This window comes from Bacillus sp. MHSD_36, assembly GCF_030757775.1.
Taxonomy (GTDB): Bacteria; Bacillota; Bacilli; order Bacillales; family Bacillaceae_G; genus Bacillus_A.
In genome coordinates this window covers 57,672-173,014 of the sequence record NZ_JAVBIS010000006.1, presented here as the reverse complement: position 1 = coordinate 173,014, position 115,343 = coordinate 57,672, and the positions used below count along the sequence as shown (strand labels likewise).

General features: G+C 35.2%; 103 protein-coding genes and 1 pseudogene (2 of these 104 cut by a window edge). 34 read left to right on the top strand and 70 right to left on the bottom strand.

What is annotated here, in order from left to right; translation table 11 throughout:
• The 5 genes from Q9B79_RS22300 to Q9B79_RS22280 form a co-directional block, all read right to left on the bottom strand.
• On the bottom strand, positions 1 to 145 hold the beginning of the coding sequence (locus Q9B79_RS22300) for a YHYH domain-containing protein (RefSeq protein ID WP_306187715.1). It extends 959 nt beyond the left edge of the window; only the first 145 of its 1,104 coding nucleotides appear in the window; it begins with the start codon at positions 143 to 145; its stop codon lies beyond the left edge, outside the window.
• A 138-nt stretch (positions 146 to 283) separates the two neighbouring features.
• Positions 284 to 916 carry a class A sortase gene (locus Q9B79_RS22295; RefSeq protein ID WP_306187712.1) on the bottom strand — a complete coding sequence of 211 codons (633 nt, stop codon included), beginning with the start codon at positions 914 to 916 and terminating at the stop codon, positions 284 to 286.
• A gap of 116 nt (positions 917 to 1,032) precedes the next feature.
• Positions 1,033 to 1,506 carry a hypothetical protein gene (locus tag Q9B79_RS22290; RefSeq protein ID WP_001977888.1) on the bottom strand — a complete coding sequence of 158 codons (474 nt, stop codon included), beginning with the start codon at positions 1,504 to 1,506 and terminating at the stop codon, positions 1,033 to 1,035.
• Positions 1,499 to 1,717, bottom strand: coding sequence for a helix-turn-helix transcriptional regulator (locus Q9B79_RS22285; protein WP_000154007.1), 219 nt, complete (start codon positions 1,715 to 1,717; stop codon positions 1,499 to 1,501). Before Q9B79_RS22285 ends, Q9B79_RS22290 begins: the two co-directional genes overlap by 8 nt.
• Before the next feature lie 112 nt (positions 1,718 to 1,829).
• A complete protein-coding gene (locus tag Q9B79_RS22280) occupies positions 1,830 to 3,092 on the bottom strand; it encodes a 3D domain-containing protein (protein ID WP_306187708.1) in 1,263 nt (420 codons plus the stop codon).
• 220 nt (positions 3,093 to 3,312) lie between these two features.
• On the opposite strand from Q9B79_RS22280, the gene Q9B79_RS22275 reads away from it, so the two are divergent.
• Positions 3,313 to 4,257: a methyl-accepting chemotaxis protein gene (locus Q9B79_RS22275; RefSeq protein WP_306187706.1), complete on the top strand. Its 945-nt coding sequence runs from the start codon at positions 3,313 to 3,315 to the stop codon at positions 4,255 to 4,257.
• 132 nt (positions 4,258 to 4,389) lie between these two features.
• Positions 4,390 to 5,202: an undecaprenyl-diphosphate phosphatase gene (locus Q9B79_RS22270; RefSeq protein WP_306187704.1), complete on the top strand. Its 813-nt coding sequence runs from the start codon at positions 4,390 to 4,392 to the stop codon at positions 5,200 to 5,202.
• Positions 5,203 to 5,311: 109 nt separating this feature from the next.
• On the opposite strand, the gene Q9B79_RS22265 is transcribed toward Q9B79_RS22270, so the two are convergent.
• On the bottom strand, positions 5,312 to 5,515 hold the full coding sequence (locus Q9B79_RS22265) for a hypothetical protein (protein ID WP_001268332.1): 204 nt from the start codon (positions 5,513 to 5,515) through the stop codon (positions 5,312 to 5,314).
• Positions 5,516 to 5,687: 172 nt separating this feature from the next.
• On the opposite strand from Q9B79_RS22265, the gene Q9B79_RS22260 reads away from it, so the two are divergent.
• Positions 5,688 to 6,839: a VanZ family protein gene (locus tag Q9B79_RS22260; protein WP_306187702.1), complete on the top strand. Its 1,152-nt coding sequence runs from the start codon at positions 5,688 to 5,690 to the stop codon at positions 6,837 to 6,839.
• Between the two features lie 7 nt (positions 6,840 to 6,846).
• Here Q9B79_RS22260 and Q9B79_RS22255 read toward each other — a convergent pair whose 3' ends face one another.
• From Q9B79_RS22255 to bdhA, 6 genes are all read right to left on the bottom strand, one after another.
• Complete coding sequence (locus Q9B79_RS22255) at positions 6,847 to 8,160, bottom strand: D-arabinono-1,4-lactone oxidase (RefSeq protein ID WP_306187700.1); 1,314 nt, start codon at positions 8,158 to 8,160, stop codon at positions 6,847 to 6,849.
• Complete coding sequence (locus Q9B79_RS22250) at positions 8,148 to 9,320, bottom strand: amino acid deaminase/aldolase (protein WP_306187698.1); 1,173 nt, start codon at positions 9,318 to 9,320, stop codon at positions 8,148 to 8,150. Before Q9B79_RS22250 ends, Q9B79_RS22255 begins: the two co-directional genes overlap by 13 nt.
• A 109-nt stretch (positions 9,321 to 9,429) precedes the next feature.
• On the bottom strand, positions 9,430 to 10,431 hold the full coding sequence (gene sph / locus Q9B79_RS22245) for a sphingomyelinase C (RefSeq protein WP_306187696.1): 1,002 nt from the start codon (positions 10,429 to 10,431) through the stop codon (positions 9,430 to 9,432).
• 76 nt (positions 10,432 to 10,507) lie between these two features.
• Positions 10,508 to 11,359, bottom strand: coding sequence for a phospholipase CerA (gene cerA, locus Q9B79_RS22240; RefSeq protein ID WP_306187694.1), 852 nt, complete (start codon positions 11,357 to 11,359; stop codon positions 10,508 to 10,510).
• Positions 11,360 to 11,623: 264 nt separating this feature from the next.
• Complete coding sequence (locus tag Q9B79_RS22235) at positions 11,624 to 11,968, bottom strand: potassium channel family protein (RefSeq protein WP_000948236.1); 345 nt, start codon at positions 11,966 to 11,968, stop codon at positions 11,624 to 11,626.
• 118 nt (positions 11,969 to 12,086) lie between these two features.
• Positions 12,087 to 13,139 carry a (R,R)-butanediol dehydrogenase gene (gene bdhA, locus Q9B79_RS22230; RefSeq protein ID WP_000645822.1) on the bottom strand — a complete coding sequence of 351 codons (1,053 nt, stop codon included), beginning with the start codon at positions 13,137 to 13,139 and terminating at the stop codon, positions 12,087 to 12,089.
• Positions 13,140 to 13,365: 226 nt separating this feature from the next.
• Between bdhA and Q9B79_RS22225 the strand changes: the two genes are divergently transcribed.
• Positions 13,366 to 14,520, top strand: coding sequence for an MFS transporter (locus Q9B79_RS22225; protein ID WP_306187691.1), 1,155 nt, complete (start codon positions 13,366 to 13,368; stop codon positions 14,518 to 14,520).
• A gap of 30 nt (positions 14,521 to 14,550) precedes the next feature.
• On the opposite strand, the gene Q9B79_RS22220 is transcribed toward Q9B79_RS22225, so the two are convergent.
• The 11 genes from Q9B79_RS22220 to Q9B79_RS22170 form a co-directional block, all read right to left on the bottom strand.
• Positions 14,551 to 15,327 (bottom strand): N-acetylmuramoyl-L-alanine amidase, encoded by a 777-nt coding sequence (locus tag Q9B79_RS22220; protein ID WP_372339587.1) that lies wholly within the window; start codon positions 15,325 to 15,327, stop codon positions 14,551 to 14,553.
• A gap of 623 nt (positions 15,328 to 15,950) precedes the next feature.
• Positions 15,951 to 18,350: a M6 family metalloprotease immune inhibitor InhA2 gene (gene inhA2, locus Q9B79_RS22215; RefSeq protein WP_306187688.1), complete on the bottom strand. Its 2,400-nt coding sequence runs from the start codon at positions 18,348 to 18,350 to the stop codon at positions 15,951 to 15,953.
• Between the two features lie 318 nt (positions 18,351 to 18,668).
• Positions 18,669 to 19,316, bottom strand: a complete 648-nt coding sequence (gene fsa / locus Q9B79_RS22210) for a fructose-6-phosphate aldolase (RefSeq protein WP_098876858.1) — start codon at positions 19,314 to 19,316, stop codon at positions 18,669 to 18,671.
• A 34-nt stretch (positions 19,317 to 19,350) separates the two neighbouring features.
• A complete protein-coding gene (gene rbsB, locus Q9B79_RS22205; protein ID WP_306187684.1) occupies positions 19,351 to 20,277 on the bottom strand; it encodes a ribose ABC transporter substrate-binding protein RbsB in 927 nt (308 codons plus the stop codon).
• Positions 20,278 to 20,291: 14 nt separating this feature from the next.
• The gene (locus Q9B79_RS22200; RefSeq protein ID WP_001074633.1) at positions 20,292 to 21,227 is read right to left on the bottom strand and encodes an ABC transporter permease subunit; all 936 of its coding nucleotides are present in this window, start codon (positions 21,225 to 21,227) and stop codon (positions 20,292 to 20,294) included.
• Between the two features lie 2 nt (positions 21,228 to 21,229).
• Positions 21,230 to 22,714: a ribose ABC transporter ATP-binding protein RbsA gene (gene rbsA / locus Q9B79_RS22195; protein ID WP_306187682.1), complete on the bottom strand. Its 1,485-nt coding sequence runs from the start codon at positions 22,712 to 22,714 to the stop codon at positions 21,230 to 21,232.
• 18 nt (positions 22,715 to 22,732) lie between these two features.
• Positions 22,733 to 23,128 carry a D-ribose pyranase gene (rbsD, locus tag Q9B79_RS22190; RefSeq protein WP_073517268.1) on the bottom strand — a complete coding sequence of 132 codons (396 nt, stop codon included), beginning with the start codon at positions 23,126 to 23,128 and terminating at the stop codon, positions 22,733 to 22,735.
• Positions 23,125 to 24,021 (bottom strand): ribokinase, encoded by an 897-nt coding sequence (rbsK, locus tag Q9B79_RS22185; RefSeq protein ID WP_306187679.1) that lies wholly within the window; start codon positions 24,019 to 24,021, stop codon positions 23,125 to 23,127. Before rbsK ends, rbsD begins: the two co-directional genes overlap by 4 nt.
• A gap of 13 nt (positions 24,022 to 24,034) precedes the next feature.
• Complete coding sequence (rbsR, locus tag Q9B79_RS22180) at positions 24,035 to 25,006, bottom strand: ribose operon transcriptional repressor RbsR (protein ID WP_306187677.1); 972 nt, start codon at positions 25,004 to 25,006, stop codon at positions 24,035 to 24,037.
• Positions 25,007 to 25,144: 138 nt separating this feature from the next.
• Entirely contained in the window at positions 25,145 to 26,758 is a 1,614-nt protein-coding gene (locus Q9B79_RS22175; RefSeq protein WP_306187675.1) for an MDR family MFS transporter, read from the bottom strand.
• A gap of 19 nt (positions 26,759 to 26,777) precedes the next feature.
• On the bottom strand, positions 26,778 to 27,236 hold the full coding sequence (locus Q9B79_RS22170) for a MarR family winged helix-turn-helix transcriptional regulator (protein ID WP_166705263.1): 459 nt from the start codon (positions 27,234 to 27,236) through the stop codon (positions 26,778 to 26,780).
• 272 nt (positions 27,237 to 27,508) lie between these two features.
• Here Q9B79_RS22170 and glpT point away from each other — a divergent pair, with 272 nt between their 5' ends.
• The 6 genes from glpT (at position 27,509) to opp4A (ending at position 34,778) form a co-directional block, all read left to right on the top strand.
• Complete coding sequence (glpT, locus tag Q9B79_RS22165) at positions 27,509 to 28,858, top strand: glycerol-3-phosphate transporter (protein ID WP_306187672.1); 1,350 nt, start codon at positions 27,509 to 27,511, stop codon at positions 28,856 to 28,858.
• A gap of 284 nt (positions 28,859 to 29,142) precedes the next feature.
• A complete protein-coding gene (locus Q9B79_RS22160; protein WP_098761544.1) occupies positions 29,143 to 30,162 on the top strand; it encodes an ABC transporter ATP-binding protein in 1,020 nt (339 codons plus the stop codon).
• Positions 30,149 to 31,075 (top strand): ABC transporter ATP-binding protein, encoded by a 927-nt coding sequence (locus tag Q9B79_RS22155; protein ID WP_001196379.1) that lies wholly within the window; start codon positions 30,149 to 30,151, stop codon positions 31,073 to 31,075. The genes Q9B79_RS22160 and Q9B79_RS22155 overlap by 14 nt, the downstream gene beginning before the upstream one ends.
• Before the next feature lie 14 nt (positions 31,076 to 31,089).
• A complete protein-coding gene (opp4B, locus tag Q9B79_RS22150) occupies positions 31,090 to 32,058 on the top strand; it encodes an oligopeptide ABC transporter permease (protein WP_000265441.1) in 969 nt (322 codons plus the stop codon).
• A gap of 18 nt (positions 32,059 to 32,076) precedes the next feature.
• Complete coding sequence (locus tag Q9B79_RS22145; protein WP_306187668.1) at positions 32,077 to 32,982, top strand: ABC transporter permease; 906 nt, start codon at positions 32,077 to 32,079, stop codon at positions 32,980 to 32,982.
• Between the two features lie 14 nt (positions 32,983 to 32,996).
• Positions 32,997 to 34,778 carry an oligopeptide ABC transporter substrate-binding protein gene (gene opp4A, locus Q9B79_RS22140; RefSeq protein WP_306187666.1) on the top strand — a complete coding sequence of 594 codons (1,782 nt, stop codon included), beginning with the start codon at positions 32,997 to 32,999 and terminating at the stop codon, positions 34,776 to 34,778.
• A gap of 103 nt (positions 34,779 to 34,881) precedes the next feature.
• Here the strand turns inward: opp4A and Q9B79_RS22135 are convergent, their stop codons facing one another.
• The 4 genes from Q9B79_RS22135 to Q9B79_RS22120 form a co-directional block, all read right to left on the bottom strand.
• A complete protein-coding gene (locus Q9B79_RS22135; RefSeq protein ID WP_000738295.1) occupies positions 34,882 to 35,007 on the bottom strand; it encodes a DUF4027 family protein in 126 nt (41 codons plus the stop codon).
• A gap of 211 nt (positions 35,008 to 35,218) precedes the next feature.
• Positions 35,219 to 35,641 carry a universal stress protein gene (locus Q9B79_RS22130; protein ID WP_000277995.1) on the bottom strand — a complete coding sequence of 141 codons (423 nt, stop codon included), beginning with the start codon at positions 35,639 to 35,641 and terminating at the stop codon, positions 35,219 to 35,221.
• 65 nt (positions 35,642 to 35,706) lie between these two features.
• On the bottom strand, positions 35,707 to 37,158 hold the full coding sequence (locus tag Q9B79_RS22125) for a SulP family inorganic anion transporter (RefSeq protein ID WP_306187663.1): 1,452 nt from the start codon (positions 37,156 to 37,158) through the stop codon (positions 35,707 to 35,709).
• 155 nt (positions 37,159 to 37,313) lie between these two features.
• Complete coding sequence (locus Q9B79_RS22120; RefSeq protein WP_306187661.1) at positions 37,314 to 38,561, bottom strand: cell wall-binding repeat-containing protein; 1,248 nt, start codon at positions 38,559 to 38,561, stop codon at positions 37,314 to 37,316.
• A 174-nt stretch (positions 38,562 to 38,735) separates the two neighbouring features.
• Between Q9B79_RS22120 and Q9B79_RS22115 the strand changes: the two genes are divergently transcribed.
• Together Q9B79_RS22115 and Q9B79_RS22110 are read left to right on the top strand one after the other, a co-directional pair.
• Positions 38,736 to 39,413: a response regulator transcription factor gene (locus tag Q9B79_RS22115; RefSeq protein WP_306187659.1), complete on the top strand. Its 678-nt coding sequence runs from the start codon at positions 38,736 to 38,738 to the stop codon at positions 39,411 to 39,413.
• An 11-nt stretch (positions 39,414 to 39,424) separates the two neighbouring features.
• Positions 39,425 to 40,816 carry a sensor histidine kinase gene (locus tag Q9B79_RS22110; RefSeq protein WP_306187656.1) on the top strand — a complete coding sequence of 464 codons (1,392 nt, stop codon included), beginning with the start codon at positions 39,425 to 39,427 and terminating at the stop codon, positions 40,814 to 40,816.
• A gap of 13 nt (positions 40,817 to 40,829) precedes the next feature.
• Here Q9B79_RS22110 and Q9B79_RS22105 read toward each other — a convergent pair whose 3' ends face one another.
• Positions 40,830 to 41,351: a dihydrofolate reductase family protein gene (locus Q9B79_RS22105; protein ID WP_098668515.1), complete on the bottom strand. Its 522-nt coding sequence runs from the start codon at positions 41,349 to 41,351 to the stop codon at positions 40,830 to 40,832.
• Positions 41,352 to 41,448: 97 nt separating this feature from the next.
• Here Q9B79_RS22105 and Q9B79_RS22100 point away from each other — a divergent pair, with 97 nt between their 5' ends.
• The gene (locus Q9B79_RS22100) at positions 41,449 to 42,399 is read left to right on the top strand and encodes a helix-turn-helix transcriptional regulator (RefSeq protein WP_483861663.1); all 951 of its coding nucleotides are present in this window, start codon (positions 41,449 to 41,451) and stop codon (positions 42,397 to 42,399) included.
• Between the two features lie 50 nt (positions 42,400 to 42,449).
• Here Q9B79_RS22100 and Q9B79_RS22095 read toward each other — a convergent pair whose 3' ends face one another.
• The 12 genes and pseudogenes from Q9B79_RS22095 to Q9B79_RS22040 all read right to left on the bottom strand — a co-directional run bounded on the left by Q9B79_RS22095 (position 42,450) and on the right by Q9B79_RS22040 (position 53,434).
• Positions 42,450 to 43,877: a DUF4367 domain-containing protein gene (locus tag Q9B79_RS22095; protein WP_306187653.1), complete on the bottom strand. Its 1,428-nt coding sequence runs from the start codon at positions 43,875 to 43,877 to the stop codon at positions 42,450 to 42,452.
• The gene (locus Q9B79_RS22090) at positions 43,843 to 44,400 is read right to left on the bottom strand and encodes an RNA polymerase sigma factor (RefSeq protein ID WP_306187651.1); all 558 of its coding nucleotides are present in this window, start codon (positions 44,398 to 44,400) and stop codon (positions 43,843 to 43,845) included. Before Q9B79_RS22090 ends, Q9B79_RS22095 begins: the two co-directional genes overlap by 35 nt.
• Before the next feature lie 179 nt (positions 44,401 to 44,579).
• Positions 44,580 to 45,065 carry an HIT family protein gene (locus Q9B79_RS22085; RefSeq protein ID WP_306187649.1) on the bottom strand — a complete coding sequence of 162 codons (486 nt, stop codon included), beginning with the start codon at positions 45,063 to 45,065 and terminating at the stop codon, positions 44,580 to 44,582.
• 11 nt (positions 45,066 to 45,076) lie between these two features.
• Positions 45,077 to 45,454 (bottom strand): OsmC family protein, encoded by a 378-nt coding sequence (locus tag Q9B79_RS22080; RefSeq protein WP_000778841.1) that lies wholly within the window; start codon positions 45,452 to 45,454, stop codon positions 45,077 to 45,079.
• Positions 45,429 to 46,850, bottom strand: a complete 1,422-nt coding sequence (locus Q9B79_RS22075; protein ID WP_306187646.1) for an amino acid permease — start codon at positions 46,848 to 46,850, stop codon at positions 45,429 to 45,431. Before Q9B79_RS22075 ends, Q9B79_RS22080 begins: the two co-directional genes overlap by 26 nt.
• A gap of 204 nt (positions 46,851 to 47,054) precedes the next feature.
• Positions 47,055 to 47,699, bottom strand: coding sequence for an amino acid ABC transporter permease (locus Q9B79_RS22070; protein WP_074615412.1), 645 nt, complete (start codon positions 47,697 to 47,699; stop codon positions 47,055 to 47,057).
• Complete coding sequence (locus Q9B79_RS22065; protein WP_001112661.1) at positions 47,700 to 48,356, bottom strand: amino acid ABC transporter permease; 657 nt, start codon at positions 48,354 to 48,356, stop codon at positions 47,700 to 47,702.
• Positions 48,357 to 48,426: 70 nt separating this feature from the next.
• The gene (glnH, locus tag Q9B79_RS22060) at positions 48,427 to 49,257 is read right to left on the bottom strand and encodes a glutamine ABC transporter substrate-binding protein GlnH (RefSeq protein WP_306187642.1); all 831 of its coding nucleotides are present in this window, start codon (positions 49,255 to 49,257) and stop codon (positions 48,427 to 48,429) included.
• Between the two features lie 12 nt (positions 49,258 to 49,269).
• Positions 49,270 to 50,172 carry an amino acid ABC transporter ATP-binding protein gene (locus Q9B79_RS22055; RefSeq protein WP_372339580.1) on the bottom strand — a complete coding sequence of 301 codons (903 nt, stop codon included), beginning with the start codon at positions 50,170 to 50,172 and terminating at the stop codon, positions 49,270 to 49,272.
• Positions 50,135 to 51,595 carry an alanine/glycine:cation symporter family protein gene (locus Q9B79_RS22050; protein ID WP_000387160.1) on the bottom strand — a complete coding sequence of 487 codons (1,461 nt, stop codon included), beginning with the start codon at positions 51,593 to 51,595 and terminating at the stop codon, positions 50,135 to 50,137. Before Q9B79_RS22050 ends, Q9B79_RS22055 begins: the two co-directional genes overlap by 38 nt.
• 157 nt (positions 51,596 to 51,752) lie before the next feature.
• Positions 51,753 to 52,724: a phosphotransferase enzyme family protein gene (locus tag Q9B79_RS22045; RefSeq protein ID WP_306187639.1), complete on the bottom strand. Its 972-nt coding sequence runs from the start codon at positions 52,722 to 52,724 to the stop codon at positions 51,753 to 51,755.
• 23 nt (positions 52,725 to 52,747) lie between these two features.
• A pseudogene (locus tag Q9B79_RS22040) lies at positions 52,748 to 53,434 on the bottom strand (lysostaphin resistance A-like protein).
• A gap of 151 nt (positions 53,435 to 53,585) precedes the next feature.
• Here Q9B79_RS22040 and gerKA point away from each other — a divergent pair.
• Genes gerKA through gerKC form a run of 3 tightly spaced genes read left to right on the top strand, consistent with a single transcriptional unit; the run spans position 53,586 to position 57,280 of the window.
• Positions 53,586 to 55,088 carry a spore germination protein GerKA gene (gene gerKA / locus Q9B79_RS22035; protein ID WP_306187638.1) on the top strand — a complete coding sequence of 501 codons (1,503 nt, stop codon included), beginning with the start codon at positions 53,586 to 53,588 and terminating at the stop codon, positions 55,086 to 55,088.
• Positions 55,069 to 56,175, top strand: a complete 1,107-nt coding sequence (locus Q9B79_RS22030; RefSeq protein WP_306187636.1) for a GerAB/ArcD/ProY family transporter — start codon at positions 55,069 to 55,071, stop codon at positions 56,173 to 56,175. The genes gerKA and Q9B79_RS22030 overlap by 20 nt, the downstream gene beginning before the upstream one ends.
• Positions 56,156 to 57,280 carry a spore germination protein GerKC gene (gene gerKC / locus Q9B79_RS22025; RefSeq protein WP_306187634.1) on the top strand — a complete coding sequence of 375 codons (1,125 nt, stop codon included), beginning with the start codon at positions 56,156 to 56,158 and terminating at the stop codon, positions 57,278 to 57,280. The genes Q9B79_RS22030 and gerKC overlap by 20 nt, the downstream gene beginning before the upstream one ends.
• Positions 57,281 to 57,312: 32 nt before the next feature.
• Here gerKC and treC read toward each other — a convergent pair whose 3' ends face one another.
• From treC to treR, 3 genes are all read right to left on the bottom strand, one after another.
• Positions 57,313 to 58,974 (bottom strand): alpha,alpha-phosphotrehalase, encoded by a 1,662-nt coding sequence (gene treC, locus Q9B79_RS22020; RefSeq protein WP_306187632.1) that lies wholly within the window; start codon positions 58,972 to 58,974, stop codon positions 57,313 to 57,315.
• A gap of 13 nt (positions 58,975 to 58,987) precedes the next feature.
• A complete protein-coding gene (treP, locus tag Q9B79_RS22015; protein WP_098345929.1) occupies positions 58,988 to 60,415 on the bottom strand; it encodes a PTS system trehalose-specific EIIBC component in 1,428 nt (475 codons plus the stop codon).
• A 140-nt stretch (positions 60,416 to 60,555) separates the two neighbouring features.
• Entirely contained in the window at positions 60,556 to 61,266 is a 711-nt protein-coding gene (gene treR, locus Q9B79_RS22010; RefSeq protein ID WP_306187629.1) for a trehalose operon repressor, read from the bottom strand.
• A 449-nt stretch (positions 61,267 to 61,715) separates the two neighbouring features.
• Between treR and Q9B79_RS22005 the strand changes: the two genes are divergently transcribed.
• Entirely contained in the window at positions 61,716 to 63,107 is a 1,392-nt protein-coding gene (locus tag Q9B79_RS22005) for an amino acid permease (RefSeq protein WP_306187627.1), read from the top strand.
• 32 nt (positions 63,108 to 63,139) lie between these two features.
• Here Q9B79_RS22005 and Q9B79_RS22000 read toward each other — a convergent pair whose 3' ends face one another.
• Positions 63,140 to 64,846: a putative bifunctional diguanylate cyclase/phosphodiesterase gene (locus tag Q9B79_RS22000; RefSeq protein WP_306187625.1), complete on the bottom strand. Its 1,707-nt coding sequence runs from the start codon at positions 64,844 to 64,846 to the stop codon at positions 63,140 to 63,142.
• Positions 64,847 to 65,341: 495 nt separating this feature from the next.
• On the bottom strand, positions 65,342 to 65,677 hold the full coding sequence (locus tag Q9B79_RS21995) for a cobalt transporter (protein WP_306187623.1): 336 nt from the start codon (positions 65,675 to 65,677) through the stop codon (positions 65,342 to 65,344).
• 487 nt (positions 65,678 to 66,164) lie between these two features.
• Between Q9B79_RS21995 and Q9B79_RS21990 the strand changes: the two genes are divergently transcribed.
• The 3 genes from Q9B79_RS21990 (at position 66,165) to Q9B79_RS21980 (ending at position 70,602) form a co-directional block, all read left to right on the top strand.
• Positions 66,165 to 67,694, top strand: a complete 1,530-nt coding sequence (locus Q9B79_RS21990; RefSeq protein WP_306187621.1) for a cardiolipin synthase — start codon at positions 66,165 to 66,167, stop codon at positions 67,692 to 67,694.
• Positions 67,695 to 67,821: 127 nt separating this feature from the next.
• Complete coding sequence (locus Q9B79_RS21985) at positions 67,822 to 68,715, top strand: ATP-binding protein (protein WP_306187619.1); 894 nt, start codon at positions 67,822 to 67,824, stop codon at positions 68,713 to 68,715.
• A gap of 3 nt (positions 68,716 to 68,718) precedes the next feature.
• Positions 68,719 to 70,602, top strand: coding sequence for a vWA domain-containing protein (locus Q9B79_RS21980; protein WP_306187616.1), 1,884 nt, complete (start codon positions 68,719 to 68,721; stop codon positions 70,600 to 70,602).
• A 38-nt stretch (positions 70,603 to 70,640) separates the two neighbouring features.
• Here the strand turns inward: Q9B79_RS21980 and Q9B79_RS21975 are convergent, their stop codons facing one another.
• From Q9B79_RS21975 to Q9B79_RS21965, 3 genes are read right to left on the bottom strand one after another with little or no spacing between them, the layout of a single operon-like run.
• Positions 70,641 to 71,063, bottom strand: a complete 423-nt coding sequence (locus Q9B79_RS21975; RefSeq protein WP_306187614.1) for an NUDIX hydrolase — start codon at positions 71,061 to 71,063, stop codon at positions 70,641 to 70,643.
• Positions 71,064 to 71,117: 54 nt separating this feature from the next.
• Entirely contained in the window at positions 71,118 to 72,083 is a 966-nt protein-coding gene (locus tag Q9B79_RS21970; protein WP_306187613.1) for an L-threonine 3-dehydrogenase, read from the bottom strand.
• A 44-nt stretch (positions 72,084 to 72,127) separates the two neighbouring features.
• Positions 72,128 to 73,318 carry a glycine C-acetyltransferase gene (locus tag Q9B79_RS21965; protein ID WP_306187611.1) on the bottom strand — a complete coding sequence of 397 codons (1,191 nt, stop codon included), beginning with the start codon at positions 73,316 to 73,318 and terminating at the stop codon, positions 72,128 to 72,130.
• Between the two features lie 213 nt (positions 73,319 to 73,531).
• Between Q9B79_RS21965 and Q9B79_RS21960 the strand changes: the two genes are divergently transcribed.
• Positions 73,532 to 74,263, top strand: a complete 732-nt coding sequence (locus tag Q9B79_RS21960) for a class I SAM-dependent methyltransferase (RefSeq protein ID WP_306187608.1) — start codon at positions 73,532 to 73,534, stop codon at positions 74,261 to 74,263.
• Between the two features lie 27 nt (positions 74,264 to 74,290).
• On the opposite strand, the gene Q9B79_RS21955 is transcribed toward Q9B79_RS21960, so the two are convergent.
• The 3 genes from Q9B79_RS21955 to Q9B79_RS21945 are packed head-to-tail and all read right to left on the bottom strand — an operon-like array spanning position 74,291 to position 77,184.
• Complete coding sequence (locus tag Q9B79_RS21955) at positions 74,291 to 75,112, bottom strand: ABC transporter ATP-binding protein (RefSeq protein ID WP_306187606.1); 822 nt, start codon at positions 75,110 to 75,112, stop codon at positions 74,291 to 74,293.
• A gap of 12 nt (positions 75,113 to 75,124) precedes the next feature.
• Positions 75,125 to 76,183 carry a FecCD family ABC transporter permease gene (locus Q9B79_RS21950; RefSeq protein WP_000760048.1) on the bottom strand — a complete coding sequence of 353 codons (1,059 nt, stop codon included), beginning with the start codon at positions 76,181 to 76,183 and terminating at the stop codon, positions 75,125 to 75,127.
• Positions 76,180 to 77,184 carry a FecCD family ABC transporter permease gene (locus Q9B79_RS21945; RefSeq protein WP_306187603.1) on the bottom strand — a complete coding sequence of 335 codons (1,005 nt, stop codon included), beginning with the start codon at positions 77,182 to 77,184 and terminating at the stop codon, positions 76,180 to 76,182. Before Q9B79_RS21945 ends, Q9B79_RS21950 begins: the two co-directional genes overlap by 4 nt.
• A 172-nt stretch (positions 77,185 to 77,356) precedes the next feature.
• On the opposite strand from Q9B79_RS21945, the gene Q9B79_RS21940 reads away from it, so the two are divergent.
• Together Q9B79_RS21940 and Q9B79_RS21935 are read left to right on the top strand one after the other, a co-directional pair.
• Complete coding sequence (locus Q9B79_RS21940) at positions 77,357 to 78,322, top strand: ABC transporter substrate-binding protein (protein ID WP_306187601.1); 966 nt, start codon at positions 77,357 to 77,359, stop codon at positions 78,320 to 78,322.
• A gap of 380 nt (positions 78,323 to 78,702) precedes the next feature.
• Positions 78,703 to 80,052: a peptide MFS transporter gene (locus Q9B79_RS21935; RefSeq protein WP_306187599.1), complete on the top strand. Its 1,350-nt coding sequence runs from the start codon at positions 78,703 to 78,705 to the stop codon at positions 80,050 to 80,052.
• A 40-nt stretch (positions 80,053 to 80,092) separates the two neighbouring features.
• Here the strand turns inward: Q9B79_RS21935 and Q9B79_RS21930 are convergent, their stop codons facing one another.
• Positions 80,093 to 80,272: an acid-soluble spore protein H gene (locus Q9B79_RS21930; protein WP_000382683.1), complete on the bottom strand. Its 180-nt coding sequence runs from the start codon at positions 80,270 to 80,272 to the stop codon at positions 80,093 to 80,095.
• 191 nt (positions 80,273 to 80,463) lie between these two features.
• A complete protein-coding gene (locus tag Q9B79_RS21925) occupies positions 80,464 to 80,751 on the bottom strand; it encodes an ArsR/SmtB family transcription factor (protein ID WP_000081429.1) in 288 nt (95 codons plus the stop codon).
• A gap of 823 nt (positions 80,752 to 81,574) precedes the next feature.
• On the opposite strand from Q9B79_RS21925, the gene Q9B79_RS21920 reads away from it, so the two are divergent.
• Positions 81,575 to 83,194 (top strand): L-lactate permease, encoded by a 1,620-nt coding sequence (locus tag Q9B79_RS21920; protein ID WP_000109131.1) that lies wholly within the window; start codon positions 81,575 to 81,577, stop codon positions 83,192 to 83,194.
• 40 nt (positions 83,195 to 83,234) lie between these two features.
• Here the strand turns inward: Q9B79_RS21920 and aspA are convergent, their stop codons facing one another.
• From aspA to gloA2, 3 genes are all read right to left on the bottom strand, one after another.
• A complete protein-coding gene (aspA, locus tag Q9B79_RS21915) occupies positions 83,235 to 84,668 on the bottom strand; it encodes an aspartate ammonia-lyase (RefSeq protein ID WP_306187595.1) in 1,434 nt (477 codons plus the stop codon).
• Positions 84,669 to 84,840: 172 nt separating this feature from the next.
• Entirely contained in the window at positions 84,841 to 86,139 is a 1,299-nt protein-coding gene (locus Q9B79_RS21910; RefSeq protein WP_306187593.1) for a hemolysin family protein, read from the bottom strand.
• 107 nt (positions 86,140 to 86,246) lie between these two features.
• The gene (gene gloA2 / locus Q9B79_RS21905) at positions 86,247 to 86,633 is read right to left on the bottom strand and encodes an SMU1112c/YaeR family gloxylase I-like metalloprotein (RefSeq protein ID WP_306187589.1); all 387 of its coding nucleotides are present in this window, start codon (positions 86,631 to 86,633) and stop codon (positions 86,247 to 86,249) included.
• A gap of 91 nt (positions 86,634 to 86,724) precedes the next feature.
• On the opposite strand from gloA2, the gene Q9B79_RS21900 reads away from it, so the two are divergent.
• From Q9B79_RS21900 to Q9B79_RS21890, 3 genes are all read left to right on the top strand, one after another.
• Positions 86,725 to 87,903 (top strand): NupC/NupG family nucleoside CNT transporter, encoded by a 1,179-nt coding sequence (locus Q9B79_RS21900; protein ID WP_306187587.1) that lies wholly within the window; start codon positions 86,725 to 86,727, stop codon positions 87,901 to 87,903.
• A gap of 187 nt (positions 87,904 to 88,090) precedes the next feature.
• Positions 88,091 to 89,107 (top strand): LCP family protein, encoded by a 1,017-nt coding sequence (locus tag Q9B79_RS21895; RefSeq protein ID WP_306187585.1) that lies wholly within the window; start codon positions 88,091 to 88,093, stop codon positions 89,105 to 89,107.
• Between the two features lie 234 nt (positions 89,108 to 89,341).
• Positions 89,342 to 90,604, top strand: a complete 1,263-nt coding sequence (locus Q9B79_RS21890) for a VanW family protein (RefSeq protein WP_306187583.1) — start codon at positions 89,342 to 89,344, stop codon at positions 90,602 to 90,604.
• 49 nt (positions 90,605 to 90,653) lie between these two features.
• Here the strand turns inward: Q9B79_RS21890 and Q9B79_RS21885 are convergent, their stop codons facing one another.
• Complete coding sequence (locus Q9B79_RS21885) at positions 90,654 to 90,926, bottom strand: hypothetical protein (RefSeq protein ID WP_046198932.1); 273 nt, start codon at positions 90,924 to 90,926, stop codon at positions 90,654 to 90,656.
• Positions 90,927 to 90,941: 15 nt separating this feature from the next.
• Entirely contained in the window at positions 90,942 to 91,460 is a 519-nt protein-coding gene (locus Q9B79_RS21880) for an RNase A-like domain-containing lipoprotein (RefSeq protein WP_306187579.1), read from the bottom strand.
• Between the two features lie 398 nt (positions 91,461 to 91,858).
• Between Q9B79_RS21880 and Q9B79_RS21875 the strand changes: the two genes are divergently transcribed.
• The gene (locus Q9B79_RS21875; RefSeq protein WP_306187577.1) at positions 91,859 to 92,407 is read left to right on the top strand and encodes a TVP38/TMEM64 family protein; all 549 of its coding nucleotides are present in this window, start codon (positions 91,859 to 91,861) and stop codon (positions 92,405 to 92,407) included.
• Positions 92,408 to 92,469: 62 nt separating this feature from the next.
• Here the strand turns inward: Q9B79_RS21875 and Q9B79_RS21870 are convergent, their stop codons facing one another.
• The 3 genes from Q9B79_RS21870 to Q9B79_RS21860 form a co-directional block, all read right to left on the bottom strand.
• Complete coding sequence (locus Q9B79_RS21870; protein ID WP_306187575.1) at positions 92,470 to 94,170, bottom strand: M4 family metallopeptidase; 1,701 nt, start codon at positions 94,168 to 94,170, stop codon at positions 92,470 to 92,472.
• Positions 94,171 to 94,338: 168 nt separating this feature from the next.
• Positions 94,339 to 94,470 carry a quorum-signaling peptide NprX gene (gene nprX / locus Q9B79_RS21865; protein ID WP_306187573.1) on the bottom strand — a complete coding sequence of 44 codons (132 nt, stop codon included), beginning with the start codon at positions 94,468 to 94,470 and terminating at the stop codon, positions 94,339 to 94,341.
• Between the two features lie 2 nt (positions 94,471 to 94,472).
• Complete coding sequence (locus Q9B79_RS21860) at positions 94,473 to 95,741, bottom strand: tetratricopeptide repeat protein (protein WP_306187571.1); 1,269 nt, start codon at positions 95,739 to 95,741, stop codon at positions 94,473 to 94,475.
• Between the two features lie 200 nt (positions 95,742 to 95,941).
• On the opposite strand from Q9B79_RS21860, the gene Q9B79_RS21855 reads away from it, so the two are divergent.
• Positions 95,942 to 97,405 (top strand): nicotinate phosphoribosyltransferase, encoded by a 1,464-nt coding sequence (locus Q9B79_RS21855; RefSeq protein WP_306187570.1) that lies wholly within the window; start codon positions 95,942 to 95,944, stop codon positions 97,403 to 97,405.
• A 202-nt stretch (positions 97,406 to 97,607) separates the two neighbouring features.
• Here the strand turns inward: Q9B79_RS21855 and Q9B79_RS21850 are convergent, their stop codons facing one another.
• The 7 genes from Q9B79_RS21850 to fdhF form a co-directional block, all read right to left on the bottom strand.
• Entirely contained in the window at positions 97,608 to 99,974 is a 2,367-nt protein-coding gene (locus Q9B79_RS21850; protein WP_306187568.1) for a heavy metal translocating P-type ATPase, read from the bottom strand.
• 24 nt (positions 99,975 to 99,998) lie between these two features.
• Positions 99,999 to 100,376 carry an ArsR/SmtB family transcription factor gene (locus Q9B79_RS21845; protein ID WP_000290207.1) on the bottom strand — a complete coding sequence of 126 codons (378 nt, stop codon included), beginning with the start codon at positions 100,374 to 100,376 and terminating at the stop codon, positions 99,999 to 100,001.
• Between the two features lie 257 nt (positions 100,377 to 100,633).
• Positions 100,634 to 102,049 carry an amino acid permease gene (locus Q9B79_RS21840; protein ID WP_042515738.1) on the bottom strand — a complete coding sequence of 472 codons (1,416 nt, stop codon included), beginning with the start codon at positions 102,047 to 102,049 and terminating at the stop codon, positions 100,634 to 100,636.
• 103 nt (positions 102,050 to 102,152) lie between these two features.
• Positions 102,153 to 103,286 (bottom strand): alanine dehydrogenase, encoded by a 1,134-nt coding sequence (gene ald / locus Q9B79_RS21835; protein ID WP_001219742.1) that lies wholly within the window; start codon positions 103,284 to 103,286, stop codon positions 102,153 to 102,155.
• Positions 103,287 to 103,655: 369 nt separating this feature from the next.
• Positions 103,656 to 105,527 carry a glycerophosphoryl diester phosphodiesterase membrane domain-containing protein gene (locus tag Q9B79_RS21830; RefSeq protein WP_306187563.1) on the bottom strand — a complete coding sequence of 624 codons (1,872 nt, stop codon included), beginning with the start codon at positions 105,525 to 105,527 and terminating at the stop codon, positions 103,656 to 103,658.
• A gap of 155 nt (positions 105,528 to 105,682) precedes the next feature.
• Entirely contained in the window at positions 105,683 to 106,165 is a 483-nt protein-coding gene (locus Q9B79_RS21825; protein WP_306187561.1) for a helical membrane plugin domain-containing protein, read from the bottom strand.
• A gap of 12 nt (positions 106,166 to 106,177) precedes the next feature.
• A complete protein-coding gene (fdhF, locus tag Q9B79_RS21820; RefSeq protein WP_306187559.1) occupies positions 106,178 to 109,114 on the bottom strand; it encodes a formate dehydrogenase subunit alpha in 2,937 nt (978 codons plus the stop codon).
• Positions 109,115 to 109,416: 302 nt separating this feature from the next.
• Between fdhF and fdhD the strand changes: the two genes are divergently transcribed.
• Entirely contained in the window at positions 109,417 to 110,223 is an 807-nt protein-coding gene (gene fdhD / locus Q9B79_RS21815; RefSeq protein WP_071758886.1) for a formate dehydrogenase accessory sulfurtransferase FdhD, read from the top strand.
• Positions 110,224 to 110,606: 383 nt separating this feature from the next.
• Positions 110,607 to 111,113, top strand: a complete 507-nt coding sequence (locus Q9B79_RS21810; protein WP_306187557.1) for a GNAT family N-acetyltransferase — start codon at positions 110,607 to 110,609, stop codon at positions 111,111 to 111,113.
• Between the two features lie 357 nt (positions 111,114 to 111,470).
• On the opposite strand, the gene Q9B79_RS21805 is transcribed toward Q9B79_RS21810, so the two are convergent.
• Positions 111,471 to 111,593: a hypothetical protein gene (locus tag Q9B79_RS21805; protein WP_001068392.1), complete on the bottom strand. Its 123-nt coding sequence runs from the start codon at positions 111,591 to 111,593 to the stop codon at positions 111,471 to 111,473.
• A gap of 329 nt (positions 111,594 to 111,922) precedes the next feature.
• On the opposite strand from Q9B79_RS21805, the gene Q9B79_RS21800 reads away from it, so the two are divergent.
• The 3 genes from Q9B79_RS21800 to Q9B79_RS21790 all read left to right on the top strand — a co-directional run bounded on the left by Q9B79_RS21800 (position 111,923) and on the right by Q9B79_RS21790 (position 114,921).
• The gene (locus Q9B79_RS21800; protein ID WP_306187554.1) at positions 111,923 to 112,594 is read left to right on the top strand and encodes a response regulator transcription factor; all 672 of its coding nucleotides are present in this window, start codon (positions 111,923 to 111,925) and stop codon (positions 112,592 to 112,594) included.
• A 64-nt stretch (positions 112,595 to 112,658) separates the two neighbouring features.
• Positions 112,659 to 114,116 (top strand): sensor histidine kinase, encoded by a 1,458-nt coding sequence (locus Q9B79_RS21795; protein WP_306187552.1) that lies wholly within the window; start codon positions 112,659 to 112,661, stop codon positions 114,114 to 114,116.
• A 292-nt stretch (positions 114,117 to 114,408) separates the two neighbouring features.
• On the top strand, positions 114,409 to 114,921 hold the full coding sequence (locus Q9B79_RS21790) for a GNAT family N-acetyltransferase (RefSeq protein WP_000351216.1): 513 nt from the start codon (positions 114,409 to 114,411) through the stop codon (positions 114,919 to 114,921).
• A 32-nt stretch (positions 114,922 to 114,953) separates the two neighbouring features.
• On the opposite strand, the gene pdxR is transcribed toward Q9B79_RS21790, so the two are convergent.
• Positions 114,954 to 115,343, bottom strand: the end of a protein-coding gene (gene pdxR / locus Q9B79_RS21785) for a MocR-like pyridoxine biosynthesis transcription factor PdxR (RefSeq protein WP_306187550.1). The gene runs 1,011 nt beyond the window's last position; 390 of the gene's 1,401 nt are visible here — the last part of the coding sequence; the start codon falls outside the window, past its right edge; the stop codon is at positions 114,954 to 114,956.

The following is a 115,343-nucleotide window of genomic DNA, read 5'->3' as shown; positions in this document are numbered from 1 at the left end:
ACTGCAATCCCCATTTTTCACAATTTGTACGACACGTATGCCCACCATTAGCATCTGTACGCCCTGGATGCGCATAAGCTGAAATTGGAGCTACCAATAATGCTACACTTGTTGTTAAAAGAAGTTTCTTCACCTGTTGTTTCACTCTTGTTCCTCCCAAAATCTTGAATTCTAAATTTATTATACATAAATAGAAAAATACTTAAATACCAACTAAAATATTCTATTATTTCTCAACATTAGTAAAAAAGAAGGTCAACTCTTAGAGAGTTGACCTTCTTTTTTATTTCTTCGCCTTCGTTCCTACTAAATCACCAGCAACAACGTAACGCTTAGAATTATCCTTCACAGATACACATGTAATAAGCGTTATTTCATCTTTCCCATGATCTTCAACAACTTCCCACTTATCAGGAGTTACTTCAGATACACCAGTAACCGCATATTCATATTCGTTTTCATTATCATACAAATAAATTTTGTCACCTTTTTTTAAAGAGGATACATCACTAAATAAAACACCTTTTTTAGACATATTATGTCCTGCTAATGCATAGTTCCCTTTTCCCATTACTTGATTTTCTTTTACTGTCGCTGCACCAGATAATAGATTTTTCTCAGTAGAAGATTTTAAAACAGGAAGTTCTAATGAAACACTTGGGATCGAAATACGCCCAATTACTTGTTTCTTATCTAATGATGCATTCGCCACTTCTGCCAAGTCTGGCTGATTAATTTTCGAAGCATCTACAAATTCCGTCTCATGTTTTTCATAATCCATCTTTTGAACAGCCTGCACATTTTCAGTCTGTTTCTTTTCAGCCTGATATCCATCATAAAATGGCTTTCCGATTAACACACCACCTACAACAAATAGAAGGATTGCTACTATACTATAAATTCTTTGCTTATTCATATACAATTCCTTTCCCATACAAAATCTTACTCTATATAAAATGATAAGATAATATTGCTATATGTACAAGTATAAGCTAAAAAGAAACCTTCTTGCCGATGCAAGAAGGTTTCTTTTTAAGCGATTTTATTTCGATATAAGGATACGTGGAAAATCGTCATTTGAATAAAGAAAATACTAAATGCAATATATACCGGATATGCAGGAATATATAGATTAGCAATTGGAGAAAGAGTTAAAAAACCAACCGCACAAGGCAACACGTACCATAATGACATAAATGTAGTACGACAAGCTTTTTCTGTAATTGCCTTTTCTCGTTCATCTTCTTGAGGAAATAATAGTGGAAACATCCAATACGAGAGCTTTTTATATTTTTTCTTTTGAATTTTATAAAGAATAGTCGATACAATACTAAATATTAATAGTAATGTTAGCGGCATTAAACTCAATGAAATTTCAAATGGTACTCTCTCCGTTTGAATAAAGTTAGCAACTTCGATAGTAAAATAATACAACTCAATAAACGCCCAACCTGCTAATACCATTAAAAGTACATTTAACATATAAGAAAATACAAGTCTATTCATCCTCTTCCCCCTCCTTATTTAAAACAAACACATCTTCCATCTTTAACTGAAATACATCGCAAATCATAAGCGCTAATAATAATGAAGGAACATAATCCCCTTTTTCAATTGCAGCAATCGTTTGTCTCGTCACTCCAACCTTTTCTGCTAATACACTTTGCGAAAAATTAAACCGCGCTCTTAATTCCTTCACTCTATTTAAAATGGTCAAATTTACCACCTCTCATTTATATTGTATGCTAACCTTAACAAAATGTAAACTCAACTTAACATTATTTTCACAAAAAAATCCAACTTTACGTATTGTAAAGTTGGATTACATATTAATTTAAAATTTTAACTTTAACTGTTCTTCTACCCCACTCATTAGCTTGAGCTGAATTTGGCATTAATAGATCAATGATATGCCCTTTTATTGCACTACCAGTATCTCCAGCAATTGCAGTTCCATATCCTTCTACATATACAGTAGAACCTAATGGGATAACAGATGGATCTACAGCAATTAATTTCATGTTTGGATTTGCAGTTAAATTATGTCCTAACTTAGATTTTACAGTTTCACCCGGTTTATAGCCATTTTCAGATGGATCAGCTGTATAAGCCGTTGCTGTTACGTAAAATTCTTTTCCACCTTGAGCTGGTTTCGTATCAGACTTAGACTCTGTTTCTGTATTTTTCGCTACAGCTACAGGTTCAGCTGGTTTACTAGCTTTTTCCTGCTTTTGCTTTTCAGCAATTTCCGCTTGCGCTTTCGCTAAAGCTTCTTGCTCAGCCTTTGCAGCCGCTTCTGCTTTCGCACGCTCTTCTGCTGCAATTCTTGCTGCTTCTTGCTCACGAGCAATTGTTTCTTGCACTGCCTTCATATTTGACTCAATTTTAGCTTTCTCTTCTGCTGCTAAATTAAGTTGGCTTGCAACCTGATTATATTTAGCTTGAACTGTTTGTAAGTTATCTTGACGTTTTTTCAAGTTATCTTGCAACTCAGCTTGTGCTTTTGCTAATTTTTGTTTGTCTACTACTAAAGATGCTTCTTTTTCATCAATTGTTTTCTTATCCTCTTCAATTTGACGAAGATCTTGTTCTTGTAGACGTAAAATTTCTTTATCAGCTTCTAAAATAGTAGAAACTGCATTCATACGTTGTAAGAAATCTGCAAAGTTCTTTGACTCTACTACAACTTCTACTACTAAACTTGTATTTGAACTGTTTTGAACAGAAACCATACGTTTTCTCATAATATCTTTACGAGCAAGGACTTTATCCTCTAAAACGACAATTTCGTTCTTTTTTTGCTCAATCTGCTTATGTGTTTCATCGATTTTACGTTGAATAGCAGTTTGATCCTCTTTATTTTTTGCAATTGTATTATTTAAATTATGTAGTTCGTTTTCGATACCTTGAATTTCTTTACTAACAGCTTGCTTCTCTTGCTCTTTCTTTTGCATTTCTGCATCGTTTTGCTGCAATTGCTGTTGCATGTTGTTAAGTTTCTCGTCGTTTGACTCTGCTTTAACAGCGACTGTACTAGAAAGACCGATAATGCCTGCTAATACTAGACTACTGATTCGCTTAAAATAGTTCATAATCCGACTCCCTTCTTATACAGTTATACATGATTTATTTTACAGTTTGTTTACAATACCATTAAATACAGTTTATTTTTCATGACGAAAAAAAGGGAATTATGCATAAAATGTAATAGATTCTTAAATATTTAACAATTCCTATATTTAAAAATTATAAAAGATGCTAAAATCCAAATATAGAGAAAATATAACTTCTAAAGGCGGTTGAAATAAATATATGTTTACTCAAAAGAAATCACTCCAACATAAAATTGATCAATTAGAAAATCGTATACAAGAACTAGAAGCAGAATTAAAACAAAAGGATATCGAACAACAAGAGACTATTTCTTCTATCCACGATCGTGTACAAAGAGTTGTTCAAGAACATAAACTTGTAAATAACCAGCACCATACACTTCAAAATCTAGTTCAACAATTAAACTCATGTTTTGAAAATGTTTCAACACGTACAACACATTCCAATGAATTGAATAACGAAATGTTACAAAAAGAACAAAGCTTAATTCAATCTATTGAAGAAATTATTGACTGTTCTAATGAAGGAAAAGAATCTGTTCATCGCTTACTTATTGTAATTAACAAATTAGGTGAACAATCTCAGCGCACTTCAAATAGTATGAATCATTTAAGCGAACGCTCAAAAGAAATCGAGCAAATTGTAGAAGTTATTCAAAACATTGCAGCACAAACAAATTTACTTGCTTTAAATGCAAGTATTGAAGCTGCGCGTGCTGGAGAACATGGTAAAGGATTCGCTGTTGTTGCCAATGAAGTAAGAAAACTAGCTGAAAGTACAGCCGAAAGTACAAAAAACATCGGAAACTTAACGAAAAAAATTCAAGAAGAAATTGAAAAAGCATACGATAATACAAAAGATAATTTGCATTTAGTCGATGAAGGTGTAGAAATGAGTGCCGATACAAACGCTAGAATCGAAAATATTTTAATTATGATTCAAACGTTACAAAACGGTGCTACAAATGTTATTAAAGCTATTGAAAACCAAAAGACTTGTAATGATGATATATTACGAGAATTCGCTAATACACAACAAATGTTCCAAAAGTTAAATACTACTATTATGAATCACATTCATGATGCTGAGAAAGTCGATGTTCAATTAACGAAAAGTCTTGAAGAAACAGTAGTTTCTCATTAATAGTAAAAATCCCTTATACTGTTATAAGGGATTTTTATTATATTTCGAATATTTATTTCTTCTCAATATTGAGCCATATCTTTGTTATAATGGACAAGTTGTTTCTTTCGACTATTAAACAAGGAGGTTATTATGGAACAATTTTACTACATTTTAAAATATTTAATTCTTGGTCTGTTCCAAGGACTAACAGAACCGATTCCGATTTCTTCAAGCGGTCACCTCGTTTTGGCACAGCATTTGCTAGGACTAAAAATAGAGGGGTTTAGCTTTGAACTACTTGTTAATACAGCCTCATTATTAGCTGTATTACTTATTTATAGAAATGATTTAATTCGTCTAACAAATAATGGTCTATCTTATATATTTACAAGAGCAGAAGATGCAAAATCAGATTTCTTCTTTATTATTTACCTTGTCATTGCGACCATTCCAGCAGGTGTTATCGGTGTTTTATTTAAAGATTACATCGATCAGTACTTAAAAGGTGTGAAAATGGTTGGGATTTCCCTTCTTATTACCGCTGTCGGCCTTTGGATTATTAGAAACTTGCGCGGACGTAAAAATGATGGCGATCTTTCTATGAAAGATGCAATCATCGTCGGATTAGCACAAGCTTGCGCACTAATTCCTGGAATAAGCCGCTCAGGTGCAACAATTGTAGCAGCGATGTTACTTGGTATGAAACAAGAAACAGCACTTCGATTCTCGTTCCTACTATATATCCCTGTTAGCTTAGGTGGCTTATTACTAAGTATTACAGACATTGCAAAAGATCCAAATTTAGACACATTATTCGTACCATATGTCGTTGCTTTTATCGCAACCTTTATCATGACATATATTTCGTTAAAATGGTTTATGAACATTATGGCAAAAGGAAATTTAAAATATTTCTCTTTCTATTGCATTATCGTAGGTGTACTAACTCTTATTTTCTTATAAGGTGAAACTTACAAATCAAATGCTACCTATATGCACGACCCTCTCGCTTGCCATTCCTAAAAGACATGTAAAGCCCCTCTTACTTTTTTGTACAGTAAGAGGGGCTCTTTTATGCGTATACTTTCTTTTCTTGACAATACAAACGAATAACATGTTTATTTTGTTGAAATACATCATGCGTTAGGCGGATAATAATAAAATTTCGTTTTGTTTGATCATCATGAACAAAAATCTGTTCTCCCTCCTGAAAACGCCATGCACTTTCAAAAGTTGTAATATGATCCCCACTTACAGAAAAAAGCTCATATCGCATATCTTGTACCCTCTCTCAACTTATAATAATCATAATATCCTTATATTAAATTTAGTATAACTTAATTCCGTTTAAATTTGTAATTTTTTCTATTTCGAAATATTTTAATTTTGTTTTCAGGTTCTTTTAACGTTATAATGATAAACGAATTTTCATTGAAAGGAGTTTCATTTTGACTGCATATTTATTTCCAATAAAAACAGCATTTATTTTATTTCCTATTTTAGCAATGTTTCTATTAATCCCTTTTTTAATATTTAATTATCGCAAGTACGGTTATTTAAATAAATGGCGTTCATTTATTTTATACTCATTATTACTTTATGTATTAAATGCCTATTTTCTTGTTATTTTACCTTTACCCCAAACATATGACACGTGTAGCCTACAACCAGCTAATACACAACATATGCAGCTCTCACCATTTTATTTCATACAAGAAATTGGTAATCATACCTCAGCGATTTTAACGAAACCAGCTACGTACTTCTATTTATTAAAGGAATCTGCATTTTTACAAGTTGCATTTAACGTTCTATTAACCGTTCCATTCGGTATTTACTTACGTTATTATTTCCGACGTAGTTTCTTACAAACAATTTGTATTTCTTTTTGTCTTTCACTCTTTTTCGAGCTAACACAAGTAACTGGACTATACGGTATATATAATTGTGCATACCGCTTATTTGATATAGACGATCTATTTTTAAATACATTAGGAGGCGTAATTGGCTTTATCATTGCACCAATATTTACGTACTTCCTTCCGAAAACAAGCGAATTAGATATTCATATTGATTTAGAAACGAAACCAGTCGGATTCGTTCGTCGCTTTATCGCGATGCAAATTGATTGGATTTTCTTATCCATCGTTGTACCTGTCATTAAAAACAAAGGAAATTATTTCTTTGTTTCTAATATTCAATCTTACACAAACATATACGAACTCATTTTCATGACGTGTTCGATCTTTATTTACTTTATTATCATTCCATACTTTACGAATGGAAAGACAATTGGTAAAGCATTACTTCGTATTTACGTGAAAGGAAAATCAGATCGTATTACGTTGAAGGAGCTATTCATCCGCTACGGTATATTCTATTTCATTTTAGGCGGAATCAATTATATTCTTTCGAGTAGCTCTATTTTAAATCTTAAAGAGCCTTTAGTATTAGTAGTTATATTATTATTCCAACTCGTAATTAACGGCCTATTTATTATTCATGTTTTATTACATGTATTTAGTCGTGATAAGTTACTATTTTACGAGCGCATTAGTCAAACAAGAAACGCGATCATACTAAAAAAAGCTGACAAGTAATACTTTGTCAGCTTTTTTTCATAATCGCAAATAATTTTTCTGTGTAAGGATTTGAAAACACTTCTGCTTCATCTAGTAACTTCCTCACCTTTAGAAATGAACGCATTTCTGGATATATATTTTGTAATTTTTCGTATGTTAACGTATGCATTTTCCCCCAATGCGGGCGCCCTTCATACTTTAAAAAAATTTGCTCCACCTCACCAAAATAAGCAGCATACTTCATACCTTTATACATATGAACAGCAATGTACGCTGAATCCCTTCCATATGCTGGACTGAGCCATATATCATCACTTTTCACATACCGGCATTCAATTGGGAAGTGTACTTTATACTTTTTCTTTTCAATAAGGTTTGATATTTCTTCTACAACGACCTGCATATACTTTGAAGGAACACTATACTCCATTTCATAAAATGGAACCGCGCGAGATGTAGCAAATACTTCATAACTCGGGCCAATTATTTTTGTATTCGGTACAGCTTTAGCTGATAATCGACTTACTCCTTTACTTATAGAAGGAAACCATTTACATCCTTTAGATAACAAAGAAAACATCTTATTTTCAAGCAACTCTATCTTTAGTTTATGCCATTTCAAGTCACTTTTTTTACCAGTTGTTTCATTTGTAAATTTCACTTGTACTTCATCTGAATAAGGAAAAACGAAAAATTCAAAATGGCGATTCTTCTTATATTCTTCTAGCTTGTTCATTACAGTAGATAATGACTGTTTTTCACTTTTATAAACGAGTGAATAGGCTGGGATAACCTTCAATTTTATTTTCACAATGATACCTAACATTCCAAGCGACAACTGAAAGCCTCTCCAATATTCCATATTCTCAGTTTCCGAACAAACTATACTCTCACCTGTAGATAAAACTGCGGTAATTTCTATAACTTGTGTTGATAAACTCCCAAAGGTAATACCCGTTCCATGAGTCCCTGTACTAATCGCTCCTGCAATCGATTGTGAATCAATATCCCCTAAATTTTCTTGCGCATAACCTTTTTCTGCAAGTAACTTCCCTAAATCATGTAACTTTGTCCCTGCCCACACTTCGGCAACCATCTTCTCTTCATCGATATTCATAATACCTTTCAATTCATCTAAAGAAATTAAAATTTCTTCCGTTTGTACAAGAGGTGTAAACGAGTGTCCTGAACCAACAACACGAATTTTCTTCCCTTCTTTTCGTGCAAGCTCTACAACTTCTACTACATCTTGTATACTTTCTGGATACATCGTATAATGCGGCGTTCCTTCTACATTCCCAGTCCAATTTCTCCATTTCTGTCCCTTTATAGAAAGCATTGTCCATCCCCCCGATATGTTACATACTCCCCAACAATCTCTCCTTCTTTCACACGATATAAAAAAGGAAATCGCTCACATAACTCTCCAGCTTTACTATGACGAAACAAAATAGAATCTCCTATCTCTACTCGTTCCTCACCGTTATAGAAAATCGGTGTTTGCACTTCACCAGCGCCTTCTAAAGCTAATAGTTTGGCATCATTTGGCCTCCAAATCTCAGGTTCTTTATCTTTCCCGATTGCGCCTGAGGCAATATATCCCCCACCTAGACAAGTGTAAATAAACGGGGCTGGTTTACGCACAACTGGTAAAGCAAATCCGACAGCTGGATGAAATTGCACCTCTTTATAATAATCAAATAGCTTCGGGGCATAAAAAGCAGAGCCTATTGTAATCTCCGAAACCGAACTATCTTTCTCAGTTGTTTTTATACTTCCTGTGCCTCCCCCGTTTACAAACCTTAGTTCAATACCTAGTTTTTGTATTTCTTTTACGATATGTCCTCTTCTTTCTTTAACTTCTAACACCGATTTCTTCTTTAAATACGAAATCACTTTACTTTTCACTCGTTGATTCGGTATGTGATCTCCTACCCCAGCAATTTGTGCTTCATATCCCATGACACCGTCTAGTATTAAAAATGATGATTCCTTCACTCTTTTTACTATTTTCAAAGCACCCTGCACATCTTTTACTGGTGATCTTTTGACCCCAAAATGAAATTTTACAAAACGACTACTCATATCAATATCCAAACAAACACGAAAACACCCTTTGGACTTCTCCGCAATTTTTTCTAAATAAACAATATGCTCTTCACAATCCACCATACAAGTTATAATAACCCCTTGCTTTGTTAGCAGACTTATTTCATGTAACGCGCTATCATCATAAGCAGGATATCCGAGCAATAAATCATTGAATCCTTGTTCAATTAAAAACAAAACTTCCCTAGGTGAAAAACACATAATACCTTGAAAACGATCATTTGCCGATAAAATCTTTTGCATAACCGGAACAGAACGTAATGATTTACTCGCTATACGAATCTTCTTATTTCCACTTAATTCTATAATCGATTGAATATTTCTATCTAAAGCCACTTCATCCAAAAATGCACACGGTAATGGAACTTCTTTAAAAATTCCTCGATCCACATTTTTCTCTCCTCTTTCCAATATGTCTTATACATATTGGAAAGAAAGTTGAAATTTCCTCTACAAAATAAAAAAGTTTCTTCCTATTTAAGAAGAAACTTTTTTAGGACTACTTCATAGAAATAGTTGCCTCTACTGGATAATGATCAGAATAATCATCATACGTATATTTTTTGAGCCATGATGTAACAGTCCACTGTGGAGATTTCGGTTGTAATACTTTATTCTCTATAAATGACGGATTCGCATGGTCTTTACTTGCAATAATATAATCTAAATACTCGGCAGGGCTATCAGGGAAATTATATTTCGCAATACTGTTTGTCGTCGCATCCCAAGTTGCTGTATGTCCCGTATAAGATGGAATAGAAGCGTGTAATGTTTTAAACATGGATGCGTACTCTGAGTCACTATTGTTCTCTGCATTTATTTTATTCACGTTCATATCACCACCAAATAGAACGTACTCGTCATTCGGTATATTTTTATTTTTTATAAAATCTTGAATTTCTTTTAACTGATTTGTACGTACAGATGCAGGTGAAGTTTTTCCGCACATACTATCTTCAGCCTGCAAGTGTGTCCCAATCACATGAACGAAACGATCATTTTTCTTAATTTTCGTGTATACAAACCCTTTATTTGATAAATTATCCGGTCCGCATCCTTTTGAAAATACATATTGAACCTTTTCAACGATCGGCCATTTACTCACGATTGCAACGCCCCCATCTTCAGGAGTTGAAGATGAATAGCTACCTAACGTTTTATCCCATTCATTTCCGTTACTACGACCTAATACCGCAGTTTGATTTGGATATTCTTTCTTCAAATTTCCTAACAAACGATCTGATGCGCTATTATCAAATACTTCATTTAATATAACAACGTCTTGATTCTTTATATAATCTGCCGCTCCAATTAAATCAGCACGCTCACTTTGTCCCCAGTTCGGATATAAGTTTGTTGATAGCATGTACACGTTATGTGTCATCACTTTTAATGTATCGTTTTTATTTGTAGATACTTCCGCTTGAGCCGAGGATCCACTATATAAAGCCGCTAGACCGATTCCAACGCTAAGTATACTTTTTAGCAATTTACTTTTCACGATTCATACCTCCATGTGTTGTATAGTGATAAAAAGGCCAAATACTCTATTGTGAGATTTGACCTTTTTTAAATACTTAACGATCTCCGTACGTATCAAACCAAAGCTGAATGTATCCAGCAGTAACACGTTGTGCATCCATTAATCGCTTACCTGTCATTGGTGTAACTTCAGCGCGCCATTTATCTGCATATTCTTGTGATACAGCTGCTTTTACGAACCAATCTTTCGTATTATCATTTACAATTCCAGAGTAATCTTGTTTCGCCACTACTGCCGCTCCATGAATCCACTCTTCTGGATTTGTACCTTTCCAGTTCCAATATCCATTTCCGTCCGTTACTTTATAATTATCTTTTATCGTATCTACAAAGTTTTCATATTTAGAGTGGAACCCTTGTGGATACGAAAGGTTTGTAAAGTTTGCCGCATGCATCGGTTGGTTTACATCCCCTAAATAATGAAGAGATAATCCTAAATAGAAGAATGCTTGTTTCATATCTTTATTTTTGTATGATTCACCAGCTAATTTAAAATATTTAGCTCCAGTTTCCTTTGCCTGCTTTGCATATGGAATATACGTTTTTCCATTATCAGGGTCATAGAAGTGTGAAGCAAATGTGCTATTATCATAATAAGGATTTTCATAGTCAGCAGCATAAATACCGTTCTCTAACTCCGTACGCCATTCATTTAATTGTGCAACTCGATCTTGTTTTACAAGTGTTGTATTACGTGACATAATATCAATCGCACGGTTTACAATCCATAAATGAGAGTTTACACCTTCTTTATGTTTATCTTCAGCAGACCAACGGTGAACTATTTTTATTTTACTTCCCCCATCATTTTCATGAGCAAATGCAACACTTTGTAACGGAGCTACTAATGTAATAGCTGCTGCTAAAGCAAGTACTTTCTTTTTCATCTGAAATCCTCCATTTTATAATTGAATTATTGTAAACTTTTTTGTTAGGATCCTATGATGTCGTCCGGTTAACCTATGACTAGAATATCCCACCTTTCATGAAATTTCTATCACTAAATTAAAATATGCAAATGTTCATATCATTATAACTTTATACATAGTGAATATAATGATTGAATGCACTTATATTGTAATAAAGTATTGTTAAGCTACTGCAAATACTTGTCTAAACTAATGTAAAAAAGAGTAAAGCATCCACATGCTTTACTCTTTTTTTCTATTCGATAATATACTTGGTAGTTGCACATTAACTGCCAACTTATGAATAAATCCAAATACTAGTCCAATCCCAATAAATATGTATAAGATTGTAAATATCTTTCCGAAATCAGTTTGCGGACTAAAATTCCCATCACCGACAGTCGTCAACGTGACCACACTAAAATATAAAGCGTCAAGAGGACGTAATCCTTCAACTGTACTATAAAAAATCGTACCAGATGTTAATGTTAAAAATGTTAATACGAATAATACTTGAAATTCTTTATCTTTCCACGCTCGTAAACAAGCTTTTAGCATCCGTTTCAATGTCAACATAAATGAAAGCATCCGACTTCCCCTTCCAAACAAAATACCTGTAGTTACAGGAAAGTCTATCACCTTTCTGTATAGAAAAAAAGTAGCCCTCTTCTATTTCTAGAAAAGGGCTACTTTTTACTATTCTCTATTATTTAGGTGAAACAAGAATTTTCACTTGTGTTTTATCTTTTACAAGTGCTTCAAATCCTTCTTCAACAACTTGATCTACTGTGATTTTTTTCGTAATTAATTTCTCTGCTTGAATTTGGCCAGAGCTAATTAATTTAATAACAGCTGGGAAAATATGACGGTATCCTAAAATACCAACCACTTCTTTTTCTTTTAGTACAAGATTGTTTGGCGTAATTGTTGCGTCTTTTTCCCATACACTAACAATTACAGTTTGTCCTTCGAAACTTGTACTTTCAATTGCTTGACGAAGTACTACTTCAACACCTGTTACTTCAAAGCTCACATTTACACCTAAACCATTTGTTAAGTTACGAATTTCTGCTAATACATCTTGAGTAGCTGGATTTAATACGTAATCCGCACCTGCTAATTTTGCTAACTCTTGACGCTCTTTAGAAAGTTCAACTGCAATAACAGGAGTTGCTCCTGCTGCTTTAGCTGCTTGGATAACAAGAAGTCCAATTGGACCACACCCAAATACTGCTACAGCTTCGCCTTCTTTTAATTTACTTTGACGTACTGCATGAACTGCTACTGCTGCTGGCTCTACAAGTGCACCTTGTTCATACGTCATTTCATCTGGAATATGGTGAACCATATCTTCTGGTACTACTGTATATTCAGAGAAACCGCCACCTTCTCCGCCAAGACCGTGGAAAACAAGTTGTTCACAAACATTGTAATGTCCATGTTTACAAGCTTCACATTTACCACAAGAATAAATTGGTTCTACAACGACGCGGTCTCCCACTTTATGAGATGTAACGCCTTCACCGATTTCAACTACCTCACCACTAAACTCATGACCTAAAATAACCGGTGCTTTTACGTGTGTTAATGGATGCTCTTCTGTTGGAATAAAAATAGGTCCTGCTAAATATTCATGCAGGTCTGTCCCGCAGATACCACACCATTTAACTTTAATCTTAACTGCTCCTGGTTTTACAGTTGGTTCTGGTACTTCTTCTACTCTTACATCACGTTGATTATGCCAAAGTAATGCTTTCATTTTATACATCCCTCTCTATGTATATACTTAACCTGGTGAAGTTTACAAATCTATTATAATACTTCCATCCATATATTTCAAAAAAACAATATCATTTTCACTAAATTTTAACAAATAACGTTCGATATTTTGTCACTTTGTACTTTTTTCCACATCTGTTACTGCTAATTTCATTGCGGTTGAAATTAGCAGTATGCCATAATAGCATAGGAGAGGTGAATATCGCTTGAAATATTTTATTTACTTTATTGTTATCGTAGCGTTTCTAGATACATTTTCACAATTACCTATTATGAGTACGTTCGCTCAAAGTCTTGGAGGATCCCCTCTTATTATTGGGCTAGTTGTCGGCATGTACTCATTCGCTAATATGATTGGTAATATTATTGCTGGCGCTGCTGTCGATAAATTTGGTGCAAAAAAAATACTTTATATAAGCATGGGACTTACGAGTTTCATAGTCTTGTTATACACCGTTGTTCAAAGTGGTGAACAACTATTAGTTGTGCGCTTTATGCACGGCTTTAGTGATGGTTTTTTAATTCCTGCTGCCTTTACGTTTTTATCAAAACAAACAAATGCAGCAAGACAAGGTAAGGCAATGGCTCTATCTGGTGCTGCTGTTGGAACAGCGGCAATTGTAGGACCTGCTTTCAGCGGGATTATGAAAACAACTGCTGGTATAGAGTGGGTGTTCATTACCATTTCTATTTTAATGGTTCTTGGTACAATCGTATCTCTATTCTTCTTACCAAATAACGTATCGAGAAAAGATACTTCAAGAACACAAATGATGAACAAAGAAGATATGATTGAACTATTGAAATCAGAACCGTTATTACAAGCATATATTGGAGCTTTCACACTCATGTTTTCACAAGGAATTGTCACTTATATGTTACCAGTGAAAGTTGAGGCATTAGCACTTAAAGCATCTACAACAGGCATGATGTTAAGTGTATTCGGCATTACCGCTATCCTCTTCTTCTTATTACCAACAAATCGTATTTACGATCGATTTAATCGTTCAAAACTAATGCTAATTGGTATTGCAGTAATGGCATTAGCATTATCTTTACTTGGATTATTCGCAACAAAAGGTATGCTCTTTATCGTTATGATGATTTATGGCATTGGATTCGCTATCCTTTTCCCATCAATAAATGCATTACTTGTTGAAAATACGACAGATGATAAGCGAGGAAAAGCATTTGGATTGTTTTATGCTTTCTTCTCATTAGGAGTTGTTGCTGGATCCTTTACAGTTGGTGCAATCGGGGCATCCCCTAGCGTCAGCTTCGTTATCGGAACTGCATTCTTACTAACATTTGCCGGAATGATTTACGTAAGAAGGAAAGTAAAAAAGACAATGATGGGATAATCCCTTCATTGTCTTTCTATGTATCGCCTTTTAATTTATAATTTCAACATATGCTGGATTCGCAGTTATATAATTTCCAGATTTTAATTTATACATTTTCGAACCATTCACAACTAATGTTTCTACAACAGTAAACACATCTCCCTGTTTCACAGTCCCTGCTTTTGCATTCCAATCAGGTTGGTTATAATAGTATAATTCAGGTGCCTTTACACGAAGTAAGAATGTTTTCTTTTGTAAATTAAATGATTTTACTAATCCATTTACATGTCCTCTTGCAAGCTGCTCTCTGAAATCCGCACTTGCAAGCTTTGCAGCATCCTCAGCTCGATCAATAAATCCATTTTCAGTCAATATTGCAGGCATATTTGTCTCTCTTAAAACATGAAAATTACTTGTTTTCATTCCTCGATCAACAAAATCAGTTGTTTTCATAATTTCTTGATGAATCAATTGTTGATACGTTGTAGTAGGAGCACCTGCATTCGGATAACTATAATCCTCATAGCCTGTTCCTCCACCACTATTGATATGCACAGATAAGAAGAAGTTTGCTCCCCACTGATTAGCATCATTCGTTCTTTGTGCTAATGTAGGATACGCATCACTTGTACGGCTCATTCTAATCTCATGACCTGTATACTCAGAATTTAAAATATTACGAATTCGCAAAGCAATATCTAATGTTAAATCCTTCTCTTTCAAACCATTTCCAATAGCACCTGTATCTGTTCCCCCATGCCCTGGATCTAGATAAATTTTAACTGTTTCTGCACTCGCATTTGTACTTGGCACAATAAAAAACATACAAGTTAAACATAATAAAAAGATACTACTTTTCATAACAAACGATACATTTTTCCATGCTTTCAATTACTTTACTCTCCCTTTACTTACAAATTAAAAATTTACTACGTGCTACTTTTCTTTTTCCGAAAGAATATTACATTAAACTACTAAACTATTATCTTATTAATTCCTTATGAATTTTACTTAAAACAAAAACTAAAAGCAATATATAATTTTATTTTTTTTAAATAATTAAATTTCGACACCTTAAATTAGTAAAACCTTGAAAAATATGTATTTACTTTTTTTCAATTAGAACTTTTACCATATTAAAATAATTAATTCCCATCCGATATACTGAAAGTTCATCGAGTCAATTCTCATAAAAAACAAAGAAACCCTTTCGACAATTTCCTCGGAAATACTTCTTTTCCCCACATAATTTGATACACTACACATAGATAAATTAATACCTTAATGTACAAAGAAAAAGCACATCCTTCGAATGAAGAATGTGCTTTTATTTTATCTCGCTATTTGCGGACAGTAAGAATCCCGCCTCGAAATTCGACGAATACGAGGAAGTGTGTGCTAATAATCAGTGGGGATGAACACCTCCGACTGATTAAAGTTCCATTTTATTAACGTTTAATCCAAACAGCGCCTGCTGATTTATCCTCTGCTTGTCCAACAACTTGGAATTTAAGTCCAAGGTTCGGAACTTTTCTTCCTGCGTCTGCAATTTGTTTGTTACTATAGACTTTTGAATCGTCAAAAGTTGTAACACCTTGTAATCCAGAATAGTTAAACTGTCCACGTGTTAATGAATTTACACTCCATGCTGGTGTTTGATCAAATGAAAATGCAGCGTCAGCAATTTGCATGCCTGTATTACCGTATGCTGGTTTCCCGTTTAAATTACCAACAAGTGCTTCTGGATGAGAGTCTACAACACCAAGGAATCCTTCACCTGGATGCACCCCAACCCAGTTATCTTTAAAGCTATCATCTGCATACCAAACGACAAGACCTGTATTATACACTGGACCTTTTCCTGCTTTTAATCCATTATCTGATCCCGCATAGTTTCTCCACTCTAAGTAGTAATAATGAGCTTTCTTCTCTGTTCCATCAGAAACAACAAAACCATTTACATTCATTTTAGACTGTCCTTCTGCATCATCAGAAAATACAACTTGTCCATCAACAGTTACATTTACATTATCCATCGCGAAACCTTTATAGGTTACAGCTGGATCTGTAATATAATCGAATTGTAGTTTCACCTTTTTTCCTTTAAATTGACTTAAATCATATGATTTATCAATCCATTTCCCATCTGTTGTATCTTTATCTCCTTGGATTACTTTTTCTCCAAGTCTATCAATTAATGTTTTCGTTCCATCTTTTGTTACTGCATGTACTTCGACAAAATCGCACTCTGCTTCTAACTCATAATTTGCTTTATAATCGAATTTTGCATTTGTTCCTGTTGTTAAATCAAAGAATGGTGTTTCTAATGTTGTATGCATATCATCGCCTCTTGTACTATAATATGCATGCTTTCCAAACTCCGGTTTAATCGTTTCAACACTCTTACCTGGTAAGTTAACACGTACAACGCCTGGACGATTTGATTTCGTAACACTTTGATCGATATATGTAGGAACTCCTACACCACGCTTAATTTTATCGTAATCTACTTCTAAAATTTTTGCCCAGTTGCCACCCATATTCTTTTGTAAGAAGTCTTTATTTTGTGGTGAGAAACTAGTTGGCTCTGTTCCTGCAATTTTCCCTGTCCAACTACCTCCACTCATTAATGACCAAGCTTCGACAGGTGAACCAGTTCCAGTATATTTCGTGTCATATTCATCTGGTAAGCCAAGGTCATGTCCAAATTCATGCGCAAATACACCTACTGCTCCATCTTCTGGTTCAATTGTGTAATCATGCGCTGCTACTTTTCCACCAAAGTAATCCACCTTTGATTTTGTACCTTCAATTGCTACTGGGTCTATCGCTAGTTTTGAGCGATGTGACCAAATTGCATCATCACCTAATTTACCGCCACCAGCTTCTTGACCAACACCAGCATGGATTACCATTAAATGATCAATTACACCGTCAGGTTCATTTTGATTCCCATCACCATTTGTGTCATATCTATCAAATTGATCAAACTGAGATAAATCTAATCCTTTCTCAGCAGCTGCATGTAAAGCTTCTTTCACTAAATCACGTGCACCTTTTGGTCCTTTATTATCGTGCCCACTACTACCATCAGCACCATAGTCAGCCGCTTTTCCTGGAACAGTTAGCCACTCCGTTACATATCCATCCGTCGTATAACTTCCCCCAGATTGCTCTTCATAATATTGTTTAAACGTTTTTACTTTCGAACCATCAAATAACGTGTACGGTTCATTACCAAATAACATTTTTTGATAATGCTCTCTACTAAAGTCATTCGAATACATATACCCCGGCGTTTGATCAATATTATTATGTTTATAATCACTAAATTCAACGAGTAATACTAATACTTTATCTGTTCGAACAGATCCCTTATACGGCGCTTGCTTTGCTTTAGAAGTTGGAACTTGTCCATTCAATTGCTTTTTATTTGGTTCAGGTTTTTGCTCAGGACTCACATTTTTTTCAGGTTTCTTTACTTTCTCCTTTTCTTCCATTTTCTTTTCTTTTACTTTTTTTACATAATCAGATGCCTCTTTAGCAGTATCCGCTGGTAGAATTTCTTTATTTGCCTGATCGCCTTGTTTCTTTTCAATATACTTTTCTACAGCTTTTTTCGTTTCTTCTTTAGATGATGCTGGATTAATTGCTCCTCTTTCTTTCAACGCTTCCGCTAAACGATCTTCTTGAATTAAATTGTAATCAATTGGTGTTGTAGATACATTTTCTTTCTCTTTTGCTGTTGTTTCTGCGTACGCTAGCGGAGTACTCATTACAGATGTGCATCCGATAATTGCCGCAATTGCTAATGATGATAACACTTTAAATGGCGCTTTTCTTCTCATTCTATTTCTCTCCTTTTATACATAAAACTTAAAATTCAGATAAATAAGTGCATTTAAATCGAAATCCCTACTCTCTGCCCTCCCTATATAAAAAGGCATAATTCTATAAACGTTAAGCTTTCTGTTATAGAATCATGCCCTCCAGTTTTCTGGTCAGAACCTCTACCTTTTTATGTCGAAATATGAAAAATAAAAAGTGATTTGATATATATTAAATAGCTTATATAAAAAATTTAAAAGACAATATGCAAAATTGCATGAAAATTCTTTTAAATAAAAAAGAATCCTAGTCAATTAAACTAGGATTCTTGATTTCTATTATTTCTCTTGTGTTTTTTCCCAATCAGCTAGGAATTTCTCAATTCCTTGATCTGTTAATGGATGCTTCACTAATGAAGCAATTACGTTTGCTGGGATTGTTGCAATATGTGCACCGTTTAATGCTGCGTCAGTTACGTGGACGCTGTGACGTACAGACGCTGCAATAATTTCTGTTTCAATGCCGTGAATGGCAAAGATTTCTGCGATTTGGCGAATTAAGTCCATGCCGTTATGACCGATATCATCTAAACGACCTAAGAATGGCGAAACGTATGTTGCACCAGCACGAGCTGCAAGTAACGCTTGAACTGCTGAGAATACTAATGTAACGTTTGTACGAATTCCTAAGTCAGAGAATGCTTTTACTGCTTTTAAACCTTCTGTTGTCATCGGAACTTTTACAACAACGTTTGGAGCAATTTTCGCTAATTCTTTTCCTTCTTCGATCATTTTATCAGCTTCTAAGCTAATTACTTCTGCACTTACAGGACCTTCTACAACTTTGCAAATTTCACGAATACGCTCGTGGAAATCTACTCCTTCTTTTGCTACAAGTGATGGATTTGTCGTTACTCCAGCTAATACGCCTAATGCATTTGCCTCTTTAATTTCGTTAATGTTTGCTGTATCAATAAAGAATTTCATTTGTTATTCTTCCTTCCTAATTTTCATTTTATATTTATTTATTTTTCTTAATAAGCTCTAATTCAATCGGAATAGATTTCTCCACTTTTTTACCTTGCGTGATCTCTTTTGCTGTTTGCATCGCCTTCTCCCCGATTAATTCCGGTTTTTGAGCAACTGTTGCAGCCATACGCCCATCTTTAACCGCTTTTACAGCATCTTCTGTTGCATCAAATCCAACAACGACTACATCCATTTTTCCAGCAGATTTCAATGCTTCAAGTGCCCCTAATGCCATTTCGTCGTTATGCGCAAACACAGCTTTAATATCACCATTTGCTTGCAAAATGTTTTCCATAACAGACAACCCTTTTGCTCTATCAAAATCAGCCGCTTGTTTTGCAACTACTTTTAAAGATTTATCCGCTACGTTATGGAATCCTTTCCCGCGCTCACGAGCAGCAGAAGATCCAGGGATTCCTTCTAATTCAGCAACATTTGCTCCCTCGCCAACTAATTCACGAATGTAATCACTAGCCATTTGACCACCTTCAATGTTATTAGAGGCAATGTGAGAAACAACTTTACCTGAATTTGCAACACGGTCTACTGTAATAACAGGAACATTCGCTGCATTTGCCGCACTTACTGCTGAAGCAACAGCATCTGAATCAGTTGGATTAATAACAACTACATCGACACCTTTTTGAATTAAATCTTCAACATCATTTGTTTGCTTTGCTGCATCATTTTGAGCATCAACAGCAATCAATTCAATGCCGCTTTCTTTCGCTTTTTTTTCTGCCCCTTTTTTCAAAGTCACAAAAAATGGATTGTTTAAAGTTGAAACAGAGAATCCAACTTTAATAGTTTTATTTCGACCTTTATCGCTAGAATCCTTTGCCCATTCTGGTGGTTCCATTGAACAACCAGCAGTAATGACCATAATACATGCAACGAGTATAAGTAACCATTTCTTCATGAACTATCCCTCCATTATGCTTCTTTTCGACGATCAATTAATACAGCTAGTAAGATTACAAGTCCTTTTACAACTTGTTGGAAGAAAGAAGATACACCTAATAAATTTAAACCGTTATTTAGTACACCGATAATAAGTACACCGATGAATGTACCAACGATCCAACCTCTTCCCCCAGAAAGACTTGTTCCACCTAATACAACTGCTGCAATTGCATCTAATTCGTAAGAAGTACCTGCAGTTGGCTGTGCAGAATCTAGTCGTGATGTTAAGACAATACCTGCAAGCGCTGCCAAAATTCCGGAAAGACCGTAAATCATTACTTTAATTCTCGTAACATTAATACCTGATAGTGCTGCTGCTTCTTCATTTCCACCAATTGCAAATGTACGGCGGCCAAATGTCGTTTTCTTCAAAATAAAGTACAGTACTGCGAAAGCGATCATCATTGTAACAGCTGGTACCGGAATACCGAGAAAATAACCGCGGCCAAACATTTGGAACATTAAATGATCACCAAGACCAGTGATCGGACGTCCGTCCATATAAACAAGCGTCAACCCACGAAAAATAGTCATTGTTGCTAACGTCGCAATAAATGGAGCTACTTTTCCCTTCGCTATGATGATACCGTTTACAATTCCCATTACAAGACCAGCTAATAATCCAACTGCCATCGCAAGGAACGGGTCCATGCCACTTGCCATCATTCCAGCAACAAGTGCACTTGATAATGCTAAAATAGAACCTACCGATAAGTCAATACCCCCTGTTAAAATTACAAAGGTCATTCCGAATGCAATAAGCGCATTAATCGATACTTGGCGCAGTATATTAAATAAATTTGGAATTTCAATAAATGCTGGATTTAAAGCTGTAATTACGACGATAATTAGTGCTAAACCGATTAAAGAACCGAGTTGTTGTAATACATTCCCCTTCTTAGCCATCCTTATTCTCCCCCTGTAGCTAGTGCCATAATAGACTCTTGTGATGCCGCATCTTTCTCTAAAATGCCGCCGACTTTTCCTTCATGAATGACAAGAACGCGATCACTCATTCCTAAAACTTCTGGAAGCTCAGATGATACCATAATAACGGCATCTCCTTGCTCGGTAAGCTTATTCATAATAGAGTAAATTTCTTTCTTCGCTCCAACATCTACACCCCTTGTTGGCTCATCTAAAATGAGTAACTGCGGGTGGATACCTAACCATTTTGCAATAACAACCTTTTGCTGATTCCCACCAGAAAGAGATTTCACTGCTTGCTCTCCACTAGATGCTTTCACATTAAGTAGCTTCATCATATCCGCTGTAAACTGTTGTTCTAGTTCGTTACTAACGATACTTCCCTTTGATAGACTTTCTAAATTCGGTAAAGCTAAATTTTCTCGAATTGAGAAATCTAAAACTAATCCTTCAGATTTTCTATCCTCTGTAATAAAAGCTATTCTTTGTCTAATCGCATCTATCGGACTATCAATCTTTACTTCTTGTCCATTTATGAAAATTTGGCCAGAATCTAAAGGCTCGTATCCAAATATCGCTTTCATAATATCTGTACGTCCAGCTCCCATCAAGCCAGCAACACCAAGAATTTCACCTTTTCTCACCTGAAACGATACATTTTCAAACTTCCCTTTTTTCGTTCCATTACGCATCTCAAAAATAACATCGCCAATTTGACTATTTCGTTCTGGGTAACGTTCACCAATGCTGCGCCCCACCATCATACTCACTACTTCATCAAATGATGTTTCCGGAATGGATCTCTTTCCAACATATTCCCCATCACGTAAAATCGTAATGGTATCACATATTGAAAAAATCTCTTCCATTCGATGTGAGATATAAACGAACGAAACGCCTTCTTTACGTAATTTATTAATAACAGTAAACAACGTTTCAATTTCACGATCTGTTAATGCAGCTGTAGGTTCATCCATAATAATAACGCTCGCGTTTGTCATTAACGCTTTCGCAATTTCGATAATTTGCTGTTGTCCAACCGATAACTCTCCTGCCAGCATAGCGCCTTTTACATGTAAACCTAGTTCCGCTAATTGCTGCTGCGCCATCGCGTTCATTTGACGCGTACGCAAAATACCCGTCTTCCCATACATTAACTCTTTACCGAGAAACATATTTTCAGCCACTGTTAAATTCGATAATATGTTCAATTCTTGATGTATAAATGCAATACCGTACTCTTCAGCTTCTTTCGCATTTTTAAAAGTTCGTTCTTGTCCATCAATCGTGATTGTTCCACCATCTCTTTTATATACACCTGTTAAAATTTTCATGAGCGTTGATTTACCCGCTCCATTTTCCCCCATCAATGCATGAACTTCTCCTGTTTCAATCATAAACTGTGCATTCTTCAAAACAGGATTGCCATTGAACGCCTTTGAAATATTTTTCATTTCAATACGCATTCCCATCACTTCCCTTTATTAAAAAATTACGCCTGCATGTAAAATTACATTGGCATAAGGAGTAGCCTCTCCTGTACGAATAATCGCCTTCGCTTTCTTCGTATGCTCTTTAAATTGTTCATGAGATACATATTCAAACGCTGGCTCTATTAATTTCAGCTCAATCTCTTTATTTACTTCCGCATTATTGTTAATGATTTCTTCTGCTAACGTCACTTTTTCAATTGCCATATCATCAGCTACCACTTGCAATACATCTAAAAAGCTAGGTTTTCCAATCTCAACAGCTAAATCAATTCGTTTTACTCCGTCAGGAATCGGTAACCCACAATCAGCGATTACAATCGTATCTGTATGCCCAAGTGAAGCAAGGACTGATGCAATCTCACTGTTTAATACACCGTGCTTTTTCATCCAACAATCACCTGCACTTCACGCACTTTATCTCTCGTTGGCATACCGCCTTGCGCCCCAAGCTTCGTTACAGAAAGACCACCAGCAATATTTGCAAAACGAATTGCTTTTTGAAGTGCTTCTCCTTCAGAAAGCGCAACTGCTAATGCACCATTAAATGTATCACCAGCTCCAGTCGTATCTACTACATCAACAGCAATGCTAGGAACGTGTACAATGTCCGTACCATTATGGAAACGTACACCGTTAGAACCTTCTGTCATCAATAGTTTGTTTGGATATTTAGCCAGTAGCTCTTCAATTGGTGATGTGAAATCATCTAATACGATGCGGCACTCATGTTCATTTGGTGTAATATAAGTTGCCTTTTCTAAAATATCTTCTGATAACACTTGTGCTGGCGCTGGATTTAACATAACTGGAATATTATGCTCCTCACAAATAGCCAATACATATTTTACTGTTTCAAGTGGAATCTCTAGTTGAAGAACAACCATATCTGCTTTTATAAGAAGATCTTTTGATTGATCCACAACCGGCTCATTTACAAGAGCATTCGCTCCTTGCACGACAACAATACTATTATCCTCTTCTGCTAAAACGATATGGGCAATTCCTGTCGCCGCATCTGTAACCGGTACCACATAGTCAATAAAAACGCGTTCGTTCTCTAAATTTTTTCTCACTACAGTTCCATAATTATCGTTTCCTACCGCTCCAACCATTGCTACATTTGCACCTAATCTCGCTGCAGCAACCGCTTGGTTAGCTCCTTTTCCTCCTGGAATTGTATGAAATGCTTCACCAATTACTGTTTCTCCTGCTTTCGGACGTTTTTTTGAAACGGCCACTAAGTCCATTGAAATACTACCTACTACTGCAATATTTGGCATCTGTTTCATCTCCTTACTTCGTTGTATTTCGTTCTATAATTTCAATCGGTAAACGATAGTGTTTCTCTTCTAATATGTTTCCTTCCATCTGCTCTAACAGCAGTTCTGTTGCAACTTTCCCCATCTCATAAATTGGCTGTGCAACAGTTGTAATAGATGGATACATCATCTCTGTTAAAGAAATTCCATCGAATCCGATAATTTGTAAATCATCCGGAATAGAAATCCCCTTTTGAAGTGCAGCCTTTACAATACCTATTGCAATCAAATCATTCCCGGCAACAATTCCATCTATATGTGGGTACTCTTCTAATAATTCCACAGCTACAAGCTCACTATTAACTGGATCAAATGTACTCTCTGCAATCATATAAGAAAGATTATTTTGCGTAATAACGTCTACAAAGCCTTCAAAACGTTCATTAGCTGTGCTTACGTCACGCGGTCCACGGATATGCGCAATATGTTTACAGCCTTTGTCTATTAATAACTTTGTCGCTGCCTGACTCCCCGCATAGTTATCTGCATATACAGCAGGTATACGCTCATTAAACATACGGTCAATTGCAACGACTGGTACTGACAAATTCATGTAATTAACGCTATTTTGTGGATTTGTTGCTACAATAAATCCGTCTACATTATTTTGTCTAAGTACATCAATATATTGCTTTTCTTTCTCTAAATTTTCATCAGAGTTACAAAGTACAACTGTATATCCTTGCTTATGAGCTACATCTTCTACGGCACGTGCAACTTCTGGAAAGAATGGATTCACGATATTTGGAACAACTAAGCCAATTAAACGAGATTTCTTATTATATAGTGAACGTGCTACTGTACTAGGTTTATAATCTAGCATCTCAATCGCTCGTTCTACTTTCTTTAATGTATCTTCATGAACATATCCATTTTTATTTAATACTCTGGAAACGGTCGCAACAGATACTCCCGCTAATTTCGCAACGTCTTTAATCGTACTCATTCTTTTCCCTCTCCATTTCATGTAACCGTTTACAGAAAATAATATAACGTATTTCTAGAAATACGTCAATCATTTCTCACGAAAAAGCTTTTAAGGTTATACTCAAAAAAAGCACCGCCATAAGGCGATGCTTTTTCATTACGAATAGGATACAGTTTGTTCTTTTTCCTCTGTAGCTGGCTCTTCAGCGTCTTTTTTACGATCTGACAGTTTAATCTTCTGTAAGAAAATCGTAAAGATAGCGCCTACTACGATAAATACTAATCCTGTTAAGAATACAGTATGAAGTGAGTCTACTAAAGAGTTTTTCAAAATTGGTACAATGCTGTTAGCAAACGCTTCTGGCATTTGTTTTAATGCCTCTGGACTAAATAGCATCGAATATAAACCTTGTGGATCTGTATGAATCATATCTTTAAATTTCGTTACCATTTGTCCTGCTTCTTTCGGGAACGTATCTAATACAGGTACTAAATTCTTTGTTAATGTTGTACCTGAAGTGTTATTCATAATGGATCCTAAAATTGTAATACCAAATGTTCCACCAATTTGACGGAAGAACTGACTTGATGATGTTACGACACCAAGGTCTTTTTTCGGGAAGCTTTCTTGTAACGCTAATGTTAATGTTGGCATTACAAGACCCATGCCTAAACCGATAACCATCATATAAGACGTTGCAGTTAATTTAGTTGTATGCATATCCATCGTTGTTAATAACCAGAATCCTCCAGCCATTATAAGCATTCCTGTAATAATTTGTGGCTTTACACCAACTTTTAATACAAGTTGCCCACCGATAATACTCATCACAATCATTGTAATCATCATCGGCGTCATAATTGTTCCTGATTCAGCAGCACTTACTCCTACAATTCCTTGCATAAAGAATGGTACGAACATAATCGCACCGAACATTCCAATACTCATAAAGAATCCAATCGCATTTAATAATGTAAATGTACGATTTTTAAAGAAGTGCATAGGTAAAATCGGTTCTTCTGCTCTCGTTTCAACGATAACAAAGCTAACGATACCAATTAAAGCTAATGCAAATAACCCGATAATTTGCCATGAATCCCATGGATAATCTTTTCCGCCAAATGTTAAGGCAAGTAATAAACTTACAACACCAAGAATCATCGTGAAAATTCCAGCAATATCAATTTTAATTGGTCCTGTTTGTTTATGTGATTTTAATCCCATTGCAATAAAGATTGTTGCTAAAATACCAACTGGCAAGTTAATATAGAATACCCATCTCCAGTTCACTGCATCTACAATCCAACCACCAACTTGCGGTCCAATTACAGAAGCAAGGCCGTATAACGCACCAAAAATACCTTGCCATTTTGCACGTTCTTTTCCCGTGAACATATCTCCGATAATAATCATAGCCATTGGCATCATAATACCGCCACCAAGACCTTGAATACCACGGAAAATAATTAATTCTGTCATACCATTTGCCATACCACATAATGCCGAGCCAGCCATAAAGATAACTAGCCCTGTTATATATACGTTACGACGACCAAGTAAATCCGCTAATTTACCTGCAATTGGTACGACTGTTGTTGATGTTAACATATAAGCTGTTGTTAACCACGTCATTAAGCTTAATCCGCCTAGTTCACCGACGATACGCGGCATTGCTGTACCAACGATTGTTCCATCTAATGCAGCAAATAGCATCGCGATTATTAAACCGATTAACAGCAACTTTCTATTTATGTTTTGTTGTTGCTCCATGTAATCTCCTCAATTCCTCTTAGTTATTCTCTTTTTTCTCTTGTGTCCCGCAAATAATTGTTTCTAATTTCTCAAAGAGGCGTAATAAATCTTCTCTTTCTTGTAATTCTAAATGTGAGAAGTATTTTGCTAAATGCTCATTACGAGCAATCATTGCCTCTTCTACCCTAGATTTCCCCTTTTTTGTTAACTCAATGACGACAACACGACGGTCATCTTTGTCGTGATAGCGTTCTACAAGCTCTTGGTCAATTAGGCGATCAATCATCACTGTAATTGCACTAGGCTTTACATACATCTTTTTTGCTAATTTTGTCGCCCTTGAAGCTCCATAATGATCTAAAATCTTTAAAATATAAAACTGCGGTGGTGTAAGTCCTGTTGCTTGCATTTGTTCTAATAGCTCAGTCTGCATTTTCTTTCCAATCGAAAACGCAAGAGCTTGAATTTTATCGATATGCGTCATATCATTTGGCATGTTATCCACCTCTTATTTAAACAATAAAATATTTAATGTATTTAAATATTAATCCCACGAACAAAATACGTCAACACTTTTTATTTATAAAAACGTTTACAAATTTGTCACAAAGTTGTATAATTTTCGACGAAGTTAATATTGACAGTCACGGAGAATCGGAGTACACGGCTATGAATCATAAAAAAGGAAACTTTTTTATATTTCATGGCCTTTTTATATTCTCTTTGCCTTACAACACTTCGAATTAATCAGGGGAGGATTTTCATTTTATGTTTTTTACACAATTCTTTAAACCTGCGCCCCACGCGGAACGCTTACCAGCTGATCGCGTTGATAGCGAATACCGTAAATTACGTTTACAAGTATTCTTAGGTATCTTCATCGGTTATGCGGGTTATTACTTTGTTCGAAAAAACTTTTCACTTGCAATGCCATACTTGATCGAACAAGGATTTAGTAAAGGGGAACTTGGGGTTATCCTTTCAGCAGTTTCTATCGCTTACGGATTAAGTAAATTTCTTATGGGTATCGTATCCGATCGTTGTAATCCTCGCTACTTTTTAGCAGCTGGGCTATTTTTATCAGGTATCATTAATATTATTTTCGGCTCATTTTCTTTCATTACAACAAGCATTATACTTATGTTCGTACTTCAGTTTTTAAACGGATGGGTACAAGGTATGGGATGGCCTCCTTGTGGGCGTACAATGGTTCACTGGTTCTCTATTAGTGAACGTGGTACAAAAATGTCTATTTGGAACGTCGCTCATAATGTCGGCGGCGCACTTATGCCTTCTCTTGTAACATTAGGCTTATATTTCTTTGCAAATGACTGGCATAGTATTTTTTACTTCCCAGGTATTCTTTCAATTTTAGTTGGTATTTATGTGTTAATTACGATGAAAGATACACCTCAATCTTGCGGATTACCTTCTATTGAAGAACATACTGGAGAATATCCACCAGATGAGAAAGTAAAAGATCGCGAACGCGAACTTTCAGTAAAAGAAATTTTATTTAAATACGTATTAAACAATAAATTTTTATGGTACATCGCTATTGCGAACGTTTTCGTATATTTCGTACGTTACGGTGTTGTAGACTGGGCTCCTACTTATTTAGTAGAAGAAAAAAGCTTTACTCATAGTAGCTCACGTACAGCTTACGCTCTATATGAATGGGCTGGTATTCCAGGTACACTTCTTTGTGGCTGGATGAGTGATAAACTATTTAAAGGACGCCGCGCACCTGCCGGTATTTTATTTATGGTTGGTGTATTTATCGCCGTTCTTGTTTATTGGCTAAACCCTCCTGGGAATCCAATGGTTGATAGTATCGCACTTGTCGCGATTGGATTTTTAATTTACGGACCTGTTATGTTAATTGGTCTACATGCCCTTGACTTAGCGCCAAAGAAAGCTGCTGGAACTGCAGCGGGATTAACTGGCTTCTTCGGTTATTTAGGTGGAGCTGCTTTCGCTAGTGCCGCTATGGGCTTTATCGTAGATGCATTCGGATGGGATGGCGGATTCATCTTATTACTTGCATCTTGTGTACTTGCAATGTTCTTCCTTGCTCTTACTTTAAAGACAGGATCTACAAAACAAAAACAAGCTTAAGTACTAATATTATTCTTATCAAAAAAAGAGAGACTGTTCTTTCCAGAACACCTCTCTTTTTTCTACATATAATACTTTTTTCTTACAAAAGATTTATTTCTCTCCTACATATATGTTAGCGTTTCCAAAACGCTTCAACTACTACTACAACTGCATTCAATTTTTATATAAAAAGATTTTTGAATATTTTCTCAACTTTATCTTGTCAAACATTGTCAATTTATATTAAAATAACAACAACATACAAAACATTTAGTCTTTTCAGAAAAGATGGAGGGATAGCCATGAAGAATCCACTTCTTCGCATTGAAAACTTACAGACTTCCTTTCGCATACAAGATCAATATCATGCAGCAGTTGATAACGTTTCATTAACTGTCCATGAAAATGAAATTGTCGCGATAGTTGGTGAATCTGGTTGCGGAAAAAGTGCACTTGCCCTTTCTATTATGCGACTGCATAATGAAGCAAATACAAAATTACAAGGGCAGCTTAACTATAGAGATAAGGACTTGTTGACTATGTCAGCCGCAGAGATGAATAAAGTACGTGGATCAAACATCGGTATGATTTTCCAAGAACCTCTTACAGCACTCGATCCTCTCATGACAGTTGGAAAACAAATCGAAGAAAACCTAGACTACCACACAAGCCTTTCAAAAGTTGAAAAGAAAGAACGCACCTTAGAACTACTCCATCAAGTTGGTATTCCAAAACCAGAACTTACATATAAACAATACCCACACGAATTATCTGGCGGAATGAGACAAAGAATTGTTATCGCAATTGCAATTGCTTGTAACCCAGCACTCATTATTGCTGATGAGCCAACAACGGCCCTTGACGTAACCATCCAAGCACAAATTTTAGATTTACTAAAATCTATTCAAGAACAAACGAAAATGGGCATCATTTTAATTACTCATGATTTAAGTGTTGTCGCAGAAACAGCCGATCGTATCGTCGTTATGTACGCTGGACAAGTTGTAGAAACAGGAAAAGTGGAAGAGATTTTTAACAACCCTCTTCACCCATATACTCGTTCTCTATTAAACTCCATTCCATCTGCGTATGCTGAAAAAGAAAAATTGCATGTAATTCAAGGGGTTGTACCGACGTTAGCTAAACTACCCCGTACAGGTTGTCGCTTCCAAGCTCGAATTCCATGGATTAGACCTGATCAACACGAGGAAAATCCAATTTTACATGAAGTAAAACCAGACCACTGGGTGCGTTGTACTTGCTACAAGCATTTCAACTTCCAAGATAAGAAAGGAGATGACGTAACTCATGGCACTGCTTAAAGTAGAAGATTTAAAAGTACACTTTCCAATTAAAGGTGGTGTTTTCGGTCGTACATTAGACTACGTTCGTGCTGTTGATGGCGTAAGCTTCGAGCTACAACCTGGCGAAACGTACGGAATCGTTGGGGAATCTGGGAGCGGCAAATCAACAACTGGAAAAGCGATTATGCACTTAACGAAAGCAACAGGCGGCAGCATTCATTTTAATAATAGAGATTTAACAAAGTTAAGTCGCTCAGAACTAAGAGAACAACGAAAAGATATTCAGATGATTTTTCAAGATCCTTATTCATCCTTAAACCCGAAGAAACGTGTTATGGATATTATCGCTGAACCACTTCGGAATTTTGAGAAACTCTCACCTGATGAAGAGCGTAGAGCTGTTCAAGATTATCTTGATAAAGTTGGTCTAAATCCAGAGTCTATTTATAAATACCCACATGAATTTTCCGGTGGACAAAGACAGCGGATTGGTATTGCACGCGCACTTACACTAAAACCGAAGCTTATTATCGCAGATGAACCTGTATCTGCACTTGACGTGTCAGTACAAGCGCAAGTTTTAAACTTCTTACAAGATTTACAATCCGAACTCGGACTAACATACTTATTTATTAGTCATGATTTAGGTGTAATTCGCCATATGTGTGACCGTATAGGTGTTATGTATCGCGGACGCATTGTGGAAGAAGCAACTAGTGCTGAAATTTATAATAATCCACAGCACATCTATACGAAGCGCCTAATATCAGCTATTCCTGACATTCGTCCAGAAAACCGCGAACAACAGCGTAAATTGCGCCGTGAAGTAAGCGCCGAGTACGAAAAATCATACGAAAATTATTTCAATGAAAATGGACGTGCTTACGATTTAAAACCAATCTCGCCAACTCACCGGGTGGCATTACCATAAGGGAGTGATAAAACATGTGGAAATTTATATTACGCCGGATTTTAGTTATGATACCACAATTATTCATATTAAGCGTACTCGTCTTTACACTTGCTAAAGCAATGCCAGGTGATGCATTAAGTGGCGCTGAACTAGCAAACCCAAAAGCCGATCCAAAAGTAATTGAAGAACAACGTGAGAAACTTGGGTTAAATGATCCTATTCCCACACAATATGTAAGGTGGATTTCAAATGCCGTACAAGGGGATTTCGGTATTTCTTACGCACATAAAATACAAGTAACAGATATTATTGGGGAACGCCTTGGTAATACAGTGCTGTTAGCTCTTCTAATTCTTATTCTTACTTATTTAATCGCCATTCCACTTGGCGTTATAAGTGGACGTTGGAATGATACGTGGGCTGATCGACTCATTACACTCTATAACTTTTTAGGATTTGGTACACCCCTATTTATTTTTGGATTAGTAATGTTATTCTTATTCGGCTTTTTATACCCAATCTTCCCTACAAGTGGTAGCGTGGATCCACAAGTGGCAGCCGGATCATTTGATTACTATTTAAGTAAATTAAATCATATGATTTTACCAGCTTTATCTGGGGCATTAATTGGCACAGTAGGAACTGTACAATATTTACGAAGTGAAATTATTGATACGAAACATAAAGATTTTGTACGCACAGTAAAAGCAAAAGGTGTACCAGAATCTAAAGTATATTCCAGACATATTTTACGAAATTCATTTTTACCAATTGCAGCATTTTTAGGATATGAAATTACAGGTTTAGTTGGTGGCTCTATTATTCTAGAAAATATTTTCGGCTACCCAGGAATTGGACAATTATTTTTCCAATCTATCACTCAACGTGATTTTAGTGTCGTAACTGCTCTTGTATTATTTACTGGATTCGCAACGCTACTCGGGACTCTTCTTTCCGATATTATTCTAAGCATCGTTGATCCACGTATTCGTATTGATTAATGGAGGTGAAGAAACGTTATGTTAGCAAATCCTGAAAAACAAACTGAAGTCATTTATTACGAAAAGAGTCCTTCTGGTTTCTCCATTATGTGGCGAGAATTTCGTAAAGATAAACTAGCAATGTTTTCCCTATTCTTTTTAGCTTTAATATTAATAGCCGTTTATACAACTTCATTTATTATGAAACAAGAAGATATCGTTCGAGTTGATTTGTTCGCCATTTATGACTCTCCTTCAGCTGAACATTGGCTAGGAACTGATTATGGTGGCCGTGATATTTTCGGACAATTAATTATTGGTACACGTAATTCCTTTACAGTTGGGTTAGCCATCACTCTTTTATCAACCCTTATTGGTCTTACGATGGGACTAATTGCTGGCTATTTTGGAGGAGTTGTCGATAACATCATCATGCGTTTTATCGATTTTATGATGATTTTACCATTCTTAATGATTGTTATCGTATTTATCTCACTCGTTCCAACTTTCAATATTACTACATTTATTCTCATAATGACCGCTTTCTTATGGGTCGGAAAAGCAAGGCTTATACGCTCTAAAGTATTAACTGAGAAAGAACTTGATTACGTATCTGCATCCAAAACGTTAGGAACACCAAATTGGAAGATTATCTTCCAGCAAATATTACCTAATTTAAGCTCTATTATTATCGTAAATATTACATTAAATCTTGCTGGTAACATCGGGATTGAATCTAGTTTGACTTACTTAGGCTTCGGTCTACCAGAAAGTACACCGAGTCTTGGTACACTTGTAAGTTACGCAACAAACCCAGATGTATTGCAAGAAAAATGGTGGATTTGGTTACCCGCATCAATCATGATTTTAGTGTTGATGCTGTGTATAAATTTTATTGGTCAAGCGTTAAAACGTGCGGCTGATGCGAGACAAAGAAAAGGATAAGGGGTGGAGAAGTTATGAACAAACCAAAACTGTACAAAGTATTAAGTACACTTGCTGCTTCAACATTATTACTATCTGCATGTGGGGGTGCTGATAGCGGTAGCAAAAAAGCAAATACGAAAAAAGTAGAAACAAATAAATTTAGTGCTGCTGTAAAAAATGATGGTAAAGAAATTAAAGACGGATCATTAACTTATGGACTCGTTTCAAATTCACCTTTCTCTGGTGTTTTAAGTAGGGTATTGTATGAAGTTGCTCCAGATTCAGAAATTATGGATTTCTTTGATGAACAATTATTAGCTACAGATAAAAACTGGGAAATTACAAATGATGGTGCTGCAACGTATACAATTTCTGAAGATAAAAAAACAATTACAATTAAGATTAAAGATAATGTAAAATGGCACGATGGTAACCCTTTAACAGCTGAGGATTTAGAATATTCTTACTTAATTATTGGGAATAGCAAATATACAGGTATTCGTTACGATACACAAATGCAAATGATTGAAGGTATGGAAGAATATCACACTGGAAAAGCTGACAAAATTTCTGGTATTAAAGTAGTCGATCCAAAAACAATTTCCATTACTTATAAAGAAGTAAACCCTTCACTGAAAACTGGTATTTGGACATATCCTACACCTAAAAAATATTTAGGTGATATACCAATTGAAAAACTGGCTGAATCTGATAAGATCCGTCAAAATCCAATTGGATTCGGACCATTTAAAGTGAAGAAAATCGTCCCTGGTGAATCAGTTGAGTATGAGCGCTTCGATGATTATTGGGGTGGCAAACCTAAACTAAAAAATGTAACATTAAAAGTTGTAAACCCATCTATTGTTAGTGCATCTCTGAAAAAAGGTGATATTGATATTGCAGCAATTACTGCTGATCAATATCCGAACGTAAGTAAATTAAAAAACACACAACTAATTGGTAAAACTGACCTTGCTTATACTTATATCGGATTTAAGTTCGGACATATGGACAAAGCAAAGAATGAAGCTGTAATGGATAACGATAAGTTCAAAGACGTTCGTTTACGTCAAGCGATGGCTTATGCAATTGATAGAGAAAAATTAGGAGAAAAAGTATATCACGGACTTCGTGTTCCAGCTAACTCTCCAATTCCACCATCTATGCCAAAGTACCATAATAACAATGTTGGCGCATATAACTTAGATGTAGATAAAGCGAAAAAACTATTAGATGAAGCTGGCTATAAAGATAAAAATGGTGATGGATTCCGCGAGGATCCAAAAGGTAATGAATTTAAAATTAACTTCCTAGCTAGTAACGGTAGTGAAACAAGTGAACCACTGGCTAAATTCTATATTCAATCTTGGAAAGATATCGGCTTAAAAGTAGAACTTGTTGATGGACGACTACATGAATTTAATGCTATGCGTGATATGATTAAAAAAGATGATCCTAAAGTTGATATTTTCTCTGGTGCTTGGAACACTGGTTCTGATCCTGACCTTTCTGGTCTATGGGGTAAAAATGCTGGATTTAACTATCAGCGCTGGGTAAATGATGAAAATACTAAATTATTAGATGCTGGATTATCAGAAAAAGCTACTGATGAAAAATATCGTAAAGAAGTATACGATAAATGGCAAAAATTAATTCATGACGAGGCACCGATGATTCCAATTCATTACACATTTGATTTAACAGGTGTTAATAAGCGCGTAAAAAATTATGATGTCAACACTGAAGTGAATCAAATAACTTCACATTGGAAAGACGTTACTGTAACAAGTGAGAAGCCAGAAGTAGAAAAATAATCATAAAAATAGCTCTTAGCATTTACTTACTGCTAAGAGCTATTTTTTATTTATAATCCTTTTCTTACTATTTATAACAACCAATTCCTTTCCTACTCTAAGATTAAAAGATTTGATGAATCATCTTTATTACAACAGCTAACGTAACAGATGCAGCAAATCCTCCTAAACAAATAAGACCGACACCTTGGCTATATGATAAATTTTGAAATGCTTTCATCTTTTTCATCCTCCCTCTCTCCCCTTCGATATGTTTATTTTACCAATGGAATAATTTTCATAACATCGATTTCACTAACAACAAACTTACAAATTTGTAAGTTAACAATTTCTCTTTAAACTTATATATCTAGTATGTCCATCCCCTCCTCCTTTATACGTCAAAAAAGACCTCGCATTATATCAAGGTCTTGCTTACACTACAGAATATCTCACTCAATTTATTTAATAATCATCACCGGGCATTTTACTCGTTTTGCTATTTTATGACTGACACTACCAAGCACCATCTCTTGTAGTGTATTTAATCCTCTACTCCCAGCTATAACAAGGTCTATATCCCCTGTATTTACATATTGAACGATTGTATCTCCAGGATCACCATGTAATATCGTAATTGTATAAGGAATGTTCTCTTTCTTTAATAAACCTTCAATCTCTTTTAATTTATCTTTTCGGCTAGCCGATATTGTTTCTAAATCTGTTTGGCCTTGTATAATATCTGATTTTGCTGTTCTATTATCTACTACGTACACAACTTCAACATTTGTTTCTTCACTACATTTCGCAATATATGTTGCATGTTCCGCTGCTCGAAGCGCATGTTCAGAGCCGTCACATGCTAATATAATTTGTTTGTACATATGCTGAATCCCCTTTTCGTTATCCTACTCGTATTATATAATAAAGCCCCCTAAAAAGGAGGCTTCTAACTAGCAATTCTTTTATTGTAAGTAGCTAAATTTGAAATAATCTTCGAGCTTCGTTCATTTAATCCCGTTATACTTACTTTCACGCCACTTTTTTCATACTTCATGATAACTTTATCAATTGCTGCTACCGCTGAATCATCCCATACGTGTGCGTGAGTAAAATTCAACTCAATTTCTTGTACATCTTCCTCAAATGAAAAATGTTTTATAAAGTCCGCTGTAGATGCAAAGAAAAGTTGACCGTGAATTTCGTATATTTTCTTATTTTCAATATATAAATGTTTCACGTGAATCTTTGCCATATTGAATGCAAATAAAACTGCACTAATTACTGTTCCGATAATTACACCTAATGCTAAATTATGTGTAATTAAGACAACCACAACTGTTACGATCATAACAAATGCATTCCCTTTCGGTACTTTATGAATCGTTGTTACAGAGTTCCAATCAAATGTTCCAATGGAAACCATAATCATAACTGCAACTAACGCTGCCATCGGAATATGCACGACATATTCACCTAAAACGAATAGTAATACGATTAAAAATCCGCCCGCTACAAATGTTGATAAACGTCCGCGTCCACCTGATTTAATATTAATAACAGATTGTCCAATCATTGCACATCCTGCCATTCCTCCGAAGAAACCAGCAACAATGTTTGCAATACCTTGTCCACGTGCTTCTTTATGTTTATTACTTTCCGTATGCGTCATATCATCTAAAACTGAAGCTGTTAATAAAGACTCTAGTAAACCGATAATTGCAAGCATAACTGCGTACGGTAAAATAATTCCTAATGTCTCAAGTGTAAAAGGTACATCAGGCATGCTAAAGAATGGTAATTCTTTCGGCAAGCTTCCCATATCCCCTACTGTTTTTAACTGTAATCCGCTCATAATTGCAATACTTGTCACAATAATAATGGAAATAAGTGTAGACGGTACAGCCGTCGTAATACGTGGAAATACATATATAATTACAAGTCCTAATGCGACAAGTGCATACATTTGCCAAGTTGCATTTTTAAAATGTGGCAATTGCGCTGTAAAAACTAAAATTCCAAGTGAATTTAAAAAACCACTCATAACAGATTTCGGAACAAACTTCATAAATGAGCTTAGTTTGAACACACCAAAAATAATTTGGACAATACCTGTTAATATTGTTGTAGCAAATAAGTACTGCAAACCATGGTCTTTAACGAGCGTCACCATTAACAATGCCATTGCACCTGTTGCAGCTGAAATCATCCCAGTTCTTCCGCCAACAAATGAAATGGTAACTGCAATACAAAAGGCTGCGTATAATCCAACGGTCGGATCCACACCTGCAATAACTGAGAAAGCGATTGCTTCAGGAATTAACGCTAAAGCAACGACAATTCCTGATAGCACATCTCCTTTTACGTTGGAGAACCAGTCATTTTTTATCGTTTGAAACAAAATACCACTCCTCTACTCTTTTCTCATTTGATTTTCTCCATAAGAAAATCTAAGCCGACTGCACGAAGGCTATTATATAACGAGTAGAGGATTTTGCGCTATGTAAAAGTTTCCTAAAAAAAGACGCTACCTTCATAGCGTCTTCTCTCATTTCATTAATGTCCACCGTGCCCTTGACCACTTTCTTGTACAATCTCTAACCTCTCATCCAATATACCTTGTGTTTCAAATGAAATATCACTCGTACTTCCTAATAAGAAACCGTGATTATACGGTCCAAGCGTTGGGTCATCTTTAAATTTCGGCTGAATAGTAGCAAGGAAGTCATACACTGGTTGTGAAGCTTTACCTTCTTCTAACAATACCACAGGTGCGTGTTTACCCATATGTGAAAATGGTGCTCCTGCAACTGCTAAGTCCGGTGTTTTGCTTGAAACAAATGATACACCATGGCCTGGTTTTGTGAGCCCCCATCCAAATTTTGTTTTTTCATCTTTAAATTTCGCAAAGGCAACAGAATTTTCTGTTGGGGTCTCACCACTAATACGCGTTACTTTCCCGTATTTACTTAACTCTTTTTCCACTGCTTTTGAAATGATTTTTTCTGGTCCTAATACATATATATTCACTTTCTCTTTTCTCACCTTTAATGCCTCTATCGTTGCTTCTGGCACTTTATCTTTCTCTGTATATAAAAGCGGTTCTGGCATATGAGAGATCCAATTTACAGCTGGTGTTGTATATAAACGTCCTGCTTCTTCAGACGAACCGATAATAACACTATTCGGGTAGCTTCCTGTTATATCGGCATATTCTTTATCCACATCTTTAGCAAATGTAGCTGGATCCATTTCTTTTATTTGCTTTACTTTATACTCTTTTAATTGCTCAAGGGTAGATGCACCGACATCCCCCATCACCATAATTTGTGTTCCATCTTTCGTTCCGAGCGGATTTAATCGTTTTATTTCTTTTAACGTCATTTCGGGTACCTTTTCTTTTTCTATAAATAGAATCGGTCCGTTATTTGGATGATGAATCAGGTCTGCACTTGCAATACCTAATTGCCACTCGTTTATTGGTACTAAAATAACAGCACCTGGCTGATTCTCTTTATGCGTTGCTGGCCATATCGTTTGCGAAGTTAATACTGCCATTTGCAAAGGATCATTTGTATTTAATCTCGTTACATTTTTTAAGCTTATCGTTAATAAATCATTCGATGCACCTTCATTCATTTCTTTCGGCGCAGTTACCTCCTGATTCATTTTCATCTCCTTTTGCTCTGTTTTTTTCTCTTCTTTCGATTCATGATTTTTATGATCCGTGTTCGTTTGTCCACATGCAGCAAGACCAACTGCTGTAATTATTGTTATCCCAAAGATTCGGGTCATCTTTTTCACTATACCGCCTCCGTATAAATCGTTTTCGAGCCAATATCATTACCTAAAATGGAATTTCAACTTTACAATAACAAGCAATTCTGAAGAAATTATGCAGATGCATGATAATCTGCACCATTTCTTCATGATTTTGACTTACAATTTAAGTAATAACTACAAATGCGGAGGTACTCTATGGTCGATATACTACTCGTAGATGATGAGCCGAGAATGCTTGAATTATTAACACTTTATCTTACTCCAATCGGATACAACTGCGTATGTGCAGTGTCCGGGGAAGAAGCTATTTCACATATAGAAAATCGAAACTTCAAGTTTGTTTTACTTGATATTATGATGCCAAAGATGGATGGGTGGGAAACGTGCAAAAGAATTCGATCATTTAGTAATGTTCCTATCATTATGGTAACTGCTCGTGATCAAACGGTAGATGTCATCCAAGGGTTAAAACTTGGAGCGGATGATTACGTGACAAAACCTTTCCATGAAGAAGAGCTTTTCGCAAGAATTGAAGCTGTTTTAAGGCGAACGAATCAACGTACGCAAATCCAATATCACGGCATTTTATGGGATGAGGCAAAGCATTTCGTCTCTGTTGATAATGAAGAACTTCTTCTCACTCCAATCGAATTCTCTTTACTCGGATTATTTCTACGTCATGTGAACTACGTATTAAGCCGAGATCAGCTCATTGAACGAATTTGGGGATTAAATACAAATACAGAAGATCGAACAGTCGATTCACATATTCGTAATTTGCGTGATAAATTACGAAAAGTAAATTTCCCTATTGATAACCATTTAAAAACAGTTTATGGAGTCGGATATCGATGGATTGATACTTTAGATTAAGGAGCAAAACGATGAAGCGAATTTCTATTCAGCTCGGATTTTATTTTTTAATTGTTACACTTTTAATCGAAAGTGTTCTATTTGTCTTGCTTTATTATAGCCTTGTCAACAATAGGGTAAATGAAGAAATGACAGCTTTATTAAAGCGCGGAAATAGTCACAGAGATGTCCTTGAAAAGTATTTTGATAAGCAAACAATCTCCCATGTTGCACTAATGGAATCCGAAGCCGAAACCACTGTTGTTATTGCAAATGCAAATAAGGATGTACTAGCTAAATCCAATGAAATAAATACTACTATAAAAAAGCATATTGAAAAGATGCAAACACGGACAGATCATGAAGGCGCAATTATAGAGAATCATTGGAAAACATCTAATTATATATGTACAGTTAGTCCCATTGTAGTAGATGGAAAACATGAAGGCTATGTGTACATGTTTCTTGGGACAGAATCCATTGAAAAAATGGTGAATGGGCTAACAAAACAATTCATTATTGTTGGTGCTATCACGTTTCTACTAACAGTAATCACCATTTTTCTATTATCACGCTTATTAACAAAACCATTGTTACACATGAAACATGCCACTGAAAAAATGAGTAAAGGCGATTTATCAGTTTCGTTAACGACTACTCGAAATGATGAAATTGGTGAGCTAGCATCATCTATTCAAACGCTTGCAAATGATTTACATTATATGAAAACAGAGCGAAGTGAATTTCTAGCAAGTGTTGCTCACGAATTACGAACACCATTAACGTACGTAAGAGGTTACGCTGACATTGCTTTAAAAGAAAGCACATCTCCTGAGCAACGTTTGCGATATTTATCTATTATAAAAGATGAGTCTGATTACATTACAAACTTAGTTCAAGATTTATTTTCACTTGCACAAATGGAACAACATAACTTTTCTATTCAAGTAAAGGAAGTACATTTACACACCTTCCTGACTCGTATAACCGAAAAAGTAAATGCCATATATAAAGAAAAATACATTAAAGTTACTTTCTCTTGTCCTCCTACACTGGTAGTAGGCTTAGATGAGAAGCGATTTGAACAAGTTATAGTGAACGTTTTAAATAACTCTTATAGACATTCAAATGAGCATTCTCATATAAACATTTCCGTTACAGAAGAACATAAACATATTTCCATTACAATTGAAGATGAAGGCGAAGGTATTCCGCCTGAAGATCTCCCTCACATTTTCGAACGCTTTTATCGAGTTGATAAAGCAAGATCACGAGCTACAGGTGGAACTGGTTTAGGGCTATCTATCGTGAAAGAAATTGTAGAGCTACACGGCGGGAATATTACTGTAACAAGCGAAGTCGATCACGGATCTTGCTTTATCATTTCATTACCATCTGTAAAGAAACACGACTACCATCAGTAGTCGTGTTTCTTTATCATTTTACTTTATAATATAAATTTACAAATTGCCCAAAACGTTTCGTATCTGTTAAAGTTAAATTAATTTCCGGGTTCTTATCTTGGAATAACGGAACTCCAGAACCTAATATATGCGGTGTAATTGTAACAACATATTCATCAATTAAATTATTCTTAAAGAATTCTCTTAGTAGACTTCCTCCACCGACCATCCATATTTTAGATCCTTCTTGTGCTTTTAACCTTTTTGTAAACTCCACTACATCTTCATTTACAAACTCTACGTGTTCGTTTGAACCTTTTTCTGAGTTAGAAAAAACATAACATTTTTTATCTAAATACGGGAATGGTTCTATATGCTCTACTACATAATCGTACGTTCTTTTTCCCATGATTATTGTATCAATTGTTTCATACATTTCTGTATAACCGTTATCTCCCTCTCCTTCTGTTTCCATTAACCACTCTAAATCATCATTTTCTTTCGCAATATATCCATCCAAACTAGCGGCTATAAATAAAACAATTTCACGTGACATCTCTTTTCCTCCTTGTGTTTCATCTTGATAACATTATGATGTAAACAATATACTAACAATAAAACACGACACTTTATGTCATGTTAAAAAGAAAAAGGTGATACATTTGTCAAAAGCTAAACGCTTATTAGATATTCTTATATTTGCTTCTGCCAAAAAGGCATTTACAGCTCAAGAAATAGCTGATGAATTTAATATTTCCGTGCGCACTGTCCATAGATACATTGTAGATTTAAGTGATATGGGATTACCTATTTATGCTGAACAAGGTCGTAATGGAGGATATAAAGTATTAACAAATAGAATCATTCCCCCTATTTTATTTACGGAAGAAGAAGCAGTCTCCATCTTTTTTGCTTTTCAATCTTTGAGTTACTATCGAGACTTACCTTTTAACACAGAAATCAATTCCGTTACACATAAACTATATAGCTCTCTACAGCATGATGCGAAAACGAAAGTTGATAAAATACGTTCTTATATCGCTTTTTGGAATCCGAAGAGAACAATTGATACACCTCTTTTAAACGAAGTATTAACTGCGGCTATTGAAAATAAAAATTTACACTTGCAATACGAATCTAAATCAGGGATCAAAACAAAACACGTTCATCCTATCGGTGTATATGCGCATGATGGTTTATGGTATTTACCTGCTTATGATTTTAATGTAGAAAAAACATTACTGTATCGCGTCGATCGTATTCTTTCTATATTATCAACCGAAGAAAATGGAGATACATTCATGAATTTAGAAGAGTGGTTTGCCTCTAACTCTAACGTAATACATAGTCCTACTCAGTTACATGTTTTACTAACAACAGAAGGTGTACGCCAATGTAAAAGCGTTCCTTACCTTGAAGAATTCGTAGTAGTAAACGAAGACGGTTCAGGATATATACATTCAACAATTGATAAAGGTGAAATTAACTTTATTACCCCTTTATTTTATAGACTTGGGAAAGATGCACGAGTTTTAGAACCGAAAGAATTGATAGATGGTTTACGTATGCGTGCGAAAGAAGTTTTACATATGTATAGAGACTGAAAAAGCTGCTATATATAAGCAGCTTTTTAGTCTAATTATTCCTATTATGTTTACGATTGACGAATATCGAACCACCAACGATTTTTCTCATTCATATTCTCAGTTCCACTAGAACCACTGTAACGGAAAGCTTCAAGGAAAAGTGAACCTAATTTATCCTCATCTACAAAATAACCTAATTTAACATTTACCGTTTGTCCTGGTCGGATACTGCCAATATTATAAAAGCTTTTTCCATCTCCGTGAGGTTCTAAATAATCAACTTCGCCTGTCATAATATTTTTTTCCGCAATTCCATCTCTTTCAGCGTAGTTCCATGCATTACCTTCAGATTTAAGCAACTTTATGGATGGATGCATATAGATTTCTTTTGTCGACTTTTTACCAATATTTTTCACTGTTGTTGTTAAGTAAACAAATTTAGGATTAACTAATTTTGATTCTACTAATTGATCAATTGAATCTTTACCATTTCCGAGTTTATATTCATCCCGTCTGTATGGTAGCAATTGTCCCTCTTGATCCAAAGCCTGATTCCTGCTTAGTATTTCTAAGCCAAGTTCATAAAAGTTTTCTTGTTTAAAATCTTTGATTGAATCGAAAACTTCAACTTTTTCTATTACATATTCAATTTGGCTATTATCCATGATTATAGTTACTGGAACCTTTTGCCCTATATGAAATAGTCGTTTACTATCTTTCTTCAAAGGAATAACCTTAGTTTTTTTCGGTTCATCTGCTTTACTAAAACGATTTTCATCATAATCTACTATATGTGATGCCTTTTCTTTTGACGTAGGTTCAAGTGAAATGCTCCCTAACACATCCATCATTTGTTCTTCGTTTACATCGGATCCAATATAACTTTCTAACATAATCCCTTCTTTCTCAAAAAAGAGAAAGACCTTTCTGTCAAACATTACATTGTTGTTTCCTGTTTCTTTATGGACAATTACTACTTTCCTACCATTTATCTCTTTTTCTTCGTAACTTTTCGAGTACAGAGTTTGAAAATCTGTATTCTCCCCTACTCTCCGAAGAGCGAATGAAAATCCCCCCTTTGCATAGTTATCCTTAAAGGAATATTTCATAGCAGCGTCATCAATTGCCTCCATATTTTCTGGTAATTTATCGATTTTCAATTTATACCACTTGTCAGCCTTTTTCGAGTCCTTATTTGTTACCAAAACATTTACTTCATAATTTTGTTTTTGAACAATCATATTATAGACTTTCACTGCTCCAAAAACGGTTGTCGGCATACCGATCAATAAGCAAGCAGCAGCGATTAACATACGATGTTTTTTCCGCTTTTTCTGCGGTTGTCCATCTTTCAGCTTCATTTCTTCCATAAACAATTTCTTTTTGCGCGTATATGTATGTGAAAATTCATGTTGTTCTTCAAGTTTATCAAAATCATCTAAAGCAATTTTTTCAGCAAGTTCATATATTTCTTTGGAGTTCTTTGAATTCGTCATGTTGTATACCTCCTATCATATTTTGGACTCGTTTTCGAGTGCGTTCAAACTGCTTGCGGACATTGACCTCCGTTATCCCCATAACACTTGAAATTTCTTGATACGTTAAGTTATAAAAGACTTTGTATTTAAACACCTGTCTGTTAGATTCGTTTAACTCTTTTAGCAATGCATCAATTTGAAGCTCAGACATTTTACGTTTTTCCCACTCTTCAATATTTTCATCTACTGCTTCTATTGATTCTCTTTCATATTCTTCTAAAAATGTTTCATGTCGTTTATTTTTCCGGTAACTATCAATTGCCTTGTTTTTCGCGACCCTCAAAATGTAACGTTTAAGCTCTTCAGTGCTCAAGTTATGGAGCTTTTCCAAATTCTTATAAAGAGTAATAAACGTCTCTTGAACTGCATCTTCTGCTTGCTGAATATTATTTAAAATAGAATAAGCTACATAATAAATTTTTTGTTCGTACAACTCGTATAGCTCTTCCATCTTTTCATAATCGTTGTTTGTAACTTTCATATAATTCCTCCTCTCACTCTATATAACGAATGAGCAATATACTTTGTGACACTACAGCATCTTTTTATAGTTAAAATTTAATAATAGAATAAACAAAAGCCCAATTTCTCTATTTTAACTGAGAAATTGGGCTTTTTAATATTAGAATTTTCCTAACTGCCGCTTTAATAACGTCCCTCTTATACCTTTTCCGCAAATTGCATTTGCTCTACCGCTTCTTTTAACAAATTCTGTGTCTCTTCCAAGCTATGATTCTGCTTTTCTCCCGGTTGTACCATATAAAACTCAGCAAACGATCGCTCTTTATATCTTGGTACGACATGCATATGATAGTGCGTAATTTCATTAAAAATTCCACCATTTTGGCAAACTGTAATTCCATCTGGTTTATATAATGCCTTAATCGCTTTTGCAATAATCTTAGAAGCATCCATAATGGATTTCGCTACAACGTCATCTAATTCGTCCACTTCTACAACATGTTGTTTTGGCACAATTAAAGTATGTCCTGTATAGAAAGGTGCATGATCTAAAAAGCATGTTACATAGTCATCTTCATATATTTTATATATTTTTTCCTCTTCGTTTGCTAATTTACAACCTAAACAATCCATTACACTTTCTCCTCTCTCTAAAACATAAAAACGTGAGAGCCATATTCTCACGTTTTTATGTTTCACTTTATTAGTTCAATTGTTTCCGTAACCTTTATACTATCTTTTACAGATTGAACAATCGTGCAATTTTTCACTGCCAGTTGCAGTGCCTTGTCCAACTGCTCTTCTGTAATGTTTTGTGCTTTAATTTTATAGTGCAAATGAACACTTTCAACTGGTTTTGATAAAGCTTCACTTCTACCAATTTCCGTTTCAATTGTAAACGTATCGTATGTAATACGTTTCTTTTCTAAAATTGTTCGAAAGACAATTGCACTACATCCTGCGATAGAAGAAACGAGTAATTGTAACGGTGAATACCCGTTTTCTTTTCCAATCGCTAATTGACCATACGATAAATCTGCCTCAATATCATCGTGTTTGATTGTTAGTTTCATTAGTTGTCTCCACCTTCATCGGTTTCTGCCGTTTCTTATTTATATAATAATATATATAGCAGAAAATGATAAATGGAATACCACAATATAACGCCATTCTTTGTTCTGGAATAAACGCTAAACTAATAACAACGATACTATTTGTAATTAAAGCTAAAATTGGGACGATTGGGTATAGTGGTGTTCTATACTTTAAGTCCTCTAACTTTCCTCCGCCTTTTATATACTGACTTCTAAAGCGAAGTTGCGATAAAGCAATAATGATCCAACTTGAAACAGCTGATAAACCAGCTATAGATAATAAGTACATGTATACTGTATCTTCTGCAAGGAAGCTTGTTAATAAAGATAAAGCAGCTACAGCAATTGTTACAACTAACGCTGTAATTGGAATACCACGTTTATTTACTTTTTGGAAAGACTTTGGTGCCATTCCTTCATTTGCAAGTGACCATAGTATACGAGTTGCCGCATATAATCCTGAATTCGCTACAGATAGTAACGCTGTAATAATAACGAAGTTCATAATATCAGCTGCATACGGAATACCGATTTTATCAAACACGACTACGAATGGACTTTCAATTACGCCAGCTTCTTTCCAAGAAATTAACCCTACTAAAATCGTCATTGTTAAAATGAAGAATAACATAATGCGCCATACTGTATTACGGATCGCGCGTGGAATTGTTTTTTCTGGATTTTCACTTTCTCCCGCTGCAATCCCAATTAACTCTGTTCCTTGGAACGAGAAGTTAACTGTAATCATCGTAAGTAATACGGCAGCTAGTCCATTCGGGAATAATCCACCATTGCTTACAAAGTTAGAGAAAAGAGGTGCCGCTTCTTTTCCGTCATATGATATAAACCCTAATAATGCACTACCACCAAGAACAACAAAGGCAAGAATGGTAACTACTTTAATACTAGAGAACCAAAATTCTAATTCAGCATAACTTTTCGCCGAAATTGCGTTTGACGCATATAAAATAACACCGAATACGAGACACCACACCCAAACATCAACATTCGGAAACCATCTTTTCATCATTAAACCGATTGACGTTAATTCTAGTCCTACTGTTACTGCCCAGCCAAGCCAATATAGCCAGCCGATCATAAAGCCCGTTCCTGGTCCAATAAACTTCGTCGCATACTTTTGGAAAGAACCTGAAACTGGCATCGCTACCGTTAACTCTCCAAGACAAAGCATTGTTAAATACATAATAAATCCGCCCACTAAATAGGAAAGGATGGCTCCCCCTGGTCCAGCCTGATTAATGGTGTAACCTGAACCTAAGAAAAAACCAGTCCCGATTACACCACCTAGTGCGATCATAAATAAATGTCTACTCTTCATCGTACGATGTAATTTCTCATTCGTTGGTTGCTGCATCTAAATCCTCCCCCTACAAATACCCCTATATCTTGTTAAAATTTTCTGATAATAAAAATATACACGAAAGCGATTACATTTTCTATATAAAATTAAAACTTTTCTGATAAAATAATATAAAAAATCGAATTATCACGAGATTAAGATTATAATTAAAGGAAAATAAGGATAAACAAGGAAAAACCTTTACATATATTGTAAAGGTTAACGGAGTTCTAATCTTCTCGATAAAATTGATAAACTATAATTTACGATAAAGTACATACAAGCTACTACCATAAACGTTGGAATCATATAATTTACATTTTGTCCGCTAATAATTTGAGCATTATGCATAAGCTCTGGCAGTGATATAACAACTGCTAATGCTGTATCTTTCAGCAATGAAATAAACTGACTAACAAGCGGTGGAACCATTCTTCTTAACGCCTGTGGTAAAATGATATGCCAAAGCGCTTGAACATACGTTAATCCCGAAGATCTTGCGGCCTCAATCTGTCCTTTTTCAATCGATAATAGACCACTTCGAACAATTTCAGATATCATTGCTGCTTCAAATATTGTTAAAGCAACAATTACAGCTGTTATAATTTCTAATTTCAAGCCTGCTTCTGGAAGTGCAAAATACGTGAAAAATATAATTAAAAGTAGTGGTAAGTTTCGAATTACTTCAACGATAATCCCTAATATTTGTGAGACGATAGGGATTTTCATGTAGCGCAATATCCCTACTACACTACCAATAATAAAACTAAGTACAATTGCTATGAGTGCTACCTCTAGCGTTATAAGTAATCCTTTTAATAAAAATAGAATATGATCACCTGTTATTGCTCCCTTAAAATCCATTTACACCGCCTCCTTTGCTAAGCGTTTTTCTAAATAACGCACTAGCATACTGAGCGGAATTGTTAATATTAAATAAAACATCCCGACAAATATATACACATCGAACGTAACAAATGTCTTCGTTGAAATTAAGTCTCCTTGATACATTAAATCAGCTCCAGCGATAATTCCGAGTATGGAAGAGTTTTTTACTAAATTGAGAAATTGATTTCCTAGAGGAGGGATTACAATTTTCATCGCTTGAGGTAAAACGACATGGTACATTGCTTGCGTATACGTCAATCCTGAAGAACGTGCTGCTTCCATCTGACCTTTCGCGACTGATAAAATACCAGCGCGAATAACTTCCGCAATAAACGCTGCAGTATATACCGTAAGCGTAACTGTCCCTGCTACAAAACCATTTAAAGTAATTCCTATTACAGGTAAAGCGAAATAAAATATAAATGCAATTAATACGAGTGGAATATTTCTTACAAATTCTACAAAAGTTGCTCCCAACCAATTTAAAATGCGAATCGGTGCAATACGCATTACCGCTAATATTATACCTAAAATAAAACTGCCTATTAATGCGATTACACTAGACATCACTGTATATTTAAATCCTTCTAAATACATATCAATGTTATTCGTTAATATAGAAAAATCAGGCACATATTCTCCCCTCTTTCTTTAAAAGAAGAGGATGAGTACTCTCATCCTCTCACTTTTACTATTTATCACTTTACTTCTCTGGTTTTTGCCCAATCCATTTCTCATATAATTTGTCATACTCTCCGCTTACTTTCATGTCTTTAATTAAGCTATTAATCTCTTTCGTTAAATCATCTGCACCTTTTTGCACTGCAATTCCGTACGGCTCATCCGTGAAAATTTTTCCTACAACTTCATAATTCGAATCTTGTTTTGCCATACCGTAAAGAATTGCATTATCTGTCGTTAAAACATCACCTTTCCCTGCTTTTAACGCCGTAAATGCCTCACTGTAATTTTCAAATTCTAATACAGTCGCTTCTGGTGACTTTTGACGAATATTATTTGTAGATGTTGAACCTTTGACAGCTAACACTTTCACGCCCTTTTTCACATCATCAATACTTTTAATATCGCTCCCTTTTTTCACAAGTAACGATTGTCCGGCTTTAAAATATACATCTGAAAAATCCACTTCTTTTTTACGTTCTTCTGTAATTGTCATTGTTGCGATAATTGCATCAATATCACCGTTTTTCAATAGTGGAATACGCGTTTTAGACGTTACTTCTTTTAACTCTAACTTCTTTTCATCTCCAAGAATTTTTTTCGCAAGCGCCTTTGCAACATCAACATCGAATCCTTCTACTTGCCCTGTTGAAGGGTTTTTCAATCCGAATAAGTTCGTATCATTCTTCACTCCAACTACTAATTTCCCGCGCTTCTTAATTTGCTCAATGGCCCCGCCTTGCTTCGTATTCGTTTCTTTTGCCTCATCTTTTTTACTTCCGCACCCGGCAACGACAAGTACGAATAAACAGGAAAATACGATTAACGTAAACAACTTTTTCATTTTAAGCATAAAACTCCTCCTTTAATGGTTTAACACTCGGCTTAAAAATAGACGCGCTCTATCTTGTTCAGGACTTGCAAAAAATTGCGCCGGTGTTGTATCCTCAATGATTTGGCCATCATCCATAAATAAAATCCGATCGGCTACTTCCCGCGCAAATCCCATCTCATGCGTGACAACAACCATCGTCATCCCTTCTTTAGCTAACGTTTTCATAACATCAAGTACTTCCCCGATCATCTCTGGATCAAGAGCAGACGTAGGCTCATCAAATAGCATAATTTCCGGCTGCATTGCGAGTCCCCTAGCAATTGCTACCCTTTGCTGTTGTCCTCCAGATAATTGATGCGGGTATACACTAGCCTTCTCCGGGATTCCTACTTTCTCTAAATAAAACATTGCCGTTTTCTCAGCTTCCTCTTTTGAAACTTTATTTACTTTAATAGGTGCTAGTGTAATATTTTGAAGAACCGTTTTATGTGGATATAAATAAAAATGTTGAAAGACCATTCCGATATTTCGGCGTAATTCATTCATATCTGTTTTGGCATTGTGTACCTCCGTATTTTGTACAATTAACTCTCCATCTGTAATTGTCTCTAGCTGATTTATACACCGAAGCAACGTGCTTTTTCCTGATCCTGAAGGCCCAACAACTACTACCACTTCCCCTTTTTTCACTTGCACATTAATATCTTTTAAAACTTGGAAATTGCCATAATATTTATTTACATTACGAAACTCTATCAACATACTCCCCCCTTCCCCTAACAAAGCATGTACATTCTTTTTATATTCAAAAATAGGGAAAAAAATAACTGCCTGCTTCATTTTGCTCATAAAAAAAGCAAAGGGATTTTCCCTTTGCTCCTTCATTTCTATTTGATTAAGATACTTCTTCTTTCTTATCTTTCCCGTATTCATGCTCCCAAAAGTCAGCGTTTTTAATTCCTAATGGCCCTGGATCGAATACTGGATCTTTTCCTTCTTTTTTCTGCTTTTCATAATCCTTTAATGCGACTAATGCAGGTTTTTGTAATAGTAAAATCGCAATGATATTTACCCACGCCATAATTCCTACACCGATGTCACCTAAAGCCCAAGCGGTTGCTGCTGTTTTTATACAGCCGTAGAATACAGCTCCTAAAAATACAAACTTTAGTACCATGGACATCCAAGGACGGTCTTTATCACGATTTAAGTACGCGATATTCGTTTCTGCAATGTAGTAATACGCCATAATTGTTGTAAAGGCAAAGAATAATAACGAGATTGCAACGAAACCGTTTCCAAATCCAGGGAAAACAGATTCTACTGCCGCCTGTGTATACCCCGGTCCTGGCTGAGCACCATTTAATTTATTTACGATAAAATTTTTTCCGCTTGCATCAAATACGTTATACATGCCTGTAATAATCATCATAAATGCTGTTGCTGAACAAACAAATAATGTATCAATGTAAACGGAAAATGCTTGCACTAAACCTTGCTTAGCTGGATGTGATACTTCAGCAGCTGCTGCTGCATGTGGCCCAGTTCCTTGTCCTGCTTCATTAGAATAAATACCACGTTTTACTCCCCAAGAAATTGCTAAACCGATAATACCACCGAAAGCCGCTTCTAATGCAAAAGCACTTCTTATAATTAACATAAATGCTTCTGGCAATTTTTCAATATTCATAGCAACAATGACGCAAGCTACTAAAATATAGCCTATTGCCATAAACGGTACGACAACTTGTGCTACGTTAACAATTCGCTTTACTCCACCGAAAATGATAAGAGCTAATACGACAACTAATATAGCACCTGATACGGTAGTATTAATACCAAAAGCCGTTTCTAGACTTACAGCAATGCTATTTGCTTGCACGCCCGGTAATAAAAGCCCAGTTGCAAGAATTGTCGCTGCAACGAATACTAACGCATACCATTTAACACCTAGACCTTTTTCAATGTAATAAGCAGGTCCACCGCGAAACTGCCCTTGATGTTTCGTCTTATATATTTGCGCGAGTGTTGATTCTACATAAGCTGATCCTGCTCCTAAAAAGGCTACTGCCCACATCCAAAATACAGCCCCTGGTCCACCGAAGGCAACCGCTGTTGCTACCCCAGCTATATTTCCTGTTCCAACGCGCCCTGATAACGAAAGTGCTAACGCTTGGAATGAAGAAACACCAGCTTCTGACTTTTCTCCTTGAAATGTCAGCTTCACCATTTCTCCTACGTGCCTTACTTGTAAAAACTTCGTTCGAATGGAAAAATATAAACCTACTCCTAAACATAAATAAACAAGTGCTGGACTCCAAACAATATTATTTAACCAATTTACGAAAGCTTCCAATATTCCCCCTCCTTTTTATCAAGAATATTCAGAATATATAAAAATTATAAATGTATACCGAATCTATGACAATATTATTTTAATAAAACAAACATATTTTTGTATAAAAAAACAAAGTATACATTTATTTTGCATACTTTGTTTTGAACAAAATGTATTATATATTCACAATTGCTTCTTCGCTTATAATTCTTTCATATAATTCTTCAGATAATTCCCGGAAGTTATCTGGCATATCTTTCCCCTTAAACTTCTTTTGGAGCGTGCCATATAAACCTATATCGCGTAAGCGTAAAAATAGCGGTAACGATTCATACCAACTATCCGCCAGTCTGTGCTCATACTCATACCCTTTTCGTAACACTTGTAGCTGTTTACGAGCAAAATCTGTCTTCTCTTCCGCTGTCCATGGTGTAAATAAAACAGAGTAATAGAGAACCATCGCTAAATCATGTATAAAGTAATTATAAGCTGCATCATCAAAATCAAAGATTGTTAGCTCTTTTCCATCATAATGAAAATTACCAGGATGAATGTCACCGTGCATAAGGCCGAACGTTTCTCTTTCAACTGGAAGAGCCTTAATTTCATCCATTAATACCGCAGCAATCTTTTTCACTTGATCATCTTCTAATTCATTCACAATCCCACTCTCATCTTCTTCCCACGTATCACGATAATCTGTTTTAGGATAGTTCATTGTTAGGCGATGCAGTTGTCCAATCGATTTTCCCCACGCTTCAAAGTAAGCATCTCCCCAATAGGGTGATTCTTCACCTTTTACTTGCTCACCTTTTGCATATGTAAATAAGGAAACGAAAAAGAAAGTTTCATCCTCTGCTCTGATTTCTTCTACAAGATTTTGAGACGTTGAATAAAGAGGTCCTGCTACCTTTGCTCCGTTCTCCGCAACATATCGTAAAAAATCTAGTTCGGCCTCTACCTCTTTTTTAGAGCGATGAGAAGAGTGAGTTAAACGCAATACGTAATCTTCGCCACGATCACCCATTGCCTTAAAAATATAATTTTCAAAATCTCCAAGTGGCTTCTCTTCCACTGTTACATGAAACAAACTCGCCGCTCTTTTTAAAATCTCTTTTGTAAAAACACGTTCTACCGCTATTTCCATATGTATCCCTCCTATATATCTTCTTAATTCGACATAAATGTTAAAAGTACTGCTAGAAAGTTGAATAATGCGTGGACAATCATAGCTGATAAAATAGAATTTGTTTTCTCATATAACCAAGCAAATACTACACCACTCAAAAAGTTCACCGGTAATGTGTTATATGTGGGAATATGGACAACGGTAAATATTATGGAACTGATAAACACACCGCCCCATATACCATATCTATCACGAAAAAAAGTATAAAAAACACCGCGATATAAAATTTCTTCGTAGATTGGTGATATAATTGCTGCTCCAATTACCGCGATACAAAACGAATATATTGATTTATCATTTTGGACCGTCTCCGTTTTACTATTTTCAAAAGAAATCCCCATCTTCTCCATTATCATTAATACAGCAATACTAACTACAATTAAGGTAATCAATGCTATAACTGTCCAGAAAAAATCTTTCCATGAAAGCTTTCGAATTCCAATATCTTTCCAAGACAGTTGATATCTTTTTATACAAAAAAGATAAACTACAGTAGTAAATATCACTGCCATTATAAATCCCATTCATACTCCAGCATATAATGAGTTCCCTATTATTTTTAAAGCATATTCATAAAAAAGAGCTTCAACTGTTACTGGGACAATAAGAAATACGAAAACTAATAAATATAAAATTTCTTTCCATCCCCACATACTTTTCAAAATCATATACACACCCCCTCTACTCCGTGTTTCCTTAAGTATAAAAGATGACGCAACGTAACTTTCAATCCTCTTTTCAAAAAATAATTCAAGCATAAATTTCTCACAAACGACAAAAATTAACAGAAACAATTGTACTTTAAAAGAGGTGGAAATTATGACCGAACAGGAAAGTTCACAACAAGATAATAACAAAAAGCATATGTTTCCATCACTTCTGGAGAACATTAATTACATTGAAAACAAACTTTCCCATTCAGACGATATAAAAAAATTAGACCTCCCTTTTCAAAACGGAAAAGGAACAATCTTATATATCGAATCTTTAGCAGACCCAAATTTAATTCACCAATTAGCTCTTGAGCCTTTATTAACTCGGTCGGATTTACCTTTGGATAAAGCTTTCGCCACATTAAATATGAAAAAAGAAACAAATTTAAATTATGGCGTGCAGCTTCTATTACAAGGAAAATCATTATATTTTCATGAACAAGTCGACAGTTTTTGTATTTTCGAAACAGCTTTATCTTTAAAGAGAGATATAGCTGAGCCTGATAATGAAGGCATTGTCCGTGGACCACATACTGGTTTTGTAGAAGATTTAGCAACCAATTTAGCTTCCATTCGTAAACTCATAAAAAGTCCAAATATCGTCGTTAAATATTTCACGCTTGGTGAAGAAATGCACACGAAAGTGGCAATTGCTTATATGCAAAACATAGCGAATGACGATTTAGTTGCAGAAGTGAAAAGAAGGCTAGAAATGATTAAAACGGACGCACTCATGCCTCCAGGATATATACAAGAGTTTATAGAGGATACGTCTTTTTCACCCTTCCCGCAGCAATTAAATACAGAGCGTCCAGATAGGACCGCTGCAAATTTAATGGAAGGACGAGTTGCTATTTTATCTGATGGAGATCCAACAGCTCTCATCGTTCCTGTTACATTATTTGCTTTCTATCAATCACCAGATGATTATAATAACCGCTGGATTGTCGGTTCTTTCGTCCGAATGATTCGGTTAGTGAGTTTCTTAATTGCTTTTCTCTTACCAGCTATATATATCGCAACGGTTGCTTTTCATCCTGATGTGTTGCCACTTGAACTCGTTTATACAATTAAAGCTTCATTAGAAAAAGTACCGCTCCCTCCTATTTTTGAAGCTCTCTTAATGGAACTGATTTTCGAGTTATTACGGGAAGCTGGTATTCGTCTGCCAAGCCGCGTTGGGCAAACAATCGGTATTGTAGGCGGTTTAGTAATTGGTGATGCAATTGTAAAAGCCGGACTCGTTTCTTACACAATGATTATCGTTGTAGCTTTAACTGCAATCTCATCTTTTCTCGTTCCATCAAACGATATGAGCTCAGCAGTTCGAATTCTTCGTTTTCCATTAATGATTCTTGCTGCCATATTCGGATATGTAGGAATATCATTCGGTCTAATTATTACTTTCGTTCACTTATGTCAGCTTCATTCTTTTCATACACCATATCTTTCTCCTGTTGCTCCGATGCGGATAAAAGATATGAAAGATTCTTTTGTAAGACTACCAATTTGGTCATTTTGGGAACGACCACACGATCCAAAACCGAAAAAAATGCAACGACAACATGTAACGAGAGAGGATGAGAACGGTGACAAACACGCAAAGTAAAATTTCGCTCGTTCAATTTACCTTTTTCGTTATTCAATGCCAAATCGGAGTTGGTATCCTTTCTCTACCTAACCGTCTTCACCCAATAGCAAAAGGAGGTGGATGGATTTCTGTACTCATCGCCGGGCTTGCAATTCAGCTTATTATTTTACTTATGTGGCTTTTTTTAAAACGATTTCCTGATGCAGATATGTATGAAAGTGTTTGTATGCTATTTGGTAATAAATTTGGAAAACTATTAGGTTTTGCTTATGTTTTTTATTTTATCCTTATCGGTATGACAGTTATGTTAAATGCTTGTAATGTCATTAAAGTTTGGATATTACAAGCTACTCCTTGGTCTGCCATTCTCATCCTATTTACAATAGCTTGTTGCTATGTAGCCTATAATACATTTAAAGTAATTGTGCGATTTTATGTCATGGCTTCTATTCTTATTTTCCCAATGGCACTTTTAATTGGACTTGGGCTCTCACGGGCTGACTTTTCTTATATTTTTCCAATTACAGAAGCTGGATGGTGGAATATTATTCAAGCATCCAAAGAAACAATTACAGCCATGTATGGTTTTGAAATTATTCTTATCGCTTTCCCAAAAGTAAATGGGAGTTCTATTGCAAAACTGAAGGCTATTTCTATCGCCAATGGATTTGTAACTCTTTTTTATACTTTTACCGTTTGGATTTGCTTTATCGTATTTAGTCCAAAACAAATTGAGCTTATTCCAGAACCAGTTGCTTACTTATTACGCTCCTTACATATCGGAATTATAGACCGAACTGATTTACTATTCATACCAATTTGGATGATAACTGTTGTAGCTTCTATCGCTAGTTATTATTGCGCTGCTTCAATCGGAGTGGGACATATATTCAATCTTGCTAATCATAAAAAAGCTGTTCCAATCGTTGGTATTATTGCTTTTAGTGTAGCCTTATTTATAGATACGCCTGAAGAATTAAAAGTAATTTCAACTTTCACTGATAAGTTCACGTATATTTTCATAGTTGTCCTCCCTCTTTTATTTCTACTTTATTCAGTAATAAGAAATAAGAAAGGAGAGCAGTATGTTCAAAAAAAGAGTTAAATTACTTTTTATATTATGTACTAGTTCATTTCTTTCTGGCTGTTGGGATCAAGAACCATTAAGGGAAGCAAGGTTAGCTTATAGTATTGGATCTGATATTACGGAAGAGAATCAACTCCAGCAAACAATTGAGCTCGTAAAAAGTTCAAGCGGAGAGCAATCTTCATTCGAAAATGAAATACATTCAGCAACGGGTCATAACATAAGGGATACAAGCGATGCCCTAAAAAAAAATGTGACTGGGAATATTCGTTATTTCAAATATGGTGTTCAATTACTAGGAACCAAAATTCTAAAAAAAGGTATACTACCCTATTTAGATGTCAGCTTTCGGGATCCAACAAACCCAACTGCTTTAGTAAAACTCATTGCAGTAGATGGTGAAACATCCGAGATACTAGAAAAAAAGAAAGTAGGCAATTTACTAATTGGAGATTTTCTAAAGAAAAAAGTGAAAAGCTTAGAAGAGATGAGTGTATTTCCGAAAGAAACTTTAGAAACAGCTGCTACAAAAATGTTAGATCCCGGTAAAGACTTTACCCTCCCTTCTATAAAAATAAAAGGAAAAGAAGTAATTACAAACGGATTAGCTTTATTTAACAATGATAAATTAACTGGGCATTTACCTTTGAAACAATCTGTTTTATTCGTGTTATTAACCGGAAAAATGGGAACAAGTGCCCGGATAACTCAAAAACTTACTAGTGATAAATCTGAGAAGACATCTGATTATTTAACAATGGAAATTAGCAATCGAAAGTTAAAACGAGACTTAAAAATAACAACAGATAAAAAAGGAAATGTTTATGCTCACATTAAGCTCCAACTAAAAGTTATAGCGCTTGAAGCTCCAAGGGATAATCTTTATAAAATGGATGAAAGAGAAAAGCTAAATAAAGAATTATCGAAACAACTTACAAAAGAAGCGAAAAAAATAACGAAAAAGTTACAAAAAGCAAACTGTGATGCTTTTGGTATCGGCAGACACCTTATCGCTTATCACCCTGATTTATGGAAGAAAAAAAATTGGAATAAAGATTATGCAAAGGTAAAATTCAAACCTGAGGTAGAGGTAAATATTTTATATAGTGGTGTCTTAAAATAAAAGGTTGTATGCCACGCGGGCATACAACCTTTTTATTTCGTATATCGATATACAATTGATTCGTATGGTCTTAAGTTAAGTTTTGTAATATCCTTACTGGAATCTTTATAATTCGACAGTAGTACTTCTTGTTTCATTCCATCTAATTGAACGTGTGCTGGTACAGAGTACGTTATTTCTTCTCCATAGAAATTATTTATAACAAGTAATACCTCATCATTTACAGTACGTGTATATGCCCAAATCTTAGGATGATTTTCATCTAAAATAGCATACTCTCCTTCTGTAATTACATCATATGTTTTTCTAAGTTCGATTAACTTTTTATAATGATAAAATACAGACTCTTTATCTTCTAGCGCCTTCTTTACATTTATTTCTTTAAAGTTTCCAGCCACTGAAATCCAAGGTGTACTTGTTGTAAAACCACTGTTCATCTCTTCATTCCATTGCATCGGAGTACGGGAATTGTCACGAGATTTTTGTTTTAAAATCCCGATAATCTCTTCTTTTGATGATCCTTCTTCTCGCTTTATATCATATATATTTAACGATTCTACATCGCGGTATTGTTCGATGGACTCGAATTTAGGATTCGTCATACCGATTTCTTCGCCTTGATAAATGTAAGGTGTACCTTGCAACATATGCATAGCTGTCGCTAACATTTTCGCAGATTCATTTCGGTACTTTCGATCATCACCAAAGCGTGATACAATACGAGGCTGGTCATGATTACACCAGAATAACGCATTCCATCCTCCGCCCTTTTGCATTTCAATTTGCCAATTAGACATAATCTCTTTTAACTTAATGAAGTCAAAATTCGCTTTCGTCCACTTATCTCCATTCGGATAATCTACTTTCAAATGATGAAAACTAAACGTCATACTTAATTCATTACGCTCAGGGTTTGAATATTTAATACAATTATCAATTGTCGTAGATGACATTTCTCCAACTGTAATTACATCTTTCCCTTCAAAAACATTCCGGTTCATCTCTTGTAAATATTCATGAACACGCGGACCATCTGTATAATATTTACGTCCATCGCTTGTCGTCGTACTTCCGTCATCATTTAAGAACTGTTGATCTTTTGAAATTAAATTAATAACATCTAATCGGAATCCAGTTACCCCTTTATCAAGCCAAAAGCGCATCATTTCATATACTTCTTCACGAAGTTTTTCATTTTCCCAATTTAAATCGGCTTGCGTCTCATCAAATAGATGTAAATAATATTGCTCTGTCTTTTCATCATATTTCCAAGCAGACCCACCAAACTTAGATTGCCAATTATTTTTTTCATCACGCCAAATATAGTAATTACGATATGGACTATTTTTATCTTCCTTCGCTTCTTTAAACCACTTGTGCTCCGTCGAACTATGGTTTACAACGATATCAAGCATAATTTCAATGTTACGTGCCTTTGCTTCTTCTAAAAGCTCTTCAAATTCTTCCATTGTTCCGTAAGATGGATCAATGCTGTAGTAATCACTTACATCGTATCCATTATCATTTTGTGGTGATTGGTATATCGGTGTTAACCAAATATAATCTACTCCGAGTTCTTTTAAATAATCTAGTTTCTCTGTAACCCCTTTTATATCACCGGTTTCTTTATTGTAATAGCTATTAAAGCTCTTCGGATAAATTTGATAAACTACACTTTTATGCCAATCCTTCATGTTCAACTTCCTCCTACTTCTGTTTTACTCGTTTTGCAAATAACCACGTTAACGTAAATGGGATTACAACTGCGATAATCATTCCGACAATAAACATTGGAATCGATTTCGGAATGATAGAAATAAATGCTGGTAATCCGCCAATTCCGATAGCAGGTGCTAATACACCATTTAACGTAATAAATATAGCTGCAATAGCCGATCCTATAATCGCTGCATAGAACGGGAATTTATTTCGTAAGTTTACACCAAACATAGCTGGTTCTGTAATACCGAAATATGCTGAGATTGCTGATGTAGATGCCATACTTTTATCATTTTGATTTTTAGAAATCCAGAACATCGCAAGTGCCGCACTACCTTGCGCAATATTAGAAAGGGCAATCATTGGCCAAATGAATGTACCACCGTGTTGTGCAATTAATTGTAAATCGATAGCAATAAACATATGATGCATACCTGTAATTACAAGTGGTGCATATAATGCTCCAAACAATACTGCCCCAACTACTGGTACTGTTTCATATACACCTACTAATCCAGCTGTTAATAAATCTCCAATATGACGTGTAACTGGACCAATAATTCCTAGCGCTAATACACCTGTTACGACAATCGTTGTAATTGGTACAACTAATAATTGAATTGCATTTGGTACATGTTTCTTCAAGAAAATTTCCACTTTACTTAATACAAATGCCGCTACTAAAACCGGTAAGATTTGACCTTGATACCCTACCTTTTCAATTTGAAATAATCCTAAAATATCGAAGTACTCAATCTTTTGACCATCTAAACCAGTTGCTGCTTTTCCGTAATCCCACGCGTTTAATAGGGCTGGATGCACAAGCATTAATCCCATAACAATCCCTAATATCGGACTACCACCAAAGCGTTTTGTTGCTGACCAACCGACAAGTGCTGGTAAGAATACGAATGCTGTATTCGCCATCATATTAATTAAATCCCAAAGCCCACTTAAGTTTGGATACACATCTAATAAATTTTTACCTTCAAAAAATAAGTCCTTCGCCCCTAATAGGTTATTAATTCCCATTAGTAAACCAGCTGTTACGATTGCTGGTAATATCGGCATAAATACATCTGAAAATACTTTTACAAACTTTTGAGCTGGATTTAACTTTTGGTTTCCAGAATCTTTTACGTCAGCTACTGTCGCTTCTTTCATACCTGCAAGCGTTATCAATTCAGCGTATACTCGATCAACATCTCCTGGACCGATTACAATTTGAAATACCCCAGCGTTATGAAACGCTCCTTTCACTAATGAAACAGACTGCAATTTATCGTTATCTATTTTACTTTCATCTTTTAAAGCGATACGGAGTCTCGTTACACAGTGTGCAGCTTGTTCAATATTGTCTTTCCCACCAATATACTGCAACACTTCCTCTGCTGTTTTACGATAATCTTTCCCCATATTCCCGTCCCTCTTTTCTTTTTTTGATACCGTTTACAATTACATATTAACTCGTATATATAAGTTAGTCAACACTCGTATATACGAGTTTGTGTTTTTTTTATAAAAAAAGAGATGAAACAATAGTTTGTTCCATCTCTTTACTTCCTCCGCGCCACATCCGAAAAATGAAAAATATCTAAACGATGGCGTGATTCTGTATATTCAAACTGACTTCCATCATAAAAATGCGTAAAGTTTTTCACAACGACAACATAGTCTGTTCCATTTAAATCTAAATACTTTCTATCGTCCTCTGTACATGGCTGCACCTCAATTACCCTCTGTGAGTAACTAATATGAAGACCTAGTTCTTTCTCAATGTATTTATAAATGGATTTCGTTGCAATTTCACTTGTTAATCCAGGAATATATTCCGATACAAAATGGTTGATATCCAAAATTACTTTTTCTCCATCAATATTTCGTACGCGTTTAATATGATCTATTTCTGTTTTCTCTTTCACATTTAATAGCTTTGCAACCTCTTTTGTCGCTTTTATTTTCTCCATTTCCACGACTTCTGTAATACAATGGCGTCCTAAACGTTCATTTTCTTCTTGGAAGCTTACAATACCACCAAAGTTGAATTCAATGTTTTTTCGCTTTAAAACAAAGACACCTTTTCCATGTATTTTTTGAACATATCCACGCTCTTGTAATAAATCTACAGCTTTTCTTACTGTACCTCGGCTCGCTTCATATTGCTTCATTAATTCAGTTTCTGATGGGATTTTGCATCCCTCTTTTAATTGTTTATTATCAATAGACTTGCTGATTTCTGTATAAATTTGTTCATACTTGCTCATCATCTACAATAGCCCCTTGTCACCTTCTAATTCTATATGTATTATACCATGCTACACTCTTCTGCCAATCTCTCACTTATTTTCCATTATAGGAAAAATACAGGTAAATATTTAATCTCTAAAACGTATTTTTATAAATTTTTTTATATTTTTCTTTTCATTCAAAAAAACATGTAGTATACTAACTTCAAAATCAGAGGAGAAAGGGAGCAAAGAACTATGCTTACTTATACAACAATTGTAGTTACATTTGCACAAAAACATCATCATCATACGTAACCCTTGAAACCTAGCGGAAAAATTACGCGTAGGTACAAGGGTTATTCCCGTTGTACCTACGTTAGGCGAAGAGCCATGTAGGTATTTTTTATCTACATGGCTCTTTTTTTATTGCCAAAAAGCTAGTAAAAAATGATGTTTAAGCAAAACTTACTACAAAGGAGTTAACAAAAATGGAAACGAAAAAATGGGGATTATGGATATTAACAGCTTTTGTGATCGGAAACATGGTTGGCGGTGGCGTATTTATGCTCCCAGCAAATTTAGCACAAGTATCAGGTCCAATGGGTTCTACACTTGCATGGAGTATTACAGGACTTGGCGTATTTATGATTGCACTCGTATTTGGAAATTTAGCAATTCGAAAACCAGAATTAAAAGCAGGACCACAAAGTTACGCTCAAGCAATGTTTCCTTCAAAAAAAGCGGGAAAAGTTGCAGGATACAGTATGGCATGGGGATATTGGGCTGCGAACTGGGCTGCAACAGCATCTGTTATTATTTCCTTCGCTGGATATTTATCAACATTCTTTCCAGTTTTACAAAGTAAGCAAATTCTCTTTTCAACGAACGGATTTTCACTAGAACTCGGAAAAGGACTAACTTTCCTCGTATGTAGCCTTATGTTATGGGGAATTCAATATATTCTTTCTCAAAATATTGATCGAGCTGGAAATATGAATCTTCTTGCTACCATTGCAAAGATTATCGGATTTACAATGTTTATTGTAATCACGTTATTCATTTTCAATGCCTCTAATTTCGGAGACGGTCAAACATTTATGAATGAAGCAGGACAATCCATTTCTTTAGGTGGACAAATCAATTCAGCTGCTATTGCAACACTTTGGGCATTTATCGGTATTGAATCGGCTGTCATGCTTTCTAATCGTGCAAAATCTCAGCGCGATGTAAAAAAAGCTACCATTTTCGGATTAATTATCGCTCTTCTTATTTACATGTCAATTACTCTACTTACAATGGGCGCTCTCCCGCAAGGTGCTTTAAAAGAGTCTCAAAAACCATTAGTAGACGCATTAAATTTAGCGATTGGCAATAAAGGCGCATATATAATGGCTTTACTTGCACTTGTATCTTTATTTGGATCTACAGTTGGCTGGATAGTTGTTAGTTCAGAAGTACCTTATCAGGCTGCAAAGAATGGACTTTTCCCTAAGCTTTTCGCGGAAACAAATAAAAAAGGTAGTCCTTCAAAATCATTATTTATTACAAATGTAATGACACAGATTTTCTTGTTCTCAACGATTTCTGGTACCGTTTCAGAAGCTTATAATTTCGCTATCGTTGTAGCAACATTAGCTTATTTAATTCCATACCTTGTTTCTACACTGTACCAATTCAAACTGGTTATTACAGGAGAAACGTATGATATAATGCCTGGCTCTCGAATAAAGGACGGCATCATTACTACATTAGCATTTATATATTCTATTTGGGTTATCAAAACCGGCACTGCTGATTTAAAAACGTTCTTCTTAGGAATCGGATTGTTCGTAATAGGTCTTATTCTTTATCCTGTACTAATGAAAAACTCAAAAAAATAAATTAAAAAAGAGAAGCTACCGGCTTCTCTTTTTTATTCAAAATCTGTCATTAACTTTTCTTTTAACTCTCCTACAGATAAAGGTTTTGCATAATAAAAGCCTTGTACATAATCACAACCCATAGATTGTAATAAACTTTCTTGCTCTACTGTTTCTACCCCTTCAGCAACTACTGCTAAATGTAAGCTATGGGCAATTTCAATAACAGATTTTACAATCGTTCGCTCTGGCTGTGCATGATCATAATGAAATTCACGAATAAAATTACGATCAATTTTTACTATATCCAGTGGTAGTTGTTTTAAATAATATAAGGAAGAATAGCCCGTTCCGAAGTCATCTAAAGCAATTAAAATACCCATATTTCTTAATTCTTGTAATGTAGCAATAATATAATCAAAATGGCGAACAGCAATGCTTTCCGTTATTTCTAAAATTAAACGATTTGGAGGGAAACCAGTTCTCTTCAAAATGCTACGTACAGATAAAATAAAACGCTTTTGCATTAATTGTTGTATGGATAAATTCACAGATAACTTTAGTCCGTCTTGATACTCTGGCAATGTTTTAAACAAGCGACATGCCTTTTCTAATACCCAGTCTCCTAATTTTATAATAAGCCCAGATTCTTCAGCTACTGGAATAAATTCACCTGGCGAAATCGGCCCTTCTTCTGTCGAACAACGTGCTAAAGCCTCAATACCAGTATATTTTTTCGTTTTCAAATCAATAATAGGCTGCAGTGCCACATCTAGCTCTTCATCACGAATCGCCTTTTGCAAAGCAAATTCAATTTTCATTCTACGATTTATTTTCGCACGTAACTCATCTGTAAAGAAACACGCCGCATTTCTGCCTTGCTCTTTCGCACTGTACATAGCTAAATCTGAATTTTTCAGTAGTGTTTCCACATCTTTTCCGTCTTGCGGATATGAGCACAGTCCTAGACTAGCTGAAATGTATACTTCATGCCCTTCAAGTATGAATGGTGCCTGAAAACACGACAACACAGATGTCGCTAACTGCCTCATTTCATGTTGTGTATGACTTTTTGTTAACAACACAAATTCGTCGCCACCCAGCCTAGCCAGAACATCTTTCTCTCCTAGCACGTAATGCAACCGTGAAGCAACTTCGCTTAATAGTAAATCCCCTATCATATGACCTAACGTATCATTTACAAATTTAAAACGATCCAAATCAAAATAAATCATACCAAATTCTTTTTTGCCTGCAATCATCTCGTTGACAGTCGTTATTAACTGTAGTCGGTTCGGCAAACTCGTTAAAGCATCATGATACGCAAGCTCCCTATAACGGCTTTCGCTTAAACGCAACCTCTGTTCTGCTTCTTTCCTACTACTAATATCATTTCGGATCGCGATAAATTGATATGGCTCTCCTTTTTCATTTAAAAATGGAACAATTGTTGTTTTAACCCAATAATATGTCCCATCTTTTGCTTGATTTCGAATTTCACCTCTCCATACTTTTCCGCTCAAAATGCGCTTCCAAAGAACTTGAAAAAATGTTTTCGGGTGATGTCCTGAATTTAAAATGCGATGATCTTTCCCTATTAACTCTTCTCGTGAATATTTGGATATTTCACAAAACTTATCATTTACATATGTAATAAGACCATTTCGGTCTGTAATCGCAACAATTGAAGACTCATCTAATGCTAACTTTAAATCTCGCAATGAAGAGTCATATAATGCATGACCTCTTTGTTCTAGCATGCGCATCTCTCCTTGCTTCCTATCTGACTAAAACACAACTTGTTTCTTTTCATAGAAATAGAGATATTTCATTTCCTAATAATTGCCCTTTACATAAATCACATTTTGAAATATGCCGATTAAAATAACATAATATTATTTGTAATAAAAAGCAATATAATACCGTTTCAATTATAAATAGTTGTTTCTTATCACTATAATTAGCTTACCTTATTATAGTTTCTTCATTCTCTTACATACCTTTATAACTAGCTCTATACAATCCTAGTTTCCTATTAATTCTGCTTACATCTGACCTCTTTACTTTACTAGCGAAATAGACATTTGAGCACGATATACAACTATTCACGAATAATAATATAAAAATGTAAATTAGTGTATATGTTTTAAAATTACAATAACAAAATATTAACATATTTTCACCTTTTTTTTGGAAAAACTTTATAAATACATATCCATACTAAACTAAAAAAAGAGGAAAGCCTCTTTTTTAGTTTAGTATGGATATGTTATTTGCTGATAACCCGGATATGGCGTTGGATATGGTGCTGGGTATGGCGCTGGATAAGTTACTGGGTACGGTGCTGGATAGTAGCCTCCACCTGCTGCACCCGTTAACGCGCCAGCTGTAAGCCCACCTAAAACACCTCCAGCAAAACTTCCAGGGAAAAATCCACCACCCCATGAGCCGCCACCCCAGCCCCATCCGCCTCCGTGATGGTGGTGATGATCATGGTGATTGTGTCCTCCATGATGGTGGTGTCCGCCATTATGATGATGACCTCCATGATTATGACGATAATACAATCCATTATTGTCTATATAATTCATGTTCCTCTTCTCCTTTTCCATTTTCTCATCTTAATAGGTATTTTATGAATAGTACGAACCTAGCTGGTAACCTATATTAAGAAGAAACCGTATAATACGGCTAACCATACTTTAGGCTTCATCATGCACCTGCTACATAGAATATAGTTATCTCTCTTCCTATATATAACAGGCAAGGGTTTTGTCCCCCTTACACTGCTTATTAACCAGCAATTAGCGAGATAATAACGTAACAATATACTGTATGTAGGACAAATGCGGAAGGCATGGGGAAAATGTCTATATTTTGTAAAAAAAACAAAACACTTTATAATAAGAATGTCGAATTATAACTTTTTATCCCACTTTAATGGGCAGTAAGACCCCCACCTCAAAATGCAGCGAAAGCAAAGAATTTAGGTGTGGGATGAAGAAAACCCCCACTGATTAAAGTTTCACTTTATATAAGAAGTTTATATTTAAGAAAGATTAGAGGAATTTTATAAAAATGAAGAAGCCTATCGTTCAATTATTATCAATATTTTTAATTATATCTATCGTTCTTTTCCTATTAAATACATCGTTTATTTCTTTATATACATTTGTCGGTGCCTTATGGTCTATTACAATCATAGGAATTTCATTCGTTATTTTTATCGAAAATAGGTCTCCTCAAAGTACTTTAGCGTGGTTTTTAGTATTAGCACTTCTTCCCGTTATAGGGGTGCTTTTATATTCTATTTTCGGACGCAGCCGCTGGAGAAGAAAAAAACATCTACATCGTTCAGAAGAACAAAGAAAATTATTCCGTGAAATATTAGAAGGAAGACGAGTAGAATTATCACTCACAGTCCCCTTACATGAACGTTCTACACATTTAACAGAAGTCGTACAAAAATTTGGAGGCGGACCTGCCGCAGATAAAACAACTACAACACTTTTAACAAATGGCGATCAAACATTCTCAGAAATTTTGCAAGCTATCGAGCAAGCAAAACATCATATCCATATTCAATACTATATTTATAAATCTGATGAAATTGGTACAAAAGTTCGAGATGCTTTAATCAAAAAGGCAAAAGACGGTGTTATTGTACGCTTCCTTTATGATGGACTCGGAAGTAACACTTTGAGAAGACGATTTTTACAACCTATGAAAAAGGCTGGTATTGAAGTTGTAGAATTTGACCCTATTTTTTCAGCTTGGTTACTTGAAACTGTCAATTATCGTAACCATCGTAAAATCGTTATTGTAGATGGAGAAATCGGTTTTACTGGTGGACTCAACGTCGGTGATGAATATCTTGGCCGTTCAAAAAAATTCCCTGTTTGGCGTGATAGTCATTTAAAAATAGAAGGAAAGGCGCTATATAAATTACAAGCAATTTTTCTAGAGGACTGGCTCTATGCTTCTAGTGGATTGAATACTTATTCCTGGGATCAATTTATGAATAGACAATACTTCCCAGGTAAAGAAATTTTAAGCGCGGAAGGTGCTGTGCAAATTGTAGCAAGCGGTCCAAGCTCAGATGATAAAAGCATTCGCAATACATTATTAGCTATTATGGGATCTGCAAAAAAATCGATTTGGATCGCTACACCATACTTTATTCCAGATCAAGAAACTTTAACATTATTACGTTTAAGTGCAATATCTGGTATAGATGTACGCATTTTATATCCTGGTAAAAGTGATAGTATTATTAGTGACCAAGCATCTCAGTCCTACTTCACTCCACTTTTAAAAGCTGGTGCTTCCATTTATAGTTATAAAGATGGTTTTATGCATGCGAAAATTGTACTTGTTGATGATAAAATCGCGACAATTGGAACAGCAAATATGGACGTACGTAGCTTTGAATTAAATTACGAACTTATTAGCGTACTTTATGAATCAGAAACTGTTCATAATATAAAACGTGATTTTGAAGAAGACTTTAAGCATTCCACTGAAATTAAATGGAACGCTTTCCAAAAAAGAAGTATCAAAAAACGAATATTAGAGTCTTTTATGAGGCTCATTTCTCCTTTACTGTAAGCAGTTAATGTAATATTGATTGCTTTTTCTTTTGTATTTCTCCCCTTTCCTTTTCTTTGCATACCATATTAAAACAAGTTATCATAAGATGTATTACTTTATGAAAATAATGTTAGGTGGGAAATACATGTTAGAACAATTTCATATACATGCTGATTTAAAACAACAGCTCTCAAACATTCACGAAAAGAATAAACAAGAAGCTGGTGAAAATGCACATTTAATCGGTACCAAAATATATAAAGCATCTGATAACAGCATTATCGAAGATGCCATTACAGCGCTTCTTCTTGGCAAAAACATTCTATTAAAAGGGCCGACTGGTAGTGGTAAAACAGTACTAGCTGAAACTCTTTCTTCTTTATTCCAAAAACCAATGCATAGCATTAACTGTTCTGTTGATCTAGATGTAGAAGGTATTTTAGGATACAACACACTACAAACAAAAGATGGCGCATCTGAAGTTACATTCGTTAACGGTCCTCTTATGAAGGCAATGAAGAGCGGTCATTTCTTATATATTGATGAAATCAATATGGCAAAACCTGAAACGTTACCACTTCTTCACGGTGCATTAGATTACCGTAAAATGATTACTAACCCGTTTACACAAGAAGTTGTATACGGTGATGAAGAATATCGTGTAATCGCAGCAATTAATGAAGGTTACGTTGGTACAAGTGAACTAAACGAAGCATTAAAAAACCGTTTCGTTATTATTGAAGTTCCTTATATTCAAGGTGATACATTAAAAGAACTATTATTAGCAGAATCAAAATTAAATGATGTTGCAACAATTGAAAAGTTTGTTGCATTTGCAAGCGACCTTATGCCTTTAGCTCGTGATGGACGTGTAAGTGAAGAAGCAGCAAGTATTCGTGGCATTATCGATGCATGTGATTTAGGTGTATATATTCCTATTATGCGTGCAATTGAACGTAGTATTATCGCAAAATTAAACGATGAAACAGAACAAATGACTGTCCGTGAATTAGCAGAAAGTTATTTCTTTGAGGGATAATTCATGAGACAAATTTTTAGTGACAAAAAAATTGATGCGTCGCTGTTTCTACAAATGGAAAACTTAATGTATGCTCTTCTAAAAGAAGACGATGCCTACCTTGAGTATGGCTATAAAGCATACTACGACGAAATTGAAAAAAAGGTTGTCATTAGTCACTTTTGGGATGATCGAAAAGAAGAGGATACAGTAATCGGATTAAAAAGCGAAGTGTTTTTAAAAGCACTTGGTAATAAACATTACTCGGACATGACTTTAATTCGTTCTTATGCGATTGAATTACAAGAATCACCTTTAAAAAAGTTTTTAACACAATTATTTGTTCTATTAGAAGATTTACGTGTTGAGGAAATCGTAAAAAACTTACGCCCTGGCACAAAGCATGTTTTTAAAAGAAGAAAAGAAATGTATCGCAATTACTTCAGCTCACAAAATGAAATCAATCGTGTTCGCAACTATCACGGTGACCGTCTATTTTGTCTCTGCTATCTTTCATTAACGAGCGATAAATATGAAATGTTTAATAATGAATACTTCGAGCAAATTGAAGCAATTTTGCATGAAACATTCCAAGCTCGTAATACGGAAGATATTATGTATATCGTTGAGAAAATTCGCTATCGTTTAGAAGGACTTCTTGAAAGTGATATGCTTAACAATTATTTCGGACATGCTCCGCTTTATTTATCTGTCATCGCAGACGAAAAGAACTGTCGCGTCGAAGATTTAGCAAATGATGATACGCAGCTCATAGATGATGATGAAAATAAAAACAAAATGGATGAAAGTTTCTCTACATGGCATCGTGAAAATAAAAATAACGAAAACGAGAACTTTTTACGCTTTGAATTAGAAAGCGGAACAAAAACAAATATGATGGGCGATACTGCTCGTGAATCAGAAGATGGCGACCAAGCACTTGGTTCTGTACAAGGTACTTCTCAAAAGAGTACACAATCCAACTTTGATGGCGCTGATACAGAAGAAGCAAGAGCTTCACACGCTTCTAGCCAACACGACGGTGCATACGGTAAGTATAACGTTGGTGCTTCTCATACATTTAAAGAAGCTCGCAAAGCAAATACCGATGAGAAAAAAGATTACCAAGCTATCAAATCAGTCGTTAATAAAGATGTAAAAGAATTAAAGAAAATTATCGAAAAAACGATTGAAAATAAAACGAATGCAAATAGTGATAAATATTACGGAAGACTTCGTAAAAAATTCCTTCGTATTTATACTGAAAAGCAGCCGCGCATGTTTTATAAAAAAGGACAAGAATCACAAGAACTCGATGTTGCATTCCAACTGTTAGTGGACTGCTCTGGTTCTATGTATAACAAAATGGAAGAAACGAAAAAGAGTGTAGTCCTATTCCATGAAGCGTTGAAATCTTTAAAAATCCCGCACGCTATTAGCGGATTTTGGGAGGATGCCTCTAGTGCTAAACCTGAAGATAAGCCGAATGTTATCCATGAGGTTGTAACGTATAAAAATTCAACGCTCCCAAACGTTGGGCCTGAAATTATGCAACTTCGTGAAGAAGAAGATAACCGCGACGGATATATTATTCGTATCGTTTCTGAAAAGCTTGCGAAAAGACCAGAAAAACATAAATTCTTACTTGTCTTTACAGATGGTGAGCCTTCTGCGCTAGACTATCAACAAGACGGTATTTTAGATACGCATGAAGCTGTCAAACTTGCTCGTAAAAGTGGTATGGAAGTAATCGGGATCTTCATCGAAGAAGGCGAAGCGAAAGAAGCAACTTACCAATTAATGAAGAATATTTATAACCATCACTTCTTAGTGGCAAATCATGCTGAAGATTTACGTCTGAAAATTAAACCGCTATTGAAAAAGTTATTACTGAAGACGATTGAATAGAAAAACAGGAGCGTTGTCGCTCCTGTTTTTCTATTCAATCACTTTGTTTCTGGTTGAAACTTGTATGGAATGGCTACTTCTAATAATCCCTCGAATCCACCATCGTAGAATGGAAATCGTTCATTTGCAATTGCTCTATCCACCCACTCTATTGCAGAAATTTCTCCTTCATCTTCTGCAATAAGCTCACCTGTTACTACATTTGCTCGGAATGTAAAAAGTAGCGCATGATTCCCTGACTCTTCAAAGAATTTTTCATTGATCGCAACAAGTCCACCTGCCACGGCAGTTAAACCTGTCTCTTCTTTCACTTCCCTTACTAGAGCTTCCTCTAACGTTTCACCCTTTTCAACAGCCCCGCCTGGCAATGACCAAACGTTTTGTTCTACATTATGTACCATTAATACTTTATCCGTTTCTTTATCATGTATGAGTGCATATACGACGTCAACTCTTTGCATGTTCCTTTTCTCCTTCAATTAAAAGGGTCGATTCCTAAGAATCGACCCTTCCTATTAATTCGTCACTAACTCAGCTGTGAGCTTTTTTTTTAACTTAGCCAACATGTCCGTTGTCATTTTGTCTAAATCATATTCTGCTTTAAAGCCCCACTCGTTCATTGCAGCTGTTGCATCAATAGAGTTTGGCCAGCTATCAGCAATTGTTTGACGAGCAGGATCTACAGCGTAATCCATCGTAAACGTCGGAATGTGTTTACGAATAGATGCTGCGATTTGCTCCGGCTCAAAGCTCATTGCTGTAATATTGAACGCGTTTCTATGCACAAGTTTACTTGGATCAGCTTCCATTAATGAAATGATCGCTTGTAGAGCATCTGGCATATACATCATATCCATGTATGTTCCTTCTGCAATGTATGAGGTGTATGTGCCTTTTTTAATCGCCTCATAATAAATTTCAACTGCATAATCAGTTGTTCCGCCTCCTGGAGGAGCTACGTAAGAAATTAAACCAGGGAAACGTACACCGCGCGTATCAACGCCAAACTTTTGATAATAATAATCACATAGTAATTCTCCTGCTACTTTGTTTACCCCATACATCGTAGTAGGACGCTGAATTGTATCTTGTGGCGTATTATCTTTCGGCGTTGATGGACCGAATGCACCGATAGAACTTGGCGTGAAGAATTTACAGTTTAATTCACGAGCTGCTTCTAATGCATTTACAAGTCCGCCCATATTTAAATTCCATGCAAATAACGGATTTTTTTCTGCTGTCGCTGAAAGTAAAGCTGCTAAATGAATAATTGTATCTACTTCATTACGCTTTGCAATATCATGTAGTTTTTGTCCATCTGTTACATCTAACGTTTCAAATGGACCAGACGTTACTACTTCACTATCTGTTTCACGAATATCTGTTGCAATAACATTTGATGCACCGTATACATCACGAAGTTTCATTACTAGTTCAGAACCAATTTGCCCTAAAGAACCGGTTACTAGAATTTTTTTCATTATCCCCACTCCTCATTTGCAAGCTATTCAAAAGATGTCGTTACTTAAATAATACCCATTTCTTTCCCCACTTTTTCATACTTACGAATTGCTTCATCTAACATTTCTTTCGTATGAGCTGCTGTAGGCATGTTACGAACGCGGCCTGCTCCTTTTGCTACAGTTGGGAACACGATAGATTTTGCATATACGCCTTCTTCATTTAGACGTTTACTAAATTCTTGTGTTAACACTTCGTCACCAATAATACAAGGTGTAATTGGCGTTTCACTTTCCCCTATGTTAAAGCCAAGTTCTTTTAACCCTTGTTTTAAATAGCGGCCATTTTCCCATAAACGATCGTGCAACTCTGTGCTTTCCATTAAGATTTCAATTGATCTCATGCAAGCTGCTGCATCAGCTGGTGTTAATGCTGTAGAGAATAAGAATGGACGTGAACGAACTTTTAACCAATCAATTAAGTTTTGCTTCCCTGCTACATATCCACCAATTACCCCAATTGCTTTTGATAATGTACCAATTTGGAAATCAACTTTATCAGACAGACCGAAGTGCTTTACAGTTCCTGCCCCTTTACCAAGTACACCTGAACCATGTGCATCATCTACATATGTCATTAAATCTAATTCTTCTGCAATCTCAACAATTTCTGGTAGTTTTGCAATATCTCCATCCATTGAAAAGACACCGTCTGTAATTACCATTAATTTATTGTAAAGACCTGATTCTTTCGCCGCGATTGCTTTTTGGCGTAAATCTTCCATATCAGAATGTTTATAAACAATAATTTTTGCCTTTGATAGACGACTACCATCAATAATAGAAGCATGGTTTAATTCGTCTGAAAGAATTGCATCATTTTTATCCATAACGGCTGAAATCGCTGCCATATTACAGTTAAATCCTGATTGGTAAGCAATCGCTGCTTCTGTATGTTTAAACTTTGCAATTGTTTCTTCTAATTTAATATGCAAATCTAAAGTACCATTAATTGTACGAACAGCTCCTGCTCCAACGCCGTACTTATGAATAGCACCAATTGCTGCTTCTTGCAAACGGCTATCTGTTGCTAATCCAAGATAGTTGTTTGAAGATAAGTTAATATATTCTTTTCCGCCAATTGTAATGATCGGTCCATTTGAACTCTCAAGCGGATCAATTACGTTATAAAGCCCCTTTGATTTTAAATCCTCTAAATTTTCTTCTAAAAATTTTGCAAGTGTTTTACTAGACATCGTGAAGCCTCCCATCGTTCATGTAAGCGAATTATTGTCTTAATAGTTCTAATAATCCCTCTACTAGCTTAACACGTTTTCAGAATTTATTATAGAAAAATAGTTTAAAGTAACCGCTTACAATTCTAGATTATATATGATTCATTACAAGAAATCTATCATTTACTTTTCATATTTGGTAGAATAAAAAAAATATTTAAGGGGGCTTCAATCATGGCATTTACTGAATCTGATGTATATAATAACGAAGCGTTTTTCAAACAATATATGAAACGAAGATACCGAGAAAATAGCCCAAATGAATCAATTGAAAAACCAGCCTTCTTTCAACTCATTGGTGATGTGAAAGGAAAGAAAATCCTCGATTTAGGCTGTGGTGACGCTAAATTCGGTGAGGAATTATTAGAAAAAGACTGCCACTCTTACACTGGTATTGAAGGCTCTGAACTTATGTATGAAAATGCTAAAAAACAACTAGAAAATCAAAATGGGACCGTCCATTTTTTAAACCTCAAAGACTACACTTACCCTCCTGCTACTTTTGATTTAGTAACATCTAGACTCGCCTTACATTATATTGAACATCTTGATACCATTTTTCAAAATGTGTTTCAAACCTTAAAAACAAATGGCACCTTTACCTTTAGCGTTCAACATCCCGTTATTACTTCTTCGTTTGAAAGCTTACAAACAAGTGATAAAAGAACGAGTTGGCTCGTCGATGATTACTTTAAACTAGGCAAACGGGTTGAACCATGGATTGACCAAGAAGTTATTAAATATCATCGTACAACGGAAGAGTATTTCACATTATTACAGCAAGCCGGATTTACCATTACATCATTAAAAGAAGCTACACCAAATCCAGCCTATTTTCAAAATGAAGAAGAGTATAAACGTCGCTTACGTATTCCTCTCTTCCTCTTATTTTCTTGTACCAAATAAAAAAACGATGAATTACTCATCGTTTTTTTATCTCATTGCCTGAGCAACTTCTTTAACTACACGTCTTCCTCTTCCGTGAGGGATACAAAGCGGTGTTCCAAACAACGGATCCGTACTAATTTGACATTCCATTCGGAATACATCACGTACTAACTTCTCATCTACTACTTCTTCTGGCTTACCTTGTGCATATATTTGTTTATCTTGAATGGCTACAATATTGTCTGCATAACGGCATGCTAAATTTAAATCATGTAATACCATAACAATTGTTCTTTGTTCTGTTTCATTTAATTCAAATAATAAATCGAGCACTTCAATTTGGTGAGTCATATCTAAATAGGTAGTAGGCTCATCCAGTAAAATGATATCTGTATCTTGTGCAAGCGTCATTGCAATCCAAGCACGTTGACGTTGTCCACCTGAAAGAGCATGCACATCACGCTCAGCAAATTCTGTCATACCTGTTGCTGCAAGGGCTTTTTGTACCATTTCCTCATCTTTTTCTGACCATTGCTTCAGCCATGTTTGATATGGATAACGTCCTTGCTTTACAAGTTGCAATACTGTAAGCCCTTCTGGCGCTTGCGGTCCTTGCGGTAAAATTGCCATTTGGCGAGCGATTTGCTTCGTTTGCATACTTTGAATGGCTTGATTATCTAATAAAATGTCACCAGTTGTTGGTTTTAATAATCTAGCTAGTGAGCGTAATAAAGTTGATTTTCCGCAACCGTTAGCACCGATAAAGATTGTAATTTCGCCTTTTGGAATTTCTAAATTCAGTTCATCAATAATAATTGTTTCGCCATAAGACAACGTCAAACGTTTCGTCTCCAATGCTTTTTGCATATTCATCTCCCTTTATGAATTCCGACTTTTATAAAGTAAATAAATAAAATAAGGTGCACCAATTGCTGATGTAAATACCCCTGCTGGAATTTCAAGTGGCGTGAAAACTGTACGCCCAATTAAATCCGCAGCAAGTACTAAAATTGCACCAACGATTGCCGCAACTGGGAGTAATGCACCATATAAAGAACCAACTAGTCTTCGTGAAATATGAGGTGCCATTAAACCGACAAATCCAATTCCTCCAGCAAAGGCAACTGCTCCACCAATTAAAGCTGTACTAAGTAATAACATGAATATGCGTGACTTCGTTAAAGGAACACCAAGTCCTACCGCAATATCATCCCCTAGCTCTTGCGCATTTAAATGTCTAGCAGCTATAAATGATATTACCGTTAAAATGAGAACCCACGGCGCAAGTACCATGACGTTTTGCCATGAAGAACCGTAAACAGTACCCGTAATCCATACATTCGCTTGACTCGCTTGATAAATTGGCGCTAATAACATAAACAAAGTCGTTGCCGCTTTCGTTAATGCCCAAAACCCAACACCAATTAAAACAAGACTAATCGGCGATAACCCGTCATTTCTCCATGCAAATAAATATACAAAAAGCGCTACAATCGTTGCCCCAACAAAAGCTGCTAACGGCATATAATGAATGCTTACAGTTAGCGCATTATTTTTATCACTAAATATAGCTAAAAACAGTACAACTGCAACACTTGCACCACCTGTAATCCCGATGATATCAGGAGAAGCAAGTGGATTTCGGACGAGACCTTGTAAAATACATCCTGCTACCGCAAGTGCGATTCCTACAAGAATAGCAATTAAAATACGTGGCATACGAAATTTATTTACAACCATATTGGACATCGCATCGCCATTTCCAGTGATCGCTTGCCATACATCATAAGGAGCAATTTTCATGTCTCCCATACCTGCACTCGCAAAAAATAATCCTATTAAAACAACTAGTAAACTGAATAAGACGAGACAAGCTCGTTTATACATTAAAAACGAGAGCTCGCCTTTTCCTATACGAAACGGAATATACTTCTTCATTTGCTAAGCCCTCTCTTACGTGCAATATAAATAAAGAATGGGGCCCCGATAAATGCTGTCATAACCCCTACCGGTACTTCTTGTGGCATAATGACATATCTTGCTGCTATATCAGCTAAGATTAATAGTATTGCACCTAACAAGCCACTATACGGTACTCTCCACCTGTGATCTACTCCAACAAGAAATCTGGCAAAATGCGGAGTAACAATACCAATAAATCCAATCGGACCAGCGACCGCAACTGAACCACCAGATAACAGGACAATAATAAGTAGTATGAATGATTTCATTAAAATCGTTCTTTGACCAAGTCCTTTTGCAACATCTTCCCCCATCATTAATGTATTTACTTTCCCTGCCATCATAATAGATGCAATCCAGCCTATTAATAAATATGGGAATACAGATTGTAAAATTTCTAACTTTCTTCCTTGCACAGATCCGGCAAGCCAAAATAATACTTCTTCAAGCGCCTTTTCATTTAAAACAAGTAATCCTTGTGTTAATGATGAAAATAACGCACTAATTGCGACCCCCGCTAATGTTAATTTAAGAGGCGTTGTCCCCTCTTTTCCTAAAGAACTAGAAGCAAATACAAGTACAGCTGCAACTGCTGCCCCCAAAAAGGCGATCCACGTGAAAGCTGATAGTGATGTCACGGAAAAAATAACAATTGCTACAACTATGAAGAAAGCAGCACCTGAATTTAATCCAATAAAATCTGGAGAAGCAAGTGGATTCTTCGTTAAAGTTTGCATAAGACAACCAGCAATGGCTAAACTAGCACCAACACTAGCTGCAATTAACGCCCTTGGTAGACGCACATTTTGAATAATAATATGTTCATTGGAACCATTAAAATGAAAAAAAGCATCTAATGCTAATTTCCAACTCGTATTTGTATATCCGAAAATAATACTTCCCCAAATACAAATAATGACTGCAATGATTCCAACAAATAATCCAATCCATTTTGCTTGATTTGTTTTTAATAACATGCAGCGTTTCCCCTTCAATGTATAATGATACGTTGTAAGTGTATTTCAACTTAATTCGCATTGTCAACGGAAATGAGAATTATTTTCAACCGTATGTATTGACAATCATAAGATAAAGGCTTAATATCATGCTTGCTATTGAAAAAACTTCTCAATATGTAGGGGGTACATAATGAATTTCATGCGAAAGAAATCGTTTACAGTATTTGTATTTTTACTAGCTTTCTCATTACTTTTAAGTGCTTGTGGAAAATCAAATACGAAAGAAGAAACAAAAGAAGATACGAAAAAAGAAATGATTACAGTTGAACATGCAATGGGTAAAACAGAAGTTCCTGCGAATCCAAAACGTGTAGTTATTTTAACAAATGAAGGAACTGAAGCTTTACTTGAGCTAGGTGTGAAACCAGTTGGGGCTGTAAAATCTTGGACTGGCGATCCATGGTATCCACATATTAAAGATAAAATGAAAGATGTAAAAGTTGTTGGTGATGAAGGACAAGTGAACGTAGAAACAATCGCTTCTTTAAAACCAGACTTAATTATCGGTAACAAAATGCGTCACGAAAAAGTGTACGAGCAACTAAAAGCGATTGCACCTACTGTGTTCTCTGAAACGCTACGTGGTGAATGGAAAGATAACTTCAAATTTTATGCAAAAGCATTAAATAAAGAAAAAGAAGGCCAAAAGGTTTTAGCTGATTACGATAAACGTATGAAAGATTTAAAAGCCAAACTAGGTGATAAAGTAAATCAAGAAATCTCTATGGTTCGCTTCATGCCTGGTGATGTTCGTATTTATCATGGTGATACATTCTCTGGTGTTATTTTAAAAGAACTTGGATTTAAACGTCCTGGCGATCAAAATAAAGATGACTTCGCAGAGCGTAACGTATCTAAAGAACGCATTTCTGCAATGGATGGAGATGTATTATTCTACTTCACATTCGATAAAGGAAACGAGAAAAAAGGCTCTGAATTAGAAAAAGAATATATCAATGATCCGCTATTTAAAAACTTAAATGCAGTGAAAAATGGTAAAGCATACAAAGTTGACGATGTTATTTGGAATACAGCTGGTGGTGTAATGGCTGCTAACCTACTATTAGATGATATCGAAAAACGCTTTGTTAAATAATACTTCCCTAACCAGCTTCCCTTCTATGGAGCTGGTTATTTTTCAATTCACTTAAATGTCACATTATTTCGTTTTGTATTTTTATTCCCAATATGTTATATTATAAAAGTAAATAGAATGTATTTTCTCTATATCAGAATAAATATTTTAATCTAAATTTTCTGATTAATCACTATTTTATTTTCTTTTAGAATTCAATTATTACATTTGAAAACGCTTATCATCTCGTTTTCAGGGCAAAATACAGTAACGGTCGAAGAACAATAGAACTTTTTAGGAATTTTCTTTCTATTTCCATATAATTCTATTGACTTCTAAATATTTTGTAAATTAAAATGATTACATAAATATCCGTTATACAGGATTAGGGGGAAACAAAAATGGATGCAGCTTTAAAGTTAGACAAAGCTGGAGAGCAACAATCACCAAAGAAACATCCACCAGGGTTATACTTGTTGTTCTTTACAGAGGCATGGGAAAGATTTAGCTATTACGGAATGCGTGCCTTAATAGTTCTTTATTTATCAACGAGCTTAATAGGTGGCGGTTTAGGATTTGATAAAACAGTTGCCGTACAAATTTACAGTATTTTCACAATGCTAGTATATTTCACACCAATTATCGGCGGTTGGCTAACTGACCATTTCATATCGAAACGTCACGCCATTACTATTGGTGGTATCATCATGGCAATTGGTAACTTCGTACTATTTTCAATGAACACGAAAACTGGAGTTTTCTTAGGATTAGGATTATTAGTTATTGGTAACGGATTCTTCAAACCAAATATTTCGACTTTATTAGGTCAATTATATAGCGAAAACGATTCTCGTCGTGATAGTGCCTTCACTATCTTCTACATGGGAATTAACTTAGGCGCTCTTATCGCTCCAATCATTTGTGGTTATTTCGCAGATTATAAATATGGATTCTTAACAGCTTGTATTGGTATGGTTATTGGACAGATTATATTTAATTTACTAGCACCTCGTTACTTAGGATCTATCGGAACAACTGTTGTAGGTAAACAATCTAAAGAAAAAAATGCAAAAGCAATTGAGAAAAAACCTTTAACAACACAAGAGAAAAAACGTACTGCTGCAATTTTAATTTTAACTTGTTTCGTTGTATTCTTCTGGGCAGGATTTGAACAAGCTGGTAGTTCTTTAACACTTTACACTGATAAGTTTGTGGATCGTACAATTGGTGGCTTTACAATTCCAACACCTTGGTTCCAATCTGTAAACCCACTATTCATTATCTTACTAGCATTACCTGTTTCTGCATTATGGATTAAACTTTCAAAAACAAAAAATGGTGATTTGAAAATCCCAACAAAAATGGCATTTGGTATGATTTTACTAGGGATTGGATATTTAGTTCTAACTTTAGCTGTATTAAAAACTGGTAGCGACGAAGGCAACATTACAATGAAGGCAAACTTACTATTCATTGTATTCACTTACATGTTCCATACAATTGGTGAATTATTCTTATCACCAATCGGATTATCTATGGTAAGTGCAATCGCTCCTGTTAAATTAGCATCATTATTAATGGGTGTATGGTTAGCTGGTACTGGCTTCGCAAACTTATTAGCAGGACAATTAGCTGCTTTCACTCAATCTTTAGGATATTTAGAAGTATTCGCAAGTATCGGTGTTATCGTAATCGTACTCGGATTAGTACTTCTTATGTTCTCTAAGAAAATTGCACATATGATGGAATAAATAAAAAGACGCTTCTAAACATTTAGAAGCGTCTTTTCTATTACTTCTCCTCTAAAGCCGTCACGTTCACGTGAACGCTTTCTCCAGGATTAGATACATCATACACTTGAGCAACTCCACTCTGCTCGTCACAGCTCTCAATCCATACTGGTACGCCCTCATATGTAACGTCAATTCTACTTGAAGAAGATAAAATTTGTTTCACACGTTTTACATCCATTCTACTATTCCTCCTTTTACTTACTGCACTCCTTTCTATCTTTTCTTTTCCCTTTAGAATCTATTCCATATAGCAACATGTAAAGTGATAGCCTTTTCTTCCTTACATGCTAACATTTACTCTCATATCACCTTTCTGACAAATAAAAAAGACGTATATCCCATACGTCTTTTTTCCATAATATTCAAATTTTAAGAAAATAATGTTTTTACTACTTCACTTACTTTATCATTATGAATTTGATAATACACTTCTAACCCTCGTCGTTCAAAGCGTACTACTTTATTTTGTTTTAATTTCGTTAAATGTTGCGAAACAGTTGATTGCGGAATTTCTAACACTTCCTGTAATTGTGTTACATTACAAGTTCCACGTTGCATTAGTTCCATTACTAGACGTAGACGCAACGGATGCGCTAACGCTCTTAACATTTGTACATCTTCTTCTGAAATACGACATTCGAATTGATTTTGGCTCATAAAGTTCCCCTCATTTTCGTTTTTATTTTCTTTTTATTTATTTATATATCTGTTCTTATATTTCCTGTTACGACATAACTTTATCAACTTATAAAGCCGAAAATTTTTTCCATCTTAACCAACAAAGAACTCAGGAAAAATTCCTTGCTGATTTTGAATATTATACTATATGATATAACGAAAAAGCAAAACAGCGGTCTGCAAATACTTTGCTTGCAAACGTTGTTTTATCAGGCTTTTTGTTATATTTTCACCTCATTGCAATGTGCAGTAATGATATCGTAAAATACCATCTATAATTGATAACCTTTCGTAAAGTAGTCGGCGTATATTTAACCTCTTTGTTACACTAAAAGGAATTTTCAGTAAAAAAAAGATGCCGTAACATTAAAAATTAACTCATTGCTTTTTAATTCGTATTTAATAACTTAAACTGTGACGGAATACTTCCTATTAGATGTATTCACTGTCCCCTTTCTGACTTGATCAAATAGGACAAGCTATACGAACCTAGCAAATATTAAATACTTCTGCATCCTTTCCTATTCGATATAAAAACGGCTTCTAATATAGAGTTGTAAGATCAATAATAAAAGAAAAGAATATGCAAATAATTTATCTAGCCCGCTCAAGTCTATTTGAATGGGCTTTTTGTCTACTTTATGAACAAAGTATTTCTTTTAACACTATTATGGAATAATTATACTTTTTTACGTTGACAATAGTGTTGAAGGAGAATATACTAAGCATGTAAGTTGATTGTGAATAGTTTCACAAATAATGTGAATTTCTTCACATAAAATAGATAGGAGTTGTCATTATTATGAGTACTTGGACACAAATTTATGACCCATTAAACAATATTTGGTTATCTGCTCTAATCGCAGCACTTCCAATTTTTTGCTTCATTATTTGTTTAGTGGGATTCAAAATGAAAGGTTACATGGCTGGTCTTTACAGTGTAATTGTTGCTATTATTCTTGCTATATTTGTTTATAAAATGCCTACAACTGCAGCAGTAGCATCTGCCGGATTTGGTGTTTTATCTGGATTTTATCCAATTTGTACTATCGTTATCGCAGCTATCTTCCTTTACAAATTAACTGTTAAAACAGAACAATTCAATGTCATTCGTGATAGTATTTCAAGTATTACAAATGATCAACGTTTACAAGTATTATTAATCGCTTATTCTTTCGGCGCTTTCTTAGAAGGCGCAGCTGGTTTCGGTGTTCCGGTTGCTATTACAGCTGCATTACTTGTAGGTATGGGCTTTAATCCATTAAAAGCAGCGGGTATTTGCTTAGTAGCTAATATCGCTGGCGGTGCTATGGGGGCTATGGGTATTCCAGTTACAGTACCTGCACAATTAACTGGAATAGATGCATTAACTGTCGGTCGTCAAGCAGTTTACATTTTGCCATTCATTAGCATTGTTTTACCGTTCTTACTTGTTTCAATGGTAGATGGATTTAAAGGCATTAAAGAAACTTGGCAAGGTATTCTTGTAAGTGGTGTTTCTTTCGCAATTACTCAGTTCGTTGTAACTTACTTCTTAGGCGCTGAACTTACTAATATTTTCGCAGCAGTCGTAAGTATGGTCGCTCTTGCATTATTCTTACGTGTTTGGCAACCAAAATCTTCTGCTAAAGAAGAAAAACAAGAAGAAAAAGAATCTCATACATTCAATCAAATTTTATATGCTTGGTCTCCATTCGTATTCTTAACTGCATTTGTAACAATCTTTAATTTAAAACCAATTAAAGCGTTATTTGCTCCGGATGGTCCATTAGCAAACTTAGTATTTAACATTCAATTCCCTGGTCTTCATAATCAAGTTATTAAAACTGCACCAATCACAAAAGCTGATACACCTTTCGCAGCGATTTTCAAACTAGATGTATTCTCTTCTACAACTACTGCGATTGTATTAGCAATTATCGTTTCACTTATCGTCTACCGTGTAAACGGCAAAATGATTAAAGAATTAATGATTGAAACAATAAAAGAATTAAAGGTTCCAGTATATACAATTTGTAGCGTTATCGCTTTAGCTTACGTAGAGAACTACTCTGGTATGTCATCTACACTTGGACTTGCATTCTCTTCTACTGGAAATGCATTCCCTATTCTTTCTCCAATCTTAGGATGGATTGGCGTATTCATTACTGGTTCAGTAGTATCTAGTGGTTCACTATTCGCACCACTTCAAGCAGTAACTGCCGATCAATTAAACATCGTACCATCTACTCTCGTTTCATTAAACGTAGTTGGTGGCACAATAGCAAAAATGGTTTCACCACAATCCGTAGCAGTTGCTTGTGCGGCAGTTGGACTAGTTGGTAAAGAATCGGCTCTATTTAAAACAGTGATGAAATATAGTTTAATCTTCTTAGCTATTATTAGCTTACTTCAATTAAATGCTGTATTTAATATCTTTTAAAAATAAAATACCGATCCAAATGGATCGGTATTTTTTCACATTACATCTTCTTATTCTTTAGTAAAGAAGCACCAGCAATTTCAGGATGCGTCATTTCGAATGGATCTAAAATAATATCCAATTCTTCTTCTGTCAGTACACCATGTTCTAGACATAACTCCCTAACAGATTTCCCTGTTTCAATTGCTTCACGTGCAATACGAGATGCTGCTTCATAGCCAATATGAGGGTTAACTGCCGTAATAATTCCAACACTTTTCTCAACATATTGCTTCAGCAATTCTTCATTTGCTGTAATTCCTTTAATACAATATTCACGGAATACACGGAATCCGTTATTCATAATACTAATAGATTGAATTAGATTAAACACAAGTACAGGCTCCATTACGTTTAACTCTAATTGTCCTGCTTCTGATGCTAAGCAAATTGTATGATCATTACCAATTACTTGGAAAGCAACTTGATTAATCACTTCTGCCATAACAGGATTTACTTTCCCTGGCATAATAGATGAACCTGGTTGACGAGCTGGCAATTGAATTTCCGCCAATCCAACACGTGGACCAGATGCCATAATACGAAGATCATTCGCAATTTTAGACATGTTCATCATACATACTTTTAATGCCGCAGATACTTCTGTGTATGCATCTGTGTTTTGCGTTGCATCAACTAAATGCTCTGCACCAACAAGCGGGAATCCACTAAATGTTCGTAAATGTTTAACCACTTGTTCAATGTACATAGGGTTTGCATTTAATCCTGTACCAACAGCTGTCGCCCCCATGTTTACTTCATATAAATGTTGACGAGACTGTTGAATTCTTTTTATATCACGCTCAAGCACTCTGCTATACGCTTCGAATTCTTGTCCAAGACGAATCGGAACAGCATCTTGTAAATGTGTACGCCCCATTTTAATAACGTGATCGAACTCTTTTGCCTTTGCACAGAATGCAGCATGAAGTTCTTCCATTGTAATAAGAAGCTCTTCTAACATCATAAGAGTTGCAATATGAATTCCCGTTGGAAACGCATCATTCGTTGATTGAGCCATATTCACATGCGTGTTTGGACTAATCTTTGCATACTCGCCTTTTTCATATCCCATACGTTCTAACGCTCGATTAGCGATTACTTCATTTGTATTCATATTAATAGAAGTTCCAGCACCGCCTTGAATTGGATCTACGATAAATTGATCATGAAATTTTCCATCAACAATTTCTTGTGCTGCCTCTGCAATTTCATGTCCAATATCTTTCGCTAAGTAACCAGTATCAATATTTGCAAGTGCCGCCGCTTTTTTCACAATTGCCATTGCCGTAATGAGTGACGGATGAATGCGATATCCTGTAATCGGAAAGTTTTCTACAGCACGTAATGTTTGTACACCATAATAAGCTACATTTGGTACTTCCTTTTCACCTAAAAAGTCTTTTTCTATACGTATATCCTTCGTTGCTATCATTTTCATCACCTATACTTTTCATTCTAAATCCTTATCCCAAAAATTCGCCCTCTAAAAATACGAGTATCATGCAGAAGAATTTTTCAGTATCCACCTTCACTATATAGCACCTATTTTGAAAGCGCAAACATTTATTTTTCTATATATACTTTTTGTAAATATTTACAGAAAATCATTCTTCTACCTTCTTTACTTCGACTCGTTTAATTTGATGCATATCTTTTTCAAGAACTTTAAAAGAAAAGCCGAATTTTTCAATAATATCTCCTTCAGCAACGACTTGCTTTTGTACCATAATCCAGCCACCAATTGTATCTACATCATCAGCGATTAAATGTATGCCAAATAAATCATTTATTTCACTAATAAGCACTTTTCCATCTACAATCTTACACCCTTCACTTATATGTTCTATAGGAGGGTGTTCATCTTCATCGTATTCATCTCGGATTTCTCCAACAATTTCTTCTAAAATATCCTCTAGTGTAACAATTCCCGCTGTACCACCATATTCATCATATAATACAGCTAAGGGAATTCGTTTTCTTTGCATTTGTAATAATAAATCATGAATTGGGATATTTTCTAACACTTCAATAACTGGCCTTGTATATGGCGTAATCGAGCAATCCTCATCTCGATTACCATCCATATAACGAATAAATAAATCCTTTACATTCACCATCCCAATAATTTCATCTTTATCTTCACCAAATACGGGATACCTCGTATATTTTTCTTGTGCGATTATTTTAATATGTGTTTCAAATGGTTCGTCCTCATATAAACCTACAATTTCCGTACGAGGTACCATAATTTCCTTTGCGACTCTATTATCAAACTCAAAAATATTATTTACATATTTAAACTCCCTTTGATTAATCTCTCCGCTCTCATAACTCTCAGATAAGATTAATCGTAACTCTTCCTCCGAATGAGCCACTTCATGTTCAGAAGCCGGATGTAATCCGAATAAACCTGTTACAAGTCTCGCAGAACCATTTAAAGCCCAAATAAAAGGATACATAACTCGGTAAAAATAAATAAGTGGCTTTGATAATAATAAGCTAACTTGCTCCGCTTTTTGTATAGCGAACGTCTTCGGGGCAAGTTCACCAATGACAACATGTAAAAATGTAATTACTGCAAAGGCAATAATAAATGAAACTGTACTGGAAATTGCAGGAGATACATGTAGTTTCAAAAACAACGGCTCGAGTAAATGTTTTATAGTCGGCTCGCCTAACCACCCAAGCCCTAAAGCAGTAATTGTAATACCTAACTGACATGCTGATAAATACTCATCTAAATTTGAAGTTACTTTTTTAGCTGCCAATGCTCCTCGTCGCTTTTCACTAACGAGTTGATCAATACGACTGCTACGTACCTTAATAATTGCAAACTCAACAGCTACAAAAAAACCTGTTAATGCAATAAGAATGGCGACCATCAGTAATTTTATAATATCCACATATACCCTTTAGCTTTCTTAGCTAAAGTTACACCTCCTTTAAGAAAGAAGTTTCACTTTAGTTTCTTCATTTACACAAAAGCAACCCTATATAAAATTCACCAATTTCAAACCTCATACAATTCTAAAGGCAAGCCATCAGGATCTTGGAAAAAGACGAATTTTTTCCCAGTTATTTCATCCGTACGAATGGATTCAGTCTCTACACCGCAATGCTTTAACTGCTTTACAGCTTCTGCTATATTTGTAACAGCAAATGCTAAATGTCTAAGTCCAGCCGCTTCTGGGAAACTTCGGCGCTCAGGGGGACTTGGAAATGAAAATAATTCAATTTGATACTCTTCCCCTACACATAAATCTAACTTATAAGAATCTCGTTCCTTTCTATATACTTCATTTATCGCTTTAAAACCTAATATCCGGGTATAAAAATCCTTTGACAGTTCATAATTTGAGCAAATAATTGCAACGTGATGCACTCCACATATATTCATGTTCTCTCTATTCCTTTCTTTACCAAAGATGCATATTCTCTCTTGAAATGAAAAACATATATAGCAGAATATCTCTTTTAGGGGGGTTACTATGAAATTCATTACTTTTTTCGTGGGACTTATCGTTGTTTTCTTCCTTGCTTATATTGCTAGCAACAATAAGAAACATATTAAATTTAAACCAATTTTCATCATGCTTATTATACAGTTAATTTTAACCTATTTATTATTAAATACAGAAATCGGCCTCATACTTATTCGGGTCATTTCCAGTCTGTTTACAAAGCTACTCGAGTATGCCGCTGATGGTATAAACTTCGTATTTGGGGGACTTGCCAATAAAGGTGAAATGCCATTTTTCCTTACTGTATTATTACCAATCGTCTTCATTTCCGTTTTAATTGGCATACTACAACATTTCAAAATACTACCATTCTTTATTCGTTGGATCGGTTACTTCCTTAGCAAAATAAATGGTCTTGGGAAATTAGAATCTTACAACGCTATCGCATCTGCCATTGTCGGCCAATCAGAAGTTTTTATTACGGTAAAAAAACAATTAGCTCAAATTCCAAAACACCGTCTTTATACACTTTGTGCTTCTGCCATGTCAACCGTATCTATGTCTATCGTAGGTGCCTATATGACAATGATCGAACCTAAATATGTAGTAACCGCACTCGTTCTCAATTTATTTAGTGGGTTTATTATCGTACTCATCATTAACCCTTACGATGTGAAAGATGACGAGGATATTTTAGTAATTAAAGGAGAAAAGCAAAGCTTTTTTGAAATGCTTGGGGAATACATTCTAGATGGTTTTCGCGTAGCAATCGTTGTCGGCGCTATGCTCATCGGATTCGTCGCATTAATGAGTTGCATTAATGACCTATTCCTTATTATATTCGGCATTACTTTCCAGCAATTAATTGGGTACGTCTTTGCGCCTATTGCATTCCTTATCGGTGTACCAAGTTCTGAAATTGTCACAGCTGGTAGCATTATGGCAACGAAGCTTGTAACAAATGAATTTGTAGCAATGATGGACCTTAGTAAAATTTCTAATAGCCTCTCTCCCCGTACAATTGGTATTATTTCTGTTTTTCTCGTTTCTTTTGCTAACTTTTCTTCTATCGGCATTATTTCAGGTGCGGTAAAAGGATTAAACGAGGAACAAGGAAACGTTGTTGCCAGATTTGGCCTTAAATTACTATATGGAGCTACTCTCGTTAGCATTTTATCTGCAATTATCGTAAGCATTATGTTGTAACCAGGTAAAATTTTATCATTTTCTTATCCCTATCTTTTGTATACAATAACGAATAGATGTCTTTATAAATAATCAAGACATCTATTTTTTATACATGTACAATCGCTTTTATTTAGCGTACAATATTTTTTATGTGTTTGAATGCGCTTCTAGATGTATATACTTTGATAGTTTTAAAGGAGAAAAAATGATGAAATCCGATATGAACAAAGATACTCGAGCCAAAAAAGGACGCTCAAAGAAAAAACGCCTACTTTGGTTCCTGCTTATTCCATTACTGGTTGTAGCACTTGGAGCAGGGGGCTATTCCTTCCATATATACAGTAAAGCAAAGTCTGTGTTAAGTAATGCCTATTCCGAACTGAGCCGCGGAGATAAATCCAGCAAACGTGAAAAAGCTGTTAAACCTATGACTGATAACATTTCTGTACTCATTATGGGTGTTGATGAAAGTGAAATTAGGGACAAAAATTACGGAAAAGCAACTCGTACAGATGCACTATTACTTGCCACAATTAATAAAAATGATAAATCGGTTAAGCTTGTTAGTATTCCACGTGACTCACGTGTCTACATTAAATCACGTGAGAAATACGATAAAATTACACATGCGCACGTATTCGGTGGTGTAGATAGTACGATTGATACGGTAGAGAACTTTTTAGATGTTCCAGTTGATTACTATGTAAAATTCAACTTTAAATCATTTATCAAAATTGTTGATTCTCTTGGTGGTATTACTGTCGATGTTCCAGTTGAGTTTACAGAACAAAATAGTAAAGACGAAGCAGATGCTATTCACCTGAAAAAAGGTCGTCAACACTTAAATGGCGAAGAGGCATTGGCGCTAGCTAGAACTCGTCATATCGATAGTGATTATATGCGCGGTCAACGACAACAGCTTGTTTTAGAAGCTATCGCTCAAAAAGCACTATCTCTTAATTCCATTAATAAGATCGGTGGTCTATTAGACGCTGTTGATAAAGACTTAAAAACAAATTTAACTTTTGATGATATGATGACAATTGCAAAAAATTCAATGGATTCCAATTTGAAAATGGACAAAATGCAAGTAGAAGGTACTGATAAATATATAGGTGGTATTTATTATTACGTTCCAAACGAAAAAAGCGTCAATAACATTTCGACAAAATTACAAGAACATCTCGGCGTTACGAATAAAAATGAACATAAAAAATTATAATAAAAAGGCTGCTAGATCTTTCTAGACAGCCTTTTTATTATTATTTCCAGCATATTTTTCGTACATATTGTGACAAAAAGAGACAATTATTACATCAGTGTAACATTTTTTATAAAAACATTACACGCATAGAGAAAATAATAGTATACTAGTACGTACATAATGTTATTTTCATCATTTTTATACAAAAAATGTAATACATATATTTATACAAAAATTTCTGGGGGGAAATAAATGAAGCTAAGTAACATACTAATCGGTTCTGCAATTGCTGGAGGCATATTACTTTGTGTAGGCGGTGTTAGCGGATATCAATATGTATCCAAACTAAATAATCAATTAGATACTACTGCATTACCCAATACTACATTTGAAGGTATTTCTCTCGATGGAAAAAATAAAAAAGATATTCAAGCTATTATTAATCAAAAAATAACAGAATTAGATCAAAAATCTCTTACCTACATATTCCAAAATGATAAACAAACTTACACATGGAAAGATTTAGGGATAAATTATAAAGAAAAAGATATTATCGACAAAATCTTTAAAGAACAAGAAGGCAACGCAATAAATCGTTACAAAATGCGGAGGCAAGCTGAGAACGGTGAGTTAAAACGTGATTACAAATTAACACCTCAATTAAATACAACTGCTTATGAAAGCTTTATGAAGGATAAATATAATGAAACATTAAAAAATCCTGTTAATGCTGAATTAAGTATTGAAGGCTCTACAGTAAATATTAGCCAAAGTCAAAATGGAGAAAAAATCGATAAAGGAAAGTTAACAGATTTAACGCAGCAGGCAATTATTTCTGGCACATCTGATGTTACATTACCAGTTACACTATTAAAACCTGAACGTTCTACAGAAGATATACAGAAAATGGGGATTAAAGAAGTAATTGCTGAATACTCAACTCCAATGGCTGGTCGTAATGGGAATCAATCCTTTAACGTAAATAAGTCAGCCAATACTTTAAGTGGAGTTATTGTTGCACCTGATGAAACATTTAGTTTTAATGACCGCGTTGGCGTAACTGATGCTGCTCATGGTTACAAATCTGCAGCCGTCTATTCACAAGGTAAAGTTATACAAAGTGCAGGCGGAGGCGTTTGCCAAGTTAGTAGTACTTTATATAGCGCAGCTTTAAGAGCAGATTTAGGAATTGTTTCTCGAAGCAATCATTCTATGCCCGTAAATTATTTACCACTTGGGCAAGATGCAGCAGTAGCAGATTATGGTCCAGATTTAAAATTTAAAAACAATACAGGTAATCATATTTATATTCAAACATTTTCAAATGGAGGTAGCATTACTGCACGTATTTTCGGTACAAATACTGGTAAAAATGTTGAAGTTTCTTCTCAAGTAATTAGTAGGACTAACGATAAAATAACAGCAGTTACATATAAAAAAGTTACAAAAAACGGTGAAGTAGTATCTAACGGACAAATTTCGAAAAGTGTATATAAAAGCGCTCCAAAACAATAAGACACTATTAAACGAACAAGTTTCAACAAACAAAAAAGGCGTGATCTACTCACGCCTTTTTCTTTTGCAATAATACTAAAAAAGTTGCAAGATGGTCTTTCGTTTCTTCTAACGACCACATACGATTCCCTTGCTTCGCAGCTAATACGCACGCCTCTTCCCAAGCATCCTTTTTCTTCATATATAATAATTCATCGCGTAATTTCAAAACAATTTCTTCGTCTTCTTGCTCTATAAACTCTTCCATCACACCTACTATTTCATCCTCATGGATACTTAACGTACAATACGATTTAAAAAAATATTGTAATGTCGTATACATATTTACTCCCCCTTCTTATTTATCAGATGGATAAGAAGTAATGATCTTATATCCTAAATCTCCTGACTTATCTCTCGCTAAAACAGTGACAGTTTTTACTAACTTGTCTTTTACATTCATATTTTTCTTTATTACCGTTTTTCCAACCGGGAATGAATGTGTTGTATTTAATACAAGACGAGCCTCTTTAGAATTTTTTAACCAATCTTGAATTTCCTTATCATGCTGCTTCAAACTATCTTTTACAGCTTTCGTTGCCGTTTCCTTGTCATAGTATGTACTTGCTGCTGATACTTTATCTGTTTTCAAGCGATTCTTCAAATCTTCTTCTGATTTGCCTACATGTCTTTCAATCGTATGACCATTTTTAGGTGGCCCTTCCATTTCATCTAAAATATTATCACTAATTTTTTCTACTGATGCCGATTGATTCCCTGTTTGTTTCTCTGTTTTTTGTTCTTTTCCTGCACATCCACTTAAGATCAGCATGAATGCCAATAAACTACCCAAGAAAAGACTACTTATTCGTTTCATCATATCACCTCTTTCATGATTATTATCGTAACTTCACTAAAAGTCAATTTCACACCGAAAAAACATACACATTTTTTAAATTCCTTACCTATTTTGCCATATTATCACCTAACTTTTATAGATCCGCTATTTTTGAGCCCCCTAAAAATATACCCCTATGTTTTTCTGATTATTTCCCGAGATAAACCCTCCCTAAAACCACCAAATAAACCCTTTAATAACAGGGCTTATTTGGTAGTTTATCAAAAATTTAAATATACCCCCGATTCTATATACCTATTACCCATATAAGGTATATAGATTGTGTTTTATCAACGTTTTCTACATTATGTAAATTTACACTTGCCTATACAATGGAAATATGGTGTAATGCAAAAAAAGATAAAGGATTTTAAACAATGGCTGAAACAATTCAAAACTTCTTAACAGACTATTATTCAATCGCAATTCCACTTAGCATCTTAATTAACATCATCATTAGTATTTTAGGTGTTATCCCTAGTATTTTTTTAACCGCTATTAACATACAGCTCTTTGGCGTAGTAAACGGAACGATTATTTCGATCGCCGGTGAGGCATTAGGGGCTATTATCTCGTTTTATATTTATCGTATAGGCCTTCAAAAGTTCACTCACGATAAAGTAAATAAGTACCCAAAGGTAGAACGCCTACTTTATGTAGAAGGTAAAGAGGCCTTTCTACTCGTTCTATCGTTTCGATTAATACCTTTCATCCCATCAAGTATCGTGACTTTATTTGCCGCTCTAGGGAAAATGTCATTACTCTCCTTCAGTATTGCCAGTACAATAGGTAAAATACCGGCTTTGCTAATCGAAGTATATTCTGCCTATCATGTCATGAATGGAACGAATGAAGCGAAGTGGATTGTCACAATCGCAGGGTGTGTTGGATTGTTTTATTTGTGGAAAAAATGGAGAAAAAAATAAAGAAGGAGCCTATGCTCCTTCTTTATTTTCGAAGTATTTTATTGATAACTTCCCTTAAAACCTTAGTTTATACCAACTGCACTAAATGATTGCTTAACTGCTGCTACTTCCGCAGAATTCGCACCATATAAGTCAGCTGCAGCTTGTACTGCACCAGCACGAGCTTGGCTAAATGTAGTAGATTGCGTGTAATATTGTGTGTTTGCACGGTAGTAAATTGCACCTAGCTTATCTTTACCGATACCAGTTACAGTTACACCGTAATGTGTACCACCATTTGCTAATAAATAAGCTTGTTTATTAATAATACCACTGTTTGTATGAACCCCACCGTTATCACTTGAACCCGTGTAACGCTTAGAATAATGATCTGGATCACCATACTTCGTAGGGTCACTCATAGAACGAAGTGCATCTCCTGCTTTACCAGGTGTGTAAATATCTTCACCAATCTCCCAATCTGGGTTACGGTTATCATAGAATTCTACTAAAGTACCAAAGATATCAGAAATCGCTTCATTTAAAGCTCCTGATTCATTTTGATAAATTAAATTAGAACTATTTTCCGTCACTGCATGCGTTAATTCGTGACCAATAACATCAATACCACCAGATAATGAAGTGAACGTTACACCATCACCATCTCCGTATACCATTTGTGATCCGTTCCAGAATGCATTATTATAATTACTTCCGTAATGAACTGTTGATTTTAATGGCGCTCCTGCATCATTAATAGAATTTCTATTAAATGTAGCTTTATAGTAATCATATGTTTTACCTGCATAGTAATGAGCATCTACTGCCGCTGCATCATACGCTGCATTGAACACATTATCTGCATCTGCCCATAATGTTCCTGGTAATGTTGAGCGATTTTTCGCATCATATGTGAAAATTGTTGCTCCGCGCGTATTATCTTGTAAGTAGTAAGATGAGCCAGATAACGTTGTATTAAGCGATTTCGTATCTCCTAATACCCCTTTACCAGTCCCTACTTTATTTGTTCCTGTTACAGGCTTTACAACTGCTTTTGCATCCTGCTTAGGAGCCTCTTGTTTAACTGGAGACTTATCATCATTCGTCACATGATCGATTGTATTAAACTTATTTAATACTTTACCGCTTTCCGCCTCAATGAAGTAGTAGTAATTTCCTGGACTTGGATCTAAGAAGTTTAAATTCACAACATATGCGTATGTTGTATCTTCACCGTTTTGATATACATATAAGTCCGCTTTTGGTTCTACCTCATATTTAGGTGTAACCCCTAAATCTTTTTGCGCAATTTCAATTGCCTTTGCGCCTTCAATCTTATTTTTATTTTTCAACTTGTCCTTTTTGTCTAAATCAGGCGCAACTGTTCCAGACAATACTTTTAAAGAACCATCTTTACTTACGTGAGCTACTTGCGTAGAACCCCATACAGGTACTCCTTCATATACTTGTTGCAAACGTAATACTGTTGAATCAGTTACAGCATCTTTCTTCACTTGTTTCACTTTGAAAGAATCTTGCGCACTCTTTTCCCCTAACTTATAATCACCTTTTGCCGCATTTAAGTAATCAAACACAACAGATTCTGCTTTCTTACCAGTTGCCTCAGTTAAATCACCAGAAATAAACTCCGGTGACTGCACCGTCTCATTGTACTTCTTCGTAGAGAGAACATTTTTAGAATCCGCAAATGCAGAGCCTGTCCCTCCAAACGTTGTAACTGCCATTCCTGTCGCTAACACTAATGCTAAACTTTTCTTTTTCATGAACCTTCCCCCTAATAAAAAATTTTTTTGAAAAAGAGTAGTTTCATATTAGCATTATGTTTCCACTATTAATATACTAAAAATTCAAATAATTATTTTCTCAAGTTTTGTAGAATTTTGAGGAACAAATATTGAAAAACCCCTTTCCGATTGGAAAGGGGTTTTTTATTACAAATTAACTTGTTCAACAGTTTTAACTTGTTGACCAACAATATCAGGTTTACTGCTATACTGATGTATTCCTCCAACAACTGTAAGAGTCACTATAAACGCTAATGCTCCAAATACCACCTTTTTCATTTTTATTCCTCCTTATCATTCATTAAATCAATAACTAACCTATAATATCGATTGCTTTCTTCAAATCTCGATAAACTGGAAAAATGTTCTGCTAGTTCAATGTATACTTTCTTTAATTCTATTTTATTTCCCGCAGATTTATACAACGGGATAGCCTCATTTTCCAGAAATACTTTATAATCTTTTGCTTCTTCAAAATATTTATATCTAAGCATTAAAAGCAAGTATAATTTTGCATTAAACCTCTCTTCTTGTTTTGCTGCATCAATTCCCTTATCAATTAATGTCTTTGCCTCTTCTAACTCTTCTAATTTAATGCATACTAATGCCATTTCATATATTGTATCTAAATAATTTAAATCTATTTTTTTTTGAAGTTGTAGACTATCTAAATAATATTTTTTCGCTTGCTGATATTTGCCTTTTTTATAATAGATACTTCCCATATTACTTAAAGTAATAGCTAAAAGTACATCCTTATCAGCAAAAGATGCAGCCTCTCTCAATATACTCTCATACATTTTTAAAGCTTCTTCATACTGACCTTTTTCTGTATAACTTACCGCAATAAGTATTTGGCAATTAATTATGTTTCTAAACTTATATTCACTACGAAATCCTTCTAATGCTATATTTACAAAATGAATTGCAAGATGATGAATATCTAAGTGAGTATATGCAAGCGCTATATTATAATATAAGCCTGTTTCATAATACCCTTGTTCCTTGGCCATTACTTCTGTTTTTAATAAGTAATCTAATCCCTCCTTCCATCTATATTGCAAACAGCACAATAACCCTCTACTATACATATATAATAACTTCTGAAATGGAGAATACTTTTTATATACCTTCTTCAATTTATCTAATTCTTCTTCAAGTGCAACAATATCCCTTTTCATAATTAAATACCGTGTATAAAGCAGTTTATAATAATTTATAATTTCAAAATCCAAAACATGCTTCATTTCACCTTGCAACTCTTCATATATGCGTTCTACTTGTTGCTTGTCCAAATGAACGAGTGCATTTAACCATTCATCCAGCTTCCCCTTCACATCCTCTTCTACATCTCTCAAATCCGTCACGGCAATTTCTAATCTTGCGCAGAGCAATTGTAGAATCTCTTCTGATGCTTCGATCTTTCCATTTTCGATTTTACTTAAGTATGAGACAGAACAAATGCCCTGACATAATTCTTCTTGTGTCATTTTTTGCTGTAGCCGCTTATAAAAGACTTGTTTGCCTATTTTTTCTAATGTTTGTTGCATTGTCCTCCTCCATTCTCATTTACCCCCATTACTTTAATAATACATAAAATCTTGAGAAATATAAATTGATAAATGTTAATTTTCTAAAAAATATGCAATGTTTCATTTTTTTCCCTCTTGACTATACTTTCATATCTATTCTTTGCTACGAGCCGTGAAAAATTGGTATACTATAACCAAATTATGGAGGTGGTTTCGCGATGACTTATTATAAAGACGATAGCTATGCCTTACATACAGATTTATATCAAATTAATATGGCTTATACATATTGGAAAGATGGTATTCATAACCGCCGCTCGGTGTTTGATTTATACTTTCGAAAACTTCCATTCGAGAATGGTTATGCTGTTTTTGCTGGTCTTGAAAAAATTGTAGAGTACATAGAAAACTTCAGCTTTACCGAAAGCGATATCGCTTATTTAGCAGAATTACAATTTGAAGAAGAATTTCTTCAGTATTTACAAAATATGAAATTCACTGGGACGATTCGAAGTATGCAAGAAGGTGAAGTTGTATTTAATAACGAGCCTTTATTACGTGTCGATGCACCGCTCGGCGAAGCACAAATTATTGAAACCGCCCTGTTAAACATTGTGAATTACCAAACATTAATTGCAACGAAAGCTGCTCGTATGAAGCACGCTGCAAATAACGATGAACTTTTAGAATTCGGCACAAGACGTGCCCACGAGTTTGATGCTGCTCTTTGGGGCACACGTGCTGCCTTTATTGGTGGTTTCTCATCTACGAGTAACGTACGGGCTGGGAAACGCTTCGGAATACCTGTAGCCGGCACACACGCTCACTCTTTCGTTCAAGCATATCGTGATGAATATGTCGCGTTTAAGAAATATGCTGAGACACATAAAAAATGCGTCTTTCTCGTTGATACATATGACACATTAAAATCCGGTGTTCCAAATGCAATTCGCGTCGCGAAAGAGTTTGGGGATCGTATCGATTTTTATGGAATTCGCCTTGATAGTGGTGATATGGCTTATTTATCTAAAAAAGCAAGAAAGCTGCTAGATGAAGCTGGGTTTACACATACAAAAATTATTGCTTCTAGCGATTTAGATGAATACACAATTATGCACTTGAAATCTCAAGGAGCAAAAATTGATGTGTGGGGCGTTGGAACAAAATTGATTACGTCCTTTGAGCAACCAGCGTTAGGAGCTGTTTATAAACTAGTTGCGATTGAAGATACTGATGGAAAGTTAAATGATACAATTAAAATTTCATCTAACCCTGAAAAAATCACTACTCCAGGACTGAAACGAATTTATCGCATTATCAACCGAGTTAATGATCATGCAGAAGGCGATTATATTGCATTAGATTCTGAAGAACCAGGAAAAGAAGAACGATTAAAAATGTTCCATCCTGTTCACACCTATATAAGTAAATTTGTAACAAACTTTGAAGCTCGCGAACTGCATAAAGACATTTTCGTTAACGGTGAAAGAACATATGCACTACCTGACATATTGGATATTCAAAAATACAATGAACAGAGTCTCGCGCTATTTTGGGAAGAGTATATGCGCACTTTAAATCCCGAAGAATACCCTGTCGATTTAAGTCAAGAATGCTGGGATCATAAAATGAATTACATTCAAACTGTTCGAGAACAAGTTGAAAAAAATATACAAAAATAAAACAGAGAAGCTTCCCCTTCTCTGTTTTTTCCATACTGTGTGTATCTTTATGGAAAATATATTAAAATAATAAGACAAATATTTTTTATTTGTAAATTTTAATATAACGTTATTTATTTATAAAATAATATTTGCTATTATTTTATTGAGTCAATTTCAACAAAATAACTTAAAAAAGAGGACGCAGGTTGCGTCCTCTTTTTTATAAATCTTTCACTCGTAGTACACGCATTGCATTTAACACTGCAAGTAGTGTCACACCGACATCTGAGAAGACAGCTTCCCACATTGTTGCAATACCGAAAGCACCAAGTAATAAAACTAATCCTTTTACTCCTAATGCAAAGATAATATTTTGCCATACAATGCGTCGTGTACGTTTTGCAATGTTTACAGCTGTTGCAATTTTTGAAGGCTCATCAGTCATAATAACGATATCTGCCGCTTCAATTGCTGCATCTGATCCTAAACCGCCCATCGCAATACCAACATCTGCTCTTGCTAATACTGGTGTGTCATTAATACCATCACCCACGAAAGCAACTTTTTCTTTTCCGTGCTTCGCTGCATCAATTTTTTCAATTTCTTCTACTTTTTGTTGGGGTAATAGTTCTGCGTGAACTTCATCTAAACCTAATTCTTTACCAACAGCTTCACCAACTGTTTTTGCATCTCCAGTTAGCATGACTGTCTTCTTAATACCTAATTCTTTTAACTTTTGAATTGCTTGTTTTGAATCTTCTTTTACCTCATCAGAGATAACAATATAACCTGCGTATTTTCCATCTACAGCAACGTGAACTAATGTACCTACTGTTTCTGGTTGCTTAAATGTAATGTTTTCTTTTCTCATTAATTTAGCATTACCTGCAAAGATTTCTTTTTCTTGTACTTTTACGACTGTACCGTGACCAGAAATTTCGTTATAATCATCGATTATTTTTTCATCAATTGATTTTCCATATGAATTTCGAATCGATTGTGCAATTGGATGGTTAGAATATACTTCAGCAAATGCTGCATACTCTAATAATTCTTCATTTGTAATACCTTCGCTCGGTTCCATTTTTGTAACTTTGAAGACACCTTTTGTTAATGTTCCTGTTTTATCAAAGACAATATATTTCACATCATTTAAAGCTTCTAAATAGTTACTTCCTTTTACTAATACACCACTTTTAGATGCGCCACCGATACCTCCGAAGAATCCAAGAGGAATAGATACAACTAACGCACATGGACAAGAGATTACTAAGAACACTAACGCTCTATAAATCCAATCTGCAAATGTAGCTCCTTCCAAAATAAGTGGTGGAATAAACGCCATGATCGCTGCTGTAATAACTACAACTGGAGTGTAGTAACGTGCAAACTTCGTAATAAAGTTTTCTGTCGGCGCTTTTTTACTGCTTGCATTTTGAACTAAATCTAAAATTTTTGATACAGTTGATTCGCCAAACTCTTTTGTAACTTCAATTGTTAATACACCATTTTGGTTCACAAAACCACTTAGTACATCATTTCCACCTTCCACTTCACGTGGTACCGATTCACCAGTCAATGCTGAAGTATCTACCATTGATGTTCCTTCAATTACTTTTCCGTCTAATGGTACTTTCTCACCAGGTTTCACGATAATGTAATCACCGATTTGTACATCTTCTGGCGATACTTGTTTCGTTTCATTTCCAACCTTTACATTTGCATAATCAGGACGAATATCCATTAATGAAGTAATTGATTTTCGAGAACGATTTACCGCAATACTTTGGAATAGTTCCCCTACTTGATAGAATAACATTACTGCAACCGCTTCTGGGTATTGCTGAATCGCGAAAGCTCCTAGTGTTGCAATTGCCATTAAGAAGTTCTCATCGAACACTTGACCACGAGTTATGTTTCTTACCGCTCTCCAAACGATATCTCCACCTATTAATAAATATGCAAGGACGAATAACGGAATTGTGATCATTTGTGGTAAACCAGCTAATGCAGCAATTGCTGTCAAAATTCCGCCGACCACTAATCGTCCTACCATCTTTTTCACATTTGCTTCACCATGGTCGTGACTATGTCCGTGATCATGACCACCTTTTTCTTCACGAACAATTTTCACATCTGGTTCTAACTTTTGAACGACGTTTGTTATATTTGCTACAGTCGCTTCTAATTCTCTTTTATTCGCTACTTCAACTCTTAATTTCTTTGATACAAAATCAACAGTTGCTGCTGAAACAGTCGGTATTTCTTTCACTTTATTTTCAATCTTCATCGCACAGTTTGCGCAATCTAAACCTTCTAATATAAATACTTCTTTTGCTACTTTTGTACTTTTTTCTTCTTGCACTTTAATGTGTGGTTCTAATTTTGTAACGAGTTGTTTTGCTTCTGTAACAACTTCGTTTTCTTTATTTTGTGCTGTTTCTAACACCATTGTTTTTGTTGCGAAATTTACAGAGCAAGAATTTACTCCTTCTATATTTCCAACACCTTTTTCGATTTTCATTGCACAGTTCGCACAATCTAAACCTTCTAACATCAGTTTCTTTTTCACTAATGCTTCAGCCATCGTTCTCCCTCCTCGCGTTCTTTTTTATTCTTCCTCGTTTACGTGTTCAAACGCTTGCTCGAAGATATGAATTACGTGCTGGTCAGCTAACGAATAATAAACGACCTTTCCTTCTTTACGATTCTTTACAAGTTTCGCTTGCTTTAACACACGAAGCTGGTGTGAAATAGATGATTGTGTCATTCCTAATAAATACGCTAAATCACAAACGCACATTTCTGCTTCAAATAACGCATGTAATATTCTCGTACGTGTACGATCGCCTAATACTTTAAATAATTCTGCTACTTTACTTAAACTTTCATCAGTTGGAATTGTTTGTTTTACTTGATCAACAACTTCTTCATGAATTATCGTTTGAGAACATGTCTCTTGTGGTGTTTCTACTTTATTTACAGCCATTATAGCTCACCTCTTTATTTGAACATATGAACAATCATTCATATATCTTATACTCTTATTATATGAGCGCCCATTCATATGTGTCAATGAAATCTCATACATTTTTTTGAACATTTCGTTCACATTTTTTAAAAAAATCTACACATATTTTCCGCATCCATTACATTCTCATACAAAAAAGGATGTACATTTTACACAAAAGAAAAAAGCCTTGCGCGCTCCCTAGACGCACAAGGCTTACTATACTTATATCCCTTTTAATTAGCTTGTTCTAAATTATCCTGCGAACTTCCATCGTCTTTTAAATGACTATGTTTTTTCGAATAAACAAAGTATACAACTACTCCAATTGCTAACCAAATACCGAAGTAAATCCATGTTGTTAACGGTAGGTTAAACATTAAGAATAGACAACATGCGATTGAAATAATCGGTAGCGTTGGTACAAGTGGTACCACAAAGCCTCGTTTTAAGTTCGGATGTGTTTTACGAAGAATAATAACTGACACACCTACCATCGCAAATGTTAATAATGCTCCAATATTCGCTAAATTCGACAATTCTTTTAAATCGATAAATCCAGCAATTAAAGCACTACCAATACCTGTTAACCAAGTTGAGAATACTGGCGCTTCTGTCTTCTTATTAATTTTCGCAAATGATTTCGGTAATAAACCATCACGGCTCATCGCGAAGAATACACGTGTCGTTGCATAAATGTAAGCAAAGATTACAGCCATAATACCAATTACAGCTCCAACTGCGATTACACCTGCTACTTTATCTTGTCCCACAACCTCTAACACATATGCCATGGCTTCTGGTACATCTAACTCTTTATAAGAAACCATACCTGTCATCACGAGACAAACTACAACATAAATGATTGTACAAATAATTAACGAAGCAATAATACCAATCGGTAAATCACGTTGTGGATTTTTTACTTCTTCAGCAGAAGTTGCTAATGCATCAAATCCTAAGAAAGCGAAGAACACTGCTGCGCCTCCGGCAAAGATTCCGCTCATACCGTATGGTGCAAATGGTGTCCAGTTTTCTGGTTGTACGTAAAACGCACCAACTGCAATGAATAAAATAACAATACCAATTTTGATTAATACCATTATGTTATTCACACGTTTACTTTCTTTCGTACCTCTTGATAATAACCAAGTTAAAACTAAAGTAATGACTACTGCTGGTAAATTCACAATTCCACCTTGTGATGGAATCTTTAACAGCTCTGTTGGAATTTCTAATCCAAATCCACTCACTAAGTTATTGAAATAACCTGTCCATCCACCAGCTACTGCGGCAGTTGTTACGACGTATACAGATAGTAATGTCCATCCCATTAAGTGGGCAATAAACTCACCAATTGTCGCATATGAATATGTGTACACACTACCTGAAACCGGCAGTGTAGATGCAACTTCTGCATAACATAATGCTGCAAATCCACAAACAATCGCTGCAATCATGAATGAAAAAATAACTGCTGGACCAGCATCTCTTGCTGCTACTAATCCCGTTAATACTAGAACTCCTGTACCAATTATCGCACCAATCCCTAGCATTGTTAGGTCGAATGCCCCTAGTGTTTTCGTTAAAGTTTTACTTTTACTTTCCCCTAACAATTGCGTAACGGATTTCTTTTTAAATAGGTTGGCCACGATGTATGCCCCCTTTTGCCAAGAAGAGCTAAGAGATATTCACTCTTAGCTCTTATCATGTTGGTTTATATATTGTTCGATTTTGTTTTGTATAATGCTTGTATTAGCAAGATACTGTTTCTGCTTCTAATAATTCTTTAGCACCTTTGTACTCTACACCGTGAGCTTCTGCAACTGCTTCAAATGTTACATAGCCATCTAATGTGTTAATACCTTTTAGTAACGCAGAGTTGCCTAGGCAAGCTTCTTTGTAGCCTTTGTTAGCAATTTGTACTGCGTATGGTACTGTTACGTTTGTTAATGCAAGAGTTGATGTACGTGGAACCGCACCTGGCATGTTTGCAACTGCATAATGAACAACGCCGTGTTTTTCGTAAGTTGGGTTATCATGAGTTGTAATACGGTCAGTTGTTTCGAAAATACCACCTTGGTCAATCGCGATATCTACAACAACAGAACCTGGTTCCATTGATTTAATCATTTCTTCTGTTACAAGTTTTGGCGCTTTTGCACCTGGGATTAATACTGCACCGATTACAAGATCAGACTCTTTTACAGCTTCTGCAATATTGTAAGGATTAGACATTAAAGTTTTTACTTGGTTTCCGAAAATGTCATCTAATTGACGAAGACGTTCTGCACTTAAGTCGATGATTGTTACATCCGCACCTAGTCCAACTGCAATTTTAGCAGCATTTGTACCAGCTTGTCCACCACCGATGATTGTTACTTTACCACGTTTAACCCCTGGAACACCTGCAAGTAAGATACCTTTACCGCCTTTGTTCTTCTCAAGGAATTGTGCACCAATTTGTGCAGCCATACGACCAGCTACTTCACTCATAGGTGCAAGTAATGGTAGAGAACGGTTTTCTAATTGTACTGTTTCATATGCAATAGAAACAACTTTCTTTTCGATTAATGCTTTTGTTAATTCTGGTTCTGGAGCTAAGTGTAAGTATGTGAATAAGATTAAACCTTCGCTGAAGTGCTTGTATTCGCTTTCAATTGGTTCCTTAACTTTCATAACCATTTCCATGTTCCAAGCTTCTTCAGCTGTATCAACAATTTTTGCTCCTGCTTCAACATACTGAGCATCTGTGAAACCAGACCCTAAACCTGCACCCTTTTGAATGAATACTTCGTGATTGTTACGAATTAAATGTACAACACCTGCTGGTGTCATTGCCACACGGTTTTCGTTGTTTTTAATTTCTGCTGGTACCCCAATACGCATAATGAAATGCCCCCTTATAATTAACAGAAAAAAGAAAGTCTTTTTTCTTTTTGTAATAATTAATAACTTATGTCCTTATTCTAGCATAACTTAAAAGTTATGAAAACGCTAACATACTATATTTTTAAAGTTTATATATTTAGAATAGTGTAAATATATGGAACATTGATTCTATTAGCCTCTTTGTTCTCTCTCGTTATCTATCACTCTATTTTTATTATACTCCTTCAAAATAAGTAGTAATCATTTATTATTTGACAATAATGTAACGATGTAAGAAACCTCAATGATGCCGTATACATATTCAGTTATTAATTTACACATTACTTTAGAGATATATTCTTTTTATAAAAAAACAGCTGCAGGCATTTAGCCAGCAGCTGGGTAACTTATAAATAACTTAGAAAATAAATCATCTGTCGTTTCCGTAATTTTATCAAACAGATCACTTTCTTCCGCTTCTTGCTCTTTTAACACCTTAATTGTTTCACGTGCATCTTCAGGGTAATCGGTAATGATACCATCTACGTTTAACTTATAATATCCCTTTAAACTTTCCATATCATTTACTGTCCATACGTAAATTGGCTTGTTTAACTTCCTTGCTTCTCTTACTAACTTCTTATTTAACATATATTCTTCCGCTACATAAAAATCAGCTTTCACATTCTTTAAGTTAGCTCTACTTGCATATAGTATATATCCGACTTTTATATCTGAATTTGCACGCTTAAACTCTTTAATAAGCGGGTAATGTAACGTTTGAATAACACATTGCTTCTCAAATTCATTATCTTTAATCGTTTTTAATACTTTATTTACAAAATCTTTTTCGCCACCATGAAGCTTCACTTCAATATTAAGTTTGATTTTCCCCTTTGCCAGCTTAATGATCTCATCAAGTGTACTGATTTGTCCTGAAAACCCATCTTGACTAAGGGTAAGTTGTCTTAACTCGTCCATCGTTAAATCTGAAACATGAACATTAGCATTAGCAAGACGTTTTAGCTTCAAATCATGTATTACTGCTAATTCACCGTCTTTTGTTTGTAGTACATCAATTTCAGCATAGTCTGCTTTCGCATCAATAGCTCCCTGCACAGCTTCTTTCGTGTTCTCTACACCTTTTGAAATATAACCGCGATGAGCCATAATAATTGGTTCTTTATATGTGTTTGTAATAAAGGTCACAATGAAGGCAACAACCATTCCCGCAGTAATAATTCCTACAATATATACACCAATAAATTTCCACCGATGTTTTTGGAAGAAACATTTATCTGCCTTCGTCTTTGAATAATCTAATCCTTCTTCTAATAAAACATCTTCAACCGAAACCTTTTGTAAATACAGTCTTGTTAACGCCATAATATAGAACGGCGTCATAATAAAGCTAAATAGATACAATGTACTGGTTAAGAAGACTGAAATAGTTGACTCTGCTAGTAGTGCAAATGTCCCTTTTGGGTTTGTAAATTCATATACTCCCCACAGACAAAGTAAATAAATTCCTATACACAAAAGAAAAACAATCCCTACAGATATGAAAAAACCTACTAAAAAGAACAACACTTTAAAGAAGCTTTCTTTTACTAAGTTCGCACTTTTTCGTGCTGCCGTACGGAACGGCTTCTCCTCTAAAACGATAATAGGTAAAACAAAAATCCACCGAAGATTCAAATAGGCAACTACAGCAAAGAAAGTATAATATCCAACTTGCCCCATTGTTGTCTTAAATAGTTCACCTGTAATAAAATTAGGAATTTGAATTTCAGGAATCAATGCAGATTTATATCCCATACTTAATAGTGGTAATAGTACAACTGCATACAAAACAAATCCAGGTAAGCAATATGTAAACAGAGAAGGTAAATACGTTACTGTTTTATATAAAATTGGACGTAATCTCACCTTTTGCCTTTTATGAGCGAAGTACGAAATGATAATAAGTACTGCAAACTCTGTAAAAATCAGGAACAATGCCAATATAGATAAAATTACAATCGCTAAAATCCCGTATGGTGTTTTCAAAAATGCTAATAACTCATCATTTGTTGCGTTTGCATACCCACCAAAGTACAACAACTTATTGAAAATAATACCGAAAAGTGGGATAAACACAATCGCTGCTAATAATTTATAAGCAAGTTGGAATGTTAACACATTCCAAAAAGCAAATCTAACAGTTTGAAAGGAATGTCTCATTACTCCTGGTATAGATAGTCTTTTACGGTGTTGCATATATTCCTCCACATTCTAAAACGATATTTGAGATGGATTCCACATTTCCATTTCTAACCCATCCCTTTAATAATAATATATTCCGCTTAACATGAACACTCTTATACATACAATGAAAAAAGTGATGGCTACTTCCCATCACTTTTTCATTGACTCTATTTTTTCTCTAATCCTTGTCCAAATGCTTTCAAGAAGCTAAAACCAAATGTGATGGCTCTATTGATATCTGGATCTTTTAACACTTTAAAGAAATCCATCACTTTTGTTTTTTTACCACTCTTTAATTCATCTGTTGCAAATTGCAATCCAGTGACTAAACTCGATGTAATTTGTTTTGTTACTTCTGGGTCAACTGAGGTTAGTGCTTCCCCCGCTCCCATCATATTGTTGAGTGCATTTTTAACTGGTTTACGATTTAATTGCTCGACAGCAATTTTTGAAACATCTTCCTTCGCAGCAAGTAAACTAATCGCTGCATCTAATATACCAGCCTTCTGCAACTGTGCTAGAAGCTGCATCGTTTCTTCTACTGCTTCACGATTATTAGATAGCTCATTTAGAAGTTCATCTGCTACTTGCTGTTTCTGTTCTTCCTCTGTTACAACTTTCTTTTTAATTAACGTAATTTCTTTCGCCACTATCTCCGCCCCCTAGTCCACAAGTGATACGTATTGTTTTCTTTGCCATTTTTGCTCAATTTCAACACCATTTTGCGGATTACGCTGTTTATCTCGTGGGTTTGAAGATGGTAACGGACGGTTTCCTTTTTCACGTAATACACGCATTTTCACCATCGTTTGTTTATACGCCGGTGTACACGTATACAGGTCTGTTGCCGTCCCAGTTAAAATATTAATCGCTTCTTCATTTATCGTTGCATGCATCGGTAAATATAGTTCTTTCCCCGTTACACGATCAGTAATAAGCGCTTGTACTTTAATCTTTCCAAATGGTGATGCTAATTCTACAAGACCACCATCTTTCACATTACGCTCTATAGCGAGTTCAGGTGAAATTTCAACGAATACTTCAGATACTTTAGATAAAATACCAGCTGACTTATTCGTCATATTCCCTTCATGGAAATGTTCTAGCATACGTCCATTATTTAAAAGTAAATCATACTCATCTGGTGCTACAACCGGTGGTACCCATTCATCTAATGATAAACGAGCGAGTTTATCTGGGAAGTTAAATCCGTCTACATATAATAGCGGTGTATCGCTACCGTCATGACTACCCCAACATAAACTATTCCATCCTTCTAGACGGTCGTACGTTGCTTGAGAGTATAACGGTGCAAGTGATGCGATTTCGTCCATAATTTCACTTGGACTTTCGTAATTCCAATCACCGCCGAGTGCACGAGCAACTTTTTGTAAAATCCACCAATCTGGTTTTGAATCACCAAGCGGTTTCAATACTTCATATAATCTTTGAATACGGCGCTCTGTATTCGTAAACGTTCCTTCTTTTTCTAAGCTTGGTGCCGCTGGCAAAATAACATCAGCAAAACGGGCTGTTTTTGATAGGAACATATCTTGAACAACGAGGAAGTCTAAATTCGCTAAAATATGTTGCACATGGTTCGCATTGGAATCGACTAAAGCCATTTCTTCACCCATGACATACATACCACGTAGTTTTCCTTCTTCTGCCGCAAGTAACATTGCAATATTGTTTAATCCTGGTGCTTTTGGAATCGTTGTGCCGTATGCTTTTTCAAACTTCGCACGAAGCGTATCATCTGATACCGCTTGATAACCAGGAAGCCAGTTTGGTAATGTTGCCATATCACAAGCACCTTGTACGTTATTATGCCCTCGTAATGGATATGCGCCTGCACCAGGACGACGATAGTTGCCTGTAACAAGCAGTAAATTTGAAATGGCTGCAGATGTTGTACTTCCTCCTGTATTTTGCGTTACACCCATTCCCCAAAGTATACAAGTACCATCTGCTTCATATACCATACGAGCCATTTCTTTCAGATTTTCTTTCGAAATCCCCGTAATTTCTTCTGTATAATCAAGCGTATACTTTTCTAACATTTTGCTATATTCATCAAAGTTCTTCACATTTTCAGCTAAAAACTTTTTATCGTGCCAATCTTGATCAATAATATATTTCGTAATACCAGCAAGCCATACGTAATCCGTACCCTGGCGCGGATGAATAAATAAATCCGCACGCTCTGCCATTTCATGTTTGCGAAGGTCTGCTACAATCAGTTTTTGCTCGTGTAATTTATGAGCACGTTTTACACGCGTCGCAAGTACAGGATGTCCTTCTGTTGGATTCGCACCAACGATAATAACAAGGCCTGCTTCAGCTATATCTTTCACTGTTCCAGCGTCCCCGCCCATACCGACAGTTTTAAATAAACCATCTGTTGCTGGAGATTGACAATAACGAGAACAATTGTCCACATTATTCGTTCCATATATTTGCCGAGCTAGTTTTTGCATAAGGTAGTTTTCTTCATTCGTTACTTTCGATGAAGAAATAAATCCAAATGCATCGCTACCATATTCAGATTTAATATACTGCATGTTAGAAGCAACAACTTCAAGAGCCTCTTCCCAAGTAGCTTCAACAAACATATCTCCTTGGCGAATTAATGGCTTCGTAATGCGATCTTCACTATTTACAAAGTCCCATCCAAATTTTCCTTTTACACATGTGGAAATACCATTAACAGGTGCATCTGAAACTGGTTGAACTTTTAGTATATGGCGATCTTTCGTCCATACTTCGAATGAACAACCGACACCACAAAATGTACAAACTGTTTTTGTTTTATTCACTTTCGTCCTACGCATCGCAGCCTCTACTTCCGAAACCGCTAAAATACTACTATATCCAGGCTCTACATCCTTTACAAAATCAATCATCGGATCTAACACATCTGGTTTTAATCCAGTCATGAATCCAGCTTCACCTAACATTGATTTTTCCATTAACGCATTACATGGACATACTGTTACACACTGCCCGCAACTTACACAAGACGAGTCATTAATGCTTACACCATGATCCCATATAACACGTGGACGATCTAAGCTCCAATCTATTGATATAGTTTCGTTAACTTGTAAGTTTTGACATACTTCTACACACTGTCCACAAGCAATACATTGATTTGGATCATATCGATAAAAAGGATGTGACATATCCACTTCACAAGCACTTACTTTCGGCTCATACGGATATTTCTGTTCTTCAATCCCCATCATATGTACCGTGTTATGGACTTTACAGTTACCATTATTGTTATCACAAACAGTACAATACAATAAATGATTCTCTAATATTCGATCCATTGCCTCTGTCTGTGCCTCTTTTGCACGCTGGGACTGTCTTTCGATATGCATACCATTCTCTAATTTCGTTGAACAAGCACGCATTAACTTCCCATTGACTTCTACAACACACGTATCACAAGTTTGAATTGGATCTACTTCTGGTACATGACAAATTTGAGGATGTTCCAAATTACTCTCGTTAAATAATTGTAGTATCGTCTTTTCACCCGATGCGGAAAATTCTTTACCATCCACGGTTACATGGACTGTCTGTTCTGCCATAGTTTCCCCTCTCCTTACAACCAACTGTACAAAATACGATTATGAATCCGTTTTCAAAATCGCGTTACTGTACATATTTTTGAAACGCTCTGCGCAAATACTTTTCTTATGAAGTCGATTCTAGATGTTATAAGGTATAACTACGAAAGCTTAAAAATATCACTATTCTACTGTTCTATTATATCGTACATATACAATAATAACCAAAATAATCTGTGATCTTCTTGCTAATAGGTGTTTTTATTTCCCCATTGTTTTATGATAAATATGGGAGAGAAATACATATAAAAGGGGAATTTAATATGGGGCCTACGCAAGAGACTTATACAATTGTACGCTATCAATCTGGTACATTTTCAAAACAGCTTGATGAGATTGTTACAGAATCTCCTATTACGATTAAATTGAATGGTGAAGAATATGTAACAGTCGTATGCACACCAAATTATATTGAAGATATGGTAATTGGTTTTTTAATTTCTGAAGGAATTATTTCTTCCTATAAAGATGTTGAAGAACTATGGGTTCAAAAAGATAACGGAATTGTCCATGTAACATCATCAAAAATAAATCCGCTCTATCAAAATTTATATAATAAACGATACATTACTTCTTGCTGCGGAAAAGGTAGACAAGGTTTTATTTTCGTTAACGACGCAGCAAAGGCAAAAGATTTACATGATATACACGTGAAAATTACTCCTGAAGAATGCTTTCACTTAATGAATACTTTGCAACAATCTTCCACTACATTTCGCCAAACTGGCGGTGTTCACAATACCGCACTATGCGATCGAAACAATATCCTCCTATCAAGAATGGATATTGGAAGACATAACGCATTAGATAAAATATATGGCCATTGTTTGCGCAACGATATATCCGTTAAAGGAAAAATCATTGCATTTAGCGGACGCATTTCATCCGAAATTTTACTCAAAGTTTCAAAAATCGGATGCGAAATTGTTCTATCTAAATCTGCTCCAACAAAACTAGCATTGCAACTCGCTCACGATTTAGGCATTACAGTTGTAGGATTTATTAGAAATGGATCTTGTAATATTTACACACATCCACATCGAATTGATGGTTATCAATCGAATAACTAAAATAACTCCTCAATCGAGAAGTTATTTTAGTTATGAAAATGTAATATATCAAATACTTGAATAGTTAATAAAGTTAATATATAATTTCATTACATATTAAAAAACAAAACATTGTAGCATATATCTTTTCATTCTTTTACAAATTAAAAGAGACTGCTAACAAAACGCATACACAATTTTATAAAAGTATTGGATCTATTTTATCCCGCTTTAATGGGCAGTAAGACCCCCACCTCAAAATGCAGCGAAAGCACAGAATTTTGAGGTGGGATCAACTGCCCATTAAAGTCCGATTGGTGAGGGCTGATAATCAGTGGGGATGAAGAAAACCCCCACTGATTAAAGTTTCACTTTATTTGAAATCGACCAAGGAGGTTACAACTATGGAAATTCGCTTATTAACGACAGAGGACGCAGAAATATATTTAAAAGTTTGTATGGAAGGTTTAACGAAGAACCCGGAAGCTTTTAGCTCTTCTTATGAAGATGTTCTTAAACATGAGAATCCTGTAGCTGCTATGGCAAAACGATTAAGCAATCCGGATAAGTATACTCTAGGGGTCTTCAAAGATAACGATTTAATCGGCATTGCTACTTTAGAAACAAAGCCTTTCATTAAACAAGAACATAAAGCAAAAATCGGTTCCGTTTTTGTTTCCCCAAAAGCGCGTAGCCTTGGAGCAGGAAGAGCTCTCATTAAAGCAATTATCGAAAATGCCGATAAATTACATGTAGAACAACTTATGCTCGATGTTGTAGTTGGTAACGATGCCGCAAAAAAATTATATGAGTCATTAGGCTTCCAAACTTACGGCGTACAAGAGCGTTCATTAAAACATAATGGCCAATATTGGGACGAGGAACATATGGTTCTGTTCTTAAATGATTAATACTTCAATATAGTTTTTAAAAGCATCTTCTTATTAAGAAAGGTGCTTTTTTCATTACAACAATGTAATCTTCATGTCACCTTTATCGATCGTACCAAACCTTTCCATTCATTATACTAAAAGCATAAAGCAACACTTTAATTAGTGAGGCACTAATTATGAAATGAACGTATAGCATTCAATTGATAGGTAGAGGAGAATGTGACATGAAACAAAACAAACGAGCTATGCTTTTAATATGTACTACAGCAATCGTAACTTCTGGGTTAGCAATTTTACCTTGGTTTATTATATGAACACTCCCCTAACAACGAAAAAAGCTTATTGCTTCTTAAGAAGCAATAAGCTTTTTTTATATTATAAAATCCCCAAAATTTTATTTACACAACTTATAATAATAACCATAGATACGGCAACGCACATGACAACCGTATTACGATCTTGCTTTTCTTTTTTTGAAATTTCTTCTTTTGGATTCATGTGTATGATCTCCTTTTAAAAAAAGTGTGAGATAGGAATTTTTTCTTATCCGATGCGAGGTGAATACGAAAAACCTCTCTATCTCACATACACAATAGAATGGAATTGTCATTTTATAAATAAAATGACATGACGTTATGTCGCAACATAGGGTATTTTGTGTCGCTACGTTTTCTATTATAAAAAATAGTTGTGCAAAACTAGTGCATTTTTTATGTCAATTACTCTGAGCGAAAAATAACTCTTCCACCCAATCACATAAAAAGAGTTTTTTATTATTTTCATGTAAACTATACAAGTAGAATGAACAGTTTGGGGTGCACAAGATTATGGTAAAAATTTTATTAGTAGACGATGAAGAACGCATGTTACGATTATTAGATCTGTTCTTAAGTCCTCGTGGCTATTTTTGTATGAAAGCTACCTCTGGCCTTGAAGCACTAAAGTTAATAGAACAAAAAGACTTCGATATTATTTTATTAGATGTTATGATGCCGAATATGGATGGATGGGATACTTGCTATCAAATCCGTCAAATTTCCAACATTCCGATCATCATGCTCACAGCTCGTAATCAAAACTATGATATGGTGAAAGGTCTCACTATGGGCGCGGACGACTATATTACAAAACCATTTGATGAGCATGTATTAGTCGCAAGAATCGAGGCTATATTACGCCGTACAAAGAAAGACGGATTCGTTAGCTTCAATGGTATTGAGTGGGATAAAACGAAACATACTGTCACAGTATATGACGAAAAAATCTCACTAACTCCTATCGAATTTTCGTTACTTGGACTATTTTTACAAAATACAAACCGTGCTTATAGCCGAGATGATTTAATTGAGAAGATTTGGGGCTATGAAACAGACATCGAATATAGAACAATCGATTCACATATTCGCAATATCCGCGATAAATTACGTAAAAAAGGATTTCCAGTTGAAGATTACTTAGAAACTGTCTATAAGGTCGGCTATAAATGGAAAAGTGAATAATTACTTCGGTCAGTGGAAATACCATACCACTGACCATTTATTATGAATAAGGTATGGTGAGAACATGAGCAAACTTTCCCTTAAAATCGGGACATACTTCTTAATATTAGCCTTATGTATTGAAACAATTGCTTTCGTCTCCTTTTATAAAAGCCTTTCAAAAATGCGTGTTGAAGAAGAAACCGTTGCTCTATTAGAAAAAGGTAATCGGTATCGTGATAAGATTGTAAACCGTGCAAAATGGAATGAGAGATGGAATGAATACTCTAAACAACAGCAATACACAGAACGTCCTAAACATCCTCGGTATCAGGATTTCACTATCGAGCATGCAGCTGAAGATTTAATCGGTTCCGAATTAATCGCTAATACTGATATTACAATCATTATAACTGACACTAACGGCAAAGTTATTTCTAACTCAGAACCCGTAACAAAAGAAATGCAAAAACAACTTACTTGTAAAACAGAACCTATCCCAAAAAGCGGATTAATAATTGAGAGAAATTGGAAAGAATCGAAATTTATCTCAACAGTAAGTCCAATTGAAATTCAAGGATTTCAAGGTAAGTTATATATGTTATTAAAAACATCTTTCTTAGAAAGAATGTTACTTAAACTCATGAATCAATTTCTTATCATTAGTGTATTGACGATTATTTTAACAACTATTTCTGTCTTTGTTTTTTCTCGTGTTATTACAGAACCGCTTATAAAAATGAAGAGAGCAACAGAAAAAATGTCAAAATTAAATACGCCAATTCAATTAGGTATAAAACGAAATGATGAACTTGGAAGTCTAGCAAAAACGATTGAAGATTTATCCAGTGAACTGACTTATATGAAAAAAGAACGCAATGAATTTCTCGCTAGTGTTGCCCATGAACTATTAACTCCATTGACCTATATGAAAGGGTATGCGAAGGTAGCAAAGAGAGACTCTTTAACGAAAGAAGAGCGAGAAGAATACTTGCAAATCATTGAGGATGAAACAGATAGTGTTACCGATCTCGTCCAAGATTTATTTATGCTTGTACAATTAGAACAACACCAGTTTGTTATAAAAAAACAAAAAGTGCTACTTAAACCATTTTTAGAAAGAATGATTGAAAAAACAAAAACAACATTAACAAATAAACAAATGCAACTCCATGTATACTGCAAAGATGATTTAGAAGTTTGCATAGACGAAAGACGTATGGAACAAGTTATGTTAAATTTATTACACAATGCTTATCAACATTCGCCAGAAAACACATCTATTACGATACGTGTACTCACGGAAACAGATTCTTTTACAATAAGTGTAGACGATGAAGGAGAAGGTATTCCTGAAGAAGATATCTCACATATTTTCGATCGTTTTTATCGCGTTGATAAATCCAGAACGAGAGCTACTGGAGGAAAAGGTATCGGGCTAGCTGTTGCAAAAGAAATTGTAGAATTGCATAACGGTTCCATTCTAGTAACAAGCCAATTAGGAGTAGGAACAAACTTTATAATTGAACTACCTTTTGAATAAGATGCGTGTGAAAACACCAGTAGTAGTAAACACTACTGGTGTTATTTTGTTCATAAAATCTATTCATTTAAGCTAAGCTTTTGAAATTATTCTTATTTCAATATAAAATAAAGTGAAACTTTAATCCATGGAAAGGTTCACCCATGGATTATTAGTTGAACCAATCGGGCATTTACGGGCAGTTATCTCCCACCTAGCTTTCGCGCATTCGCCGAATTTTAAGGTTGGAGTCTTACTGCCCGCGAATAGCGGGGTAAAGGTACATTTGTCAAAGATTTGGAGGGTGATATAATTGGATATCCATGTATTAACAAAAGATGAAGCGGAAATTTACTTAGAACTTCGTGTAGAAGGATTAAAGCAAAACCCTGAAGCTTTCAGCTCTTCTTATGAAGATATTATTAATAAAGAGTGTGCGATTGAATATAAAGCACAAAAATTAGCACAAGATGAAAACTATACGCTAGGTGCATTTAAAGATGGACAATTAATCGGGGTTGCAACACTGGAAACGAAACCATATGTAAAACAAGAACATAAAGCTAAAATCGGTTCTGTATATGTGTCTCCAAAAGCACGCGGACTTGGAGCAGGAAAAGCACTTATTAAAGAATGTCTTGAACTTGCTAAATCTTTAGAAGTAGAACAAGTTATGCTTGATGTTGTTGTCGGCAACGATGGAGCAAAAAAACTTTATGAATCATTAGGATTTAAAACATTTGGTGTACAAGAACGTTCATTAAAATATAACGGACAATATTGGGACGAAGAGCATATGGTCTTATTCTTAGATGAAAATAAATAATAAAAAACATCCTCTCATGTATGAGGATGTTTTTATTTTTTTCTAAACCACGCTGTATTTAATAGTTGGATCGCTTCTGCAATTTCTTCTTCTGATAAAATCGCAAATCCAAGTAAAACTACATTTTCAGGTGCAGTACCGTCTTTATAGTACGTAGAAACAGGATATATTTTAATACTATATTTTGCTGCTTCTTTAATTAGTTCTTCTTCTCGCATTCCATTATGCACTTGTAATAAAATATGTAATCCCGAATCTTCCCCTATCACTTCAACACGATTAGAAAAATATTTTTCTATTTCAAAGACAAGTCGATCCCTCTTTTTTCGGTAGACGACACGCATTTTATGAATATGTTTTTCCCAATACCCTTCATTTAAAAACTTTCTAATTACTTCTTGGTCCATTCTTGAAACACTTTG

Bases quoted from the DNA above. Each gene is read 5' to 3' on its own strand.
- Q9B79_RS22295 (WP_306187712.1), bottom strand. From the start codon at position 916: ATGAATAAGCAAAGAATTTATAGTATAGTAGCAATCCTTCTATTTGTT.
- Q9B79_RS22290 (WP_001977888.1), bottom strand. From the start codon at position 1,506: ATGAATAGACTTGTATTTTCTTATATGTTAAATGTACTTTTAATGGTA.
- Q9B79_RS22280 (WP_306187708.1), bottom strand. From the start codon at position 3,092: ATGAACTATTTTAAGCGAATCAGTAGTCTAGTATTAGCAGGCATTATC.
- Q9B79_RS22275 (WP_306187706.1), top strand. From the start codon at position 3,313: ATGTTTACTCAAAAGAAATCACTCCAACATAAAATTGATCAATTAGAA.
- Q9B79_RS22270 (WP_306187704.1), top strand. From the start codon at position 4,390: ATGGAACAATTTTACTACATTTTAAAATATTTAATTCTTGGTCTGTTC.
- Q9B79_RS22265 (WP_001268332.1), bottom strand. From the start codon at position 5,515: ATGCGATATGAGCTTTTTTCTGTAAGTGGGGATCATATTACAACTTTT.
- Q9B79_RS22255 (WP_306187700.1), bottom strand. From the start codon at position 8,160: ATGCTTTCTATAAAGGGACAGAAATGGAGAAATTGGACTGGGAATGTA.
- cerA (WP_306187694.1), bottom strand. From the start codon at position 11,359: ATGAAAAAGAAAGTACTTGCTTTAGCAGCAGCTATTACATTAGTAGCT.
- Q9B79_RS22235 (WP_000948236.1), bottom strand. From the start codon at position 11,968: ATGCTTTCATTTATGTTGACATTGAAACGGATGCTAAAAGCTTGTTTA.
- bdhA (WP_000645822.1), bottom strand. From the start codon at position 13,139: ATGAAAGCATTACTTTGGCATAATCAACGTGATGTAAGAGTAGAAGAA.
- Q9B79_RS22220 (WP_372339587.1), bottom strand. From the start codon at position 15,327: ATGTTTTTTATTGTGCCAAGTACAAATGCGAGTGCAGAAACAGTTAAA.
- inhA2 (WP_306187688.1), bottom strand. From the start codon at position 18,350: ATGAGAAGAAAAGCGCCATTTAAAGTGTTATCATCATTAGCAATTGCG.
- fsa (WP_098876858.1), bottom strand. From the start codon at position 19,316: ATGAAATTCTTTATTGATACAGCAAACATTAACGAAATTAAAGAGGCA.
- rbsB (WP_306187684.1), bottom strand. From the start codon at position 20,277: ATGAAGAAATGGTTACTTATACTCGTTGCATGTATTATGGTCATTACT.
- Q9B79_RS22200 (WP_001074633.1), bottom strand. From the start codon at position 21,227: ATGGCTAAGAAGGGGAATGTATTACAACAACTCGGTTCTTTAATCGGT.
- rbsA (WP_306187682.1), bottom strand. From the start codon at position 22,714: ATGCGTATTGAAATGAAAAATATTTCAAAGGCGTTCAATGGCAATCCT.
- rbsD (WP_073517268.1), bottom strand. From the start codon at position 23,128: ATGAAAAAGCACGGTGTATTAAACAGTGAGATTGCATCAGTCCTTGCT.
- rbsK (WP_306187679.1), bottom strand. From the start codon at position 24,021: ATGCCAAATATTGCAGTAGTAGGTAGTATTTCAATGGACTTAGTGGCC.
- rbsR (WP_306187677.1), bottom strand. From the start codon at position 25,006: ATGAGTACGATTAAAGACGTTGCGAAATTAGCGGGAGTATCTGTTGCG.
- Q9B79_RS22175 (WP_306187675.1), bottom strand. From the start codon at position 26,758: ATGGAGCAACAACAAAACATAAATAGAAAGTTGCTGTTAATCGGTTTA.
- Q9B79_RS22170 (WP_166705263.1), bottom strand. From the start codon at position 27,236: ATGCCAAATGATATGACGCATATCGATAAAATTCAAGCTCTTGCGTTT.
- glpT (WP_306187672.1), top strand. From the start codon at position 27,509: ATGTTTTTTACACAATTCTTTAAACCTGCGCCCCACGCGGAACGCTTA.
- Q9B79_RS22160 (WP_098761544.1), top strand. From the start codon at position 29,143: ATGAAGAATCCACTTCTTCGCATTGAAAACTTACAGACTTCCTTTCGC.
- Q9B79_RS22155 (WP_001196379.1), top strand. From the start codon at position 30,149: ATGGCACTGCTTAAAGTAGAAGATTTAAAAGTACACTTTCCAATTAAA.
- opp4B (WP_000265441.1), top strand. From the start codon at position 31,090: ATGTGGAAATTTATATTACGCCGGATTTTAGTTATGATACCACAATTA.
- Q9B79_RS22145 (WP_306187668.1), top strand. From the start codon at position 32,077: ATGTTAGCAAATCCTGAAAAACAAACTGAAGTCATTTATTACGAAAAG.
- opp4A (WP_306187666.1), top strand. From the start codon at position 32,997: ATGAACAAACCAAAACTGTACAAAGTATTAAGTACACTTGCTGCTTCA.
- Q9B79_RS22135 (WP_000738295.1), bottom strand. From the start codon at position 35,007: ATGAAAAAGATGAAAGCATTTCAAAATTTATCATATAGCCAAGGTGTC.
- Q9B79_RS22130 (WP_000277995.1), bottom strand. From the start codon at position 35,641: ATGTACAAACAAATTATATTAGCATGTGACGGCTCTGAACATGCGCTT.
- Q9B79_RS22115 (WP_306187659.1), top strand. From the start codon at position 38,736: ATGGTCGATATACTACTCGTAGATGATGAGCCGAGAATGCTTGAATTA.
- Q9B79_RS22110 (WP_306187656.1), top strand. From the start codon at position 39,425: ATGAAGCGAATTTCTATTCAGCTCGGATTTTATTTTTTAATTGTTACA.
- Q9B79_RS22105 (WP_098668515.1), bottom strand. From the start codon at position 41,351: ATGTCACGTGAAATTGTTTTATTTATAGCCGCTAGTTTGGATGGATAT.
- Q9B79_RS22095 (WP_306187653.1), bottom strand. From the start codon at position 43,877: ATGACGAATTCAAAGAACTCCAAAGAAATATATGAACTTGCTGAAAAA.
- Q9B79_RS22090 (WP_306187651.1), bottom strand. From the start codon at position 44,400: ATGAAAGTTACAAACAACGATTATGAAAAGATGGAAGAGCTATACGAG.
- Q9B79_RS22080 (WP_000778841.1), bottom strand. From the start codon at position 45,454: ATGAAACTAACAATCAAACACGATGATATTGAGGCAGATTTATCGTAT.
- Q9B79_RS22075 (WP_306187646.1), bottom strand. From the start codon at position 46,850: ATGCAGCAACCAACGAATGAGAAATTACATCGTACGATGAAGAGTAGA.
- Q9B79_RS22070 (WP_074615412.1), bottom strand. From the start codon at position 47,699: ATGGATTTTAAGGGAGCAATAACAGGTGATCATATTCTATTTTTATTA.
- glnH (WP_306187642.1), bottom strand. From the start codon at position 49,257: ATGCTTAAAATGAAAAAGTTGTTTACGTTAATCGTATTTTCCTGTTTA.
- Q9B79_RS22055 (WP_372339580.1), bottom strand. From the start codon at position 50,172: ATGAATACGGGAAAGATAAGAAAGAAGAAGTATCTTAATCAAATAGAA.
- Q9B79_RS22045 (WP_306187639.1), bottom strand. From the start codon at position 52,724: ATGGAAATAGCGGTAGAACGTGTTTTTACAAAAGAGATTTTAAAAAGA.
- gerKA (WP_306187638.1), top strand. From the start codon at position 53,586: ATGACCGAACAGGAAAGTTCACAACAAGATAATAACAAAAAGCATATG.
- gerKC (WP_306187634.1), top strand. From the start codon at position 56,156: ATGTTCAAAAAAAGAGTTAAATTACTTTTTATATTATGTACTAGTTCA.
- treC (WP_306187632.1), bottom strand. From the start codon at position 58,974: ATGAAGGATTGGCATAAAAGTGTAGTTTATCAAATTTATCCGAAGAGC.
- treP (WP_098345929.1), bottom strand. From the start codon at position 60,415: ATGGGGAAAGATTATCGTAAAACAGCAGAGGAAGTGTTGCAGTATATT.
- treR (WP_306187629.1), bottom strand. From the start codon at position 61,266: ATGATGAGCAAGTATGAACAAATTTATACAGAAATCAGCAAGTCTATT.
- Q9B79_RS22005 (WP_306187627.1), top strand. From the start codon at position 61,716: ATGGAAACGAAAAAATGGGGATTATGGATATTAACAGCTTTTGTGATC.
- Q9B79_RS22000 (WP_306187625.1), bottom strand. From the start codon at position 64,846: ATGCTAGAACAAAGAGGTCATGCATTATATGACTCTTCATTGCGAGAT.
- Q9B79_RS21995 (WP_306187623.1), bottom strand. From the start codon at position 65,677: ATGAATTATATAGACAATAATGGATTGTATTATCGTCATAATCATGGA.
- Q9B79_RS21990 (WP_306187621.1), top strand. From the start codon at position 66,165: ATGAAGAAGCCTATCGTTCAATTATTATCAATATTTTTAATTATATCT.
- Q9B79_RS21985 (WP_306187619.1), top strand. From the start codon at position 67,822: ATGTTAGAACAATTTCATATACATGCTGATTTAAAACAACAGCTCTCA.
- Q9B79_RS21980 (WP_306187616.1), top strand. From the start codon at position 68,719: ATGAGACAAATTTTTAGTGACAAAAAAATTGATGCGTCGCTGTTTCTA.
- Q9B79_RS21975 (WP_306187614.1), bottom strand. From the start codon at position 71,063: ATGCAAAGAGTTGACGTCGTATATGCACTCATACATGATAAAGAAACG.
- Q9B79_RS21970 (WP_306187613.1), bottom strand. From the start codon at position 72,083: ATGAAAAAAATTCTAGTAACCGGTTCTTTAGGGCAAATTGGTTCTGAA.
- Q9B79_RS21965 (WP_306187611.1), bottom strand. From the start codon at position 73,318: ATGTCTAGTAAAACACTTGCAAAATTTTTAGAAGAAAATTTAGAGGAT.
- Q9B79_RS21960 (WP_306187608.1), top strand. From the start codon at position 73,532: ATGGCATTTACTGAATCTGATGTATATAATAACGAAGCGTTTTTCAAA.
- Q9B79_RS21955 (WP_306187606.1), bottom strand. From the start codon at position 75,112: ATGCAAAAAGCATTGGAGACGAAACGTTTGACGTTGTCTTATGGCGAA.
- Q9B79_RS21950 (WP_000760048.1), bottom strand. From the start codon at position 76,183: ATGAAGAAGTATATTCCGTTTCGTATAGGAAAAGGCGAGCTCTCGTTT.
- Q9B79_RS21945 (WP_306187603.1), bottom strand. From the start codon at position 77,184: ATGTTATTAAAAACAAATCAAGCAAAATGGATTGGATTATTTGTTGGA.
- Q9B79_RS21940 (WP_306187601.1), top strand. From the start codon at position 77,357: ATGAATTTCATGCGAAAGAAATCGTTTACAGTATTTGTATTTTTACTA.
- Q9B79_RS21935 (WP_306187599.1), top strand. From the start codon at position 78,703: ATGGATGCAGCTTTAAAGTTAGACAAAGCTGGAGAGCAACAATCACCA.
- Q9B79_RS21930 (WP_000382683.1), bottom strand. From the start codon at position 80,272: ATGGATGTAAAACGTGTGAAACAAATTTTATCTTCTTCAAGTAGAATT.
- Q9B79_RS21925 (WP_000081429.1), bottom strand. From the start codon at position 80,751: ATGAGCCAAAATCAATTCGAATGTCGTATTTCAGAAGAAGATGTACAA.
- Q9B79_RS21920 (WP_000109131.1), top strand. From the start codon at position 81,575: ATGAGTACTTGGACACAAATTTATGACCCATTAAACAATATTTGGTTA.
- aspA (WP_306187595.1), bottom strand. From the start codon at position 84,668: ATGATAGCAACGAAGGATATACGTATAGAAAAAGACTTTTTAGGTGAA.
- gloA2 (WP_306187589.1), bottom strand. From the start codon at position 86,633: ATGAATATATGTGGAGTGCATCACGTTGCAATTATTTGCTCAAATTAT.
- Q9B79_RS21900 (WP_306187587.1), top strand. From the start codon at position 86,725: ATGAAATTCATTACTTTTTTCGTGGGACTTATCGTTGTTTTCTTCCTT.
- Q9B79_RS21895 (WP_306187585.1), top strand. From the start codon at position 88,091: ATGATGAAATCCGATATGAACAAAGATACTCGAGCCAAAAAAGGACGC.
- Q9B79_RS21890 (WP_306187583.1), top strand. From the start codon at position 89,342: ATGAAGCTAAGTAACATACTAATCGGTTCTGCAATTGCTGGAGGCATA.
- Q9B79_RS21885 (WP_046198932.1), bottom strand. From the start codon at position 90,926: ATGTATACGACATTACAATATTTTTTTAAATCGTATTGTACGTTAAGT.
- Q9B79_RS21880 (WP_306187579.1), bottom strand. From the start codon at position 91,460: ATGAAACGAATAAGTAGTCTTTTCTTGGGTAGTTTATTGGCATTCATG.
- Q9B79_RS21875 (WP_306187577.1), top strand. From the start codon at position 91,859: ATGGCTGAAACAATTCAAAACTTCTTAACAGACTATTATTCAATCGCA.
- Q9B79_RS21870 (WP_306187575.1), bottom strand. From the start codon at position 94,170: ATGAAAAAGAAAAGTTTAGCATTAGTGTTAGCGACAGGAATGGCAGTT.
- nprX (WP_306187573.1), bottom strand. From the start codon at position 94,470: ATGAAAAAGGTGGTATTTGGAGCATTAGCGTTTATAGTGACTCTTACA.
- Q9B79_RS21860 (WP_306187571.1), bottom strand. From the start codon at position 95,741: ATGCAACAAACATTAGAAAAAATAGGCAAACAAGTCTTTTATAAGCGG.
- Q9B79_RS21855 (WP_306187570.1), top strand. From the start codon at position 95,942: ATGACTTATTATAAAGACGATAGCTATGCCTTACATACAGATTTATAT.
- Q9B79_RS21850 (WP_306187568.1), bottom strand. From the start codon at position 99,974: ATGGCTGAAGCATTAGTGAAAAAGAAACTGATGTTAGAAGGTTTAGAT.
- Q9B79_RS21845 (WP_000290207.1), bottom strand. From the start codon at position 100,376: ATGGCTGTAAATAAAGTAGAAACACCACAAGAGACATGTTCTCAAACG.
- ald (WP_001219742.1), bottom strand. From the start codon at position 103,286: ATGCGTATTGGGGTACCAGCAGAAATTAAAAACAACGAAAACCGTGTG.
- Q9B79_RS21830 (WP_306187563.1), bottom strand. From the start codon at position 105,527: ATGCAACACCGTAAAAGACTATCTATACCAGGAGTAATGAGACATTCC.
- fdhF (WP_306187559.1), bottom strand. From the start codon at position 109,114: ATGGCAGAACAGACAGTCCATGTAACCGTGGATGGTAAAGAATTTTCC.
- fdhD (WP_071758886.1), top strand. From the start codon at position 109,417: ATGGGGCCTACGCAAGAGACTTATACAATTGTACGCTATCAATCTGGT.
- Q9B79_RS21810 (WP_306187557.1), top strand. From the start codon at position 110,607: ATGGAAATTCGCTTATTAACGACAGAGGACGCAGAAATATATTTAAAA.
- Q9B79_RS21805 (WP_001068392.1), bottom strand. From the start codon at position 111,593: ATGAATCCAAAAGAAGAAATTTCAAAAAAAGAAAAGCAAGATCGTAAT.
- Q9B79_RS21800 (WP_306187554.1), top strand. From the start codon at position 111,923: ATGGTAAAAATTTTATTAGTAGACGATGAAGAACGCATGTTACGATTA.
- Q9B79_RS21795 (WP_306187552.1), top strand. From the start codon at position 112,659: ATGAGCAAACTTTCCCTTAAAATCGGGACATACTTCTTAATATTAGCC.